Annotated in this window: 105 protein-coding genes and 2 other RNA genes (2 of these 107 only partly in view); 36 read left to right on the top strand and 71 right to left on the bottom strand. The window is 64.3% G+C overall.

Annotation, left to right across the window (positions count from 1 at the left end; translation table 11 throughout):
• The 3 genes in view from FJ430_RS16180 to FJ430_RS16170 are tightly spaced (at most 31 nt apart) and all read right to left on the bottom strand, a layout consistent with a single transcriptional unit that may run on beyond the window.
• On the bottom strand, positions 1–238 hold the 5' portion of the coding sequence (locus tag FJ430_RS16180) for a GNAT family N-acetyltransferase (RefSeq protein WP_140705838.1). 302 nt of this gene lie to the left of the window's left edge; the window shows 238 of its 540 coding nt (coding positions 1–238); the start codon lies at positions 236–238; its stop codon lies beyond the left edge, outside the window.
• Positions 239–269: 31 nt separating this feature from the next.
• Positions 270–578 carry a hypothetical protein gene (locus tag FJ430_RS16175; RefSeq protein ID WP_140705840.1) on the bottom strand — a complete coding sequence of 103 codons (309 nt, stop codon included), beginning with the start codon at positions 576–578 and terminating at the stop codon, positions 270–272.
• 5 nt (positions 579–583) lie between these two features.
• Entirely contained in the window at positions 584–1,150 is a 567-nt protein-coding gene (locus tag FJ430_RS16170; protein ID WP_140705842.1) for a helix-turn-helix domain-containing protein, read from the bottom strand.
• A 151-nt stretch (positions 1,151–1,301) separates the two neighbouring features.
• Here FJ430_RS16170 and FJ430_RS16165 point away from each other — a divergent pair, with 151 nt between their 5' ends.
• Complete coding sequence (locus tag FJ430_RS16165; protein WP_140705844.1) at positions 1,302–3,134, top strand: ATP-binding protein; 1,833 nt, start codon at positions 1,302–1,304, stop codon at positions 3,132–3,134.
• A 178-nt stretch (positions 3,135–3,312) separates the two neighbouring features.
• Here the strand turns inward: FJ430_RS16165 and FJ430_RS16160 are convergent, their stop codons facing one another.
• Together FJ430_RS16160 and miaA are read right to left on the bottom strand one after the other, a co-directional pair.
• On the bottom strand, positions 3,313–4,104 hold the full coding sequence (locus tag FJ430_RS16160; RefSeq protein WP_140655136.1) for a GGDEF domain-containing protein: 792 nt from the start codon (positions 4,102–4,104) through the stop codon (positions 3,313–3,315).
• Between the two features lie 125 nt (positions 4,105–4,229).
• Complete coding sequence (gene miaA, locus FJ430_RS16155; protein ID WP_140706000.1) at positions 4,230–5,174, bottom strand: tRNA (adenosine(37)-N6)-dimethylallyltransferase MiaA; 945 nt, start codon at positions 5,172–5,174, stop codon at positions 4,230–4,232.
• Between miaA and serB the strand changes: the two genes are divergently transcribed.
• Both serB and FJ430_RS16145 read left to right on the top strand, forming a co-directional pair.
• Entirely contained in the window at positions 5,164–6,051 is an 888-nt protein-coding gene (gene serB / locus FJ430_RS16150) for a phosphoserine phosphatase SerB (RefSeq protein WP_140705846.1), read from the top strand. The genes miaA and serB overlap by 11 nt on opposite strands.
• 8 nt (positions 6,052–6,059) lie before the next feature.
• Positions 6,060–6,623, top strand: a complete 564-nt coding sequence (locus FJ430_RS16145) for a GNAT family N-acetyltransferase (RefSeq protein WP_140655129.1) — start codon at positions 6,060–6,062, stop codon at positions 6,621–6,623.
• Here FJ430_RS16145 and FJ430_RS16140 read toward each other — a convergent pair whose 3' ends face one another.
• The 8 genes from FJ430_RS16140 to FJ430_RS16105 all read right to left on the bottom strand — a co-directional run bounded on the left by FJ430_RS16140 (position 6,624) and on the right by FJ430_RS16105 (position 12,945).
• Positions 6,624–6,884: a pilus assembly protein HicB gene (locus FJ430_RS16140; protein WP_140705848.1), complete on the bottom strand. Its 261-nt coding sequence runs from the start codon at positions 6,882–6,884 to the stop codon at positions 6,624–6,626.
• Positions 6,881–7,195, bottom strand: coding sequence for a putative toxin-antitoxin system toxin component, PIN family (locus FJ430_RS16135; RefSeq protein WP_226891734.1), 315 nt, complete (start codon positions 7,193–7,195; stop codon positions 6,881–6,883). The genes FJ430_RS16140 and FJ430_RS16135 overlap by 4 nt, the downstream gene beginning before the upstream one ends.
• Positions 7,196–7,253: 58 nt before the next feature.
• Positions 7,254–8,771: a DegQ family serine endoprotease gene (locus tag FJ430_RS16130; protein ID WP_140644191.1), complete on the bottom strand. Its 1,518-nt coding sequence runs from the start codon at positions 8,769–8,771 to the stop codon at positions 7,254–7,256.
• 145 nt (positions 8,772–8,916) lie between these two features.
• Positions 8,917–9,102 (bottom strand): DUF2065 domain-containing protein, encoded by a 186-nt coding sequence (locus FJ430_RS16125; protein WP_140644189.1) that lies wholly within the window; start codon positions 9,100–9,102, stop codon positions 8,917–8,919.
• Between the two features lie 6 nt (positions 9,103–9,108).
• Complete coding sequence (gene hflC, locus FJ430_RS16120) at positions 9,109–10,050, bottom strand: protease modulator HflC (protein WP_140705852.1); 942 nt, start codon at positions 10,048–10,050, stop codon at positions 9,109–9,111.
• Complete coding sequence (gene hflK, locus FJ430_RS16115; RefSeq protein ID WP_140644185.1) at positions 10,050–11,165, bottom strand: FtsH protease activity modulator HflK; 1,116 nt, start codon at positions 11,163–11,165, stop codon at positions 10,050–10,052. Before hflK ends, hflC begins: the two co-directional genes overlap by 1 nt.
• Positions 11,166–11,413: 248 nt before the next feature.
• The gene (locus tag FJ430_RS16110) at positions 11,414–11,932 is read right to left on the bottom strand and encodes a dihydrofolate reductase (protein ID WP_140644183.1); all 519 of its coding nucleotides are present in this window, start codon (positions 11,930–11,932) and stop codon (positions 11,414–11,416) included.
• Positions 11,932–12,945, bottom strand: a complete 1,014-nt coding sequence (locus FJ430_RS16105) for a DUF4424 domain-containing protein (RefSeq protein WP_140705854.1) — start codon at positions 12,943–12,945, stop codon at positions 11,932–11,934. The genes FJ430_RS16110 and FJ430_RS16105 overlap by 1 nt, the downstream gene beginning before the upstream one ends.
• A gap of 127 nt (positions 12,946–13,072) precedes the next feature.
• On the opposite strand from FJ430_RS16105, the gene cobF reads away from it, so the two are divergent.
• Entirely contained in the window at positions 13,073–13,837 is a 765-nt protein-coding gene (gene cobF / locus FJ430_RS16100; protein WP_140705856.1) for a precorrin-6A synthase (deacetylating), read from the top strand.
• Between the two features lie 163 nt (positions 13,838–14,000).
• On the opposite strand, the gene FJ430_RS16095 is transcribed toward cobF, so the two are convergent.
• From FJ430_RS16095 to modA, 4 genes are all read right to left on the bottom strand, one after another.
• Positions 14,001–14,342, bottom strand: coding sequence for a winged helix-turn-helix domain-containing protein (locus FJ430_RS16095; RefSeq protein WP_040982165.1), 342 nt, complete (start codon positions 14,340–14,342; stop codon positions 14,001–14,003).
• Between the two features lie 88 nt (positions 14,343–14,430).
• Entirely contained in the window at positions 14,431–15,543 is a 1,113-nt protein-coding gene (gene modC, locus FJ430_RS16090; protein WP_140705858.1) for a molybdenum ABC transporter ATP-binding protein, read from the bottom strand.
• On the bottom strand, positions 15,540–16,244 hold the full coding sequence (gene modB, locus FJ430_RS16085) for a molybdate ABC transporter permease subunit (protein ID WP_140705860.1): 705 nt from the start codon (positions 16,242–16,244) through the stop codon (positions 15,540–15,542). Before modB ends, modC begins: the two co-directional genes overlap by 4 nt.
• 22 nt (positions 16,245–16,266) lie before the next feature.
• On the bottom strand, positions 16,267–17,061 hold the full coding sequence (gene modA / locus FJ430_RS16080) for a molybdate ABC transporter substrate-binding protein (RefSeq protein WP_140705862.1): 795 nt from the start codon (positions 17,059–17,061) through the stop codon (positions 16,267–16,269).
• A 155-nt stretch (positions 17,062–17,216) separates the two neighbouring features.
• Here modA and FJ430_RS16075 point away from each other — a divergent pair, with 155 nt between their 5' ends.
• Positions 17,217–17,426 (top strand): TOBE domain-containing protein, encoded by a 210-nt coding sequence (locus tag FJ430_RS16075; protein WP_140705864.1) that lies wholly within the window; start codon positions 17,217–17,219, stop codon positions 17,424–17,426.
• A gap of 13 nt (positions 17,427–17,439) precedes the next feature.
• On the opposite strand, the gene FJ430_RS16070 is transcribed toward FJ430_RS16075, so the two are convergent.
• Together FJ430_RS16070 and FJ430_RS16065 are read right to left on the bottom strand one after the other, a co-directional pair.
• Positions 17,440–18,234: a thymidylate synthase gene (locus FJ430_RS16070; RefSeq protein ID WP_140705866.1), complete on the bottom strand. Its 795-nt coding sequence runs from the start codon at positions 18,232–18,234 to the stop codon at positions 17,440–17,442.
• Between the two features lie 143 nt (positions 18,235–18,377).
• Positions 18,378–18,689, bottom strand: coding sequence for a DUF2853 family protein (locus FJ430_RS16065; RefSeq protein WP_140644165.1), 312 nt, complete (start codon positions 18,687–18,689; stop codon positions 18,378–18,380).
• A gap of 168 nt (positions 18,690–18,857) precedes the next feature.
• Between FJ430_RS16065 and ssrA the strand changes: the two genes are divergently transcribed.
• Positions 18,858–19,218, top strand: a transfer-messenger RNA (tmRNA) gene (gene ssrA / locus FJ430_RS16060).
• Positions 19,219–19,318: 100 nt separating this feature from the next.
• The gene (locus FJ430_RS16055) at positions 19,319–19,879 is read left to right on the top strand and encodes an AAA family ATPase (RefSeq protein ID WP_140705868.1); all 561 of its coding nucleotides are present in this window, start codon (positions 19,319–19,321) and stop codon (positions 19,877–19,879) included.
• 46 nt (positions 19,880–19,925) lie between these two features.
• Here the strand turns inward: FJ430_RS16055 and FJ430_RS16050 are convergent, their stop codons facing one another.
• Positions 19,926–21,131, bottom strand: a complete 1,206-nt coding sequence (locus tag FJ430_RS16050; protein ID WP_140655092.1) for a multidrug effflux MFS transporter — start codon at positions 21,129–21,131, stop codon at positions 19,926–19,928.
• Positions 21,132–21,340: 209 nt separating this feature from the next.
• Here FJ430_RS16050 and FJ430_RS16045 point away from each other — a divergent pair, with 209 nt between their 5' ends.
• The 4 genes from FJ430_RS16045 to FJ430_RS16030 all read left to right on the top strand — a co-directional run bounded on the left by FJ430_RS16045 (position 21,341) and on the right by FJ430_RS16030 (position 23,114).
• On the top strand, positions 21,341–22,024 hold the full coding sequence (locus FJ430_RS16045; RefSeq protein WP_140644159.1) for a TetR/AcrR family transcriptional regulator: 684 nt from the start codon (positions 21,341–21,343) through the stop codon (positions 22,022–22,024).
• A gap of 116 nt (positions 22,025–22,140) precedes the next feature.
• A complete protein-coding gene (locus FJ430_RS16040) occupies positions 22,141–22,671 on the top strand; it encodes an SspB family protein (RefSeq protein ID WP_140644157.1) in 531 nt (176 codons plus the stop codon).
• Between the two features lie 8 nt (positions 22,672–22,679).
• A complete protein-coding gene (locus FJ430_RS16035) occupies positions 22,680–22,877 on the top strand; it encodes a DUF4169 family protein (protein WP_140705871.1) in 198 nt (65 codons plus the stop codon).
• 9 nt (positions 22,878–22,886) lie between these two features.
• The gene (locus FJ430_RS16030; RefSeq protein WP_140705873.1) at positions 22,887–23,114 is read left to right on the top strand and encodes a ribbon-helix-helix domain-containing protein; all 228 of its coding nucleotides are present in this window, start codon (positions 22,887–22,889) and stop codon (positions 23,112–23,114) included.
• Between the two features lie 3 nt (positions 23,115–23,117).
• Here FJ430_RS16030 and FJ430_RS16025 read toward each other — a convergent pair whose 3' ends face one another.
• Positions 23,118–24,920 (bottom strand): chloride channel protein, encoded by a 1,803-nt coding sequence (locus FJ430_RS16025; RefSeq protein WP_140705875.1) that lies wholly within the window; start codon positions 24,918–24,920, stop codon positions 23,118–23,120.
• Positions 24,921–25,091: 171 nt separating this feature from the next.
• Here FJ430_RS16025 and FJ430_RS16020 point away from each other — a divergent pair, with 171 nt between their 5' ends.
• The gene (locus tag FJ430_RS16020) at positions 25,092–25,532 is read left to right on the top strand and encodes a MarR family winged helix-turn-helix transcriptional regulator (protein ID WP_140705877.1); all 441 of its coding nucleotides are present in this window, start codon (positions 25,092–25,094) and stop codon (positions 25,530–25,532) included.
• Positions 25,533–25,552: 20 nt separating this feature from the next.
• On the opposite strand, the gene FJ430_RS16015 is transcribed toward FJ430_RS16020, so the two are convergent.
• The gene (locus FJ430_RS16015) at positions 25,553–29,503 is read right to left on the bottom strand and encodes an AsmA family protein (protein ID WP_140705879.1); all 3,951 of its coding nucleotides are present in this window, start codon (positions 29,501–29,503) and stop codon (positions 25,553–25,555) included.
• A 195-nt stretch (positions 29,504–29,698) separates the two neighbouring features.
• On the opposite strand from FJ430_RS16015, the gene FJ430_RS16010 reads away from it, so the two are divergent.
• Positions 29,699–30,667, top strand: a complete 969-nt coding sequence (locus FJ430_RS16010; protein WP_140705881.1) for a Dyp-type peroxidase — start codon at positions 29,699–29,701, stop codon at positions 30,665–30,667.
• 14 nt (positions 30,668–30,681) lie between these two features.
• Here the strand turns inward: FJ430_RS16010 and FJ430_RS16005 are convergent, their stop codons facing one another.
• Entirely contained in the window at positions 30,682–32,097 is a 1,416-nt protein-coding gene (locus tag FJ430_RS16005; RefSeq protein WP_140705883.1) for an FAD-binding oxidoreductase, read from the bottom strand.
• A gap of 163 nt (positions 32,098–32,260) precedes the next feature.
• On the opposite strand from FJ430_RS16005, the gene FJ430_RS16000 reads away from it, so the two are divergent.
• Both FJ430_RS16000 and FJ430_RS15995 read left to right on the top strand, forming a co-directional pair.
• Positions 32,261–32,746, top strand: a complete 486-nt coding sequence (locus FJ430_RS16000) for a thioesterase family protein (protein WP_140655068.1) — start codon at positions 32,261–32,263, stop codon at positions 32,744–32,746.
• 145 nt (positions 32,747–32,891) lie between these two features.
• The gene (locus FJ430_RS15995) at positions 32,892–33,089 is read left to right on the top strand and encodes a hypothetical protein (RefSeq protein WP_027168755.1); all 198 of its coding nucleotides are present in this window, start codon (positions 32,892–32,894) and stop codon (positions 33,087–33,089) included.
• Positions 33,090–33,121: 32 nt separating this feature from the next.
• Here the strand turns inward: FJ430_RS15995 and FJ430_RS15990 are convergent, their stop codons facing one another.
• Positions 33,122–33,598 (bottom strand): Lrp/AsnC family transcriptional regulator, encoded by a 477-nt coding sequence (locus FJ430_RS15990; protein WP_140655065.1) that lies wholly within the window; start codon positions 33,596–33,598, stop codon positions 33,122–33,124.
• Positions 33,599–33,687: 89 nt separating this feature from the next.
• Here FJ430_RS15990 and FJ430_RS15985 point away from each other — a divergent pair, with 89 nt between their 5' ends.
• Positions 33,688–34,617 carry an EamA family transporter gene (locus FJ430_RS15985; RefSeq protein WP_140705885.1) on the top strand — a complete coding sequence of 310 codons (930 nt, stop codon included), beginning with the start codon at positions 33,688–33,690 and terminating at the stop codon, positions 34,615–34,617.
• A 59-nt stretch (positions 34,618–34,676) separates the two neighbouring features.
• On the opposite strand, the gene FJ430_RS15980 is transcribed toward FJ430_RS15985, so the two are convergent.
• Positions 34,677–35,579 carry a dienelactone hydrolase family protein gene (locus tag FJ430_RS15980; RefSeq protein WP_140644135.1) on the bottom strand — a complete coding sequence of 301 codons (903 nt, stop codon included), beginning with the start codon at positions 35,577–35,579 and terminating at the stop codon, positions 34,677–34,679.
• A gap of 230 nt (positions 35,580–35,809) precedes the next feature.
• Here FJ430_RS15980 and FJ430_RS15975 point away from each other — a divergent pair, with 230 nt between their 5' ends.
• Positions 35,810–36,247 carry a hypothetical protein gene (locus FJ430_RS15975; RefSeq protein ID WP_140655056.1) on the top strand — a complete coding sequence of 146 codons (438 nt, stop codon included), beginning with the start codon at positions 35,810–35,812 and terminating at the stop codon, positions 36,245–36,247.
• Between the two features lie 368 nt (positions 36,248–36,615).
• On the opposite strand, the gene FJ430_RS15970 is transcribed toward FJ430_RS15975, so the two are convergent.
• Together FJ430_RS15970 and FJ430_RS15965 are read right to left on the bottom strand one after the other, a co-directional pair.
• A complete protein-coding gene (locus FJ430_RS15970) occupies positions 36,616–36,816 on the bottom strand; it encodes a hypothetical protein (RefSeq protein WP_140705889.1) in 201 nt (66 codons plus the stop codon).
• Positions 36,817–37,431: 615 nt separating this feature from the next.
• Complete coding sequence (locus tag FJ430_RS15965) at positions 37,432–39,747, bottom strand: glucose/quinate/shikimate family membrane-bound PQQ-dependent dehydrogenase (RefSeq protein WP_140705891.1); 2,316 nt, start codon at positions 39,745–39,747, stop codon at positions 37,432–37,434.
• 239 nt (positions 39,748–39,986) lie between these two features.
• On the opposite strand from FJ430_RS15965, the gene FJ430_RS15960 reads away from it, so the two are divergent.
• The 3 genes from FJ430_RS15960 (at position 39,987) to FJ430_RS15950 (ending at position 45,703) form a co-directional block, all read left to right on the top strand.
• Complete coding sequence (locus FJ430_RS15960) at positions 39,987–41,609, top strand: tetratricopeptide repeat protein (RefSeq protein ID WP_226892239.1); 1,623 nt, start codon at positions 39,987–39,989, stop codon at positions 41,607–41,609.
• Positions 41,610–41,728: 119 nt separating this feature from the next.
• Positions 41,729–43,009 carry a flavin-containing monooxygenase gene (locus tag FJ430_RS15955; protein WP_226891733.1) on the top strand — a complete coding sequence of 427 codons (1,281 nt, stop codon included), beginning with the start codon at positions 41,729–41,731 and terminating at the stop codon, positions 43,007–43,009.
• A gap of 54 nt (positions 43,010–43,063) precedes the next feature.
• Positions 43,064–45,703: an ATP-dependent helicase gene (locus tag FJ430_RS15950; protein WP_140705893.1), complete on the top strand. Its 2,640-nt coding sequence runs from the start codon at positions 43,064–43,066 to the stop codon at positions 45,701–45,703.
• Positions 45,704–45,712: 9 nt separating this feature from the next.
• Here the strand turns inward: FJ430_RS15950 and FJ430_RS15945 are convergent, their stop codons facing one another.
• From FJ430_RS15945 to FJ430_RS15925, 5 genes are all read right to left on the bottom strand, one after another.
• The gene (locus tag FJ430_RS15945) at positions 45,713–46,762 is read right to left on the bottom strand and encodes an ABC transporter permease (protein WP_140644119.1); all 1,050 of its coding nucleotides are present in this window, start codon (positions 46,760–46,762) and stop codon (positions 45,713–45,715) included.
• Entirely contained in the window at positions 46,759–47,556 is a 798-nt protein-coding gene (locus FJ430_RS15940; RefSeq protein ID WP_140705895.1) for an ATP-binding cassette domain-containing protein, read from the bottom strand. Before FJ430_RS15940 ends, FJ430_RS15945 begins: the two co-directional genes overlap by 4 nt.
• An 87-nt stretch (positions 47,557–47,643) precedes the next feature.
• The gene (locus FJ430_RS15935) at positions 47,644–48,657 is read right to left on the bottom strand and encodes a substrate-binding domain-containing protein (RefSeq protein WP_140705897.1); all 1,014 of its coding nucleotides are present in this window, start codon (positions 48,655–48,657) and stop codon (positions 47,644–47,646) included.
• A 116-nt stretch (positions 48,658–48,773) separates the two neighbouring features.
• The gene (locus FJ430_RS15930; protein ID WP_140705899.1) at positions 48,774–49,682 is read right to left on the bottom strand and encodes a sugar phosphate isomerase/epimerase family protein; all 909 of its coding nucleotides are present in this window, start codon (positions 49,680–49,682) and stop codon (positions 48,774–48,776) included.
• Entirely contained in the window at positions 49,679–50,710 is a 1,032-nt protein-coding gene (locus FJ430_RS15925) for a Gfo/Idh/MocA family protein (RefSeq protein ID WP_140705901.1), read from the bottom strand. Before FJ430_RS15925 ends, FJ430_RS15930 begins: the two co-directional genes overlap by 4 nt.
• A 198-nt stretch (positions 50,711–50,908) precedes the next feature.
• Between FJ430_RS15925 and FJ430_RS15920 the strand changes: the two genes are divergently transcribed.
• The 3 genes from FJ430_RS15920 (at position 50,909) to FJ430_RS15910 (ending at position 55,144) form a co-directional block, all read left to right on the top strand.
• Entirely contained in the window at positions 50,909–51,934 is a 1,026-nt protein-coding gene (locus FJ430_RS15920; protein ID WP_140705903.1) for a LacI family DNA-binding transcriptional regulator, read from the top strand.
• Positions 51,935–52,093: 159 nt separating this feature from the next.
• Positions 52,094–53,575 carry an esterase-like activity of phytase family protein gene (locus tag FJ430_RS15915; RefSeq protein WP_140705905.1) on the top strand — a complete coding sequence of 494 codons (1,482 nt, stop codon included), beginning with the start codon at positions 52,094–52,096 and terminating at the stop codon, positions 53,573–53,575.
• A gap of 102 nt (positions 53,576–53,677) precedes the next feature.
• Entirely contained in the window at positions 53,678–55,144 is a 1,467-nt protein-coding gene (locus FJ430_RS15910; protein ID WP_140655030.1) for an MATE family efflux transporter, read from the top strand.
• Between the two features lie 7 nt (positions 55,145–55,151).
• Here FJ430_RS15910 and FJ430_RS15905 read toward each other — a convergent pair whose 3' ends face one another.
• Positions 55,152–56,360 (bottom strand): MFS transporter, encoded by a 1,209-nt coding sequence (locus tag FJ430_RS15905; RefSeq protein WP_140705907.1) that lies wholly within the window; start codon positions 56,358–56,360, stop codon positions 55,152–55,154.
• A gap of 138 nt (positions 56,361–56,498) precedes the next feature.
• On the opposite strand from FJ430_RS15905, the gene FJ430_RS15900 reads away from it, so the two are divergent.
• Complete coding sequence (locus FJ430_RS15900; protein WP_140644099.1) at positions 56,499–57,074, top strand: TMEM175 family protein; 576 nt, start codon at positions 56,499–56,501, stop codon at positions 57,072–57,074.
• 3 nt (positions 57,075–57,077) lie between these two features.
• Here FJ430_RS15900 and FJ430_RS15895 read toward each other — a convergent pair whose 3' ends face one another.
• Positions 57,078–57,359, bottom strand: a complete 282-nt coding sequence (locus tag FJ430_RS15895) for a hypothetical protein (RefSeq protein WP_140644096.1) — start codon at positions 57,357–57,359, stop codon at positions 57,078–57,080.
• Positions 57,360–57,580: 221 nt separating this feature from the next.
• Between FJ430_RS15895 and FJ430_RS15890 the strand changes: the two genes are divergently transcribed.
• On the top strand, positions 57,581–58,447 hold the full coding sequence (locus FJ430_RS15890; protein WP_140705909.1) for an SDR family NAD(P)-dependent oxidoreductase: 867 nt from the start codon (positions 57,581–57,583) through the stop codon (positions 58,445–58,447).
• A gap of 104 nt (positions 58,448–58,551) precedes the next feature.
• Here FJ430_RS15890 and FJ430_RS15885 read toward each other — a convergent pair whose 3' ends face one another.
• The 3 genes from FJ430_RS15885 to FJ430_RS15875 form a co-directional block, all read right to left on the bottom strand.
• Positions 58,552–58,983, bottom strand: coding sequence for a low affinity iron permease family protein (locus tag FJ430_RS15885; protein WP_181175386.1), 432 nt, complete (start codon positions 58,981–58,983; stop codon positions 58,552–58,554).
• Positions 58,984–59,317: 334 nt separating this feature from the next.
• A complete protein-coding gene (locus FJ430_RS15880; protein ID WP_140705913.1) occupies positions 59,318–59,959 on the bottom strand; it encodes a DapH/DapD/GlmU-related protein in 642 nt (213 codons plus the stop codon).
• Between the two features lie 70 nt (positions 59,960–60,029).
• Positions 60,030–60,458 carry a CreA family protein gene (locus tag FJ430_RS15875; protein WP_140644341.1) on the bottom strand — a complete coding sequence of 143 codons (429 nt, stop codon included), beginning with the start codon at positions 60,456–60,458 and terminating at the stop codon, positions 60,030–60,032.
• 230 nt (positions 60,459–60,688) lie between these two features.
• On the opposite strand from FJ430_RS15875, the gene FJ430_RS15870 reads away from it, so the two are divergent.
• The 3 genes from FJ430_RS15870 (at position 60,689) to FJ430_RS15860 (ending at position 64,089) form a co-directional block, all read left to right on the top strand.
• A complete protein-coding gene (locus tag FJ430_RS15870) occupies positions 60,689–61,273 on the top strand; it encodes an SCO family protein (RefSeq protein WP_140644089.1) in 585 nt (194 codons plus the stop codon).
• Complete coding sequence (locus FJ430_RS15865; protein WP_140657543.1) at positions 61,273–62,145, top strand: 50S ribosomal protein L11 methyltransferase; 873 nt, start codon at positions 61,273–61,275, stop codon at positions 62,143–62,145. The genes FJ430_RS15870 and FJ430_RS15865 overlap by 1 nt, the downstream gene beginning before the upstream one ends.
• Positions 62,146–62,244: 99 nt before the next feature.
• Positions 62,245–64,089 carry an aminopeptidase P family protein gene (locus tag FJ430_RS15860; protein WP_140705921.1) on the top strand — a complete coding sequence of 615 codons (1,845 nt, stop codon included), beginning with the start codon at positions 62,245–62,247 and terminating at the stop codon, positions 64,087–64,089.
• A gap of 123 nt (positions 64,090–64,212) precedes the next feature.
• Here FJ430_RS15860 and FJ430_RS15855 read toward each other — a convergent pair whose 3' ends face one another.
• Together FJ430_RS15855 and FJ430_RS15850 are read right to left on the bottom strand one after the other, a co-directional pair.
• Entirely contained in the window at positions 64,213–64,509 is a 297-nt protein-coding gene (locus tag FJ430_RS15855; protein ID WP_140644085.1) for an AzlD family protein, read from the bottom strand.
• On the bottom strand, positions 64,506–65,234 hold the full coding sequence (locus FJ430_RS15850) for an AzlC family ABC transporter permease (protein WP_140705933.1): 729 nt from the start codon (positions 65,232–65,234) through the stop codon (positions 64,506–64,508). The genes FJ430_RS15855 and FJ430_RS15850 overlap by 4 nt, the downstream gene beginning before the upstream one ends.
• 368 nt (positions 65,235–65,602) lie before the next feature.
• Here FJ430_RS15850 and FJ430_RS15845 point away from each other — a divergent pair, with 368 nt between their 5' ends.
• Entirely contained in the window at positions 65,603–66,361 is a 759-nt protein-coding gene (locus tag FJ430_RS15845; RefSeq protein ID WP_140705935.1) for an SDR family NAD(P)-dependent oxidoreductase, read from the top strand.
• Positions 66,362–66,386: 25 nt separating this feature from the next.
• Here FJ430_RS15845 and FJ430_RS15840 read toward each other — a convergent pair whose 3' ends face one another.
• From FJ430_RS15840 to mraZ, 21 genes are all read right to left on the bottom strand, one after another.
• Positions 66,387–67,079, bottom strand: a complete 693-nt coding sequence (locus tag FJ430_RS15840) for a DUF2461 domain-containing protein (protein WP_140705937.1) — start codon at positions 67,077–67,079, stop codon at positions 66,387–66,389.
• A complete protein-coding gene (gene ligA / locus FJ430_RS15835; RefSeq protein ID WP_140705939.1) occupies positions 67,079–69,286 on the bottom strand; it encodes an NAD-dependent DNA ligase LigA in 2,208 nt (735 codons plus the stop codon). Before ligA ends, FJ430_RS15840 begins: the two co-directional genes overlap by 1 nt.
• A 134-nt stretch (positions 69,287–69,420) precedes the next feature.
• Complete coding sequence (gene recN / locus FJ430_RS15830; protein WP_140705941.1) at positions 69,421–71,094, bottom strand: DNA repair protein RecN; 1,674 nt, start codon at positions 71,092–71,094, stop codon at positions 69,421–69,423.
• A gap of 8 nt (positions 71,095–71,102) precedes the next feature.
• Positions 71,103–71,972 (bottom strand): outer membrane protein assembly factor BamD, encoded by an 870-nt coding sequence (locus tag FJ430_RS15825; RefSeq protein WP_140705943.1) that lies wholly within the window; start codon positions 71,970–71,972, stop codon positions 71,103–71,105.
• Positions 71,973–72,172: 200 nt separating this feature from the next.
• Complete coding sequence (lpxC, locus tag FJ430_RS15820) at positions 72,173–73,120, bottom strand: UDP-3-O-acyl-N-acetylglucosamine deacetylase (protein WP_140657421.1); 948 nt, start codon at positions 73,118–73,120, stop codon at positions 72,173–72,175.
• 375 nt (positions 73,121–73,495) lie between these two features.
• Positions 73,496–75,157: a cell division protein FtsZ gene (gene ftsZ, locus FJ430_RS15815; RefSeq protein WP_140705945.1), complete on the bottom strand. Its 1,662-nt coding sequence runs from the start codon at positions 75,155–75,157 to the stop codon at positions 73,496–73,498.
• Between the two features lie 67 nt (positions 75,158–75,224).
• Positions 75,225–76,532, bottom strand: coding sequence for a cell division protein FtsA (gene ftsA, locus FJ430_RS15810; RefSeq protein WP_140644059.1), 1,308 nt, complete (start codon positions 76,530–76,532; stop codon positions 75,225–75,227).
• Positions 76,529–77,473 (bottom strand): cell division protein FtsQ/DivIB, encoded by a 945-nt coding sequence (locus FJ430_RS15805; protein WP_140705947.1) that lies wholly within the window; start codon positions 77,471–77,473, stop codon positions 76,529–76,531. Before FJ430_RS15805 ends, ftsA begins: the two co-directional genes overlap by 4 nt.
• Positions 77,461–78,387 (bottom strand): D-alanine--D-alanine ligase, encoded by a 927-nt coding sequence (locus FJ430_RS15800; protein WP_140705949.1) that lies wholly within the window; start codon positions 78,385–78,387, stop codon positions 77,461–77,463. Before FJ430_RS15800 ends, FJ430_RS15805 begins: the two co-directional genes overlap by 13 nt.
• 311 nt (positions 78,388–78,698) lie before the next feature.
• On the bottom strand, positions 78,699–79,664 hold the full coding sequence (murB, locus tag FJ430_RS15795; RefSeq protein WP_140644053.1) for a UDP-N-acetylmuramate dehydrogenase: 966 nt from the start codon (positions 79,662–79,664) through the stop codon (positions 78,699–78,701).
• Positions 79,661–81,067 carry a UDP-N-acetylmuramate--L-alanine ligase gene (gene murC / locus FJ430_RS15790; protein ID WP_140705952.1) on the bottom strand — a complete coding sequence of 469 codons (1,407 nt, stop codon included), beginning with the start codon at positions 81,065–81,067 and terminating at the stop codon, positions 79,661–79,663. Before murC ends, murB begins: the two co-directional genes overlap by 4 nt.
• On the bottom strand, positions 81,064–82,188 hold the full coding sequence (gene murG, locus FJ430_RS15785; protein WP_140705954.1) for an undecaprenyldiphospho-muramoylpentapeptide beta-N-acetylglucosaminyltransferase: 1,125 nt from the start codon (positions 82,186–82,188) through the stop codon (positions 81,064–81,066). The genes murC and murG overlap by 4 nt, the downstream gene beginning before the upstream one ends.
• Positions 82,189–82,194: 6 nt before the next feature.
• Positions 82,195–83,346, bottom strand: a complete 1,152-nt coding sequence (gene ftsW, locus FJ430_RS15780; protein WP_140644047.1) for a putative lipid II flippase FtsW — start codon at positions 83,344–83,346, stop codon at positions 82,195–82,197.
• Complete coding sequence (gene murD / locus FJ430_RS15775; RefSeq protein ID WP_140705956.1) at positions 83,346–84,749, bottom strand: UDP-N-acetylmuramoyl-L-alanine--D-glutamate ligase; 1,404 nt, start codon at positions 84,747–84,749, stop codon at positions 83,346–83,348. The genes ftsW and murD overlap by 1 nt, the downstream gene beginning before the upstream one ends.
• A gap of 9 nt (positions 84,750–84,758) precedes the next feature.
• On the bottom strand, positions 84,759–85,841 hold the full coding sequence (gene mraY / locus FJ430_RS15770; protein ID WP_140644041.1) for a phospho-N-acetylmuramoyl-pentapeptide-transferase: 1,083 nt from the start codon (positions 85,839–85,841) through the stop codon (positions 84,759–84,761).
• A gap of 27 nt (positions 85,842–85,868) precedes the next feature.
• Positions 85,869–87,302 carry a UDP-N-acetylmuramoylalanyl-D-glutamyl-2,6-diaminopimelate--D-alanyl-D-alanine ligase gene (locus FJ430_RS15765; protein ID WP_140705958.1) on the bottom strand — a complete coding sequence of 478 codons (1,434 nt, stop codon included), beginning with the start codon at positions 87,300–87,302 and terminating at the stop codon, positions 85,869–85,871.
• Positions 87,299–88,753: a UDP-N-acetylmuramoyl-L-alanyl-D-glutamate--2,6-diaminopimelate ligase gene (locus FJ430_RS15760; RefSeq protein WP_140705960.1), complete on the bottom strand. Its 1,455-nt coding sequence runs from the start codon at positions 88,751–88,753 to the stop codon at positions 87,299–87,301. The genes FJ430_RS15765 and FJ430_RS15760 overlap by 4 nt, the downstream gene beginning before the upstream one ends.
• 54 nt (positions 88,754–88,807) lie before the next feature.
• The gene (locus FJ430_RS15755; RefSeq protein WP_140674760.1) at positions 88,808–90,532 is read right to left on the bottom strand and encodes a peptidoglycan D,D-transpeptidase FtsI family protein; all 1,725 of its coding nucleotides are present in this window, start codon (positions 90,530–90,532) and stop codon (positions 88,808–88,810) included.
• Positions 90,529–90,924, bottom strand: a complete 396-nt coding sequence (locus tag FJ430_RS15750; RefSeq protein ID WP_140705962.1) for a hypothetical protein — start codon at positions 90,922–90,924, stop codon at positions 90,529–90,531. Before FJ430_RS15750 ends, FJ430_RS15755 begins: the two co-directional genes overlap by 4 nt.
• A gap of 4 nt (positions 90,925–90,928) precedes the next feature.
• Positions 90,929–91,945, bottom strand: coding sequence for a 16S rRNA (cytosine(1402)-N(4))-methyltransferase RsmH (gene rsmH / locus FJ430_RS15745; protein ID WP_140644025.1), 1,017 nt, complete (start codon positions 91,943–91,945; stop codon positions 90,929–90,931).
• A complete protein-coding gene (gene mraZ, locus FJ430_RS15740; protein WP_140644023.1) occupies positions 91,942–92,400 on the bottom strand; it encodes a division/cell wall cluster transcriptional repressor MraZ in 459 nt (152 codons plus the stop codon). Before mraZ ends, rsmH begins: the two co-directional genes overlap by 4 nt.
• A gap of 396 nt (positions 92,401–92,796) precedes the next feature.
• On the opposite strand from mraZ, the gene FJ430_RS15735 reads away from it, so the two are divergent.
• A complete protein-coding gene (locus FJ430_RS15735; RefSeq protein ID WP_140705964.1) occupies positions 92,797–93,912 on the top strand; it encodes a cystathionine gamma-lyase in 1,116 nt (371 codons plus the stop codon).
• Positions 93,913–93,921: 9 nt separating this feature from the next.
• On the opposite strand, the gene FJ430_RS15730 is transcribed toward FJ430_RS15735, so the two are convergent.
• From FJ430_RS15730 to FJ430_RS15700, 7 genes are all read right to left on the bottom strand, one after another.
• Positions 93,922–94,215, bottom strand: a complete 294-nt coding sequence (locus FJ430_RS15730; protein WP_140644018.1) for a type II toxin-antitoxin system RelE/ParE family toxin — start codon at positions 94,213–94,215, stop codon at positions 93,922–93,924.
• The gene (locus FJ430_RS15725; protein WP_140630896.1) at positions 94,212–94,496 is read right to left on the bottom strand and encodes a type II toxin-antitoxin system ParD family antitoxin; all 285 of its coding nucleotides are present in this window, start codon (positions 94,494–94,496) and stop codon (positions 94,212–94,214) included. Before FJ430_RS15725 ends, FJ430_RS15730 begins: the two co-directional genes overlap by 4 nt.
• Positions 94,497–94,650: 154 nt before the next feature.
• Positions 94,651–95,047: RNase P RNA component class A (gene rnpB / locus FJ430_RS15720), an RNA gene on the bottom strand.
• Between the two features lie 125 nt (positions 95,048–95,172).
• Positions 95,173–95,877 (bottom strand): lytic transglycosylase domain-containing protein, encoded by a 705-nt coding sequence (locus tag FJ430_RS15715; protein WP_140706006.1) that lies wholly within the window; start codon positions 95,875–95,877, stop codon positions 95,173–95,175.
• A 176-nt stretch (positions 95,878–96,053) separates the two neighbouring features.
• The gene (locus FJ430_RS15710) at positions 96,054–96,830 is read right to left on the bottom strand and encodes an N-acetylmuramoyl-L-alanine amidase (RefSeq protein WP_140705966.1); all 777 of its coding nucleotides are present in this window, start codon (positions 96,828–96,830) and stop codon (positions 96,054–96,056) included.
• A complete protein-coding gene (locus FJ430_RS15705) occupies positions 96,827–97,546 on the bottom strand; it encodes a J domain-containing protein (protein WP_140705968.1) in 720 nt (239 codons plus the stop codon). Before FJ430_RS15705 ends, FJ430_RS15710 begins: the two co-directional genes overlap by 4 nt.
• Before the next feature lie 133 nt (positions 97,547–97,679).
• Complete coding sequence (locus tag FJ430_RS15700; protein WP_027168700.1) at positions 97,680–97,892, bottom strand: hypothetical protein; 213 nt, start codon at positions 97,890–97,892, stop codon at positions 97,680–97,682.
• A gap of 176 nt (positions 97,893–98,068) precedes the next feature.
• On the opposite strand from FJ430_RS15700, the gene FJ430_RS15695 reads away from it, so the two are divergent.
• From FJ430_RS15695 to FJ430_RS15685, 3 genes are read left to right on the top strand one after another with little or no spacing between them, the layout of a single operon-like run.
• Positions 98,069–101,695 carry a hydantoinase B/oxoprolinase family protein gene (locus FJ430_RS15695; RefSeq protein ID WP_140705970.1) on the top strand — a complete coding sequence of 1,209 codons (3,627 nt, stop codon included), beginning with the start codon at positions 98,069–98,071 and terminating at the stop codon, positions 101,693–101,695.
• Positions 101,696–101,738: 43 nt separating this feature from the next.
• Positions 101,739–103,037: a DUF3419 family protein gene (locus tag FJ430_RS15690; RefSeq protein WP_140705972.1), complete on the top strand. Its 1,299-nt coding sequence runs from the start codon at positions 101,739–101,741 to the stop codon at positions 103,035–103,037.
• Positions 103,034–103,699, top strand: a complete 666-nt coding sequence (locus FJ430_RS15685) for a class I SAM-dependent methyltransferase (protein ID WP_140705974.1) — start codon at positions 103,034–103,036, stop codon at positions 103,697–103,699. The genes FJ430_RS15690 and FJ430_RS15685 overlap by 4 nt, the downstream gene beginning before the upstream one ends.
• A gap of 9 nt (positions 103,700–103,708) precedes the next feature.
• On the opposite strand, the gene FJ430_RS15680 is transcribed toward FJ430_RS15685, so the two are convergent.
• Entirely contained in the window at positions 103,709–105,091 is a 1,383-nt protein-coding gene (locus FJ430_RS15680) for a serine hydrolase domain-containing protein (RefSeq protein WP_140705976.1), read from the bottom strand.
• A 232-nt stretch (positions 105,092–105,323) separates the two neighbouring features.
• Between FJ430_RS15680 and FJ430_RS15675 the strand changes: the two genes are divergently transcribed.
• Positions 105,324–106,115 (top strand): GH25 family lysozyme, encoded by a 792-nt coding sequence (locus tag FJ430_RS15675; protein ID WP_140705978.1) that lies wholly within the window; start codon positions 105,324–105,326, stop codon positions 106,113–106,115.
• A 183-nt stretch (positions 106,116–106,298) separates the two neighbouring features.
• Positions 106,299–107,477, top strand: coding sequence for a lytic murein transglycosylase (locus tag FJ430_RS15670; protein ID WP_140705980.1), 1,179 nt, complete (start codon positions 106,299–106,301; stop codon positions 107,475–107,477).
• 215 nt (positions 107,478–107,692) lie between these two features.
• On the opposite strand, the gene FJ430_RS15665 is transcribed toward FJ430_RS15670, so the two are convergent.
• Positions 107,693–108,913, bottom strand: a complete 1,221-nt coding sequence (locus FJ430_RS15665; protein WP_140657476.1) for an alanine racemase — start codon at positions 108,911–108,913, stop codon at positions 107,693–107,695.
• A gap of 215 nt (positions 108,914–109,128) precedes the next feature.
• Here FJ430_RS15665 and FJ430_RS15660 point away from each other — a divergent pair, with 215 nt between their 5' ends.
• The gene (locus FJ430_RS15660) at positions 109,129–110,049 is read left to right on the top strand and encodes a DMT family transporter (RefSeq protein WP_140706402.1); all 921 of its coding nucleotides are present in this window, start codon (positions 109,129–109,131) and stop codon (positions 110,047–110,049) included.
• Positions 110,050–110,419: 370 nt separating this feature from the next.
• Here the strand turns inward: FJ430_RS15660 and metF are convergent, their stop codons facing one another.
• Entirely contained in the window at positions 110,420–111,337 is a 918-nt protein-coding gene (gene metF / locus FJ430_RS15655) for a methylenetetrahydrofolate reductase [NAD(P)H] (RefSeq protein ID WP_140706404.1), read from the bottom strand.
• Positions 111,337–112,339, bottom strand: the 3' portion of a protein-coding gene (locus FJ430_RS15650; RefSeq protein ID WP_140647576.1) for an ArsR/SmtB family transcription factor. Its footprint extends 5 nt past the window's final position; only the last 1,003 of its 1,008 coding nucleotides appear in the window; the start codon falls outside the window, past its right edge — the gene reads right to left on this strand; it ends in the stop codon at positions 111,337–111,339. The genes metF and FJ430_RS15650 overlap by 1 nt, the downstream gene beginning before the upstream one ends.

Below are 112,339 nucleotides of genomic sequence, written 5' to 3'. Positions count from 1 at the left end.
CGAGCAGCAGCGTGACGGTGCCGGCAAGCGCCTCGCCCCGCCATGCGCCGAGCACCGCCCTTTCGCCGCGCTCGGCCCCGGCAAGCGACTTGCGCCAGAAGTCCCGCGCCGCTTCCAGCGACAGCGGATGCATGAAGCTCACCGATCCGCCGGCGGCGACCGTCTCGATCAAGAGAGCGGACAGTTGGGCTACGGTCGCCGCGTCGTGCATCAACACCCGGATTTCAAGGGAGTTCATTCTGGTGTTCTCCAGAGGTCTCGGGACGAGGTCATTCGAAATGGCTGGTTCGCTTGCGTCGGCGCGCCCGCCTGATTTCGGCGATACGGTCGGCGTCGTCCTCGCTGAGATGGCGCCCGCGCTCCAGGATCTCGAGCGTATATTCCTCATAGGTCAGCCCGAGCCGCTCGGCCCGTTCCAGCCGCATCAGCATGACGGCGTGGCTTGGCGCCTTCCAGGTCTTGTCGTGAGCGGCGCGCCAGGCGAGGAAGATATAGGCGTCGCCCTTGCCCCAGGGCGGGCCGTCATAGTCGTCGAGCGGCGGCCCGCCATTATGCGAGCGCTTTGGCCGGCGAGACATCGCAATCAGTCCCTGACCAGCGCCACGAGATACTCCGCCGCATCCGGTCCGGGAGCATGAAAGACACAATCCGAGGGCGCCCCCAGCGCCAGGCAGTCGCCGGGCTCGAGCCTATGCACGATATCGCCCTCGGTGAAGTCCAGCCTTCCGTCGATCAGCCATACCTGCTGCTTGATGAAGGTGTAGGATGCGGCTGGAAGGCTGACCTTGGCGCCCGCCGGCAGGCTGACCCTGATCAGTTCGAGCGGCATCCGCGATGCCGGCGACAGGTGACGTCTGATGTAACCGGTTGCCGGATCCTGCCAGACCGGCTGCTCGTCCTTGCGCGAAACGCCGCCGCCCTGCATCTCGGCTCGTGCGATCAGCGTCGACAGCGTCATGCCGAAGGCCGCCGCGATGCGCACCAGGAGCGCCGCGGTCGGACTGGTCGTACCGCGTTCGATGGCGCTCAGCATCGCCTTCGAAACGTCCGAGCGCTCGGCCAATTCGGCCAGCGACCAGCCCCTCATCGTCCTTTCGGAGTGTATCCGTCTGCCGATCGTGGCACTGATGTCGTTCGATATATCATCCATCAGTCCAATATATCGGAATTCCACACGCTGGGAAGGGCTGTTCGATCGAATTGTCGCGGCTGGCTTAACGCTGCCTACACCATTCGACCTCACCTGACTTTAACCCCGATTGGATAGGGTTGCCGCTCCAGGGGAATGGGACCACGGCATCATGTTTGTTGAACGCGAAGCCTCCGTTGGCGAACCGACTTCGCAGGAGCGCCGCAACATCCAGCAGAGCGATAAGCGCATTCTGGGCAATGTCGTGCAATGCGACGGCGCGCGCGCCACCATCAGTGCCCATGCGGAAGACACCGAAGGCGCAGTCACCGGCCTGTGGACCGTCGGCAAGATGATCTCCATCAATCTCGGTTCGACAAGAACGGTCGGTCTTGTCTATGCCATCGGCAAATCGGACCTTGCCTGGAACCACGAAGGGCAGAATCCGATCGAGGTCAGCGTCGAACTGGTCGGCGAGGTACGCGACGGCGCCGAGCCCGGCGCCAAGCCGGTGTTCGACCGCGGCATCACCACTTATCCGCATATCGGCGCCATTGCCCACAGCATCCGCAGCCGCGACCTGCAGGCGGTCTACGATCTGGCCGGGCGCCATTCGGTGACCATCGGCACGCTGTCGCAGGATGAGTCGATCGATGCCCACATCGCCATCGACGACACGCTGGCGCGTCATTTCGCCATCGTCGGCACCACCGGCGTCGGCAAATCGACGGCGGTGTCGCTGCTGTTGCGCAAAACGATCGAGGCGCGCCCCGACCTGCGCGTGCTCATCCTCGACCCGCACAACGAGTTCGCCGGCTCGCTGCCGGAATATTGCGTCAAGGTCGATTCCAAGACACTCGACCTGCCGTTCTGGATGTTCAGGCTGGAGGAATTCGCCGAAGTGCTGTTTCGCGGCCGCGAGACGGTGCCCGAGGAAGTGGATGTCCTGCGCGATCTGATCCCGGCCGCCAAGAACCTTTATCGCAACCCGAATTCCGGCACCTATGTCAGGCGCGGCAGCGACGCGCTGACGGCGGACACGCCGGTGCCCTACCGCATGGCCGATCTCATCAAGCAGATCGACGAGCGCATGGGCCTGCTCGAAAGCAAGAACGACCGCCCGATCCTGAAATCGCTGAAAACGCGCATCGAATCGGCGGCGGCCGACCCGCGCTACCGCTTCATGTTCAATTCGCGGCTGATCGAGGACACCATCCACGAAACGATCGGCAACATTTTCCGCGTCCCCAGCCATGGCCGCCCGGTCACCTGCTTCGAGATGGCGGGCATGCCTTCGGAAGTCGTCAATTCGGTCTGCTCGGTGCTGGCGCGCCTGGCCTTCGACCTGGCCTTGTGGAGCGAGGGCCGGCTGAGGCTGCTGCTGCTTTGCGAGGAAGCCCACCGCTATATGCCGGCCGATCCGCGTCTCGGCTTCGCGCCGACCCGCCACGCGCTGTCGCGTATCGCCAAGGAAGGCCGCAAATATGGCTGTTATCTCGGCGTCGTCACCCAGCGCCCGGGCGAGCTCGACCCGACCATCCTGTCGCAATGCTCTACCTTTTTCGCCATGCGCCTCGCGAATGAACAGGACCAGGCGATCATCCGCTCGGCGATCGCCGACTCCTCGGCCTCGACGCTGGCTTTCCTGTCCTCGATGGGGCAACGCGAAGCCATCGCTTTCGGCGAAGGCGTGGCGACGACCATGCGGCTGAAATTCGAGAAGCTGCCGCAACAATTCATCCCCGGCACCGCGAAAGGCGAGCAGGTCGAGCCCTCCGTGGATGGCAGCGACGTCGATCTGGCCATGATCGTCGAGCGGCTTCGCAACGTGCCGAAGCCGCAGCAGTCCATGGCTTTCGCCGAGACCGTGGACTCGACCCGCCAGGCCGGCGACCCGGACTACAAGAAGCCGGCCAACGCCCCGCGCGTGCAGCCGGACGACGACTTCGACACTCGCTACGGCCTGAAGCCCTCGACCTTCGGCATGCGCCAGCTCAACGACTGAGTTTCCGCTCTGCCTGAAGCCCCGCTTGAATGGGTAAATCTCGTCAGGAAATTCGTCAGGCTGAGTCGGCTGGAGCCGTTTTCGAGAACCGGAGCGGAGCGGACATTTGGGTCCGTGAGCACCGGAAGCGCAGAAAGCGCCTCCAGACGGCCAGCCTCACGAATTTGATGATGAGATTTTAGGCGCAGACGCGGTTGCGGCCCTGCTTCTTCGCCTCATAGAGCTGGCGGTCGGCGCGGCGGTAGAAATCCTCCGCGCTCTCCTTGTGGTCCCAGACGGCAAGGCCGACGCTGGTGGTGACCTTCAGCCGCACATTGCCCGACATGATCGACATGTTGGCGATCGCCTTGCGGATGCGTTCGGCGAACCTGGCGAGCAATTCGACATCCATATTGGGGGTGACGACGGCAAATTCCTCGCCGCCCAGCCGCGCCACCACATCGTGATAACGCGTCATGCCCCTCAGACACGCGGCGACGGCCCTCAACACCTCGTCGCCGACGTCATGGCCATGCGTGTCGTTGACCTGTTTGAAATGATCGAGATCGAGGATCATCAGTCCGACCGGCCTGTCGATCCGGCGAAATTCGTGGAGATATTCGCGCAGCGCATCGTCGAAATAGCGGCGGTTCTGCATTCCGGTAAGACCGTCGGTGAGCGCCGCCTGCTCGAGCGTCTGCGAACGGGCGCTGAGCGAAACCGTCATGGCCCTGAGCTTGCCCTCTTCCCGCACCTGGCCGCGGATCAGCGGGTAGATGAAGAAGGTGCCGAAGAACAGCGCGGTCGCCAGCAGCGCCCCGGTGACGAACAGCAGTTTGTTGAGATAGACGATTTTGTCGACGCGCGATGCGGTATCGAGGTCGGCGGCGATGTCCTGCAATTGGCCATAGGCGTGGAAGGTCACCAGGCCTGCGGCCAGGATCACGAAAATAAAGACAAAAAATGCGGATTCCGCCTTATGGAAACGCATCTACTCCCCGCGGCACTACAAGCCTCGAGGTTATGGCATGGCGGACCTTACGGACAGTTAACCCGGACAACCTTGGCGAGAATTAGAGCCAGGGATTTTAAGGTGCTGATTGAAAAAGCTTTTCGTCAGTCCGGGAGCGTCGGTTCGTCGCCCGGCCGCAGCCTGCGCCACTCCGCGCCCAGTTGGTGCCTGAACCAGGTCGACTGGCGCTTGGCATACTGCCGGGTCGCGATCTTTGCGCGTTCGATGGCTTCGGGAAAACCCGACTGTCCGGCCATTGCCGCTTGCAGCTCGCGCACGCCAATCGCTTTCATCGCCGGCAGATCCGCGTCGAGGCCGAGCGCGATGAGCCGGCGCACTTCGTCGAGCGCGCCTTTGTCGAGCATCTGGTCGAAACGCGCCTCGATGCGCCGCACCAGTTGCTGCCGGTCCGGCTCGATGACCAGGAAACGCGCGCTGTCGCGATCGATCAGCGGCCGGCCGCGCGCCGCCTGCCATTCCAGGATCGAGCGCCCCGAAGCGTCGAGCACCTCGAGTGCCCGCACGATACGCTGGCCATCGGTCGGCCTGAGCTGCATGGCGACGGTCGAATCCTCACGCATCAACAGGCGATGCAGCCTTTCGGCCCCTTGTTCCTTGAGCTCGTAGCGCCAGCGCTCGCGGACGGAGGCCGGAATGTCCGGCATGTCCGAGATGCCTTCGGCCAGCGCGCGGAAATAGAGCCCGGTGCCGCCGACGAAAACGACCGGTCGGCCCGACAGCACGCCGTCTTCTATCAGCTTCGTGACGTCGCGCAGCCAGGCGCCGGTGGAATAGGCCGTGGAGGGATGGACATGGCCGTAAAGGAAATGCGGCGCGCGTGCCATTTCAGCGGCGCTTGGCCGCGCCGTCAGGACATCGAGCACCGAATAGCCCTGCATGGAATCGGTGTTGACGATGACGCCGCCGTCGCGTTCGGCGAGATCGAGCGCCAGCGCCGACTTGCCGCTGGCTGTCGGCCCGGCTATCAGGATCGCGTTCTTGACGCGGCCTTCGCCCGCCTGCCTGCCGGAATGTTCGATGCCGCTGATCGCCACTTTAGTATCCCGTCCAGAAGCCCGCGCCGTGCCGGCCTCGCTTGCGAATATGGCCTTGCGGGCCGCCGGCGCAAGCGCCGTTGATTGGCTGGCCGCGGACATTGCCTGCGATCTCGTTTTGCCGCGGACGCCCGATATCGGCGAAATGACCGCCAATCTGCGCGCCGCATTGGCTTCCGAGCCGGTCGACGTCATCGTCCAACCGGCCGAAGGCAGGCGCAAGAAGATACTGCTTGCCGATATGGACTCGACCATGATCGACCAGGAATGCATCGACGAGCTTGCCGACGAAATCGGCGTCAAGGATCATGTGGCGGCGATCACCGCGCGCTCGATGAATGGCGAGATCGCCTTCGAGCCCGCCTTGCGCGAGCGCGTCGCCCTGCTGAGGGGCCTCGATACCGCCGTGGTCGACCGCATCATCGCCAATCGGCTGACGCTCGCCTCCGGCGGCCGCGCGCTGGTGCAAACGATGCGTGCCCATGGCGCCTGGACGGCGCTGGTCTCCGGCGGCTTCGACGTCTTCACCAGCCGCATCGCCGCCATGCTGGGCTTCCAGGAAAACCGCGCCAACCGCCTGATCGAGAAAGACGGCACGTTCACCGGCATGGTGGCCGAGCCGATCCTCGGCCGCGCCGCCAAGGCCGAAGCGCTGCTCGACATCGCGAAGAGGCTCGGACTGACCACCGAGGACGCGATTGCGGTTGGGGACGGCGCCAACGACCTCGATATGATCCGTCTTGCCGGCACTGGCATCGCGCTTCACGCCAAGCCGACGGTGGCCGAGCAGGCCCGCATCCGCATCGATCACGGCGATCTGACCGCGCTGCTCTATCTCCAGGGCTATCGCCGGGATGAATTCGTCTTGTGAGGTCTCCAATGACGCCGATACGCACCGAGCGTCTCATCCTGCGCAATTGGGAAGAGCGCGACCGCGCGCTTTTCCATCGCATCAACTCCGACGAGCGCGTGATGGAATTCTTCCCGTTCCGCCGCGACCGTGCCGCGGCGGATGCCAAGATGGACGAGGTCCGCGCCTGGATCGATGAGGATGGCTACGGCTTCGCCGCGGCCGAGATTGCCGCGACCGGCGAATGCATCGGCTTTGTCGGTTTGTCCGGAACGGAAGACATCGACGTGCTGGCGCCCGGCACCATCGAGATCGGCTGGCGGCTGGCACCCGAATTCTGGGGCAAGGGCTACGTCACCGAGGCGTCGGAAGCTTGGCTCGCCTATGGCTTCGGAACGCTTGGCGTCGGCGAAATCGTGTCGTTCGCGGTTGCTGACAATCATCGCTCCATCGCTGTCATGAAGCGGCTCGGCATGCGAGTCGATCCCGCCGCCGATTTCGACCATCCCGCCGTCCCCGATAGCCATCCGCATCTCAAGCGGCATGTCATGTACAGGCTGTCGCGCGAGGATTGGCAGGCACGGCGTATCTGATCAATGCCTCTCAGAAGGACGTTCGTCTCCGGACTGTGGCGGACCATCCGGGACCCGATCGAGAATCCTGGCAAAATCCGCGCCGGATGCATTGCCCGCCCGTCGGCGTAGGAAATCGGCCGCAGTCTCCATGGCACCGATCTTTTGTGCCACGGCCGAGGCGATCCACTGATTGAGCGAGACACCGTCCGCTTTTGCCAGGCGCGCCGCCGCTTCCTTGACCGAGAGGGGCAGCTTCAAAGGATATGTTGCCTTGCTCATGTTCGTGTTCCTTCCAGCAACTCGGCCGGGCCGATGACCGGAACGCCGAAGCGAGCTTCGGCGGTCGAGAAGTCTCGGCGGTTGTACGTGACCAGCGCATCTGCCCTGCCATTGACGGCCGCCCCCAGCACCATTTCATCCTTCGGATCGGCCAACTGCGGACGCCAGAGAAAGTGCAGCTCGACAGGCTCCGCCAAGGCAGCAAAGCCGGCCAGCAAGCGATCTAGCTCAACAGCTGACAGGCGATGGATGGCCGCTTGCTCCGGTCGTGACAGTACTGCTTCATACTCAAGAAACAGTGCTGTCGTCACCAACGGCCAACATGCCTTTCAGCGATCAACCGCAAGACCGCAAACGAAGCTCCCGGACTCAATCCATCCGGATCGTCACGAAGCGCAGTTCGCCGGTCTTCGAAGCCAGCATCAAGAGCGCGTTCTTGCGGCCCTGCTCCTTCAGCGCGCCGATCCGGTCCATCACATCCTTCGGCGTGCCGACCGATTCCTGCGCGATCTCGGTGATCACCTCGCCAGGCTGGATGCCGCGCTCGGCCGCCGCCGAATTCTTGGCGACATCGGTGATGACCACGCCGGACACGTCCGCCGCGATGCCGAACTTCTGCCGCGTCTGGTCGTTGAGCTCGCCGACCGTCATGCCGAGCACCGAAGCCGTCGATACCGGAGGCGTCGCCTTGTCGCCCTTGTCCTGGTCGGTGTTGCCGTTCTCGCCGCTGGCCAGCTTCTCACTGTCCTCGAGCCGTCCGAGCGTCACCTTGACGGTCTGCTCGACGCCCTTGCGCACGATGACGACGTCGACCGCCTTGCCGACCGGGCTTTCGGCCACGACACGCGGCAGGTCGCGCATTTCGTGGATGTCCTTGCCGTCGAACTTGATGATGACGTCGCCGGCCTGCACCGAACCGTTGTCGACCGGCCCGCCCTTGATGACGCCGGCCACCAGCGCACCCTTGGCGGTTGCCATGCCGAGGCTTTCGGCGATGTCGTCCGTCACCGGCTGGATGCGCACGCCGAGCCAGCCGCGCCGCGTCTCGCCATACTGGCGAAGCTGGTCGACGACGCCGGCGGCAAGCTGCGAGGGGATGGAGAAACCGATGCCGATCGACCCGCCCGACGGCGAGATGATCGCCGTGTTGATGCCGATGACTTCGCCCTCGGCGTCGAACAGCGGGCCGCCGGAATTGCCGCGGTTGATGGCGGCGTCGGTCTGGATGAAATCGTCATAGGGGCCGGAATTGATGTCGCGGTTGCGCGCCGAGACGATGCCGACCGTGACCGTGCCGCCCAGGCCGAACGGATTGCCGATCGCCATCACCCAGTCGCCCACGCGCATCTTGGTGGAATCGCCGAATTTCACCGCCGTCAGCTTGTGTCCCTTGGGGTCGACCTTCAGCACCGCGACATCGGTCTTGGTGTCGGTGCCGACCAGCGTCGCCTTCAGCGTGATGCCGTCGGAGAAATTGACTTCGATATCGTCGGCATCGGCGATGACATGGTTGTTGGTCACGACGATGCCCTGTTCGGCGTCGATGACGAAGCCGGAGCCGAGCGACTGCACTTTCTGCGCGGCACCACCCTTGTCGCCGCCACGGTTCTTGAAGAAATCGTCGAAGAAGTCCTGGAACGGCGAGCCCTCTGGCAGCTGCGGCATCGGCACCGCGCCCGGCCCTTCCGTGCCTTTCACCGTCTGCGAGGTCGAGATGTTGACCACCGCGCCAAGCAGGCGCTCGGCCAGATCGGCGACCGAAGGCGGTCCGTCGGAGGCGATCGTCGGCGTGACGAAGGACGGAACGGCAACAATGCCGACTGCGAATGCCGTGGCGCCGGCGAAGAAGGTGCGCCGCGCCGCGCGCAACAGGGTGTCGGATATCATCGTGGCCTCCCGGTGTTTCAGAAAAGGAACGACGCATCCGCAAAGGCGCCTGTCCGATTCATGTTGGCAAAAAATAAGGCACGTTTGCGGCTATAGCTATCGGCGGAAGATAAATCGTCAATCGCTTCGGCACCAAGGAATTTCATCAACCGCGGACCAGCCAGACGATGCCGACGCCGATGGCGATCGCCGCCAGCCCGCCGATCCGCAGCACATTTTCCGGCACCGACAGCACTTCAGTAGCGAGTTTCCGGGCCAAAGCCGGAAACCCTCCATAGACCAGCCCTTCGATCACGAGGACCAGGCCGATTGCCGCTAGAAAATCCTGCACCGCCCGCTACTGGGCGGTGCCGGGTTGCGTTGCAGGTGGCGTCGCAGGCGCGGCAGGTCCCGGCCCGGGCTTGCTGTCCGGATCGCGGAAGTAGCGGAAGAACTCGGATTCGGGCGAGAGCACCATCGTCGTTCCGGTGTTGTCCAACGCCGTGCCGTAGGCGTTCATCGAGCGATAGAAGTCGAAGAAGGCCGGATCGCGCTTATAGGCGTCGGCGAAGGTCGCGCTGCGCTGCGCCTCGCCCTCGCCGCGCAGGATTTCCGATTCCTTCTGCGCCTCGGCGACGATCTCGACGACCTCGCGGTCGGCTCGCGCCCTGATGCGCTGCGCCGCCTCGTTGCCGCGCGCTCTCAGACGCTCGGCTTCCGCCAGGCGCTCGGCCTTCATGCGGTCATAGGTCTGCTGCGAGACCTCCGCCGTCAGATCGGTCCGGCGGATGCGCACGTCCTCGATGTCGAGGCCGAGCGAGGTCGCGTCGGGACGAAGCTGATCGCGCACCTCGCGCATCATATTGCCGCGCTCTTCCGAAAGAGCGGCTTCGAAGTCGCGCAGGCCGTAGACACGGCGCAGCGCCGCGTCGAGACGCGTCCTCAGGCGGGCTTCGGCCAGTTCGACCTGACCGGACACCGCTGCGCGGAAGGTGCGCGGATCCGAGATGCGGTAGGCGATGAAGGCATCGACCTCGTAGAACTTGCCGCCCGAGACCTGGACGCGGATGTTGTCGAGGTCGAAGCGCATCACCCGCTTCTCGACCATTTGCACGCTGTCGGCATCGAAGAAGGCGAACGGCGCCTTGAAGTAGATGCCGGGCTCGCTCTTGACGTCGATGATCTCGCCGAACCTGAGCACGATGGCTTGCTGGCCGGCATTGACCACGAACACCGACGAATAGAGCAGGAACAGAAGGACGGCCGCGATCACGGCGATGATGGGAAGACGATTGGCCATCACTGGTTACCTCCCGTCGTGACACCACCCATAGGGGCCGGCGCCGGCTGTGCTTTCGGCTGCAATGCCGGCAGCGGCAGGTAAGGCAGCACGCCCTGGCCGTTGCCCTGTTCGACGACGACCTTGTTCGAGTCCTTCAGGATCTTCTCCATGGTTTCGAGATAAAGGCGCTTGCGCGTGACGTCGGGCGCCTTGGCGTACTCGTTGTAGACGGAGATGAAGCGCTGCGCCTCGCCTTCCGCCTCCTGCACGACGCGGTTCTTGTAGGCGGCGGCGTCCTCGCGGACCTGCGCCGCCTGGCCGCGCGCCTGGCCGAGCTTCTGGTTGGAATACTGGTTGGCCTGCTCGACGAACTTGTCCTCGTCCTGCTCGGCGCGCTGCACCTCGTCGAACGCGTCGGCCACCTCACGCGGTGGTGCCGCGTCCTCGATCGAGACTGCGTTGACCTGGAGACCGGTCTTGTAGCCGTCGAGCGTGCCCTGGATGATCTCGCGCACCCCGGTTGCGATGCCCTGGCGGTCGTCGCGGAAGATGTCCTGCGCCGGCCGCCGGCCGACGACTTCGCGCATGGCGCTCTCGGCGACCTGGGTCAGCATGCCGTCGGGATCAGAGACATCGAACAGATAGGCTTTGGGATCGGAGACCTGGTAGGCCACCGAGAACTGCACGTTGACGATGTTCTGGTCGCCCGAGAGCATCAGCCCGGAGCCGCTGCTCGAGCCGCCGCCGATGCTGACGAGCTGCTCGGAGATCTTTGCGGTCTCGACCGTTTCGATCGGCCACCAGTGGAAATGCAGGCCTGGCTGCGAAAGCTCGGTCTTCGGCTGGCCGAAGCGCAGTTCGACCGCAACTTCGTCGGGCTGCACGGTGTAGATCGCCTTGAAGGCCCACAGCACGATGAGGGCCAGCGCGATCAGCCCGAGCACGGCCGGGCTGGCGCCGCCGCCTCCCGGAAGCGCGCGCCGCAGCCTGTCCTGGCCGCGGCGGATGATATCCTCAAGATCGGGGGGCGAACCCTGCGGGCCGCTTGGCCCTTTCGGTCCCTGCCCCCAGGGCCCTTGATTGCCGCCGCCGCCCCATGGGCCGCCGCCACCGCTCTTGTCGTTCCAGGGCATGAATGTCCTTTCGCTCCGGTTCCCTCAGGCCTTGCGGCGCAATCCTAACGCATGACCCGGAAAACCCATATCGGTTTTCGAAAAGGAATCATGCGCCAAAATCAAAGTATTACGTCGGCCTCTTGCGCGTATGGTTGGACGCTGTACCGCTGCAACACCGTTCTTCTATAGGGACGCCTTGACCCGCTTTCAACGCGATGTGTCGTCGTCTCCGTGCGATTTGGATCGGTAGCGACCCTTTGTCGTCGTCAACGATCGTCGCGTCGGCGCTCGTAAACCGTGTAACGCGTGGCGTGGCTGTCCTTCTCGCCGGCGGGAAAGTCCTCGGCGCTGACGACTTGCCAGACATTTGGGTCGATAGGCGGGAAATGCGCGTCGCCATCGACGCTGGCCAGCACATGCGTCACATGCAGCCGGTCGGCGAGCGGCAAAGCCTGGGCGTAAATCTCGCCGCCACCGACCACGCAGATCTCCTGCGCGCCCGCCATGCAGCGGCCGCGCACCCTGGCCAGCGCGATCGCGTCATCCAGCGAGTGGGCCACCTCGATGCCCTCGGCCCGCCAGGTTTTGTCGCGCGTCACCACGATGTTGAGACGGCCGGGCAGCGGCCGGCCGATGCCTTCATAGGTCTTGCGGCCCATGATGATCGGCTTGCCCATCGTGTCGGCCTTGAACCGCTTGAGATCGGTGGAAAGCCGCCACGGCAGGCCGCCTTCGCGTCCGATCACGCCGTTTTCGGCGATGGCGACATAGATCGCGATGTCCATCAGCCGCCATTCCCGCCATTATCCGACGGCTCCAGCAGCAGGATGTCGATGTCGCGCTCGGGATAGAAATCCTTTGCGGTGATCTCGAAAGTCGTCGGTCCAACCTTTTTGACATTGTCGCCGCAGAAGGAGACAAGGTTTTTGACGTCGCCCTTGTCGATCGTCAGGTTGAAATTGCCGATATTGCCGGAGGCCCAATTACCCCCCGTGGTCAGGATGTAGGCGATCCGGCTCTCGTAATATTTCGGATAACCATCCGGATTTGCCTTGGCCGCCTTGCGCACCGCATTCTCGAATGCGCCGTCCATGCAATAGCGGGTCTTGTAGGCCGCATACTGGCCCTGGAACTGGCCGTCGGAGAAGAAACTGACCGAGGAAGTGCCGCCCACGCTGGGCTTATAGCGATGCGAAACATGGACTTCCTTGTTGGCCGGGAAGGTCGAGCGCCACCAATAGGTCGAGCGCAATTGCCAGAACGGCGCATAGGCGGTTTTCATGCCCGAGCCGTCATCGGCGGTATCCTCGATGACGATGCCACGGTTTTCCCAATCCTCGGCGACATCCTTGGGCAGCTTCGCCAGCGCCGCCTTGGCGGCGTCGCCGAACGGATAGAGCGGTACGTTCTGCGCCTTGAGGTCCGCGGTGATGTCGATGCCGAGCGCAAACGCCCTTTGCTCGAGCTGCGGCTTCGCGTCGACGCCGTCGATCGTCACCTCGAAGCCGAGGAAATTGTCGCTCTGTGCTTCCGGGATCGCCGGCATCTCGTTCGGATCGCCCTCGATGTCGGGCATCGGGAACGCGACGATGGAGCTGACATCCTTGTCGGTGTTGTTGCGGAACACATAGTCGACCGCCACCTTCTCCGGCGAGATGAAAAGATCCTCGCTCTGCATGGCGACGGCGTCGCTGCGCGACAGGATCAGGCCGCCGGTGCCGAGCTCGGCGACGGAATCATTGGCGAAGGCCGGAGCGGCCATGATTGCCAGCGCTGCGGTCAGTACGGTGCGTAACATGGACCCTTCCTCGACGGCGATACCGGGCGTCTTTTCATCTACCGTTTCAGTGCGCCGTTTCAAAGCCCTTCGTCATCGGGCATCGGGACTTCTGGACACCGCGCCATCGATCGGGCAGGAGAGCGCCATGCGCAAGCTTCTCGTCATCGGCATCGGCGCCGGCAATCCCGACCACATGACTGTACAGGCCATCAACGGCCTGAACCGCGCCGACGTGCTGTTCATTCCCGACAAGGGAACGAAGAAGAACGATCTTGCCGATTTGCGCCGCCAGATATGCGACTGCTTCGTCACCAATCCGAAATCGCGCCGCGTCGAGTTCGATGTGCCGGTTCGGGCCGAGCCGACATCGTCTTACCGGGCAACCGTCGACGACTGGCACGAGGCGATCGCCGAGATCTATGAGGCCTTGATCCGCGACGAGCTTGCCGACGACGGTTGCGGCGCGTTCCTCATCTGGGGCGATCCGTCGCTCTATGACAGCGCGCTGCGTATCCTCGAACGCGTTCGCCTCAGGGGCAATGTCGGTTTCGAGCTCGAAGTCATCCCCGGCATCACCGCGATCCAGGCGCTGGCCGCCGCCCACGCGACCGCGCTCAATCGCATCGGCGATTCGATTCTTGTCACCACCGGCCGGCGGCTGACCGAGGAAGGCCTGGCCGCCAATGCCGGCTCGACCGTGGTCATGCTCGACGGCAAATGCGCCTTCAACACGTTGGCGGACCAGGACGTCCTCATCCAGTGGGGCGCCTACCTCGGCACACCGGATGAGATCGTCATTTCCGGCCGGCTGGGCGATGTCAGCGCCGAAATCGAAAGGGTTCGCGAGCAAGCCCGGCGAAAGAAGGGCTGGATCATGGACACCTATCTGCTGAGGAAGCCAGGAGATTAGGCAGTAGGCAGTAGGGAATAGGCAGTAAGATAATGGAGGCGATAGGGGCCTCGATTTCGAGCATCCAGGACATCATACCCCTACTGCCTACTGCCTACTGCCTACTGCCTACTGCCTACTGCCTACTGCCTACTGCCTACTGCCTACTGCCTACTGCCTTGCCTTATCCCGCATCGATCTCCGCCTGCAGGGCCTGCATATGGACTGCGGCGGCCGATGAAGCGGCTCGCTCTATGGCGCGAAACCGGCTGACGACCGCCAAACCCACCGATGTCAGCTGCGCGCCGCCGCCTTTGCGGCCGCCGGTCTGCGCCGCGACCAGCGGCTTGCCGAACACGCGGTTCATGTCTTCGACTAGATCCCAGGCATGCTTGTAGGACATCTCCATGCCGCGCGCCGCGGCCGAGATCGAGCCGAAGGCGGCGATCTGCTCCAGAAGTTCGATCTTGCCCGGGCCGATCCGGCCGTCGGGGTCGAGATTTATCCGCAGGCTGAGCGACGGCATTTCATCTCCTCGGCTTCCACGGCGCGACAATAGTCTCTATGCGAAGCAAGCGCTATTCCAAATATACATAGCGACATGATCGAGATCCTCAAACGTCGGCTTCGGCCGGCAGGCCGGCACCGGTGTTTGCGCGATCGAAGCTCACCGTCTTGATGACCGCAAAGACCTGCCTTCCCAGCTTGAGACCAAGCGCCTGCCGCGATTGTTCCGTGATCCGCGCGATCACAACCGCGCCGTGGCAATCGATGCCGATTTCGACCTCGGGTCCCTCGCCGGGCTTCATGCTGACGATTGTTCCCTCCAGGATATTGAGCGCGCTGAGTCCGGCAGGTTTCTCGATGGCGACCATCACGTCGCGGGCGCGGACGCGTATGCGAACCGAAGCACCGGCCGGCCGCGCCAGTTTCGGCACGCGGATCTCGCCGGCCTGCGAGGCAAGCACCGTCATGCCGAAAGCGTCGTCGTGGCGCAAGACCTTGGTGTCGAGCACCGCTCCGCCCTCGCCGCGTTCCTCCGCCGGCAACAGGTCGAGCCGCCGCATGATCGCCTCTGTCGGGCCCGCGGCCGCAACCTTGCCCTGCGAAAGCACCATGACGTCGCTCGCCAGCCGCGCCACCTCGGCGACGGAATGGCTGACATAGACGATCGGGATCTTCGTCTCGTCGCGCAACCGCTCGATATAGGGGAGGATCTCGGCCTTGCGCGCCTCGTCGAGCGAGGCGAGCGGTTCGTCCATCAGAAGCATTTTCGGGCTGGCAAGCAGCGCGCGGCCGATCGCGATCCGCTGCCTTTCGCCGCCCGACAGTTTCGCCGGCCGCCGGTCGAGCAGGTGACCGATGCCGAGCAGGTCGACCACCGCGTCCATCCTGGCGTAGCGCTCGGAAGCCGGCGTGAACCAGCGGCCGTAGCGCAGATTGCCGGCGACGCTCATATGCGGGAACAGCCGCGCATCCTGGAACACCATGCCGATCCGCCGCTTGTGCATCGGCACGAAGATGCGCGCGGCGGTGTCGACCAGCACCTTGCCGTCGACCGAGATACGGCCTTTGTCCGGACGGATCAGACCCGCAATCAGATTGATCAGCGTCGACTTGCCCGAACCGGACGGCCCGAACAGCGCCGTCAGCCGGCCGGCGCTCTCGAAACGCGCCTCCACGGCGAAATCGGCGAGCCGATGCTGGATATCGACGGAGAGCGTCATTCGATGTCCATTCGCCGGCCGACCCGCCGCGCCAACACTTCCGAAGCGACCAGCGCGACCATCGAGATGACGATCGAGATCAGCGTCAGCCTGAGCGCCCCTTCATCGCCGCCCGGCACCTGTGTGAAGGTGTAGATCGCCGAGGGCAGCGTCTGCGTTTCGTTGGGGATGTTGGAGACGAAGGTGATGGTGGCGCCGAATTCGCCCATCGCCTTGGCGAAGGAAAGGACCGCGCCTGCGATCACGCCGGGCAGGATCAGCGGCAGCGTGATGGTGGCGAACACCCAGAGCGGATCGGCGCCGAGCGTGCCGGCCGCCGCCTCGATTCTGCGGTCGACAGCCTCGATCGAGAGCCGGATGGCCCGCACCATCAGCGGAAAGCCCATCACCCCGCAGGCCAATGCCGCGCCCGTCCAGCGGAACGAGAAGACGATGCCGAAATGCTCGGCAAGGAAGGCGCCGGCCGGGCCACGCCGGCCGAAGGTGAGCAAGAGCAGATAGCCGGTCACCACCGGCGGCAGGATCAGCGGCAGATGCACCAGCCCGTTGAGCAGGGTCTTGCCCCAGAAACGCCCCCGCGCGAGCAGGAGCGCGAGCAGGATGCCGGGCGGCAGGCTGGCGAGCATCGCCACCGTGGCCACCTTGATCGACAGCCGGACCGCATTCCATTCGTCGGGAGTGAGGTCCAGCAGCCAATTCATAGCTATGTCTGCGCGGTCTTTCTCAGTTGCTCGGCGCGAGCACCGTAAAACCCTGCTCCTTGAAGAGCTCGGCGGCCTTGGCCGACTCGACGCATTTCAGGAAGGCAGCCGTATCCTTCTCCTTCGAATCCGCGGTCTGGGCAATCGGGTAGACGATCGGCGGATGCGAATCTTCCGGGAAGGTGCCGACGACCTTGACGCCCTTTTCGGCATGCGCGTCGGTGGCATAGACGATGCCCAGCGCCGCCTCGCCCGTCGACACCAGCTTTAGCGCGGCGCGCACATTCTCGGCCTGCGCGACCTTGCCTTCGACCGACGACCAGACGCCCAGCGATTCCAGCGCCGCCTTGCCGTATTTGCCGGCCGGCACGGCTTTGAAATCGCCCATGGCAAGCTTGCCGTCGCCGATCAGCTTGGCGAGGTCGAAGCCCTTCTCGACCTTGGTCTCGACCGTGGAATCCTTCGGCGCCACCAGCACGATCTGGTTGCCGAGCAGCTTCACTTCGGTATCCGGCTTGGTCAGCTTCTTGTCGGAGAGATACTTCATCCAGTCGAGGTCGGCCGAGACGAAAACGTCGGCCGGCGCGCCGCCTTCGATCTGCTTGGCCAGGGCCGAGCTCGCCGCATAGGAAATGGTAGCGGCTTCGCCGACTTCCGGCTCGCAGGCCTTGTTGACCGCGTCGAGCGCGTCCTTGAGGCTCGCCGCGGCAAATACGATCACCTTGTCGTCGGCATGGGCCGCCGGTACCGCCGCCATCAGCATTGTCGCCAGGCCGCCAATAGCTGCCGCCTTCAACCCAAAACCCTTGCCCGTCATGGAATCTCTCCCTGGTTTCAAAATCCGTACGACCCAAAGCCTCGCATCGATATATCCGCATGAACATAACAAGGGAAGGCTTTTCGCCTGCCTTGGCGTTGTGCGCCTGCGTGGTCTCGGCCTACGATGAACGGCGAAGCTTTAAGGAGAGACGCATGAAGATCAGCGCCCGCAACATCCTCAACGGTAAGGTCACCGAGATCGTCAAGGGAGCCACCACCTCGCATGTCAGGATCGACATCGGCGGCGGCGTCATCGTCACCGCCTCGATCACCAACGAAGCGGTCGCCGACCTCGCGCTCGAAAAAGGCAAGCAGGCCTATGCGGTGATCAAGGCCTCGGATGTCATAGTCGGCATCGACTGAGCCGAAGGCTGGCTCATACCGCGATCGGCGCCTTGATGCTCGCATCCGCGAAATAATTCTCAAGCCGGAAATCCTCGAAGCGGAAGGCGAAGAGGTCTTTCACCTCCGGATTGATCCACATCGTTGGTAAGGCTTTGGGCGTGCGCAGCATCTGCTCCTGCGCCTGCTCGAAATGGTTCGAATAAAGATGCGCGTCGCCCAGTGTGTGGACGAAATCGCCGGGCTTCAGCCCGGTCACCTGCGCCACCATCATGGTGAGCAAGGCATAGGAAGCGATGTTGAATGGCACGCCGAGGAAGATATCGGCCGAGCGTTGGTAAAGCTGGCACGAGAGCCTGCCCTCCGAGACATAGAACTGGAACAGGCAGTGGCAGGGCGGCAACGCCATCGCCTCGACTTCGGCCGGATTCCAGGCCGAGACGATCAGCCGGCGCGAGTTAGGATTCCTGCGTATCTCCTTCAAAAGGCCCGCGATCTGGTCGATCGCGCCGCCGTGACCGTCCGGCCATGAGCGCCATTGCTTGCCGTAGACCGGGCCGAGATCGCCATTCTCGTCGGCCCATTCGTCCCAGATGGTCACGCCATGGTCGTTGAGATATTTGATGTTGGTGTCGCCGGCCAGGAACCAGAGAAGTTCGTGGATAATCGATTTCAGATGCAGCTTCTTGGTGGTGGTGACCGGGAAACCGCGCGACAGGTCGAAGCGCATCTGGTAGCCGAACACCGAGCGCGTGCCTGTTCCGGTGCGGTCGCCGCGGTCGGCGCCGTTTTCCAGCACATGCTTCAACAGGTCGAGATATTGGCGCATCGGCTCCGCCTCGATTCGGGTAACAGGCAATCATACCCGACCGACAGCCGATCGAACACCGCAAAGCAGAGTGCGGATGTGGATCGCGCCAAAAAACCCACGGCACCGGCACGGTTTCGTGCCGGCCGCGGGGTGGCTGTGCCTTACAGAGATCCGAGTTTGCCGAGGTCCTTGGCAACCAGATAGTAGAAGGTCACGCGGCTCTTAGTGTTGTCGGCATGCATCGCCTTGCAGGTCTTCTCGATCGACGCATTCGCCTTTGCGGCATCCGCGATGCCGAGCTTCTTGCCGATCCAGTTCTCCCGCACGCGGTCGAGCTCCTTCGGGTCGGTGCAGGACACCAGCGAGGAGTCGCGGTTCCTGAGCGCAATGCCCAGATGCTTGACGATCTTATCGACCGCGTCGGCGCTGGCGCCGGCATCGTATTTCTTCACATCCGCAAGATAGTCGGCCATCAAACTTCCCCTCGTCGGCGCCACCGATCCGATCGGTGAGGGTTGTGGCGCGCTACGCAACCTGTGCGTTAGGTCAGAGACTCCTCACCGGCAGCGAGATTTGATTGAGTGGGCGCGCAAGTCAACCCTTGGCTGCGCAGTTTGGCATAACCGGATAAGCGCCGGTTTGGCCTTTCTTTTTCCGTTATCGATCCCTATATTCGTTTCGTCGGCTTGACCGACTATGGCGATAAACAGGCGATGAAATAAGCCGTTCGGACCCGGGGGCGGTACCCGGCGCCTCCACCAAAAACCGCTCTGGCTGACGGAGCGGCTTTTGCTGGGGGCGAAATAGGATCGACGAAGGTGTAAAGATCGTACTTTTGCCCGGCATTGTACCACCGTCATCGGGCTAAACTTATAGTTGCCAACGACAACTATGCGGAAGCTCGTCTCGCTGCTTAATGCGGCGCGAACGCTTCAAATCAAGCCCTAGCGGTTCGCACTTCTAGGCGGGGTTCGGAGGTACCTGGCAACAGAAACCTCCACCTTCCCCTCTTTTGCTTCTTCCCACCAACCGAACGGCCAAGGCTCGTCCGGCGCTCGATGCGCGGCGCACAGCCTTGCCGCTCATCCTCCATAGACAAGCGATGCGAAACGATTGCGATCGATTCTTCGTGCTGACCGGCGGACCAGGTTCCGGCAAGACCACCTTGATCGAAGCACTGCGGGCCCAGGGCTTCGCGACGGCGCCTGAGGCCGGGCGCGGCATCATCCGCGACCAGATGGCCATCGGCGGCCCTGCCCTTCCCTGGCAGGATCGCGCGCTCTTTGCCGAGCTGATGCTGTCGTGGGAGCTGCGCTCCTGGCACGCCGCGCATGCCGAACCACCGGGCCCGATCTTCTTCGATCGCGGCGCGCCCGACTCGATCGGCTATCTCAAGCTCTGCGGCCTGCCGGTACCGGACCACCTCACAAGCGCTGCGAGGAAATTCCGCTACGCGCGCCGCGTCTTCGTCGCGCCACCCTGGCCGGAGATCTTCACCCAGGACGAGGAGCGCAAGCAGACGCTCGACGAGGCCGGGCGCACATTCCGCTCGGTGACCGGCGTCTATGTGGAGTTCGGTTACGAACTGGTGCCGTTGCCTCTCGCTCCGGTCGAGGAACGGTTGCGCTTCGTCATCGATCAGGCCGGCTTGCAACAGACATGAAAAAGGCCGGGCAAGCCCGACCTTTTCTGTCTTGTCTGTGATTGCCTTACTCCGCCGGCGCCTCGACCGCTTCGCGCTCGCGGCCGAGCGTCAGCTTGGCCAGCGTGAAGGAAATCACCGCGCAGAGCGTGATGCCGGCCACCATCGGCAACGGCGTGCCGTCGAAGAAGATGCCGGCGACGCCCATCGCCAGCGCGCCGATGGCGAAATGCAGCGTGCCCATCAGCGCCGAGGCCGTGCCGGCGATCTCGCCATGCTCTTCCATCGCCAGCACCGAGGTTGTCGGGATGACAAGGCCAAGGAAGCCGTAGCCGACGAAGAGCAGCGCGGCCATCACGTCGAGCCGGTCGACACCCGAGGCCATGATGGCGAACAGCGCCACCATGACCGTGGCATAGCCGGTGACCGCCACCCAGACGACACGCTTCAAACCAAAACGGTCGGCCAACATCCCGGTCAGTTGCGACATGCCGATGAAGGCCACCGCGTTGATCGAGAAGAACACGCTGTATACCGACGGCGACAGGCCGTAATGGTCGATCAGGATGAAGGACGAGCTCGACAGATAGACGAAGAAGCTCGCAATGCCGAAGCCCGCGATCGCCACAAGGCCGAGGAAGTTGCGGTCGCCCATCAGGTAGCGGTAGCCGGCAAGCGCCGTGCCGAAGGACGAGCCGGCGCGCTCTTCGACCGGCCGCGTCTCCTTGAGCGAGGTGGCAAGCAGGATGGTGGCCAAAGCAGCGGCACCCGTCACCGTCCAGAACACGGCGCGCCAGCCGAAACTCTCGATGATCTGGCTGCCGGTCAGCGGCGCCAGGATCGGCGACACCGAGAACACCAGCATCAGAAGCGACATCAGCTTGGCGGCCTCGTTGCCGGTGTGTAGGTCGCGCACGATGGCGCGCGGCACCGCCATGCCGGCGCTGGCGCCAAGACCCTGAAGGAAGCGGAAGGCGATCAGCCACTCGATGGTCGGCGCCATCGCCGAGCCGACGCCGCCGACCATGAACAGCGCAAGGCCGGCATAAAGCGGAGCCTTGCGGCCGACCATGTCGGAGATCGGTCCGACGACGATCTGCCCGAAGCCCATTGACAGGAAGAAGATCAGAAGGCTCATCTGCACGGCGGCTGTGCCGGCATGCAGATCCTGGCCGATCGAAGGCAGCGCGGGGAGATACATATCGATCGCAAACGGGCCGATCGCGGACAACAAGCCGAGCACGACCGCGATGCGGAGGAATTTTGGACTCATGATAAGGCTCTTTTCGGATATGGTTGCCGCCGCGAATATCGGCGTCTGAACCCAGGACGTTCCATCCCGCGGAAATCCGACACCTGAGAGCGAATTCATCCGTCACTAAAGCGAACTTGTTTCGTCTCGGTAGCGCAGACTTCCCGTTATTGTGTCCACAAATTTAGACAGGCTTGTCCAATTCGTCAATCACCGCTATATAGATTTTCATGAAACACGGCATTTCTCCTGACACTTTCCCGCCACGCAGCCACGAGGCCAAGCGGGTGTCGGTGGTGGAGGCTGCTGCTTCGGTTTTTTGTCGGGAAGGCTATGCCGGCGCCAATATCGACCTGATCGCGGCCGAGGCCGGCGTTTCACGCCAGACTGTCTACAACCATCACGGCGATAAGGAAAAGCTCTTCGTCGCCGTCGTGCGCGACCTGACGGAGCGCTGTAATGCCGGCATCTTCGCCACCATCGCCACCTTTCCCGACCAGCCTACGGACCTGGAAGCCGACCTGGTCGCCTTTGCGGTGCGCATGAACCGCAACTGCATCTGCAACCGCGACGGCCGTTTCCTGCGCAAGCTGATCCAGGCCGAAGGCGAGCGCTATCCGGAATTGTTTGCCGAATGGCGCGAACAAGGCCCGGGCCGCACTTGGTCGGCGCTTGCCGCGCGCTTCGCCCGGCTTGCCTTCGCCGGTCACCTGTCGATCGGCGACCCCGACGTCGCGGCGCGTCAGTTCCTCGCCCTCGTCAACGCCGAGCTTCAGATCACTTTCATGCTGGGCGGCTTACCAACCGAGGAAGAGGTGCTGCGCTCCGCCGCCAACGGTGTGCGGACCTTTCTCGGCGCCTTCGCCAGGAAGAAATTGCCGGCCGGCAAACAGGCGGCGCTCGTTCACGCCTGAGCGATCAAATCGCCGACGCCCCTCTTGGCCTCACGGCTTTGCGCCTATATGCGGTTTACGCCGCGCTCAAGCTTGATTACAGCTATGCGGACGATTCAACGGAACCCGACCATCAGATGGCCGACGACCACATCCGCTACGACATTCTGGCCCAGGAGGCTCTGCGCGGCGTCATGCGCAAGGTCCTGGCCGAAGTCGCGCGCACTGGCCTTCCGGGCAATCATCATTTCTTCATCACCTTCCTGACCGGCGCGCCGGGCGTGCGCATCTCGTCCAGGCTGCGCGAGCGCTATCCGGAGCAGATGACCATCGTCATCCAGTTCCAGTATTGGGACCTGAAGGTGACGGATGCCGGCTTCGAGGTCGGACTTTCCTTCTCCGACGTGCCGGAGAAGCTCGAAATCCCCTTCTCGGCCGTGCGCGGCTTCTACGATCCGTCGGTCAATTTCGAGCTCGAATTCGACGTCAAGACGGAGAGCGCCGAAGACGAGGCCGCCGCTCCGGCGCCCGAGCCGGTCGCCGTCGTCCCCGAGAAGAAGCCGGAATCCAAAAAGAAGGCCGCCGAGGCCGAGAAGAAGCCGGCGGTCGCCGAGACCGGCGGCAAGGGCGCCGACGTCGTTTCGCTCGACGCCTTCCGCAAGAAGTAGCCAGCGCCATGGGCGAGGTCGTCAATCTCCGCCAGGCCCGCAAGCAGAAAGCGCGCATCGAGAAAGAACGCCAGGCCGGCGAGAACCGGGCGCTGCACGGCCGCTCGAAGACGGAGCGCGAGCGTGACCGGCTGGCATCGGAAAAGGCCGGGAAATTCGTGGCCGGCCATCGCCGGGAAAAACCCGACGACCCCGGCGAGCGCTGAGTCCCTGCAATGGCCGCGGTCGAAAAACGTTCGGTAACGATCCGCGGTCACCGCACCAGCTTTTCCCTGGAACAGCCTTTTTATGACGATCTCATCGCCATCGCCGCGCAGCGTTCGCTGTCGCTCGCGGCCCTGGTCGCGGAGATCGACGAGACGCGCACCCGCGACGCCAACCTGTCGTCCGCGCTGAGGCTCTATGTGCTGGCCTGGGCGAAGCGCGGCGGCGCGGCGCCGTGATGCCTAAGCCGGATCGCCCACGCTTTGCCCTGCCTTGCGCTTGGCGCCGAAGCTGAGCAGGGCCGACCGGTCGCGCTCCTCCGCCTGCTTTTTCGACCTTACCCGCATCATGTCTTTCCAGCCGATATAGCCGACAAGCCGTTCATCGTCGCGTGAGACGACCGGCAGATGCGAGATATTGGCGTTAAGGAGCTTGTCGGAAAGCGCCTCCAGATATTCGTCCGGATAAGCCAGCGTGATCTTGCTGCCGGCGAGCAATTCGCCGAGCGTCGTGCTGCGATGCTTGCCGGCGCGCCGCCAGCGCAGGATCGCGGGCGGATCGATGACGCCGAGCACATGCCCCTCCCCGTTGACCACCGGGAAGCTCGGGTGCCGCGTGTCCGGCGCGGTCAGGAACGTTGCCGCGCCGTGCAGCGTCATCGTCGCCGGCACGCTCTCGACCTTGGTCGTCATCACTTCCTTGACCCTTGTCAAAGCGAAAGGGTCGACGCGGTATTCGCGCACGAGGTGATGCCCGCGTCGCGCCACTTTTTCGGTCAGGATCGAGCGCTTCATCAACAGCACGGTGACCGCGTGAGCGGTGGCGCAGGCCGCGATCAGCGGCACCAGGACATGCGTGTTGCCGGTGAGCTCGGTGGCGAAGAAAGTCGCGGTCAACGGCGCGCGCATCGTGCCGCCCATGGTCGCGGCCATCGCCAGCAGCGGCCAGAAGCCGGGGCTTGCCTCGGGCAGGATGCCCGAGAGCACCGCTCCCATCGCTCCGCCCATGATGAGCAGCGGCGCCAGCACGCCGCCCGAGGTCCCGGACCCCAGCGCCACCGACCAGATGATGGCCTTCACCACCAGCAGCAGCAGCGCGGCGGTGACGACGGTGCGGCCGTCGAGCATATTGGCGATGTTGTCGTAGCCGACGCCAAGCGCGTGCGGTTCGATCAGGCCGCCGATGCCGACCACCAGGCCGCCGATCATCGGCCACCACATCCAGTGTATCGGCAGCTTCAGGAAGGCGTCCTCGCAGGCATAGACCAGTTGCGTCAGCAGGCCCGAAAGCAGCCCGGCGGCAATGCCCACCAGCACCCAGCCGCCCAATCCTGCAATCGATGCCTCCATGCTGCCCGAGAACGGAAAGATCGGACCCGGCATGTGCAGCAAGCTGCGCTCGACTTCCGCGACGATCGCGGCGACGGCGACAGGGATGAAGCTGCGCGGCGTCCATTCGAACAGGAGCAATTCGACGGCGAGCATGATGGCGGCGATCGGCGTGCCGAAAACGGTCGTCATGCCGGCCGCCGCACCCGCCACCAGCAGCGTCTTGCGCTCATTGTCGCTGACCGGCAGCATCTGCGCGATCAGCGAGCCGATGGCGCCGCCGGTCATGATGATCGGGCCTTCGGCGCCGAACGGTCCGCCCGACCCGATCGAGATCGCCGAAGACAGCGGTTTCAGCACCGCGACCTTGGCGTCGAGCCGCGAGCGCCCGAGCAGGATCGCCTCGATGGCCTCGGGAATGCCGTGGCCGCGGATCTTCTCGCTGCCGAAGCGCGCCATCAGGCCGATGATCAGCGCGCCGATCACCGGGACGATCACGGCGGCATAGCCCAGCGGCGAGTCCTCGAGCTTGAGTTCGGCCAGTGAGAACTGGCCGAAATAGGCGATGTTGGTGGCAAGACGGATGAGCTGCAGAAGTGCGATGCCGGCGAAGAGCCCAGCGGTCGCCACCACGACGGCAATGGCCGCGATCAGCAGAACACGCGGATCGGTCGTGAAGTCGCGGAGATTGCCGTTGCCGGCGTGAGCAGGTTTCATTCTGGGAGCCTGAACTTTCTGGCGGCGCGAAGGCCGTCCGGTTTCAGGCGGCCTCATATCGTAATACGATATAAATCTGCAAGGCTGTTTTCAATCGCTGCACCGCGTCATTTTGGACAGGGATCGCGACGGCCAGTTGAGCTTTTGCGGGAAAAGACCATAAGTCGGGAAATGACGCCGCCGAAACCACGCCCCGCCATCAGCCAGGCCGACTACCAGCGGCTGTCGCAGTTCCGTTATCTGATCCGCCGCTTTCTCGAATTCAGCCAGGTCCAGGCGAACGAGGCGGGCCTCACGCCGCGCCAGCACCAGGCGCTGCTGGCGATCAAGGGATTTCCCGGCGGCGGACCGGTGACGGTGGGCGAGCTTGCCGAGCGGCTGCGCATCCGCCACCACAGCGCGGTGGAACTGGTGAACCGCCTTGCGGAGGCAGGCCTGGTGATACGCGATCAGGACAAGAGCGATCACCGCCGCGTCTTGCTGCAGCTTACCCCTTTGGCCGACGATCGCCTGGCCGACTTGTCGGCCGCGCATCTCGACGAGCTTTCGCGCATCGAACCGATGCTGCGGCGCCTGCTCTCGCGCCAGGAACAGCCTAGGCGCGGAGGCTAATTCGCTATGTGACGCGAAGCTCAACCGCCGTCGAGCGACTTCAACAGATTGTCGATCGTGAACGGGTTGGCCTTCGGCTTCGCCGGCGCTGAAGTCGAACCATCATTGACGCCGGGCAGCGCCCCCTCGGCCTTCGGCGTTTGCGCGGCCGCCTTGCGTGCTGCTTCCAGCTTCGCCTGCTCGGCCTTCTTGCGATCGGCCTGTGCCTTGGCCGCCTCGTCCGCGGCCCGCTGCTCGGCCTCGGCCTTCGCCTGTGCATCGGCCTTGGCCTTGGCGTCCGCTTCGGCCTGCGCCTTGGCGTCGGCTTCCGCCTTCACCCTGGCCTCTTCGTCGGCCCTGGCTTTTGCTTCAGCTTCAGCCTTTGCCTGCGCTTCAGCCTGTGCCTGTGCCTGCGCTTGCGCTTCGGCTTTCGCCCTGGCTTCCGCCTCGGCCTTCTGCCGCGCCTCTTCCTCTTGCCGGCGCAACTCTTCGGCCGCGTTGTCGCGCTCCGTCTGCAGCGAGGCGTAATAGCGCACCTCGCGCCGCAGCCGCTGCTTCTCCAAGAGCGCCGCCTGCATCGCCTCGACCCGTTGCTGTTCCTTCTCCAGCGCGCGCTGCGTCAGGAACTGCGCCAGAGGGCCGCTGTCGAACTGGGGCGCGGTCGCCCCGAGCGGACCGGCCAGGCTGAAATTGACGGCCGGTTCGGAACCGACCAGCGCCTCGTCGCCAGCGTGGTAGGTCAGCGCCCCTTTTGCCGTGACGGTGCTTGTGTTGAGATCGGCCGTCACGTCGGCGGACAAGGTCGCGCCGGGATTGTCGAGGCTGATCGGCGGCGCCCGCAACGTGCCGTTGGCGACGGTGAAGGCCACATCGGTATCGCCGGCGGCGAAGCTGCCCTCCCCGGCGATCTGGGGCGCGAACTCCGCCGTCTTGGCCGTGTCGATGTCGCGTCCGATCGCGTCGGCCTTGGCGATCATGGCGGCAAAGCCGCCCGGATTGATGCCGTCCACTTTCAATCCCTTCAGCGCCGCTGTGCCGGATCCGGACAAGGCCGCAATCATGGCGTCGACGGATTTGCCGCTGGTCGACAGCGCCGTCGAAAGATCGCCGCTGCCGCCGATACCGGCGCCGGGCAGAACCGCGGAAAGATCGCTGCCGGCCAGCCTCATCTGGCCGGAGAACAGGCCGGTGCCCTCCGTGTTCTTCAGGTCGAACAGGCCGGTCAGGTCGCCGCCGTAGAGCTTCGCCTTGAGGTCGGAGACGTGGATGCCTTCGCGGTCGAGCTTCAGGGAGAATGAAGCGTCATGCGCCGTGGCGAAGGGCCCGACGGCGAGCGCCGACGTGTTGAGATCGAGATCCGCGTTGAACGGCAGCGTCGACTTCTGGCTGAACGGCGTCGTCGGCCAGCCGCCCTTGGCGGGGGCGAAAGACTGGTCGCCGAACAGCGAGACCGCCAGCGGATCGAGGTCGAGCTCGTCGAGCGCCAGCGCCCCGGCAAGATGCGGCAGCCCATCCTTGGCGTCGTCGATGTTGACGTCGCCGGAAACCGCCGCCTTGTTGATCGAACCGATAAGACCGCTCAGCACCAAGAGCCCATTGCCGAAATCGGCATCGGCCGCCAGCGACGTTGCCGTCCCGGTTCCCATGCCGGGCAGGCCTACGCCCGTCGTCATCAGCCACGGCTCGATATCGGCGGCATCGAGACTGACCTTGCCCTTGGCGGTCGGGCCTTGCGCCGTCGAGGCGACTGTTCCGTCGAAGCCTGCCCTGAAATCATCGGCCGTCAGGTTGAAGCTGGTCGCGAGACCGCCGGCAACCGAGCCCTTCGCCGAGACGTCGGTGTTGGCGTGGCCGAGCATGCCGAGCGGCAGCGCAGGCAGGCCGTAAAGCGCAAGCAGCGTGGTGGCGTTGTCGTTGCGGGCGTTGAAGGTGATCGACACCGGCGCCTCGGAGAGCTTGTCCACGGTCCCCTTGCCGGAAAGCGACGCCGAGAAGGCCGAGCCGCCGGCCTTGCCCTGGGCTGAGAGCGCCAAGCCCGTGGTGCCGTCGCCATTGTCGGCGGCACTGGTCAAGAGATCGATGCGCGCGTCCTGGAACAGTTCGGGATAGGCCGCCGCGCGGCTGGCCAGGCCTTTGAGCACGCCATTGTCGGGATAGTGCTGTGCGGCGACATCGATCAGCGGCTTGAGGTCCACCGCCACCACGGAAGCGTTGAGCTTGCCGGTCGGGCTCTGCGGGAAATCCTTGACCCGGCCCGTAGCGCTGATCGAGGCGCCGGCCAGGCCGCCGATCGAAAGCCGATCGATCTCGAGCAGGCCCTCGCGCAGCCGCAGCGCCGTGTCGACGGTGTCGGCGCTGAGCCCGGCAGCGCTGACTGGACCCGCCTTGATCTGGAAATCGAGATCGCGATCCGAAAAACGGTTGGCGCCCTTGTCGCTGATGAAGATCGAGGCGAAGGCGGCGAGCCCGTCCAGGTCCATCTCGCCGCCCGTCAGCTGCATCAGCACCGACGGCCTGGCGCCATCCGGCTGGCTGGAATCGATGCTGCCCGCAAACTTCGCCTTGCCGAGGATGAGCTCGAGATCGCTGAAGGACTGCCGGTTCTCGCTGAGATCGACCTTGGCCTTGAAGCCTGCCGCGGGCAGCCGGCGGATCGCCTCGTCGACATCCTTCGACAGCCAGGCGGCAAAGCCGGACGGCTGTCCGACGGCGAGCAGCAACGAGCCGGTGAAGCCGAAGTGGTCTTCCACGCTCAACATGCCGTCGGCTTCGAGCGTCGTGCGGCCCGGCAGCGTCGCGGCGAGCGACTTGACCGACCAGCCCCCTTCGACCGGCTCGGCCGACAGCCGCACGTCGCGCACCGTCGTGTCGCCCGCCACCACCGCCGGCAGCCTGACCTCGACCGTGCCCGGTATGGTCGGCTTCGGCATGTGCTGCAGCGTCCGCTCGAATGCCGCGATGCGCTGGTCGAGCGTAAAGCCGGCGCCAGCGGCCCCGCCGACGGCCTCGTCGAACTGCACCTGCGCGCCGCTGGCCTCAACCGAGAAATGCGGCTTCAGGCCGAGATCGACCGATGCCTTGCCGTCGGCGGTATAGGGATTGTCGAGCGGCCCGGTCTCGAAGCGGAACTCGTCGAAATTGAGCTTCTGGTGGTCGAGCGCGAACTTGCCGTTCAGCCGGAAGCCTGGGTCGGGCTTGCCGGTGCTGATCTTGACCGGCTTGCCCTCGTTGCCGCGCAGCTCGGCCGAATTCCTGTCGTCACCCGAAATCTTGAACTGGCCGGAATAGACCGCGGCGCCCTTGACGATGCCGGCATTGCCGTCGGTTTCGATGATCAGCGGATAGGCATCGGGATCCGCTTTCAACCTGAGCCGCATCTGGCCGTCCGGCTCCACCTTGCCGGTCGAAGCCGAGACGTCGGCGCGCAGGCCGTCGAAGCGCAGCGTTCCGTCCATGCGCCATGGGCCGGTGAGCGCCTTGGCCGAAATGGTCGAGTTGATCTCCGAGATCAGATGGCTGCGTCCGCCGGCGGCGTGGCGCAATTCGATCTGCCCTTCGGTTACCGACAGCTTCTCGATCGCGATCTGGCCTGGGTCGAAGGGCGTCGAGGGCCGGAGCGTCCAGTCGACGGTGCCGTCGCCGGCGACATTGATGGTGGCTTTCGGATGCACCAGCCGCATGTCGAAGATCAGCACCTCGCCGCGCAGGAATGGCGCGAGCTCGGCATCCATGGAGAAGGTCTCGACCGTCATCGCCGGCTGGCCTTCCGGCCCCCCCGCGACCTCGACATTGGAGAAGGTCACCGACGGAAACGGCAACAGCCGCGCCGTCGCGTCGCCCTTCACCGTCACCTTGCGGCCGAGGATGGCGCTCGCCTCGCGCTCGAAATCGCCCCGGTAACCCGTCCAGTCGATGAAATACGGCACCACCAGCGCCGCGCACAGCACCAGCACGAACAGGCCACCGAAGATCACGAACAGGCGGGCGAGCATCTGTTTCCCGGGTTGAAAGTCAGCCGCACTCTACCCGCATCCGCGTGTCGATAAAGAGGCAATTCAGCGTGCGACAGCCGCCAATGTCTCCAGTTGCGTGACCGCTCGCGGTCGCGATATCTCTTTTGCAAATCCCTGCCCTTCCGGCCGCGTCCTTGGCCGCCATGAATCTGAACCCAACATGGAGCGTCCCCGATGTCAGGCAAGAACTGGGATAGAGTGCCGATCGACGCGCAGAGCGTCGACGCGCCGCTGTCGCAAGCAGCGATTTTCCTGGTCGTCACGGTCGGCGGCGACAAGGCGGCGCTTTCGGCCGTCGCTTCAGTGCTGGGCGAGCTCGACGACCTCGTCAAGAATGTCGGCTTCCGCGACCTGTCGGGCCGGCTGTCCTGCATCGCCGGCATCGGCGCAGGGCTCTGGAACCGACTGTCGCCCAACCGCCGGCCGCGCGAGCTGAAACCCTTCGCGCCGATCGAGGGTTCGGCGCATTCGGCGCCCTCGACCCCCGGCGATCTGCTCTTCCACATCCGCGCCGAGCGGCCCGACATGTGCTTCGAGTTCGAGCGCATCCTGCTGAACAGTCTTGGCGCCAGCGTGACCGTCGCCGACGAGGTGTCCGGCTTTCGCTATTTCGACGCGCGCGATCTTCTGGGCTTCGTCGACGGCACAGCCAATCCGACCGGCCTCGACGTGCCCGCCTCCGCTTTGGTCGGCGACGAGGACGGCGACTTTGGCGGCGGCAGCTATGTCGTCGTGCAGAAATACCTGCACGACATGGCCGCCTGGGGCAAAACGCCGACGCATGTCCAGGAAGAAATCATCGGCCGCACCAAGATCGACAACATCGAGATCGATGACGACGACAAGCCGCGCAAGTCGCACAAGTCGCTGGCTACCATCGAGGACGACGCCGGCAACGAATACGACATCCTGCGCGACAACATGCCGTTCGGCCGCCCCGGCCAGAACGAGTTCGGCACCTATTTCATCGGTTATACGCGCTATCTGTGGGTGATCGAAAAAATGCTGCAGCGCATGTATGTCGGCGAACCGCCAGGCGCTTACGACCGGCTGCTCGACTTCTCGACGCCGCATACCGGCACGACCTTCTTCGCGCCGACGCGGCCCATGCTGCAGAAGCTGGTCGAGGGCGTTCAGGAATAGCCTCGGGTCGGCGGTTACCCCGCCGCCGGCAATATCTTTCCGGGATTCATGATGTTGAGCGGATCGAGCGCCTGCTTTATCGTGCGCATGACATCGACGCCATGGCCGAGTTCGTGGTGCAGGAAGCCGACCTTGCCCTGGCCGATGCCGTGCTCGCCGGTGCAGGTGCCTTCCATGGCGATCGCGCGCATGTTGAGCCGGGCGACGAATTTCTCGGCGAGCGCGATCTCTTCAGGATTGTCGACATCCATCAGCACCAGCACATGGAAATTGCCGTCGCCGGCATGGCCGACGATCGGCGCGACAAGCCCCATCTCGGCAATGTCGGCCTCGGTTTCCGTGACGCATTCGGCAAGCCGCGAGATCGGCACGCAGACGTCGGTCGACAGCCCCTTGGCGCCGGGGCGCAGCGTCAGCGACGACCAGTAGGCGTCGTGCCGCGCCTTCCAGAGTTTTGTCCGCTCCTCCGCGACGCTGGTCCACAGGAACGGCCCCCCGCCATTCTCCTCGGCGATCATGCCAAACATCTCGGCCTGCTCGGCAACACCGGCGTCGCTGCCATGGAACTCGACGAACAGGCACGGGCTCTCCGGATAGTCGAGCTTGGAATAGTTCTTCATCGCCCGCATCTGCAGCGCGTTGACCAGTTCGATGCGCGCCACCGGGATGCCCATCTGGATCGTCGCGATCACCGTGTTGCAGGCCGCTTCCAGGCTTGGAAACGGGCAGACGCCGCCTGAGATCGCCTGCGGAATGCCCTGCAGTCTCAGCGTCAGCGAGGTGATGACGCCGAGCGTGCCTTCCGAGCCGACCAGAAGCCGCGTCAGGTCGTAGCCGGCCGAGCTTTTCTTCGCCCGCTTGCCGGTCGTCACCGTCTCGCCGTCGGCCATGACGGCGGTCAGCGACAGCACGTTTTCGCGCATGGTGCCGTAGCGCACCGCGTTGGTGCCGGAAGCCCTCGTCGCCGCCATGCCGCCCAGCGACGCGTTGGCGCCGGGATCGATCGGAAAGAACAGGCCGGTGTCGCGCAGGTGCCTGTTGAGGTCCTCGCGCGTCACCCCGGGCTCGACGCTGCAGTCGAGATCCTGCGGATTGACGGCCAGGATCCGGTTCATGCGCGAGGTGTCGATGGAAATGCCGCCGCCCGGCGCGTTGGTGTGGCCCTCGAGCGAGGAGCCGACGCCGAAGGCGATGACTGGCACGCGGTGGACAGCGCAGGCGCGCACGATCTCCTGCACGTCCGCGGCTGTCTCGACGAAAGCGACGCCGTCGGGCGCCTGGGTCGGGATATAGGTGGTGGTGTGCGCGTGCTGGCCGCGAATCGCCTCGCCGGTCTGGAAGCGCTCGCCGAAGCGCTGCTTGAGGATGCCGAGCACCGCGGCGATGCCTTCCTCGTTGCGTTCGACGGGGTTGAGGTCGCTCAAAGCCATGAATTCCTCCGCGAATGGACCAGCGGCCACCCTTGTTATGCAGCTATGGATGATGCCTAAAGCAATTCCGGGAAAAGTGTGAAGCGGTTTTCCGTCCGGAATTGCGCCACATGAACAGAACCTCACCAACCACGCTCTGTCCAGCGACGATCAAGGAAACCATATGACGATCCCCGCGCCCATCATTTCCCGCCCATTGGCGATCGAGAAGGACTGGATCGACTATAACGGCCATCTCAACATGGCCTTTTACAACGTGCTGTTCGATCGCGGCACCGACGAAGCGTTCGCAATGATGGGAGTGGACTCGAGCTATACCAAGGAGCGCCGCCTCAGCGTCTACACCGCGGAAGTCCATGTCTGCTACGTACGCGAGTTGCATCTCCACGACACGGTCAAGGTATCGTTCCAGCTCATCGATCATGACGACAAGCGGTTGAGAACCTATCAGGAAATCCGCCATGTCGACGGCTGGCTTGCCGCCACGTCCGAAACGCTGTCGCTGCATGTCGACATGGAAGGACCGAAGGTCGCCCCCTTCCCCGCCGACGTGATGGCCAAGTTGGAGGCCGTGCGCGCCGCCCATGCGGCGCTGCCGATGCCCGAGCGCGCCGGCCGCTCGATCGGCATCAAGCGCAAGGGCGCTTGAAAACCCGCGCGCCCGCGTTAACCTTACCAAGGTTTTAACGTGAACAAGTCGGTTGAGTCCGTTGAACGACTCACCGGTGCGTTCGAAAACCGCCCTACCGGGTTTACGCGCGGGCGGCTGGCGGAATGCGGTGCGAGGACAGTGCATGAAAACCGACATCAAGGTCGAAGTGGAACGGTTGGCGGCCGATCCACGCATCACCGACTATGATTTCTGGCGATCGCTGAAGAACGTCAACAACGAGATCTTCCACATCGCCAACAACAACGAACCTATCCCGTTCGACATGATCCGCTGGCGCGCGATTCTGAAGCAGGCGCGCATGAAGCGCGGCCACGCTTGATCCATCGCCGCTGCCCAGCCATCTCTGCCCAGTCATAGCTGCTTGAATCCGCCCAGCGGCGAGCGCGGCTCGACCGGCGACGACTGGATGATGGCGGTGTTGGTCATCGCATAGGGGATGATCCGGTCGATCACCCGCTCGAGCTCGCTCACAGAGCCGACATGAGCAAGCGCGATGAAGCAGTCCTCGCCGGTGACCCGGTCGCATTGCGCGATTTCCGGCAGCTCGCGGATGATGTCCGCTACCACCGAAAGCTGTCCCGGCACGGGCCTTATTCTCAGCCATGCCGACAGCTTCATGCCGAGAGCGGCCGGATTGATCCTGACCGTATAGGCCTCGATCACGCCGTTCTCCTGCAGCTTGCGGATGCGCTCCGCCACGCTCGGCGCCGACAGCCCGACCGCGCGCGCCAATTCCGCCGTGCTGATGCGCGCGTCCTTTTCCAGCAGACGCAGGACCTTCAGATCGATCGCGTCGATGTCGACATTTTCACTTCGAAGGTTTTTCAAATCAAATCTCTTCCATCAGAAAGCGAAACTGGGCACCAAGCCGTTCATCGCGCATATATTCCGTGAATTTTGCCTGCGATAATGCTCCTATGAAAGCTCAAACGCAAATTCCGGCTGCAAAGCAGGCCAGCGGTGATTTCGATACACGCCCCGCCCTCGCCGGCCCCACCACACTTGCTGGAACGGCCAACGCATTACCGCCGCATGTCTGGTTCTGCGTCAGCGCCGTGTTCCATTATCTGGGCCCGGCCTTCGCGGTGCTGCTTTTCGCTCAGGTCGGCGTCCTCGGCATGGCTTGGCTGCGCATCGCCACCGCCGCTGTCATCTTCGCCCCGCTGACAAGGCCCTGGCGCGTCTTCGCCCGCGCGGATCGCGCTCAGCGGCTGCTGCTGCTGGCCTTCGGCATCTGCCTGGCGGTGATGAACTGCTCGTTCTATCTAGCGCTCGACCGCCTGCCGATCTCGCTGGTGGCGGCGATCGAATTCGTCGGCACGATCGCGGTCGCGCTGGTCGGCCTGCGCAGCCCGCGCAACTTTGCTGCGCTCGCCATTGCCGTTGTCGGCACCTTGCTGCTCATCGACGTGAAATGGTCCAGCGATCCGGTCGGCTTGTTCTGGGCCTTCTTGAATGGTGCCCTCTTCGTCGGCTACATCGTGATCGGTCACCGCGTCGCCCAGGCAGGCATCGGCATCGCCGGCCTCGGCACCGCCATGGCAGTCGCTTTTCTCATCGTGTTGCCCATCGGCTTTCGCGAGGCGCTGCCTGCCTTCTCGTCGCCGCAACTCCTCGTCGCCGCGATCGGCGTCGGCGTCTGCTCCTCGGTCATCCCCTACATCTGCGACCAGTTCGCCATGGCGCGGCTGCCGCGCGCGAGCTTCGCATTGATGCTCTCGCTCCTGCCGCTCACGGCAACGCTGATCGGCGTCGTCGTGCTGCGCCAGGTGCCCAGCGTCACCGACTGCATCGGCATTTCGCTGGTCATCGCCGGCGTGGCCTTCCACAAGCCGGCGCAGCGATGATCTGCCGACGGCTGTGGAGGCGCCGTTTCCAGGCCGGGCTCACCTGAATATCAACACAGCTATGCCAGCTTCTCCTTCAGGAAGGCGATCGTCCTCCCCCAGGCGAGATCGGCGGCCTTCTTGTCGTAGCGCGCGGCCGAGGTGTCGTTGTTGAAGGCGTGATTGGCGCCGTCATAGACATAGACGGTGTATTCGACATGCGCGGCGTCGAGCGCCTTCTTGTAGGCGTCGATGCCGGCATTGGTCCTGTTGTCCAGCCCGGCATAATGCAGAAGCAGGGGCGCCTTGATCTTCGCGGCGTCCTCGGCCTTGGGCTGCATGCCGTAATAGGCGACGCCGGCGCTGAGGTCCGGCGCATGGACGGCAAGTTGGTTGACCGCGCCGCCGCCCCAGCAGAAGCCGACCGCCCCGACCTTGCCGTTGCCGTCCTTGAGGCCCTTGAGGTAGGCGATCGTCGCCACGCCGTCGGCCGCGACCTGGGCAGCGTCGAGCTTGGTGAACATGTCGCGCGCCTTGTCCTCGTCGGACGGCGTACCGCCGAGCGGCGACAGAAAATCCGGCGCCAGCGCGACGAACCCTTCCAGCGCCACGCGCCGGGCGACGTCGCGGATATGTGCGTTGAGACCCCTGTTCTCGTGGATGACGATGACGGTGCCGAGCTTGCCCGACTGATCCGCCGGCTTGACCAGATAGGCTTTCATCTCGCCGCTTGAGCCGGGATAGGTGACGTCCCCGCCCTTAACGCGGCTGTCGTCCTCGGCGACGATCGCGGCCTGGGCGGAATTGGCCGCCAGCATCGGCGCGATCGCAGCCGCCGCGGCGCCCGAGCCCGCCAGCTTGGTCAACTGCTCCATGAAGCGGCGGCGGTCGAGCGTCAGATGCGTGTATTCGTCATAGGCATCGATCATCGCCTGACTGATGACAGGCTGAGTGATGACGGGCTTGGCAACGGGTTCGGTCATGGCTGTCCTCGACGATTGGCGGGTGATCCGCAACATAGGGTCGAGAATTGCACGGTCCAGTCACGCCCGGGTGATGATCCCTTGGGGAATCTTAGTAGAGCCGCTGCGCCGACAAGCAGCTTGATTCATCACATTTTGGTCATTTCTGAAAGTCTTGATGGTGCTGTCACATTAGGACACGAAGTTGGCCGAGCCGCCTCGCCGATACGAATGACGAAAAGGGGAATGCCATGAACGCCCAGGACATCATCAACACCGTTTCCTCGAAGGCCGGCCTCGACGAGCCGACCACCGAGAAGGTTGTCGGCACCATCTTTTCCGTGCTGGAGCACGAAGCGGACGGCACCAGCGTTTCGTCCTTCTTCGACCAGATACCCGGCGCCGGTGCGCTGGCGCAGAGATACGACGTGATGGCCGCCGGCGCGACGGCCAATTCGGGCGGCGGACTTCTGTCGTCGCTGCAGGGCGCGCTCGGCGGCGTGCTCGGCGAAAAAGCCGGTGCGCTGATCAACGGCGTCGCCGTGCTGAAGGCGTCCGGCCTCGACATGGCGCAGATCCGGCAGGCCGGCGAAACCTTGATCAAGCAGGCCGAAGCCGCCGCCGGCCCGGACCTGACCAACCAGGTGCTGGACCAGGTGCCGAGCCTGAGGGGCCATCTCGGGCTTTGAAGCGTTCCGAACAGGTCTTGAGCGGCTCGGCCATTCGACGGCGGGGCCGATCCGCTTTCTGACGACCGAAGGCGTCCCACCGGCGAAGCCGCTTAGTCCGCCTCATGGGGAACAAGATAGTTCGTAGTTTTTGTGCCTCGGGTGATTGTTAGGGCGGAATATCCAGGCGGCAGCGAATCGGTAAACGTAGCGTCAATCTCCCTGCACTGGCCAATAATTTCGCCGACAGGGGACTTGGCCAAACGATCCGCCAAGGCCGCTCTGCATTTATCGACGGAGTAGATTTGAGGCGCGATTTCGAGCGGCCGACAAGCCCACTCCGGACTGCACGAAAGCAAAACCATTATCGCTGACGCCTCCGGTCCCATTTAGCATTTTCCTGAGCACTCATCCGACGTGACAAAGGACAGTGCGATCAGGTCATCGACGTCGATGCCGCCGCGACCATTGTCCAAAATGTCGGCGACCTTCTGAAATGCGACCATATCATCCACGCTGACGTTGGCCGTCTGCATCCTCTCATGCAGACCCGCCACCTTGGTCTCCAGGGATCTGGAAGTTTCGATCATGGTTTGCCTCCGTTAGTATGTGTGCCAGACGTCAATTTGGTCTTGCAGTCATCGCAGCTGAAGATGCTTACCGCCTTGAACCATAAACCGGTTTTGATAGTCGGCGAGTGGCGGCTAGGGCGCTCGTAACGGATGCTCACGTCTCGCAACTCATTGGAAATCGACACCGTCCACCTCTTGCCCACCCTCAACGGATGCCCGCCATCCTGCTGGGGTGACGGACATCCATAAACTGGCGATGAAGGGACTCATGGCCGCCAGTCGGGACACAATGAGATAGCGGGCTATATGTTTCGTCCTTGGGACCAATGCTTGTGATGTGCGACTTCAGTCGGAACCGATAGCCGACTGGGGACTTGCGCCAGGAACGAACCAACCGACCCTCCGTTGACCGACTGCCGGAAGCTCCCGCGACGGCGGTTGAGCACGAAGCAGAGGCTCCAGCGCTGGCGGGTTGCGCGCTGGAGCCGTCTTAAAAGGTTGGAGCGAGAAAATGGAAGACTATCGGAACAGTGTCCTGGAGGCTCGTTGGCTTCTCGCCGTACCCGTGTCGCTTCTCCTGACCGTCCTGCTGGCGGGCTTCCTGCTTTCGTAGCAGACCGGCCTCACCCGCACCTATTTCGGCAGCGTATAGGCCATCACGTAATCGCCCGGTTTGGTGCCGACCGAGCCGTGGCCGCCGGCGACGATGACGACGAACTGGCGACCGTCGGCCACCGTATAGGTCATCGGTGTCGACTGCCCGCCCGCCGGCAGCCGCGCCTGCCAGAGCTGCCGGCCGGTGATGAGGTCATAGGCGCGCAGATAATCGTCGACCGCGGCGCCCAGGAACGCCACGCCGCCTCCCGTGATCATCGGCCCGCCAATACCCGGCACGCCGACCTTCAGCGGCAAAGGCAGCGGCGTCATGTCGTAGACGGTGCCGTTGCGGTGCTTGTAGGCGATGTTTCCCGTCTTGAGGTCGACGCCGGCGACATAGCCCCAGGGCGGCGCCTGGCAGGGAATGCCGAGCGGCGACAGGAACGGTCCCATCACCACCGCGTAAGGCGCGCCGTCGTTGCGGTTCAGCCCCTGCTCGCTGCCCTTGGTGTTGTCGCCCGGCGCCGGCACGTCCGCGCGCGGAATGAGCTTCGAGGTGAAGGCGAGGTAGGTCGGCATGCCGAACATCACCTGCCGCACCGGATCGACCGCGACGCCGCCCCAGTTGAAGACGCCGAAATTGCCGGGGTAGATCAGCGAGCCCTGCAGCGAGGGCGGCGTGTAGCGTCCCTCATAGCGCAGCTTCTTCAACTCGATCCGGCACGCCAGTTGGTCGAACATGGTGATGCCCCACATGTCGGTGCCGGTCAGCGGCTTCGGATTGAATGAAAGGTCGGACGCCGGCTGCGTCGGCGAGGCATGATCGCCCTCGATCGCGCCGCCGGGCGCCGGGACTTCCTTCACCGGAATGATCGGCTCGCCCGTGCGCCGGTCGAGCACGTAGAGATCTCCCTGCTTTGTCGGCCCGACCAGCGCCGGCACCCCGCCGTTCGCCGTGGTGATGTCGACCAGCGACGGCTGCGCCGGCACGTCCATGTCCCACAGATCGTGATGCACGGTCTGCCGCACCCAGCGCAATTGTCCGGTGTTGAGGTCGAGCGCGGTGATCGAGGACGAGAATTTCTCGACATTGGCGCTGCGGCCCATGCCGAGCTGGTCCGGCGTCTGGTTGCCGAGCGGCACGTAGAGCAGCCCGAGTTTCTCGTCGGCGCTCGCGGTCGACCACATGTTGGGAGAGTTGTGGGTGTAGGTTTGCCCGGCGGGCAGCGGCGTCGTCACATCCGGATTGCCGGAATCCCAGTTCCACAGCAGCGCGCCGGTATCGACGTCGAAGGCGCGGATGATGCCGGACGGCTCCTCGGTCGAATAATTGTCGTTGACCGCGCCGCCGACGATGATCTTTCCGGCGACGATCAGCGGCGCCGACGTCGAATAGTAATAACCCGACTTCGGATAGGGCATGCTGGCCATCAGGTTCAGCGTGCCGCCCTCGGCGAAGGACGGACACACCTGCCCGTTCGCCGCGTCGAGCGCGATCAGCCGGGCGTCGGAGGTCGGCAGGTAGATGCGCGCGGCGCAGGGCTGGCCGGCGGCGATCTTGGCGTCGGCATAATAGGCCACGCCGCGGCATGTCTGGTGCTGGCGGTCGGGGTCGAGCTTGATCTTCGGGTCGTAGCGCCAGTTCTCCTTGCCGCTCGCGGCATCGATGGCGATGGCGAAATTATGCGGCGTGCAGATGAACAGCGCGTCGCCGATCTTCAGCGGCGTCACCTGATAGGTCGTCTCGCCGATATCGTCGGGGCCTTTCACGTCGCCGGTGCGATAGGTCCAGGCCGGCTGCAGCTTGGCGACATTGTCAGGCGTGATCTGGTCGAGCGGCGAATAGCGCTGGCCGAAGGGCGTGCGGCCGTAGAAGCGCCACTCGCCGGCCGGCATGTCGCCGCCGAGATTGGCCGCCGCCGCCACCTTCTCGGTGCCCAGCGAGCCGCCGATATCCTTGGGGTCGGCGGTCATCGAATAGCCGGCGACCGCGAGCGAGGCGAGCACGGCCAGGATCAGCGGCGCGCGTCCGTCCGGCCCCCGCAGGCCTCGCCTTGCCCATGGCGTCAGCAGCCACAGGGCGATGAGCACGATGACACCGCCGCGCGGACCGAGCTGCCACCAGTCGAAGCCGATTTCCCAGACCGCCCAGCACAAAGTGGCGAGCACGAACAGCGCGTAGAGCCAGAGCGAGGCCGACCTGCGCCTGAACAGCAGCCAGGCGGTGATCAGGAAGACCAGGCCGGCGATCAGGTAGTACCAGCTGCCGCCCAGCACCGCGAGCCAGATGCCGCCGCCGCCGAGAATGAGACCGATGAGGAAAAGGACGAGGGAGGTGATGGTGGTGGCCACGAAAGACTCCCGCAGTTATGCGCAGCAGCAAGATCCCCGCTACAAACCTGGAACCAGTATGCTTCCGATTCTATTCTAAACCGCAGCGGCAGTTTCGGTTGGCCCGTGCGCCGTGTCAATTCATGGCGCCGGTCCTCCCACTGCGCAATCGGCGTTTCGATCCCGCTGGCCGGTGCGTGAGCGCGTGCGCATGCCGGACGGTCTTCCGGAAATCCGTCGGCCGGTGCTATGTCTTGTCGATGGACAGCGTTGCCACAATGCTCCGACGCGCCCGCGACGCCTATGAGAAGCGGGCTTGGGCGGATGCGCTGGAGTTACTGCGGGCCGCGGACGAAGTCACCGCTTTGGGAACAGACGATCTGGAGCGCATGTTCTGGTCGGCTGGAATGCTTGACCGCGATCCCGATATCGTTGCCGCAGCCGAACGCCTGGTCAAAGCGCACAGCGATGCGGGCCGTGACGACAGAGCGGCATATTGGGCCTGCTTCCATGGCTCCCGGCTTCTGGCATTGGGCGAGCAGGGCCGCGCAACCGCATGGCTGCAGCGGGCGCAGCGCCTTGTGGAGAGCTTTGGTCGCGAATGCTCGACACAAGGCTATCTGGCTTTGCTGGCGGCGCAGAAAGATCTCAGGGCAGGCAGTGATGAAACATCCGCTGCGCATGCAAGGCAGGCGCTTGCGATAGGCGAGCGCTGTCGCGATATCGACCTGGTCGCTTTCGCCAGATGCGTTCTCGGTCGCGCGCTGGTACGGCAAGGGCGCGTCGAGGAAGGCATCGCCTCTCTGGATGAAGCCATGTTGCCCGTCATCGGCGGCGAGCTCTCGCCGGTAGTCACCGGGCTGGTCTATTGCAATCTCATCGCCGAGTGCCGCCAGGTCTATGCGCTCGATCGCTCCCGCGAATGGACGGATGCGCTGTCGGCCTGGTGCGGAGCGCAGCCGCAACTGGTTCAATTCAACGGTGCCTGCATGCTGCACCGGGCAGAGATCATGGAAATGAACGGCAATTGGCCGGAGGCGATCGCGGAGTCGCGCCGTGCGGCATCTTCTCCTGTTGCCAAGGCGGCTCGCGACAACACGATCGCGGGCGCCGCCTATCAAGAAGCCGAAATCCACCGCCTGCGCGGCGAATTCGCCGCCGCCGAGGAGATGTACCGGAATGCCAGCCGGCTAGGACTCGAGCCGCAGCCGGGCATGGCCTTGCTGCGCCTGATGCAAGGTCGCACGGAGCAGGCGGCAGCGACCCTGCGCCGTGTGCTCGCCACCACTGAAGCACCGCTCAGCCGTGCCCGTCTGCTTCCGGCGATGATCGAAATTGCAATCGCCGGGGCGATCGAGGAGGCCCGCAACGCCTGCCGTGAGCTGGAAGCGACCGCCAGCCGGTTCGCGACCGAGATACTGGGTGCGATCGCATCTCAGGCAAGAGGCGAAATCGAAATGCACGACGGCAACGCCGCGGCTGCGCTCGGTCACTTCCGCGCGGCGCTCGCGATCTGGCAACGTGCCGGCGCTCCCTATCTGGAGGCGCGGCTGCGCGTGCTGGCCGGCCAGGCCTGCCGTATGCTCGCGGACGAGGATGGCGCGGGACTCGAATTCGACGCCGCGCGTTCGGTTTTTGTGGAACTCGGCGCCGCGCCTGATCTCGATCGCCTTAACGCATTGGCCAGGCCCACCACCTCATCGGCGCACGGCCTGACGCGGCGCGAGATAGAGGTGCTGACCCATATCACCACCGGCACCAGCACGGCCTGCTCTAACGCATATCCAAATTGCGCAGCGTTTTGGGGCAACGACAAGTATCGAAACAAAGACTTGGAGCGTCGCCCGAATCCGCTCGTCGCGGCGCGCTTTAGGCACTGCTAGCCCCATGGGGAGAAATCCCCATCATCTTTCCTTTGCCGCATGGGGCCTATCCCCGAAGCGTGTCGACGGGCTGGTTCGCTACTCTTCTCCCATGGCTCACCAAGCCGATGGAGACAGAGATGAACGGACGAACGGAAGTGATTTCAATTCAACAGGCAAATCCGCAAGGCACGGGCGCAATCGGCATAGCGGAGACGAAGGCGCGTGCCGGCGCGCTGCTCGAACTCGGGACGGCCTTCATGAAACTTCAGGCTGACACCGCGCAGACGCAGCTGGGCGACGCGAACATCGACAGCGAGCCGCGCCCCGCGCCGCGAGAGGAGCATTTCGACGTCGTCATCGTCGGCGCAGGCCAGAGCGGCCTTTCCGTCGGTTACTATCTGGCCCGCAAGGGGATAAAGTTCGTCATCCTGGAAGCTCGCCAGCGCGTCGGGGATATTTGGCGCGCGCGATGGGATTCGCTGCGCCTTTTCACGCCGGCGCGCTTCGACGGACTGGCGGGCATGCGTTTCCCGGCCCCGGCCCGTTCCTTCCCGACCAAGGATGAAATGGCCGATTATCTGGAAGCCTATGCCGAGAAATTCGCCTTGCCGGTACGCACGGGCGCCAAGGTTGACGAGGTTAATCGCCACGGCGGGCGTTATGTCGTCACCGCCGGCGCGAGCCGTTTCACCGCCGATCATGTCGTCATTGCCGCCGCGAGCTACCAGAAGCCGAAGCTTCCGGATTTCGCCGCGCTGCTTGATCCCGCGATACGGCAATTCCACTCATCCGCCTACCAAAACCCGTCGCAGCTCAGGCCGGGCGGGGTACTTCTGGTCGGGGCCAGCAATTCAGGTGCGGAGATTGCCATGGACCTGGCCGGCACGCACCGCGTCTGGCTGGCCGGCCGGCATCCAGGCCACATTCCCGTGGCCTACAACGGCACCATCGCTCTCCGTGTGGTGATACCGTTCGTTTTCCGCGTCCTTCTCCACCGTCTGCTTTCCGTGGATACGCCGATCGGGCGCAGGGTAAGACCAGCACATCTCGTCCATGGCCTTCCGCTGATCCGGGTAAAGCCGCAACACATGGACGCGGCCCAGATAAACCGGGTTGCGCGCGTCGCCACCGTCAAGGACGGTAAGCCGGTGCTCGAGACCGGCGAGGCTCTCGAGGTCGAGAACGTAATCTGGTGCACCGGCTTCCGGCCCGGACTGGATTGGATCAAGCTGTCGATTTTTGATGAAAGCGGCCGGCCGGGGCAATATCGCGGGTCCGTTACCGGCGAACCTGGGCTCTATGTCTGCGGCCTGCCATTCCAGCACTCCCCCTCCTCGACAATGATCCACGGCGCGGAAAGGGACGCCGGCTACGTGGCGGATGCGATAAGCGAGCGGATGCGGATCGCCAAAAACTAGAACAAAACGTAGACAGTTCTGGTCTTTCGCTGCCGAATCACTACATTCGGGGCGATGTCGGGCTTTTCCGAAGACATGCCTTTTTTCGATGAACCGAATGCGCGGCCGGCAGCGGCTCCATCCGGCATAGCCGCGCGCGCCATGGCGGCGCGCAGCGGCCAGACCGGCGCGCCCGATTATCTGAAGGGCCTCAACCCGGAGCAGCGGCTCGCCGTCGAGACGACCGAAGGCCCGGTTCTGGTGCTGGCCGGCGCCGGCACCGGCAAGACGCGGGTGCTCACCACCCGCATCGCCCATATCCTTGCCACCGGCAGGGCATTCCCCTCGCAGATCCTGGCCGTCACCTTCACCAACAAGGCCGCGCGCGAGATGAAGCAGCGCATCGGCCACCTGATCGGCGAAGGCAATGTCGAGGGCATGCCGTGGCTCGGCACCTTCCACTCGATCGGCGTGAAGCTGCTTCGCCGCCACGCCGAGCTTGCCGGGCTGAAGTCGGATTTCACCATCCTCGACACCGACGACGTGGTGCGGCTGATCAAGCAGCTGATCCAGGCCGAAGGGCTGGACGACAAGCGTTGGCCGGCCAAGACCTTCGCCCAGATGCTCGACAACTGGAAGAACAAGGGTCTCGGACCCGACGAAATCGCGGAAGGCGATGCGCGCAGTTTCGGCAACGGCAAGGGCCGCCAACTCTACAAGGCCTATCAGGAACGGCTGCAGACGCTGAATTCCTGCGACTTCGGCGACCTGCTCTATCACCCGATCCGCATCTTCCGCGCCTACCCCGACGTGCTGAAGGAGTACCACCGCAGGTTCAAATACATACTGGTCGACGAGTACCAGGACACCAACACCGCGCAATATATGTGGCTGCGCCTGTTGGCGCAAAGACCCCAGTCAGGGCGCGCGCCATCGGCCGAAGGCCGCAAGCCCGACCGGGCGCCGGCCGGTCAGGCCGCCCCCGCGGAGGCCAGCGAGCGGAGCGAGCGCGCGGCCGTGAGCGAAAACAAAGTCAACATCTGCTGCGTCGGCGACGACGATCAGTCGATTTATGGCTGGCGCGGCGCCGAGGTCGACAACATCCTGCGCTTCGACAAGGATTTTCCGGGCGCCACCATCATCCGGCTGGAGCGCAACTACCGGTCCACCGCGCATATTCTGGGCGCGGCCTCGCATCTCATCGCCCATAATGAGGGCCGCTTCGGCAAGACGCTGTTCACCGACCGCGACGACCCCGAGGACGACAAGGTGCATGTCCACGCCGCCTGGGATTCGGAGGAAGAGGCGCGCGCCATCGGCGACACCATCGAGACCTATCAGCGGCAAAAGCACAACCTCAACGACATGGCGATCCTGGTGCGCGCCTCGTTCCAGATGCGCGCCTTCGAAGATCGTTTCATCACGCTGGGCTTGAACTACCGCGTCATCGGCGGCCCGCGCTTCTACGAGCGCTTGGAAATCCGCGACGCACTTGCCTTCTTCCGCGTCGTCGCCAACGGCGGCGACGACCTCGCCTTCGAGCGCATCGTCAACGTGCCGAAGCGCGGGCTGGGCGAAGCCACCATCCGCCAGATCCATGACACGGCGCGCGCCATGCGCGTCCCGATGCTGGAGGCCGCCGCGACGCTCGCCGAAAGCGACGAGCTGAAGCCGAAGCCGCGCGCGGCGCTGCGCGAGGTCGCAGCCAATTTCGAGCGCTGGCAGAAGGCGCTGGAAACCACCCCGCACACCGAGCTCGCCGAGACCATCCTGGAGGAAAGCGGCTACACCGACATGTGGAAGAACGACCGTTCGGCGGATTCGCCCGGACGGCTGGAAAACCTCAAGGAGCTGATCCGCTCCATGGAGGAATATGAATCGCTGCGTTCCTTCCTCGAGCATGTCGCGCTGGTGATGGAGGCCGAGCAGGGCGAGTCGCAAGATGCGGTCTCGATCATGACGCTGCATTCGGCCAAGGGCCTCGAATTCGAGACCGTCTTCCTGCCCGGCTGGGAGGAAGGCCTGTTCCCGCATCAGCGCGCGCTGGATGAAGGCGGACGCTCCGGCCTCGAGGAAGAGCGCCGGCTTGCCTATGTCGGCCTGACGCGCGCTAAGAAGAACCTGCACATCTGGTTCGTCTCCAACCGCCAGATCCACGGCCTGTGGCAATCGACGATCCCGTCGCGCTTTGTCGACGAATTGCCCGAAACCCATATCGATATCGCCGACAGCGGCAACAGCTATGGCGGCTACGGCAATCCCTATGGCGGCGGCGCCTTCGCTTCCGGGCGCGGTGGCGGTCGGCAGAATCCCTACGGCGCCTCGCGCTTCGACAATATCGGCGCCAAGGACCAAGGCAGCTTCTCCAACACCTATGCCACGCCCGGCTGGCAGCGCGCGCAGGCGAACCGCACCGAGGCGACCGACCGCAACTGGGGCACCCGCTCCGGCCATCAGGTGGAACGCATCGGCTATGGCGAGACAGACTCCGGCTACGGCGCCGGCCGCACCTCGGTGAAAGGCCGCACCATCGAGGGCGAGCTGGTCGCCAAATCCGTCGCCGACACGCCATCCGCCTTCAATGTCGGCGACCGCGTCTTCCACCAGAAATTCGGCAACGGCAACATCGCGGCCATCGACGGCAACAAGCTCACCATCGACTTCGACAAGGCCGGCCAGAAACGCGTGCTGGACGGGTTTGTCGCGCCGGTGTGACCGGCCTTCCTACCGATACCGCGCCTGGTTCCACTTATGGCCGAGCAGCGACAGGATGATGATCAGCCCGTTGAAGAACTGGACGTAGAAGCCGCTCAAGCCCGCCGCCACCACGCCGGTCTGGATGAACGACACGGTGACCGCGCCGATCGCGCCGCCAACCACAGTGCCGATGCCGCCCCAGGTCGGCGTGCCGCCGACGAACACCGAGGCGAGCACCGGCAACAGATAGCCGTCGCCCGCCGTCGGCCACCAGGTGAAGTTGATCATCACCGAAAACGTGCCGGCGATCGCAGCGCCGATCCCGACGAAAACGAACACTTTCACCCGCACCCATTTGACGTCGATGCCCATCTGCCTGGCGCTGTCGGGATTGTCGCCGACCACCTTGACCTGCGCGCCGAAGCGATGGCGGTTGTAGAGCAGCGCCGAAAACACAACGAAGGCGATGGCCCAGAATATCTGCACAGGGATGCCCCAGACCTGGCTGGAGAAGATCCTGTAGGCCGAGCTGTCGGCAAGGCCGGTCAGCGCCATCGACTTGCCCTCGTTGATGATCTGGATCAGGCCGCGCAGCAGGAAATTCATGCCGAGCGTGGCGATCAGCGACGACAGCCCGCCATAGACGACCAGCGATCCCACCAGGAAGCCGAGCAGCGTGCCGGTGACGAGCGCCGCCGCGATACCGAGGAACGGGTCGTAGCCGGCCTGCACGACCAGCGCGAAGACCCAGGAGGCAAAACCCATCGTCGCCGGGAACGACAGGTCGATCTCCCCGCAGGTGACGACGAAGACCAGCGGCACCACCACGAACAGCGCCACCGGAAGCGTCGTCAGCACCGAGCTGTAAAGATACCAGGTGGAGAACACGGTCGGGTTGGCGATGATGAACACCGCCATCATGACGACGAAGACGGCGAGCGTGCCGAGCGATGCACGGTTGTCGAGGACGAAGCCGCGCAGCCAGTGATCGGAGGGATGGTTCCATTCCTTGCCGACTGCCGCGCCGCGCGCGCTTGCAAGGGGCTTCTGCAGATCGGGTTCCATGGCCTTGCTCATCGCGCTCCCTGCTCCGCTTCGCCGGCTTCCTGCAGTCCGGGCAGCCCGCCCGGATGCGCGACGTCTTCCATGAAATTGATGAGGTCGTCGGCCGACTTGACGTCGCTACGGTCAGCGCTGAGCGCCACCTTGCCGCGGTCGAGCACGACGAAACGGTCGGCGATATCGAAGACATGGTGGATGTTGTGGCCGATGAACAGGATCGAGCGGCCGCTCGCCCGCACCTGGCGCACGAAGTGGAAGACCTTGGCGGTCTCGGTCAGCGACAGCGCCGTCGTCGGCTCGTCGAGGATGATCAGCTCCGCCTGCTTGTAGATGGCGCGCGCGATCGCCACGCCCTGGCGCTCGCCGCCGGAAAGCTGGCCGACGATCGACTGCGGCGTGAACACTTTCGAGGTGAAGCCGATCTCGCGCATCAGCCGGCTCGCTTCCTCGATCTCCTTGTTGACCTTCAGCCAGCCCATGAAGCTGGTGAGCTCGCGGCCCATGAAGATGTTGCGCACGATCGTCTGCTGCACGGCCAAAGCCCGGTCCTGGAACACCGTCTCGATGCCGGCGTCGCGCGAGCGCGCCGCGCTCCATCCGCTGACCGGCTTGCCGCGCACCAGGATTTCGCCGCTGGTCGGCTTGACCACGCCGGACAGGATCTTGATCAGCGTCGACTTGCCGGCGCCATTGTCGCCGATCAGGCCGACCACCTCGCCGCGGTCGACGCTGAGATTGACGCCGCCCAGCGCATAGACCTGGCCATAGGATTTCTTGATGTCGCGCAGTTCGATGATGCGTTCGCCCATGCGATCCTCGCTTGAATTGTCCATCTGCCGGCCTTTGCGCTGGCGATCCGGCCGGCCGGGCCTAATCCCGGCCGGCGGCTTGGGAGGTCAACGCAGCGCCTGCTTGGCGAGCTCGGCGACGATCTCATAATTCTGCGGCGTGACGAAACCCGCGCCGGTATCGACATTCATCGGCGCCAGTCCCAGCACGACCTGTTGGCAAAGGCTGAGGATAGGCAGGTAGCCTTGCAGGAACGGCTGCTGGTCGGCCGTCAGTTGCACCCAGCCGCCCTTGAAGGCTTCGACGATCTGCGGACTGGTGTCGAAGCCGAAATTGAAGATGTCGCCTGGCTTTCGCCCCGCCGCCTGCATGTAGGTGGCGACATTGCCGAGCATCTGTCCGCCGGGATAGCCGACCGCCTTGACGTCGGGATGGTTGAGAAGTGCTGCCGTGATCACCGGAATGGCGAGATTGGGATCGGAAGCCCATTCGCCGCTCGGCGGCGAGGAGAGCTGGATCACCTCGACGCCCGCCTCCTTCAAGGCAGCCACCGTGCCGCGTTCGCGGGCACCGCGGTTTTCATTCTCGAACGGCCCGATCATGATCGCCTTGTCGCCGGCTTTCAGCTTGCCGAGCTTGAACGCCTCGGCGCCGAGCGCGCGGCCCTGCTGCTCCTGCTGCGCGCCGACATAGCCGCCGCCGAACGCTTCCACCACCTTCGGCACCGGCACGTTCTGGTACATCATCTTGATGCCGTCCTTATGCGCCTGCTCGGCCAGCGGCATGATCGCGGCATCGCCCGGATGGCCCATCATGGCGATGCCCTGCGGCTTGACAGCGACCGCCTCGCGCAATTGCTGCACCATTTTCTCGACGTCCCATTGCGAGAAGATGTAGTCGACCTTCGGCCCGAGATCGGCGGCCGCCTGCTTGGCGCCATTGTAGACGATGGTGCCGAAGGCGTCGCCCTCGGCGCCGCCGACGAAGAAGCGGATGTGCACGTCCTTGCACCATTGCGCGTCCAGCGCCTTTGCCGGCAAAGTGGAGATCGAGGCGCAGAGCGCCGTGGCGGCCGCCACGACGGTCGAGCGCAGAACAGTCCTTCTGGTCGTCATGCTCATGCACGTTCCTCCCTTTTGATCCCTCGCATCGGAGGGTTTTCGACAATCGCTCGGCGCGCCGCGCCGCAGTGCCGGCCGGCTCCTCCCGCCGACCAATCCTCACATCAAATTTGGCCTCAAGCCGGATTGGGCAGGTAGCTGGGCCCTCCCCTGCATTGCTTCAGATAGTCGAGCGCGCGCGCCTGGCCGGTGATCTCGAGATCGCCGAGATAGACCGGATCGTGCCAGCCCTCGATGTCGATGGCGCCCTTGTAACCGGCAAGACGCAACTCGCTGATCACCCGCGCCCAGTCGCTGTCGCCAAAACCCGGCGTACGCATCTGCACGAACGGCAGGCGGCCGAACACGCCGTGCTCGCGGATGACGTCCCAGCGCACGGTGGCGTCCTTGCCGTGGACGTGGAAGATGCGCGGCGCCCATTTGCGGATCTGCGGGATCGGGTCGATCAGATAGACGAGCTGATGGCACGGCTCCCATTCGAGGCCGAGATTGTCGTTGGGCAACTCGTTGAACATCAGCTCCCAGGCATCCGGGTTGTGGGCGATGTTCCAGTCGCCGCTCGCCCAGTTGCCGTCCATCGCGCAATTCTCGAAGGCGATGCGCACGCCCTTGTCGGCGGCGCGTTCGGCCAACGGCCCCCAGACTTCACGGAAACGCGGGAGGCTGTCGGTCAGCTTCTTGCCGCGGATGCGGCCGGTGAAGCCGCTGACCATGGATGTCCCGAACAGATGCGCATTGTCGATGACGGTCTCCCAGGCCGCGAGCACGCCGCGATCGACCTCGCCGCCTTCCAGCGGGTTGCCGAACACCCCGATCGAGGACACGGTCACATCGGCATCGCCGATCGCCTCGCGGATTTCGCCCGCCAGGCGCTTCAGGTCCTTGCCGCCCAGCGTCTGCCAGAAGAAAGGCTGGATGCTCTCGAAGCCGAGCGGCAGGATCTGCCTGACATAGGCGCCCGGGTCGTCGAGATTGGCCCGCACCATGGTGCCGATCCTGATGTCGAGAAGCGGATTTGCCATCATTGTGCTTCCTTGACGATTGCCACGCGCCGCCCGCTCTCCGCGCTCTCGATCGCGCCGAAGACCATGGCCAGGCTTTTGATGTTGTCGGCGCCGCGCGTCTCCGGCTCGGCGCCGGTCTCGATCGCGTGCATGAAATCCTTGATGATGCCGAGATGGCCGTCGACGCGGTCGGTCGGATCGAGCGGCGGTACTTCGATCGGCTGGGTCTTGTCGATGATACCATCGCGGCCGGACGCAACCACCTCCGCCTTGAGCCCGTCATGGCCATCCCACAGCACGCTGCCGCGCTCGGCGACGATGCGCCAGCTGCCTTCCCAGCTGGTGCGGAAGCCGTCCGCGCACCACGAGCCGGCATAGGTGAACACCTTGCCGCCGCCGAGATCGAAGACGGCGCTCGCCGATGAGCCCTGCCGGTACCAGGAATTGGCCGGCTCCCATTCCTGGCAGTAGACGCTGGCCGGTTCGCCGGCGACCATGTAGCGCGCGGCGTCGAAGGTGTGGATCGCCATGTCGAGCAGCAGCACGTGGCGCATCTCCTCGCGAAAGCCGCCGAAATGCGGCGCGACGAAGAAGTCGGCATGGATGCTGGTCGCCGCGCCGATGGCGCCTGAATCGAGAAAGCGGCGGATGCGCCTGACATTGGCGACATAGCGGCGGTTCTGGACGACGGCATGGACGCGCCTGGCCTTGCGCGCTGCCTTGATGATGGCGCGCGCATTGTCCGGGCTGTCGGCCAGCGGCTTTTCGGTGAGCAAATGGCAATGATGGGCGAAGGCCGAAAGCGCGACTTCGCGGCGGGCAGCCGGGACCACGACATCGAATACGGCGTCGGGCTTGGTCTCATCGAGAACGGCGTCGAGGCTTGTGCTGACCACTGCATTGGACAGCCCGTATTCGCGCGCCCTCGCTTGCGCCCGTTCGGCATCGAGATCGACAAGGCCGGCAATGGCGAGCCCGTCGATCCGCCTTGCGGCATCGAGCCAGTGCTTGCTCATGGCTCCGCACCCGACCAGGACGACCTTCATCATCCAGCACTCCTCCTCGGCTCGGCCCCTCCAGGCCGAGTGTCACGGCATCCGCGGCATCAACCGTAAACGTTTTTCCGTAAACGTTTACGAGAACACACCCGATGGCGTAGAATGTCAATCGGCTGCTTGTCGAAAATTGCCCCGAAGCCTTGGCCTGAGCGGCAGCCGGTGCTAGCCAAGGCAGGGGGAGAACCGTCCTTGGCGTCCAGCATCCACGACCTTGCGCGTCACCTGAACATTTCGATCGGCACCGTGTCGCGGGCGCTGAACGGCCGCGCCGACGTCAATGCCGACACCCGCCGGCGCGTGCTGGAAGCCGCCAAGCTGCTGAACTACGCGCCCAACCAGTCCGGCCGCAGCTTGCGGCAAGGCGCCACCCATTCCGTCGCCTTCATGCTGCAGCCGCATCCCGGTGACCAGCAATATGGCGAGCCGTTCTTCATCCCGTTCCTGACCGGCCTGCAGGCGCGGCTGGCCGAAAGCGGGCTCGACCTGATCGTGGTGATGGGCGCGCCTGGTGACTACCAGCAGGAGCGCCTGCGCCGCGTCGTCGAGACCCGCCGCGCCGACGCGGTGGTGCTGGCCTGGACCCGGCGCGAGGACGAACGCATCGACTATCTGACCGAGCGAGGCTTTCCCTTCGCAACGCTCGGCCGCAGCCGCTCGGGCGGCAAGTCCTACCCTTCGCTCGATCTCGATTTCGAGAAGGCGGGCAGCGACGCGGTCGACCGGCTGGTCGCGCGCGGCCATCGTCGCATCGCCGCCATCCGCCCGGCGCTCAACCTCAATTTCGGATATCTCTTCCTCGACGGCTATCGCAAGGCGCTGAAGCGGCACGGCATCGAGGTCGATCCCGGCCTGATCGCCGACGGCTTCATCAACGAGGCCGGCGGCTACCAAGTGACGCCGCGCGTCATGCTCTCCAAGGACCGACCGACGGCAATCATCTTCAACAACGACGCCATGGCGCTCGGCGGCTGCAAGGCACTGGCCGAGATGGGCATCCGGCCGGGCCACGACATCGCCGTGACCGTCATCGTCGACACGCCGCTCTGCCGCTATTTCTCGCCGACCCTGACAGCCTTCCGTCCATCGCTGGAGCCGATGGGCCGGAGGCTGGCCGAGATGCTGCTCGCCTCGCTTCCCGCCTTCGCCGGCCCCGAAGGCACACGCATCATCCGCGAGGTTTGGCCGCTGGAGCTGGTCGTTCGGGAGAGCGATTGAGCGGAAGCGGTTTCCCAGGGGGAGAAGGAAAGAACCTCCGCCTGTCACGCAACCATCACGTTCACGTCCTAGACCGCTCGACGGCTAGGGCTGGCCGCATCGTCGATGCCGCGCCTTTTTGAGCCACTGGCCGCTCTGCTCGTCAAGAAGGGGATATCGATGAAACACCTTAACCGAACCGTCGCGCTCGGCGCGGCGCTTGCCCTGTTCACCGCCCTCACCCCGGCGCTCGCCGATGGCGTCGCCTATGTCAACAAGGGGCTGGTCGGCATCGGCCGCATCCCGGCCAGCCAGAAGGACAAGTTCGGCGAGACCTTCGGTTCGGGCTCCGGCATGGCGATCGACACCAAGTCCTGGGTGCGTGACGGCGCCGGCTACAAGGGCTCGCTGTGGCTGCTGCCGGACCGCGGCTACAATGTCGTCGGCACCACCGATTATCGCCCGCGCCTCAACACCATTTCGATCGAGTTGGCCCCGACCGCCGCCGGCGCGGCGCCCGCCGCCGGACAGGAACAGTCTGGCGTGAAAGCGACGCTCGCCGACACGATGCTGTTGACCGACGACAAGGGCGCCGACGCCACCGGCCTCGATCCGTTGAACGGCGTGCGCGAAGCCGCTGGCGACATGCCGATCCTGCCGCAGGCCGACAACGGCAAGCTGGCGTTGGATAACGAAGCGATCGCACGGCTGCCGGACGGCACCATGTTCATCTCCGACGAATATGGCCCCAACATCTACCGTTTTTCGGCCGACGGCCACCTGATGTCGGCGACGCAACCGCCCGCGGCCCTTGTGCCGATGCGCCACGGCAAGCCGAACTTCGCTTCCGACAATCCCGGCCCGGGCGCCGCCGAGCCCGATCCGAAGGATCCCGAGACCGGCCGCCAGAACAACCAGGGCCTCGAAGGCATGTCGATGACGCCCGACGGCAAGTTTCTGATCGCCGTGCTGCAGTCGGCGGCCCGCCAGGACGGCGGCGATTCCGGCTCGACCCGCCAGAACACCCGCGCGCTGGTCTATGATGTTTCCGACCTCGCCCACCTCAAGCTGGCGCACGAATATGTCGTGCCGCTGCCGGTGTTCAAGGATGCCAAAGGCAAGACCAAGGTGGCCGCGCAGAGCGAGATCGTCGCGCTCTCCGACAAGAGCTTCCTGATGCTGGCGCGCGACTCAGGTAACGGCCAGGGTCTCAAGGGCGACGAGTCGCTCTATCGCAAGATCGAGATCGTCGACCTTTCCGCCGCCACCGATATCGCCAACGGTCCGTTCGACGCGGCCGACAAGCCGGTCGCCCCTAAGGGCGTGCTCGACCCGTCGGTGACGCCGGCCAAGCTCACCTCCTTCATCGACATCAACGACAAGGGCGAGCTCGGCCGCTTCGGCCTGCACAATGGCGCTCCGAACGACAAGGACAACCTTTCGGAGAAGTGGGAGGCGATGTCGCTGGTCTCCGTGCTCGATCCGAAGCTGCCCGACGACTATTTCCTGTTCGTCGCCAACGACAACGACTTCCTCACTCAGGACGGCTTCCAGGTCGGCGCTTCGTACAAGGCCGAGGATGGCGCCGATGTCGACACCACCTTCCTCGTCTATCAGGTGACAATCCCCGGCCTGTCTGGGAACACTGTCGCCGGCCAGTAACCGGCGACGGGCGAATGCCCGTCATCCCGCTGATCCTGAAAAGGATGCACGACCATCAGGCCTGCGATACCATCGCGGGCCTGATTCATTTTCGGTGCTGCCATGGATGACAAGAAGCCCACCCGCCGGCGGACCGGCGACCTGACCAGCGGCCCCATTCCGCGCACGCTGCTTCTGTTCGCCCTGCCGGTGCTGGGCTCCAACGTGCTGCAGTCGCTGAACGGCTCGATCAATGCCGTCTGGGTGGGGCGCTTCCTCGGCGAGGCGGCGCTGACGGCGACCTCCAACGCCAATCTGGTGCTGTTCCTGATCCTTGGCACGGTGTTCGGTATCGGCATGGCGGCGACCATTCTGGTCGCGCAGTCCGTCGGCGCCCGCGATCTGCCGGAAGCCAAGCGCATCGTCGGCACCAGCGCCACCTTCTTCTTCCTGGTTTCCGTTGTGTTCGCGGTCTGCGGCTGGGTCTGGGTCGACGCCATCCTCACCGGGCTCGGCACGCCGGCGGATGCCTTGCCGCTGGCGCGCGCCTATCTGCGCATCATCTTTGTCGCTGTGCCGATGATGAACCTTCTGTCCTTCGTCATGACCGTGCTACGCGGAGCCGGCGATTCGCGCACGCCGTTTGTCTTCATGGCGCTGGCGGTCGTTCTCGACGTCGTGCTCAATCCCCTGCTGATCCGCGGCATCGGCCCCTTCCCCGAGCTCGGCATCGCCGGCTCGGCGACTTCGACGCTCATAGGCCAGACGGTCAGCGTGATCGCCATCCTGATCGTGCTCTATGCCCGCAAACACCCGCTGCGGCTGGCGGGCGCCGATCTCGCCTTGCTCAGGCCCGACCCGGCCCTGCTGCGCATCGTCGTCTTCAAGGGTATCCCGATGGGCCTGCAGATGATCGTCATCTCGGCCGCGGCATTGACCGTGATGGGCATCGTCAATTCCTACGGCTCGCAGGTCGCTGCCGCCTACGGCATCGCAGCCCAACTCTGGACCTATATCCAGATGCCGGCTCTGGCGATCGGCGCCGCCGTCTCCTCGATGGCGGCGCAGAATGTCGGCGCCGGGCGCTGGGACCGCATCGGCAAGGTCGCGGCGTCCGGCGTCGGCTTCAACCTGGTGCTGACCGGCGCGCTGGTGGCGCTGCTTTTCGTCTTCGACCGCGCGGTGCTCAGCCTATTCCTCAGCAACGACAGCGCCGCGATCGACATCGCCGCCCACATCAACAGGATAGCGTCCTGGTCATTCATCCTGTTCGGCATCACGATCGTGCTGTTCGCCACGGTGCGCGCCACCGGCGCCGTCATGCCGCCGCTCATCATCCTGATCATCTCGGTGTTGATCATTCGCACCGGCTTTGCCTATTCCATGCGCAGCGTCATCGGCCAGGAGGCGCTGTGGTGGAGCTTTCCGGCGGGCTCGATCGCTTCGCTGGTGCTGGCCGCCGCCTATTATCGCTTCGGCCGCTGGCGCACGATGCATATGATCGAGGATCGGCCGGCCGCGGGCGAGCCGCCCGACACCGGCCTTGGCGTGCCGCGCCAACGCGCGCAGCTCCTGCCGGAGACCGAATAGCCAAGACCTACCGTGCGTATCTGACGCCAAAGCCGAGCGCGACCAGCGAGAAGACGATGATCATGCCGGCAAAGGCCAGGCTTGCCACGGTGGCGCTCGCCAGGCTGGACAGGATGCCGATGCCGATCACCGGCAGCGCGTTGCCGCAGAAGCAGCAGATGAAGAAGGCCGACACCACCTCGGCGCGGCGGTCGGCCGGCGCGATCTGATTGACCACTTGCAGGCCGCCGCGATAGCCGAGCGCCGCCGCCACGCCGCAGACCGCCGTCGCGGCGATCATGAGCGCCATCGAGGCGTAGACCTGCGCCGCCACGATCAGCGCCACGGCGGGGATCATCAGCGCCAGCGCCGCGAGCATGGTGGAGCGGCTGGAGAACCAGGCGGTGCCGACGATGGTGATGGCCGCCACGCTCGACAGCTCGAAGAAAAGCCCGCCGGCTTCGGCATGATTGGTCACGTGCAGCTGCTGCGCGAGAATGCTCGGCGCCAGCGCCGCATAGAAGCCGACCAGCGCCATGGCGCCGAAACCGGTCACCGCCGGCGCCACGAACTGCGCGCGGATACCGTCAGGCACCGAAAGCCGCGGCCGCAGCGGGACGTCGGAGAACCGTCCAGGCCTGGAGACGGTTTCCCGCGTGCGCCAGATCAGCAGGGTGACGAGCCCAAGCAGGACGAGATAGACGGCAAATGTCAGCCTGAGCGGCCATGGCGCGTATTGGGCGAGCACCCCCGCCACGAGCGCGCCGGCCCCGAGGCCGACAAAGTTGGTGCTGGTGGCGATGACGGCGGCGCGCGACTTGTCCTTGCCTTCGATCAGTTCGGCCAGCCACGCGGTGCCGGCGCCTGCGCCGACGCCGATGCCGAGCCCGCTCAGGACGCGGGCGATGTCGAGCCAGGCGAGGTCTTCGGCGAAGAGGAAGGACAACGCGCTGACCACCGCAACAGCCATCGCGGCAAGCGCGGCGGGGCGGCGGCCGACGGCATCCGAGAGACGGCCGAAAAACAGCAGCGCCGCCAGATTGCCGACCACATAGACGGCATAGACCAGCGTCAGCGTGATCTGCGAAAAGCCGAATTCCTGCTTGTAGATCACGTAAAGCGGGGTCAGCGCGGTGCTGCCGGCAAAGAGCGCGGCGATCATGGCGGCGACGGCGGCCTTTGCGGCGGTCCCGTCAAGTTCATTCTCACGCGTCATGGTTTGAGCGTCGCTGGCCATCGGCACCTCCGGCGTTGCAAGCCCAACGCCTATGTAATGACGGCTGTTCCGGTTGCCGAACGCCCTCCTGACAATTCTGGCAGGATGGTCAGGCGCAAAATCCTCTCGTAACGTCCGTCAGCCACCGAGGGAGGAATCATGGGCAAGGGACGGGTCGAGGCATTTACCGATGGCGTCGTCGCCATCATCATCACCATCATGGTGCTGGACCTGAAAGTGCCGCACGGCGAGGATTTTTCAACACTTCTGCCGCAGTGGCCGATCTTCTTCTGCTACGTGCTCTCCTTCATCAATGTCGGCATCTACTGGAACAACCTGCACAACATGTTCCACACCGTGCAGCGCGTCGACGGACGCGTGCTATGGGCCAATCTCAACCTTCTGTTCTGGCTGTCGCTGATCCCGGTGACCACGGCGTTCATGGGAGAGAACCATTTCGCGGCTGCGCCGGTCGCCGTTTATGGCATCGACCTCGCGCTCTGCGCCGTCGCCTACACCATCCTGGTCATCAAGCTTCGCCATCTGCATGGCGCCGACACGACCTTCGCCAAGGCCGTCGGCCACGACAAAAAAGGCAAGATCTCGCTGGCGCTCTATATCGTTGCCGTGCTGCTAAGCTTCTTCAACCAGTGGATCAGCGTGGCGATCTATGTGCTGGTGGCGACCGTCTGGTTCGCGCCGGACAAGCGCTTCGAGCGGTTGGTGGAGAAATAACGGCTATTTCCGCATCACTTTCAGCTTTTCCGCCACAGAGGCGGCAAGATCAGCATAGCGTTCCTCCAGCCTTTCTGCCGCCTTGATTATCGGGAAGTCATGGCCGAACTTCTCCAGCGCCAGCCGCAGCTTTTCGGCGAAATCCGCCTGCTTCTCCAGCGCCGCGAACAGCGTTTTCACCTGCGCCTCGCTGATGTCGGGATTGGCGAGCATCTTCGGCACCTCGCGACCCATCTGATCGCCGTTGACGGTTTGCTCTTTCAGAATTCCGATCCAGTCGGTCAAATGCCGAACTCCTTTTTGGGACACCATGCGCGGCGGGCGCCGCCATGGTCAACCCGTTGCGGCCATCGCCGTCAACCCGTTGCGGCCATCGCCGTCAACCCGTTGCGGCTGTTGCCGTCAACCCGTTGCGGCTGTTGTTGCGGTGACATGCGGGACGAACCGGGCTTGCCTCGGCGACGTCCGGCGTTAAGTTCGGCCCGACCCTCATAAGGATGGAAACCATGACCAGCGACGCCCAGATCCAGATCGCCCTGCCCGCTTTCGCTTCCGGCAACGTCGCCGTCATCACCGGCGGTGCCAGCGGCATCGGCCTTGCCGCCGCAAAACGGTTCGCGGCGATGGGCATGAAGGTGGTGCTGGCCGATATCGGCGGCGTGCGTCTCGACCAGGCAAGAGAGGCGGTCGCGGCGATCGCCGGCGACGACGCCGTGCTCCCAATCCCCACCGACGTCTCCAGGGCGGACGAGGTAGACCGGTTGGCGGATCTCGCCAACGGCGCCTTCGGCGCGGTGTCGGTGCTGATGAACAATGCCGGCGTCGGCAACAATCCGGGCAAGCCCTGGGAGAACCGCGACGCCTGGAAGCGGCTGCTCGACATCAATTTCTGGGGTGTCGTGCATGGCGTCGAGGCCTTCGCGCCGCGCATGCTCGCGGCGGGCAAGCCGGGCACGATCATCAACACCGGGTCCAAGCAAGGCATCACCACGCCACCCGGCAACCTCGCCTACAATGTCTCCAAGGCCGGCGTGAAGACTTTTACCGAAGGGCTGGCGCACGCGCTGCGCAACGAGCCGGGAGCCAAGTTGTCGGCGCATCTGCTGATCCCCGGCTTCACCTATACCGGCCTGACCGAAGGCGCGACAGAAAAGCCCGCCGGCGCCTGGACTGGCGAGCAGGTGATCGACTTCATGCTGGCATCGCTGATGGACGGCGACTTCTACATCCTGTGTCCAGACAACGAGGTGGCGCGGCCGACGGATGAAAAGCGCATGGCCTGGGCGATCGGCGACATCATCGAGAACCGCCCTGCTCTGTCGCGCTGGCATCCCGATCACAAGGACGCCTTCGCGGCCTTCATGGGCCGCTAAGCAATTCCAGGAAAAGTGCGTAGCGGTTTTCCGTCCGGAATTTGCGCAAAAGCAAATATCTAGAGCGGTTCGATGTTTCTGCGAAACGCTCGAGCCGACCAGGCTCAGGCGGCTGCTTTCTTCTTGGAACCAGCCTTGCCCGCCACAGCCTTCTTCGCCGCCATCTCGGCAATCTTGCGGTCGTGCCGCTTGGCCGCCGCTTCGCATTTGTCGCGGATCTCCTCGACCTCCGATTCCGTCAGATGCTCGATGCCGATGAAGTGGTTTTGGGCGCGGCCGACCCGGATCAGCTCGTCGAGCTTGGCCTGGATCGCCGCGCCGTCTCGGTTCTGCGTGTTCTGGATCAGGAACACCATCAGGAAGGTGATGATGGTGGTGCCGGTGTTGATGACCAGTTGCCAGGTGTCCGAAAAGCCGAACAGCGGGCCGGTTACCGCCCAGACCACCACGATCAACACGCAGACGGCGAAAGTCAGCGGCATGCCGGCGAGATGTGCCACCCAATTGGCAACCCTGGTGAATAGTTTCTCTATCATCTGGATCCCACAACAGGCCGCATCGGCGCGGCGCTCACAGGAAACAGACAGCCGCGGCTTCCGGTTCCAAGTCGTTGGATTTTCTCGCATGCGCGCGTCCACAATCGGCTGCACGCGAAAGGCGCGAACAGGGGAAAACACACCTTATTTGTTTGTTTGCGATAGTGCCGGAGCAGGCCGAAAGCCTGTTCCTTCCGCTTAACGGCGGTTTACCTCCAGCCCCTTCCGCTGCGCCACCCCCGCATGGCGGAAGGGGCAACTATTCCCGAGAGCGAAGCGTAATACCCAAGTAGCGCCCCTCAGCGTCCTCTGGCGCTCCGCCGCTGGTTCGCCTTTAGAGGGTGCCGTCTTCCCAACGATCGAGAAAGGCCTCGATCGGCACGGCCTGCATGTCGGGGATTGCGCTCGCCAGTTTCTCGGGCGTCCAGTCCCACCAGGCGAGCGCCTCGATGCGCGCCGCGACGGCGGCCGGGAACCGCTGGCGCAGCGGCTTGGCCGGAACGCCGGCGACGATCGTGTAAGGCGCGACGTCATGCGTCACCACGGAATTGGCGCCGATGACGGCGCCGTTGCCGATCGCGACGCCCGGCATGATGACCGCGCCGTGACCGATCCAGACATCATGGCCGATGCTCACCGATTTTGCCTGGCGCCGCGCGCGGAATTCGGTGTCGACGCCCAGCCAGCGGAAATATTCGTTGGGGCGGTAGCTGATCTTGTGCTGCGTCAGCCGCTCGATCGGATGCTCGAGCGCGTTGATGCGGCTGTTGGCGGCGATCGAGCAGAACTTGCCGATCGTCGTGTAGATCGCCTCGGAATGGCGTTCGAAATAGGAAAAGTCGCCGACCGTCACTTCGCGCAGGATCACCCGCTCGCCGATCGAGGCATAGCGGCCGAGCTTGCACGCCTTCAACTCCGCGGTCGGATGGATGCGTGGCTCGGGATCTTTCAGGACAAGATTTTCAGGGTGGTCCATAACTCGGGCTTTACGCCGGCAGGGACGCTCCCGCAAGCGCGGCCTGTCCTCGGCGAGGCCTATCGGGACGCTATTGCGGCTTGCCCTTGGTCCAGACCACGTTCTGGCCGTAAAGCGGCACGGTCGTGACCGACATCTTCGCCGAGCCGTTCTGCACCTGGCGCGAATGCGACAGATAGATCAGCGTCTCGTTCTTCTTGTCGTAGATGCGGTTCACCACCTGCTTCTTCCAGATCAGGCTGAGGCCCTGCTTGAACACCTCTTCGCCGCCCTCGCTCATGTCGATGTCGCCAATGGTGATCGGCCCGGTCTGGCGGCAGGAGATCGAGGAATCGGAAGGATCCTCGAACCAGTTGCCCTTATGCAGCCGGTCGATGATGCTGCGGTCGAAATAGGCGACATGGCAGGTGACGCCGTCGACCTTCGGGTCCTTGATCGCGTCGATCATGATGTCGTTGCCGATCCAGTCGACGCCGACTTTACCCACTTCGTCAGCCATGGCCGCACTGGCGCTCAGGGCAAGACAGGCGGCGAACAAGCCGATCAATTTTCGCAAGGAGGCCTCCTCGGTTCGGTTTTTGCCGATGTCAGGTGGGACAGGATCGTGGCGTTTACAAGCCGATCGGCCTGCCGGCCGCTTGCGGCAACGCGACATCTTTGCGCGCCCGGCGTGGACCCGCTAAGACTGTGGCCAAACTGGCTTCCAGCCAAAGCAATGGACATTCACTGATGATGCGTTCAATCCTGGTCGGCATTCTCGTCCTGATGGCGGCGGGTATCGGCTGGCTGACATTCGACTGGTACCGGGGCCATTATGGCGGCGAGCCCTTCGGCGCGCCCTTCACACTGGTCGACCAGAAAGGCGCGCCGATCACCGAAGCGGCGTTCAGAGGGCACCCGAGCGTCGTGTTCTTCGGCTTCACCCATTGCCCGGAAGTCTGCCCGACGACCCTGTTCGAGCTGGCCGGCTGGCTGAAGACGATGGGCGACAGCGGCAAGAACCTCAACGCCTATTTCGTCACCGTCGATCCGGAGCGTGACACGCCGCAGACGATGAACACCTATGTCAGCAACTTCTCCGACCGCATCACCGGCATCACCGGCGATCCGGACAAGGTGCATGCCATGGCCAAGGCCTTCGGCATCTACTGGAAGAAGGTCGACACAGGCGACGGCGACTACACGATGGACCATACGGCTTCGGTGCTGCTGCTCAATGCCAAGGGCGATTTCGCCGGCACGATCGCCTATGGCGAGAGCGCCGACACTGCTGTCGCCAAGCTGAAGCGCCTGGCAGCGGGCGGGCAAACATGATGAGCCAGACCCGGCTCCATCTCACTGCCAACAAGGTCGAGGCCGACCGTATCTTCGCGGCGCTCGACGCCGCTTTCGAGGATGACGGCCTGCCGATCGCCGTGCTGGAGCTCGACGAGGAAAAAGACATCCACGAAGTGTCGCTCTATGCCGATGGCGACGTCGATCCCGTCGAAGCGCGGGTCAAGGATCTCCTCGCCGGTCTCGGACTGCCGAAGCCCGTCGCGCGCGAGGTCCTTCCCGACGTGGACTGGGTGTCGCGCTCGCTGGAAGGCTTGAAGCCGGTGTGCGCCGGCCGCTTCCTGGTCCACGGCTCGCACGACCGCGCCAAGCGCCACGCCGGCGACCTCGCCATCGAGATCGAGGCCGGCCTTGCCTTCGGCACCGGCCATCACGGCACCACCGCCGGCTGCCTAGAAATGCTGGAGCAGGTGGTGCTGCGCGAGCGGCCGCGCAACGCGCTCGACCTTGGCACCGGCAGCGCGGTGCTCGCCATCGCGCTCGCCAAGCTCGCGCATATCCCGGTGCTGGCGACCGACATCGATCCGGTCGCCATCCGCGTCGCCGCCGCCAATGCCCGCCTCAACCATGTCAAGGCGCTGGTCGAGACGGTGACGGCGCCCGGCTTCCACAATCCGATCTTCGCCAGGCGCGCGCCTTTCGACCTCATCGTCGCAAACATCCTGGCCCGGCCGCTGATGCGGCTGGCGCCGGAGATGGCCAAGCATATCAGGCTCGGCGGTTCGCTCGTGCTCTCCGGCATCCTCGACCGGCAGCGCGACGCGGTGATCTCGGCCTATGTCGGCCAAGCCTTCCGCCACGTCCGCACGCTGCATCGCGAGGGCTGGGTGACCATCCACCTCAAGCGCTGAGCCTGGCAAAATCCAGCCTGTCTGGCCCTGCCGAAATCGATTCCGGTTTGAGGGTCTATGCGCTACGCTCTCGGCTCGCATTCGAGGGAGACGCCAAAAATGTTCCAGACCTTTGATTCCGCTGGCGATCCGGCCGTCGGCAAGCCGCGCGTGGCGCTGCTGCGGCGATGGCTGTCCGAGAATGGCCTCGACGGCTTCATGGTCCCCCGCGCCGACGAGCATCAGGGCGAATATGTCGCCGACCGCTCGGCGCGGCTGAAATGGCTGACCGGTTTTTCCGGTTCGGCCGGTGTCGCCATAATCCTGCGCGACCGCGCCTTCATCTTTGTCGACGGCCGCTACACGCTGCAGGTGCGCAACGAGGTCGACCTTTCGATCTTCACCATCGAAAGCCTCATCGACAATCCGCCGGCCGCCTGGATCAAGGACAATCTCGGCAAGGGCGCGAGGCTCGGCTTCGACCCCTGGCTGCACACGATCGGCGAGATCAAGGCGCTGAAGGCATCAGCCGAGCAGTCCGGCGCCACTCTGGTGCCGCTCGACAAGAATCCCATCGACATCATCTGGAAGGACCAGCCGGAGCCGCCGCGCGCGCTTGTCGAGATCCATCCGCAAAACCTCGCCGGCGAGCTCGCCAAGGACAAGCTGGCTCGGCTGGCGGGCGCGATCGGAAAGGACGGCGCCACCCACGCAGTGCTGACCGATCCCTCTTCGACAGCCTGGGCCTTCAACATCCGTGGCGGCGACGTGCCGCATACGCCGCTGGCACTCGGCTTCGCCATCCTGGCCGCCGACGGCAAGCATCAGATCTTCATGGACCAGCGTAAATTCCCGCGCCAAGTCGCGGCCTACCTCACGCAGTTGGCTGACCTGCACGATCCAGGCGAATTCGAAGCCGCGATCATCGAGCTCGCCAAGGCCGACGCGAAAATCGCGCTCGATCCCATGCTGGCGGCGGACAAGCTGAGGATGCTGGTCGAGGACAATGGCGGAAGCGTCGTGTTGGCCGCCGACCCGGCGCGCATACCGCGTGCCACCAAGAACCAGGCCGAGATCGCCGGCAGCCGCGCCGCGCATCGCCGCGACGGCGCCGCGGTCGCCAAGCTGCTCTGCTGGCTGGATCGCCGGAAGCCCGGCTCGCTGGACGAAATCGCCGTCGTCACCAAGCTCGAGGAAGTGCGCCGCCAGACCGGCGAGGAAACGCAGATGCCGCTGCGCGACGTCTCCTTCGACACGATTTCCGGCGCCGGCCCGAACGGCGCGGTCATGCATTACCGCGTCTCGCGCGCCACCAGCCGCAAGCTTGAAAGCGGCGAACTGTTCCTGCTCGATTCCGGCGGCCAATATCAGGACGGCACCACCGACATCACCCGCACCGTGCCGATCGGCCAGCCGACCGAGGAAATGCGTGAACGCTTCACCCTCGTGCTGAAGGGCATGATCGGCATCTCGACGCTGCGTTTCCCGGCCGGCACCCGTGGCTCCGAGATCGACGCCGTCGCCCGCGTGGCGTTGTGGAAGCATGGCTGCGACTTCGCCCATGGCACCGGCCACGGCGTCGGCTCCTACCTTGCCGTGCATGAAGGGCCGCAGCGCATCGCCCGCACCGGCACCGAGAAACTGCTGGCCGGCATGATGCTGTCCAACGAGCCGGGCTATTACAAGGAAGGCGCCTACGGCATCCGCATCGAGAACCTGATCCTGGTGACGCCTGCGGAGCAGATCGAAGGCGGCGACATCGCCATGCACGGCTTCGAGACGCTGACCCTGGCGCCGATCGACAAGCGGCTCATCCGCAGCGACCTGCTGCATCGGGACGAGCTGCAATGGCTCGACCGGTATCACGCCTGGGTTCTGGCCGAGATCGGCCCGATGGTCGACGGCGAAACGCTGGCCTGGCTGGAAAAAGCCACCGCGCCGCTGCCGCACGACGCGAAGATTTGAGAACAGCCTCTTTCTCCCCCGTTCAGCGGGAGAAATGCCCGGTTCACCCTCCGTAGCTGCAGCGCCGCTGCTGCGGAGGACGGGCAGGCAGTGAGGGCAGCGCCAACCATTCAGGATGGAAAGCTAACCCATAAACTGGCGCGCGATAATCAACACCGCCGCGCCGGCCAAAAACATCGCCATCAAGCCGCCACGCAGCGATACCAGCACGGTGACGATCAGCGCCGCCCATTCGGCCGGTCCGGCATGCAGCAGTTCCGGCGCGACGAGCGTCGTCAGCACCGCCGCCGGCACGGCGTTGAGCCCGGCCTCGACGCGCGGATGGATGGTCTCGAAGCGCGAGATGACGAGATGGCCGCCGACACGCGTGAGATAGGTGGCGACGGCGCCGGCGAGGATGATCCAGAAGGTCGTGCTCATGGCCGCTTGCCCACGCCGCTGTGGTGTGGCGGCAGGATCACCGCCAGGAGGACGCCGGCGACCGCGCCGATCGAGACATGCCAGGGCGAGCCGACGGTTCTGTAGGCGATGATCGAGGCAACGGCGCTGGCGGCGACGACGGGTGCCCACAGTGGCCGCTTGCGGAAGCCAAGCACCAGGCCGAGGAAATAGATCGGCAACAGGAAATCGATTCCCAGCGCATGCGTATCCGGGATCATCTTGCCGAACACAGCACCCAAGCCGCTTTCGATCACCCAGAACACGTAGACCGGCAGGCCGAGACCCAGATACCAGACGAAACCGACAGGACGGCCGGACTCGGCCCTTGCCTCGGCGATGGCATATTGCGGGTCGGTCAGGATGAAATAGCCGGCGGCCTGCTGCAGCACCGCCCAATGCGCGATGCGCCGGCCAATGCCGGCCGAATAGAGCACATGGCGGAAATTCACCGCGAAGATCGACAGCACGATCAGCCAAGGCGCGACATGCTGGCCGAACAATTCGATGCCGACCATCTGGCTGGCGCCGCCATAGATCATCGCGCTCATCAGGAAAGCTTCGAGCACGGAGAAACCATTATCGACGGCGATCGCGCCGAACAGGATCGCGAACGGCGCCGAGGCGACGACGACCGGCATCGACAATCGCACGCCGTCCCAGAAATCGCCGCCGGTCCTGCCTCCGGAGATTGCTTCCGCCGCCATCAGCCGCTCCTTAAGCATGTCGCCCAGAAGTGCGCAGCGGCTCTGGGACAACGACATGCATCAACCAAAGACTTAACGCGCGTCGCCTGAATCCGCTCAACGAGACGCGCTTTAAGAGCGGCCTCATTTAGGGAGCGTCGCCTTGCTTGTCACACCAATTCGCTTGACCCAGCGATCAGCGGAACTGATCGCCGGGTTGCCAATCGCCGGAAATTCCTGAGCGTTCAGCTGACGAAATAGCGCTGCCATTCGAAGTCGGTGATGTGCGAGGCCTGCCAGGCGATTTTTTGTCCGCCCCTATTGTCGAACGATCGCGCCCTGGCGCAGAGATAGTATCGGGCCTTGCAGCAAAAACCGAGGGGAAATGAATGGTCGTCTTTGATTTCACCGGCAGGCATGCGGTCGTCACCGGAGCGGGCGGCGGCATGGGCGAAGCAATCGCGCTGGCGCTGCTCGATGCCGGCGCCTCCGTCACCGCCATCGATATCAAGCCACGCCCAGCCTCGCTTGCCGCCTATGACGACAGGTTGACCTTCGCGCAGGGTGATTTGACCGACGCCGCTTTCGTCGAACAGGTCATCGGCACCGCCGGCCGCGAGCGCGGCGGCATCGACTATCTCGCCAATGTCGCCGGCGTGCTGTGGTTCGGCCGCGACAAGTCTGCGCTCGATATGGACCTCGATGTCTGGGACCAGGTCTTCAACATCAATTTGAAATCCTTCGTGCACACCACACGCGCCGTCGTTCCTTACATGCGTTCCGGCGGCCGCGGCGGAGCAATGGTGCATTTCTCCACCATCCAGTGGTATCGCGGCGACCCGAACCCGCAGGACGCCTATCAGGCGTCGAAGGCCGGCGTGTGCGCGCTGTCCAAGTCGCTCGCCATGCAGCTTGCCGGCGAACGCATCCGCTCGAACGCGATATGCCCCGGCATGGCGCTGACGCCGCTGCAGGCGCGCTGGGACACCGAGGAGAAGCGCGCCGCCGTGGCGAGCTATGCGCCGCTCGGCCGCATCGGCACGCCGCGGGACATGGCAAACGCCGCGCTGTTCCTGTTCTCGGATGCCGCGAGCTACATCACGGGCATCGAACTCGCCGTCGACGGCGGCCTGCTGATGCGGATGTAACCCTGGCGGCCGCCGGATGACGGCGTCAAGCCGCCACGGCCGTGCCCTGGATCGCCCTGCCCCAGTCGAGCAGCGGCCTGGCGCCAAGCGTGAAATCGACGAGATCGTCGACCAGCGCCGGCGAATGGATCGTCGACGGATCGATGTCGTGCCGGACGACGAAATGCCGGTTGCGCACCGCCTGGGCGAGATCCTCGTCGCCGACATCCTCGAAACCGCGCGGCGCGCGCTTCAGGCGGTCTTCCGGATCGAGTGCCAGGCCGGCCTTCTCGAGCGACGAGACCATGCCGCGGAACGCGGCCGGCTTGGTCACGATCGCCTTGCGCATCGCCTGCAGCAGTTCGGGCGCTGGCTGCCACCAGGCCACACCGGCAAAGCAGCGCTCCAGACCGATATGTACATAGAAGACCCCTTGCGACATCTTGCTGCCGTCGGGCGAGAGGATCGCCGACAAGTGCCGGTTGTAGGGCCGCTTGTCCTTTGCGAAGCGCACGTCGCGATTGATGCGGAAGAGCGACTTTTTGCGGTCGCCGCGCAAGCCGAGCTTGGCCGTCTCGAATCGCTCGCTGAGCGTCTCGACCAAATCGCAGAACGGCCCGTGCAACTCGCTGTCGAAGAGGTCGCGGTTTTCCTGGAACCACTCGCGGCTCTGGTGGAAGTCGAGCGCCTTGAGGAACGGAATGGCCTTCTGCCCAAAACCCTTGAACGCGCCAGTCATCAGCCGGCCCTGCCGATGCGCTGCAGCCAGGTATCCTCGTCGATCACCTCGATGCCGAGGTCGCTCGCAGTTTTCAGCTTCGAGCCGGCGCCCGGACCCGCCACCACCAGGTCGGTCTTGGCGGAAACCGAGCCCGCGACCTTGGCGCCGAGCCGCTCCGCCATCGCCTTGGCTTCGGATCGCGTCATCTTTTCCATCGAGCCGGTGAACACCACCGTCTTGCCGGAGACTTCGCTGCCGGCCGAGATTTCCATGACGTAGGGTTTCGGATGAACCTGCGCGAGCAAGGCATCCAGCACATCGTCATTGCGCTCATTGCCGAAGAAGTCGCGCAACGCGTTGATCACCGTGTCGCCGATGCCGTTGATCGACGGGAAGATGGTGTGCGGGTCCTCCGCCTTCGCCGTCTCCTTGCCGACGCGGATCAATTCCTCGATGGTCGAGAACTGCCGGGCAAGCACGGCTGCCGTCGTCTCGCCGATATGTCGGATGCCGAGCGCGAAGATGAAGCGGTCGAGCTCCGGCTCGCGGCGCGCGTCGATGGCCGAAAACAGCTTGTCGAGACCTTCATAGTTGCGCTCCTCGACGCTGCGCACATTCTTGCGCGTCTTGCCCGAGGCTTCCTCGCGCAGCCGAGCCTGCTCCTCGCGCCGCTCGGCCAGCGCCTTGGTGACGGCCGGGCGGCGATCCTTCAGCGTGAAGATGTCGGCGGCCGTCTTCACCAGCCCCGAACTGAAGAAGAGGTCGATGTTTTCCGCGCCCAAGCCCTCGATATCAAGCGCGCCGCGCGACACGAAGTGGCGCAGCCTCTCCACGGCCTGCGCGGCGCAGATCAGCTCGCCGGTGCAGCGCCGCCGCGAATCCTCCTTGCCCGTCTTCTCGTTGATCTCGCGCGTCGCCGGCGAGCCACAGACCGGGCAGGTATGCGGGAATTCATAAGGCACCGCGCCGGCCGGCCGCTTATCGACGACGACGCTGACGATCTGCGGGATGACGTCGCCTGCCCGCTGGATCACCACCGTGTCGCCGATGCGCACGTCGATGCCGTCGCGGATCGGCTGGCCGTTGCTGTCGAAACCCTTGATGTAGTCTTCGTTGTGCAGCGTGACGTTCTCGACCACCACGCCGCCGACTGTGACCGGCGCCAACCGCGCCACCGGCGCCAGCGTGCCGGTACGGCCAACCTGGATGTCGATCTTCTCGACCGTCGTCATCGCCTGCTCGGCCGGGAATTTGTGGGCGACCGCCCAGCGCGGCTCGCCGGTGACGAAACCCCAGCGGCGTTGCAGCTCCAGCTGGTCGACCTTGTAGACGACGCCGTCGATGTCGTAGCCCAACGAGGAGCGCTGCTCCTCGATGCGATGGTAGTGCGCGATGAGTTCGTCGATCGACTTCGCCCGCACCATCAGCGGGCTGACCTTGAACCCCCACTCGGCGAATTTCTGCACCGAATCGTACTGGGTGGGAGCCGGATCCGCCGTCGTATAGCCCCAGGCATAGGCGAAGAATTTCAGATTGCGGCTGGCGGTGACCGACGGGTCCTTCTGGCGGAGCGATCCGGCAGCCGTGTTGCGCGGATTGACGTAATCCTGGCCGCCGACGGCCGCCGAGCGCTGCTTCAGAGCTTCGAATTCGGCATAGGTCATGTAGACTTCGCCACGTATTTCGATTGTCTCCGGCCAACCCGACCCCTTCAGCGTCTTCGGGATATCGGCAATCGTCTTCAGATTGGCGGTGATGTCCTCGCCGACCGCACCGTCGCCGCGCGTCGCGCCCTGCACGAACACGCCGTTCTCGTAACGCAGCGAAGCCGACAGCCCGTCGATCTTCGGCTCGGCGGTGAAGGCGATATCGAGGTCCTTGTCGCGGTCGAAGAAACGCCGGCCGCGCTCGATGAAATCGGCAACGTCCTGGTCGGTATAAGCCTTGGCGAGGCTGAGCATCGGCACCGCGTGCCGCACCTTGGTAAAGCCCTCCGCGGGCGCGGCGCCAACCCGCAGCGACGGCGAATCCTCACGTATCAGGCCAGGAAAATGCTCTTCAAGAGCGAGGTTGCGCTGCCGCAGCGCGTCATATTCGGCATCGGTGATCGTCGGTGCATCCTCGGCATGATAGCGCCGGTCATGCTCGGCGATCTCCGCCGCCAGCCGCTTCAGCTCCTCCGCGGCCTCGCCTTCGGTCAGCGATTCGACTGGTTTTTCCGACATGAAACGCGGTCCTCGAATTGTGGCTGGCCACTATAAATCAGGATTCGCTGCGAGGGAGTCGGGTTGCGAAGAAATCATTGCTGAACAGCGGGATGCAGCCATCTGCTGACTCAGCCTGCCAGCGTCCAGAAATCTTAAGCCGCCGCGGTATTCTCGCGCAGCAACCGCTCCGCCGCGGCGCGGGCCTCGTCGGTGATGGTGGCGCCGGCCAGCATGCGCGCGATTTCTTCCTGGCGCGCGGCGCGGTCCATTTCAACAATACCGGTGGCCACACGCTCCTTGCCGCCGGATTTCGAGATCAGGAAATGCGTCGCGGCGCGTGCCGCGACCTGCGGCGCATGTGTGACCGAAAGCACCTGCACCCGCTTCGACAACCGCGCCAGCCGCTGGCCGATGGCGTCGGCCACCGCGCCGCCGACACCGGTATCGATTTCGTCGAACACCAGGGTCGGCGCCGAGCCGCGATCGGCAAGCGCCACCTTCAGTGCCAGCAGGAAGCGCGAGAGCTCGCCGCCCGAGGCGACTTTCATCATCGGCCCCGGCCGTGTGCCTGGATTGGTCCGCACCCAGAATTCGACCTGGTCGATGCCTTCTTCCATGCGGCTTTCGGCATCGCTTCCCATCTCGACGATGAACTCGGCCCGTTCGAGCTTGAGCGCCGGCAGTTCCGCCATTACTGCCTTGGTCAGTCCCCCAGCCGCCGCATGGCGCAACGACGAAAGCTGCGCCGCGGAAATATCGTAGGCCTCGCACGCCGCGGCGGCCTGCTTGGCCAGCGCGTGCAGCCGTTCCTCGCCGGCATCGAGGTCGGCAAGATCGGCCACCATCGTGTCGCGTAGTTGCGCCAGATCGTCGACCGCGACACTGTGCTTGCGAGAGGCGGCGCGCAGCGCAAACAGACGCTCTTCCGCCTTCTCCAGACGCTGCGGATCATATTCGGTGGCACGAAGCGCTGCTTCCACGCCAGACTGCGCGGCGTCGAGCGAGATCATCGCTTCATCGAGCGATTTGACCACATCGTCGAGCAGGCCGGGCGCTTCGCTGGACTTGCGCTGCAGTCGCCGCAACAGGCTGGCGAGCTGCGGCAAGGGCGAGGACGGCCCCGACAGCACATCCTGCGCATCATGGATTTCGGTGGCGATCTTTTCGACGCGCATCATCGTCGCGCGCAATTCCGCAAGCTCCGTTTCCTCGCCTGGCTGCGGGTCCAGCTTTGCGAGCTCGGCGACGGAAGCGCGCAGATAATCGGCCTCGCGCGCCGCCGCCTCGACCTCGGCACGATGCCGCGAAAGCTCCTGCTCGCAGTTTCGCCAGTACCGCCAGGCTTCGCCCGTGCCGCGCACGGCGCCCAGATGGCCGCCGAAACTGTCCAGCAATTCGCGATGTGCGCCGGGATCGACCAGCGCCCGCTCGTCATGCTGGCCGTGGATCTCAACCAGCGCGCGGCCGACATCGCGCATCAGGGTGACGCTGGAGGGCTGGTCGTTGACGAAGACGCGGGTGCGGCCATCGGCCGTCTGCACGCGGCGCAGGATGATGTCGCCATCGTCCTCGATATCGTTTCCGGCGAGCAACGCGCGTGCCGGATGGTTGCGCGGCACGTCGAACACGGCGATGACCTGGCCTTGCGCGGAGCCATGGCGGACGAGCGAGGCATCGCCGCGGGCGCCAAGCGCCAGCGACAACGCATCGAGCAGGATGGATTTGCCGGCGCCGGTTTCGCCGGTCAGCACCGAAAGCCCAGGCAGGAAGTCGATATCCAGCTTCTCGATCAGGACGATATCGCGGATCGACAGTCTGGACAGCATCGCAAGCTTCAGGCGCCGGTGATCAGCTTCCCGGCCTTGGAAATCCACGACCCGGCATTTTCGCGCGGTTCAAGCCCGTTGCTCTGCAGGAGCTTGTAGGAATCCTTGTACCACGAGCTGTCCGGATAATTGTGGCCGAGCACCGCCGCGGCCGTCTGCGCTTCCGAGGTCAGGCCCATCGCATAGTAGGACTCGGTCAGCCGCGCGAGCGCCTCCTCGACATGGCGGGTGTTGGAATAGTTTTCGACCACGGTGCGGAACCGCTTCACTGCGGCGATGTATTCGCGGCGCTCGAGATAGTAGCGGCCGATCTGCATCTCCTTGCCGGCGAGCTGGTCGTTGGCGAAGCGGATCTTGTCCTTGGCGTCGCCGACATATTCCGAGTTCGGCCAGCGCGTCACCAGATCCTGCATGGTCTGGATGGTCTGGCGCGCTTCCTTCTGGTCCTGGGTGACGTCCTTGATCTGCCGATAGTAGCAGAGGCCGATGATGTACTGCGCGTATGCCGCGTCGTCGGTCGACGGATAGAGGGTCAGGTAGCGCTTGGCCGAACCGATCGCCTCGTCATAATTGCCGGCGCGGTAGTCGGCGAAAGCGCCCATCACCATCGATTTGCGGGCGAATTCGGAATAGGGATGCTGGCGGTCGACCGCGTCGAACTTCTTGCTCGCCTCGTCGAGGCGGCCGGCATTCATGTTGGCCAGGCCCTGGTTGTAGAGAACGTCGGCCGGCTCGGTCTGGTCGACATAGGTCGCCAGGTTGACATCCTTCTCGGAGGACATGCAGGCCGACAGCACGAGCGCGGGAGCAATCACCGACAGCGCCAGCAAAACACCCCGACGCGGCGTTGCCGATTGACCAACTCGCGAAAAAAACATGTTTGGATTCCGCCCCTTCGGCGTCGTTTCGGTCCGGCCGAAGCCTTAAACCATTATCCCCTTGCCCGGCAACGCTATGTCCGGCCAATCGCACATTTTTGTGGCAAGCCCACGCTATGGCCAAAGCCGCGCGTTTTGACACCCCTGTGATGCAGCCATGCAACACAAGCCTGACCACAAAGCCAGAAAACGGTTAAAAATCAGATCACCCAGGGTGCGTAGACCGGCCGACTGACGGCGATCATCTCTGCGACGCGGCCGCGCTCGCGGCGCCTCGTTTCGACGATCTCGAAGGCCGTGTGGTCGGAAAGCAGTCGGCGTAGCGCCGAGGCGTTCATACGATGGCCGCCGCGATAGGAGCGGAAGCAGCCGATGAAGCGCGCACCGGCCAGCGCCAGGTCGCCCATCGCATCGAGCGTCTTGTGGCGGGCGAATTCGTTGGGATAGCGCAGCCCGCCGACATTGATGACGCGGTTGTCGTCGCCGATGACCAGCGAGTTTTCCAGCGAGGAGCCAAGCGCGTAGCCGGCGGCCCAAAGCCTCTCGACGTCCTTCATGAAGCCGAAGGTCCGCGCCCGCGCGATGTCGCGGCGGAAGATGTCGGGATTGATGTCGGAAGCGAATTGCTGGCGACCGATCGCCGGGCTCTCGAAATCGATCTCGACCTCGAATCGCGTGCCGTCATAGGGGCGGAACTCCGCCCAGGACGCACCGGCCTCCACCCGCACCGGCTTGACGACGCGGATGTAGCGACGCTTCACCGCCAGCGTCTCGATACCGGCCTGGTCGATGGCTTCGACGAAGGCCATGGCGCTGCCGTCGAGGATAGGGACTTCCGAACCGTCGATCTCGATGATGAGGTTGTCGATGCCAAGACCGAACACGGTGGCCATCAGATGCTCGACGGTGCCGATATGCTCGCCGGCCGGATCGCCAAGCATGGTGCAGAGATCCGTGGCGCCGACTTCGGCGACCAGGGCGCGGAATTCTCGGGCTTCGCCGCCGTTCGAAAGATGGAAGACGATGCCCGTGTCGGCGTCGGCCGGCAGGAAATGAACGGTGACGGTTTTGCCGCTATGAACGCCGATGCCAGCCAGCGTCGCGCGCGATTTCACTGTCGTCTGATAGTCGTGCAAGAGTAACCCCATACGCCCAAAATGCCTGCGTCCGCTCCATCGGCCTTGGGTATCTTGCAGCCAGTTGGATGGTCTGGCGCTCGCACAAAGGCGGCAAAATAGTCAAGAGCATGCGGCTCTGTATGATCGGCAGGCAGGGCTACTCCCCGAATCCCGGCAAACCGACTTTAGTCCGTGGCGAAGATAATGGCCCGCTTTGGAGACTCCAAATCACGGTTTCTTTCCCCGTGTAACTGCGGGACTACGTCAGAAGCAGCTCATAAGCCGCTGTTTTCAATGAATTTTATAAAAGCAACAGGCAGACGATACCTCGTCTGCCTGTTAACAACCGTTATATATCGTTAACGATCGGCGGCCCGTATCGACGATCGGCGGTCCGCCGTATTGTCAGTTGGCCTGGCGGCGCAGGAAAGCCGGGATTTCCAGCTGGTCGTCTTCCTGGACAGTGCGGGCCTGCGGTGTCAGCCGGCCCTGATCGTCGAGCTGGCCGCGACGCGGCGCGTAGAGCTGCGGATCCTGGCTGGCGAGACGGCGCATCTCGGGCGCGGCCTGGCGCAGTTTCGGCTCGCGCGGCTGCGCCGGCTGGAGCCGGGCCGGCTCTTCCTCGCGGCGGGTCAGGCCGTTGGTCAGCCGCTTGATCAGCCCCATCGGACCGCTGTTCTCATGGTCCGCCGGCCGGGTCTTGGCTTCGACTTCAGCCCTTACCACCGGCGGAAAGTCCTCCACGCGCGGCATGCGCTGCGGGGCAGCGGCCATCGGCTGCGGCATCTCGCGCTGCGGCGCGGGCTGCTGCATGACCTGCTGCGGCACCACCGGCTGCGGCTGCGGCTGGGCCGGCGGGGCCTGGAAGATCTTGCTCTGCGGCCGGAAGTCGTCGACCGGCGCGGGGCGCGGCTGCGCCATGGCGGCAGCGTTCGCCTCGGCAAGCTGGATCGCCTCGGCGACCGGATCGGCCGCGCGCGGCTCATAGGCCTGCGGCTGAACCGGCGCGGGGCGGATTTCGGCAACCGGAGCCGCCGTCGGGCGGGCGGCCGGCTTCTGCGGCGCGCGGATCGAGATCGGCGCTGCCGCGATTTCGGCCGCCGACTTGTCGATGCCGGTGGCCACGACCGACACGCGGATCACGCCTTCCAGCTCTTCATCGAAGGTGGCGCCCAGGATGATGTTGGCGTCCTGGTCGACCTCCTCGCGGATGCGGGTCGCTGCCTCGTCGACTTCGAACAGGGTCAGGTCGCGGCCACCGGTGATCGAGATCAGCAGGCCCTTGGCACCCTTCATCGAGGTTTCGTCAAGCAGCGGGTTGGCGATCGCGGCTTCCGCCGCCGCCATCGCGCGGCCCTCGCCCGAAGCCTCGCCCGTGCCCATCATCGCCTTGCCCATCTCGCGCATCACCGAACGGACGTCGGCGAAGTCGAGATTGATCAGGCCTTCCTTGACCATCAGGTCGGTGATGCAGGCGACGCCGGAATAGAGCACCTGGTCGGCCATCGCGAAGGCATCGGCGAAGGTGGTCTTGTCATTGGCCAGCCGGAACAGGTTCTGGTTGGGGATGACGATCAGGGTGTCGACGCATTTCTGCAGTTCCTCGATACCCATGTCCGCCGTCTTCATGCGGCGCTGGCCTTCGAAATGGAACGGCTTGGTGACGACGCCGACGGTGAGGATGCCCTTCTCGCGCGCCGCGCGGGCAACGACCGGAGCAGCGCCCGTGCCGGTGCCGCCGCCCATGCCGGCGGTGACGAAGCACATATGGGTGTTGGAGAGATGATCGATGATCTCGTCGATGCACTCTTCCGCCGCCGCGCGGCCGACTTCCGGCTGCGAGCCGGCGCCGAGGCCTTCGGTGACATGCGCGCCGAGCTGGATCAGCCGCTCGGCCTTCGACATGGTCAACGCCTGTGCGTCGGTGTTGGCCACCACGAACTCGACGCCGCGCAGGCCGGCTGTGATCATGTTGTTCACGGCATTGCCGCCGCCGCCGCCGACACCGAACACGGTGATACGGGGCTTAAGCTCGGTGATGTCCGGCTTCTGCAGATTGATGGTCATTGTCTCCGTCCTTTGCCTTTCCCGCCGCCTCGCCGCTGCGGCCGCCTATGGGGCTGTCCCCGTCAAATTAAAAACTGTCTCTCAACCACTGACTCATGCGGTGCAGTTTTCCACCCGTCCCGGTCATCCTGAAACCGGAAAGTCCTTTCGCCGAATGGCTCTCGAAGCTCGCCATCTGCGGATAGATCATCAGTCCGACCGGGGTCGAGAACGCCGGTCCCTTGGCCGCCTCAGGCAGGCCCGCGACGCCGAGCGGCCGGCCGATGCGCACATTGCGCCCGAGGATGCGGCGCGCCGCTTCCGGCAGGCCGGCGAGCTGGCTGGCGCCACCGGTGAGCACGACGCGCTTGCCGACGGCATTGCCGTAGCCGGACTTGTTCAGCCGGTCGCGCAAAAGCTCCAGTGTCTCGTCGATGCGGGCGCGGATGATGCGCGTCATCACCGAGCGCGGAATCTGCAGCGGCACATCGCCTTCCTCGCCGATCGGCTGGATCGAGACGAGGTCGCGGTCGTCGGCGCTGCCGGGCAGCGCCGAGCCATGCATGACCTTCAGCCGCTCCGCGGCATCGAGCGAGGTCGACAGGCCCTTGGCCATGTCGAGCGTCACATGGTTGCCGCCGATGGCGATGGCGTCGCCGTGGACGAACTTGCCTTCCGAGAACACCGAGATGGTCGTCGTGCCGCCGCCCATATCGATGCAGGCGGCGCCCATTTCGAGCTCGTCGTCGACCAGCGAGGCAAGTCCGCTGGCATAGGGCGTCGCCACCATGCGCTCGACCGACAGGTGCGAGCGGTTGATGCAAAGCTCGAGGTTGCGCATCGGCGCGGCATCGCCAGTCAAGACATGCATGTCGACGCCAAGCGCATCGCCCACCATGCCGCGCGGGTCGCGTATGCCGCGCTCGCCATCGAGCGAGAAACCGACGGGCAGCGAATGGATCACCTCGCGCTCGGCCCGCAGCGCCTGCTTGGCACCGGCGGCGAGCACGCGCTTGATGTCGACTTCCTCGACCTGATGACCGCCGAGATTGATCGTCGCCGAAAAGGCTTCGCTCTTCAGCCGGCCGGCCGTCATGTTGACGATGAGGGAATCGACCGTGAGCCCGGCCATGCGCTCGGCCGCATCGACGGAGAGGCGAATCGCATGCTCGGCGCGGTCGAGATCCACCACCACGCCGGACTTCACGCCTTGCGACTTCTGGTGGCCGATGCCGATCACCTGGATCCGATGCGAACGCCCACGCAGAAGCTTACCGTCCTCGTTCGGCTTGAGCTTCGCCACGACACAGCAAACCTTGCTGGACCCGACATCGAGCACCGTGAGCGTGCCCGACCGGCGCGAAGAAGCGTCACCGCTGCCGCCAAGCCAGCTCATATCTTTCTCTCCACCTTGCGCTTGGCCAGGCTCTTCGGCTTTTCGCTGAGCGCGGCTTCGCGCTGCGTCGCCGCTTCGGGCGAAAGCTCCACGACCAGCCGGTCGGGGAGCCGCATGTCGACGGCGGCGATGTCGCGCGTCAGCAACCCGTTGTCATGGTCGAGCTTGACGAGCTCGGCGATCGCCTGGTCCTCGTCGTCTTCCGGCAGCTTGATCGTGATGCCGTTCTCAAGCCTCAGGTCCCAGCGGCGCTCGCCGACACGGATGTAACCTTTGACCCGCGCCGCCAGCGCGGGGTAGCGCTCGATCTTGGCGAGAAAGGCCGGCGCCATGGCCGGCGCGCCCGTGCCGATAATCAGCGGGAGCAGCGCCTGCTTGCCACCCGAGAACGGCGCGATCATCTCGCCCGACCGTTCGATGACAGAAACCGAGGTGCCCTGCTGCCAAAGCGCGAAGGGCTGGCGCTCCTCGATGCGCACTTCCAGCGTATGCGGGTAGATCTTGCGCACAGCGGCACCCTCGACCCATGGCAGCGTCGCGATGCGCTCGCGCGCAGCCTCGGCATCGAAGCCGATCAGCGAGGTCCAGCCGTCGAGGCCCAGCCGGTCCAGCACATCGATCTCGGACGTCTGGCGATTGCCGACCACCTTGATCTGGTCGACGGCAAAACCGGTGCGGGCCGTGATGCCCTGCACGATGCTGTCGGTGTAGCCGCCAAGATAGGCGCCATAGGCGCTGCTGGATGCGATCAACGCGGCGGAAAGGATCGCCGCCGAAAAGCGCGGCGCCTCATACTCGCCGCCGCACAGGCGCGCCAGGACGCGCATCGGCCGGCGGAGCTGACGCGGCAATACGAAACGGTCGAATGACAGCGACATGCCGAACAGCGCGAAACCAGCCGCGCCACCGCCATTACCCTGTCCCCACCTCAACGCAGACACGAAGCGTCCTCCACCATCCAACTCAACAAATCGCCGAACGAGTGCCCCGCTTGCGCGGCGATTTCAGGCACCAGAGACGTCGGCGTCATGCCCGGCTGAGTGTTGACCTCGAGCCAGACAACCTCGCCGTTTTCGGAGTGACGGTCGTCGTAACGGAAGTCCGATCGGGAAACGCCCCGGCAACCAATGGCAAGATGAGCCTTGAGCGCCAGTGTCTGTATTTTTTGGTAAATATTCGGTGAAATTTTAGCAGGGATTTCGTGTTTTGATCCGCCGGGAACATATTTTGAATCGTAGTCGTAGAAGGAATGCCCGGTCGGAATGATCTCGCAGACGCCGAGCGCCACGTCGCCCATCACCGCGCAGGTCAATTCGCGCCCATGGATGTAGCGCTCGACCATGACGGTCTCGCCATATTGCCATTCGGTCGAACCGATCACCTGAGGCGGATGCGACTGCCCCTCATGCACGATGACCACGCCGAAGCTCGATCCCTCATTGACCGGCTTGACCACATAAGGCGGCCTCATCGGATGCTTGTTCTGGACGGCGAAGCGATTGATCACCTTGGATTCCGCGACCGGAATGCCGGACGCCTTGGCAATCTTCTTGGCCAGTTCCTTGTTCATGGCCAGCGCCGAAGCGAGCACACCCGAATGGGTGTAGGGAATTCCGAGAAATTCGAGAATTCCCTGAATGGTGCCGTCCTCGCCGAACGGACCATGCAGCGCATTGAAGGCGACGTCGGGTTTGAGCTCGGCAAGCACAGACCCGACATCGCGCGAAACATCGACACGGGTGACCTGATAACCTTCATTCTCGAGCGCATCCGCACACGCCTTCCCCGAGGACAGAGACACGGGCCGCTCCGAGGAGAATCCACCCAGGAGGACAGCCACATGCTTGTTCTTCATTCCCGTCATCCCCTCTCACGCCGGGTCTGCAACCGATATTCCCGCACCGTATTTCCAAACATTGAGTCCGAGTCTTCCGGCAGGTTGCCCCCCAGACGGAAAACGCGGATTCACGCGTCGAACGACTCAAATCAGGAAACGCTTTAGGGCAGAGAATCAGAGAGTTGATTCGCTGGCAAGTGCCTATGATTCCGAGAGATTCACTTTCCGCGAAAACAGCCGCAAAAAGTGAATTGTGAGTCATTAAGGCAACGGTTTGCGGCCATTTCAGACTGCTGGAAGTTCAAGTATCACATGAACTTCAGCCCAAGCTAAAGGAGCTGCCCGAGGAACTCCTGCACCGCATGGCCAGGGCGGAAATTGCCGAGGCGCTTGATCTCCCAATGCAGCCGGATGCCGGAGTTCTCGAGCACCCGCGCCCGCACCGTCTCGCCGAGATATTCGAGGTCGTAGCCGGTGGCCGTGCCGGTGTTGATCATGAAGTTGCAATGCATCGGCGACATCTGCGCGCCGCCGATCATCAGCCCGCGGCAGCCCGCCTTGTCGATTTCCTTCCAGGCCGAGGTGCCTTCCGGATTCTTGAAGGTCGAGCCGCCGGTTTTCTCGCGGATCGGCTGCACCGTCTCGCGGTGGTTCTGCACGGCATCCATCGCGGTCTTGATCGCGGCCTTGTCTTCTGGAAACCCTTCGAAAATAGCCGAGGTGAAGATCAGGCCGGAAGGCGCGGATGAGTGGCGATAGGCATAGCCCATATCGTCAGTGAGCAACGTATGGAGATTGCCCTTGCGGTCCAACGCCCTCACCTCGACGACCCGCTCGCGGGTCTCGACGCCGTTGGCGCCGGCGTTCATCCTGAGCGCGCCGCCAATGGCGCCGGGGATGCCGTGGTAGAAATGGAAGCCGCCGATACCGGCCTCGTGGGCAACCGCTGCGAGGCGCTTGTCGGGCGTAGCAGCGCCCGCCTTGATGCCGATCGACGAAACAACCTCGGCCTCACCAAAACCCTTGGCCGAGAGCCTGATGACGAAGCCGGGAATGCCGCCGTCGCGCACCAGAAGGTTCGAGCCGACGCCGACCACCGTGACCGGCACCTCTTCCGGCACCGCGCGCAGGAAGGCCGCCAGGTCTTCCTCGTCGGCCGGCTGGAACAGCGCCTCGGCCAGGCCGCCGGCCCGGAACCAGGTGATCTTGTCCATCTCCGCGTTCGGCGTGATACGGCCGCGCAGGCCGGAAAGCTTGTCGCCGAGCTTGTCGATCAGGTCTTGGCCACGCATCATGAGGGCGTCCCACCCAGTTCCTTGGGCAGCGCATAGGCCCATTGCGTGATGTTACCGGCGCCGAGGAAGACGACGAAATCGCCAGGCTTGGCAAGCTCGCGAATGACTGGCGCGATCGCCGCCGCGCCATCGATATAGCGCGCGTCGCGATGGCCGCCCGAGCGGATGCGCGACACCAGCGCGTCGGAGGTCACGCCTTCGATGGGCTCTTCGCCTGCCGCATAGACCGGCGCCACCATCACCGTGTCGGCGTCGTTGAAGCAGACGGAGAACTCATCGAAGAGATCGTGCAGGCGGGTGAAGCGATGCGGCTGCGCGATGGCGATCACACGCCCCTTGGTCGCGCTGCGCGCGGCCTTCAGCACCGCCGCGATCTCGACCGGATGGTGACCGTAATCGTCGAACACCTCGACGCCGTTCCACGAACCGGTATGGGTGAAGCGCCGCTTGACGCCGGCGAAGGACGACAGGCCCTTCTTGATCGCCTCGGCCGAGAGGCCAAGCTCATGCGCGACGGCAATCGCCGCCGTCGCGTTGGAGACGTTGTGCCGGCCGGGCATCGGCAGGCGCAGATCATTTATCGAAGTCGTGCCCCGTCCCTTGCGATCGCGGATCACGACATCGAATTCGGAGATCGCACCTTGCATCCGGTGGTTGGTGAAGCGCACATCGGCCTGCGCGTTCTCGCCATAGGTGATGACGCGCCGGTCCTCGATGCGGCCGACCAGCGCCTGCACTTCCGGATGGTCGGTGCACATCACGCCGAAGCCGTAGAACGGGACGTTCTCGACGAACTGGCGGAAGGCCTCGCGCACCTTGTCGAAGCTGCCATAGTGGTCGAGATGCTCGGGATCGATGTTGGTGACGACGGCGATGTCGGCCGGCAGCTTCAGGAAGGTGCCGTCGCTCTCGTCGGCTTCGACCACCATCCACTCACCATCGCCCATGCGCGCATTGGTGCCGTAGGCATTGATGATGCCGCCATTGATGACGGTCGGGTCGAGCCCGCCGGCCTCGAGCAGCGTCGCCACCATGGAGGTGGTCGTCGTCTTGCCATGTGTGCCGCCGATGGCAACGGCCTGACGGAAGCGCATCAGTTCGGCCAGCATCTCGGCTCGGCGGACGATCGGCAGCAACTTCTCGCGCGCGGCTTTCAGTTCCGGGTTGGATTTCTTGATAGCGGTCGAAACGACCACGACTTCGGCGTCGCCGAGATTCTCGGCCTTGTGGCCGACGAAGCATTCGATGCCCTTGTCGCGCAGCCGCTGCACATTGGCGCCGTCGGCCTGGTCGGACCCCTGCACCTTGTAGCCGAGATTGTGCAGCACCTCGGCGATGCCGCTCATGCCGATGCCGCCGATGCCGATGAAATGCACAAGGCCGATCGTCTGCGGCATCTTCATGCGCGCGTCCTCCTGTAGTCCGAAACCGTTTTGCCGGACGCAATAGCCTCTGTCAGATCGGCGAGCAACTGCGCCGCGTTCGGTTTCCCGGCCGAGCGGGCGGCGGCGGCCATGGTCGCCAGCCGGTTCGGAGCCTTCATCAGCCCACCGACCAACTCGGCGATCCGCTCCGCCGACAGCGTCGATTGCGGGTGGAGTTCGGCCCCGCCGGCGGCGGCAAGGGCCGCGGCATTCGCCGCCTGGTCGTGATCGAGCGCATGCGGATAAGGCACCAGCAGCGCCGGCCGGCCGATGACGGCGATTTCCGAAACCGTCGAGGCGCCGGAGCGCGACATCACCAGATGCGCCGCCCCCATGCGCGCCGCCATGTCGGTGAAGAAGGGCGAAACCTGGACGTCGACGCCGAGTTCGGCATAGGCGGCCTTCACCCGCGCCACATCCTCGGCGCGCGCCTGCTGGGTGATCGCCAGCCGCTTGCGCTGGTCTTGCGGCAAAAGCGCGATCGCTGCTGGAACCGCATCGGAAAAGAACTGCGCGCCCTGGCTGCCGCCGAACACCAGGAAACGGAACGGCTCGCCCTCGTTCGGTACCACGTAAGGCGTCTTCGCTGCCTCGAGGATCTGCGGCCTGACCGGATTGCCGGTGGTCACCGTCTTTGCGCCGTCAGCGCTGGCGCCCTCCGGCAGGAAGCCGCCGGCAATCGCATCGACGCGGCTGGCAAGCGCCTTGTTGGCGCGGCCCATGACGGCGTTCTGCTCATGGATCAGCGTCGGCACTCTTCGCCTTGTCGCCGCATAGAGCGGCGGCAGCGTCGGATAGCCGCCGAAGCCGACGACCGCCTCCGGCTTGATCCTGGCGATGATCCTTCCCGCTTCGCGCACGCCCTGCCAGATTTTCCAGAAGGCCGAGATCACGGCGACCGGATTCCTCGATCCCAGCGTCGCCGAGGCGATCGCGTGGATGTCGGCGGCGGGAAACTGGCCGGAATAACGCTCGGCGCGACGGTCGGTGGCGAGATGCACCTTCCAGCCGCGTTCGATCAGCTCATGCGCCAGCGCCTCGGCCGGAAACAGATGTCCGCCCGTTCCGCCGGCTGCAAGCAGGATCACACCCTTTGCCATCCTGCCTCATTCCGCCGGCATTGCGCGCTGCGAGAGGACGAAGCCCATCTGCTTGCGCTTTTCCGGACGCTTGCGCGTCAATGCGAGCACCATGCCCATCGAGACGGCAATGGCGATCTGCGAGGACCCGCCATAGGAAATGAAGGGCAGCGTCATGCCCTTGGCCGGCATCAGCTGCAGGTTCACGCACATGTTGATGGCCGATTGCAGGCCGAAGACGGTGACGAGGCCGCCAACCGCGTAGCGGGTGAAATCGTCCTGCTCCTTGAGCGCGATGCTCAATCCGCGCAGCACGATGAAGGCGAAGATCGACATGATAAAGAAGCACATGATGAGGCCGAACTCCTCGCCCGCGACCGAGAAGACGAAGTCGGTATGAGCATCCGGAACAATGCGCTTGACGGTTCCTTCGCCCGGCCCAACGCCGAACCAACTGCCGTTGATGAGCGCCTCGCGGCCCATGTCGACCTGGAAGGTATCGCCTTCGCCGGTCAGAAACTTGTCAATGCGCAAGGCAACGTGCGGGAACACCGAATAGGCCGCGAACAGGCCGCTCGCCCCAATAACGCCGAGGGCCATGATCCACAGCCACGGCAGGCCGGCCATGAAGAACATGACACCCCATGTGCCGGTCACCAGCATGGTCTGGCCGAGGTCGGGCTGAGCGACCAGCAGAGAGACCACCAGCACAAGCAGCAGGAGGGCGAACAGGTTGCCGGGAATATCGGGTTGGCGCTTATGCTCGGCAAAGAGCCAGGCGCAGATGACGACGAAGGCCGGCTTCAGGAACTCGGATGGCTGAATGGAAAGCCCGGCAAGCGACACCCAGCGCCGCGCCCCCTTCACCTCGACGCCGACGTAGAGCACCGCCACCATCAGCACCAGCATGATGCAGAGCATCACCAGCGACATGCGCCGTATCTGCCGCGCCTCCAGGAAGGAGACCGCAAGCATGACGATCAGCGCCGGGATGGTGAAGATGACCTGTCTGGTGGCGAAGTGAAAGCTGTCGAGGCCGATACGCTCGGCCACCGCGGGGCTCGCCGCGAAGGACAAGATAATGCCAAGCCCCATCAGCGACAGGAACGCGGCCAGGAACCAGCGATCGATCGTCCACCACCAGGTTGCGACAGGACTTTTGTCGAGACGGCTTTGCATCAACGTGGCCCTCCGATGGGGTTCACACCATCTATAGCAGTCGCAGCTTGCCTGAAGGCTTCGCCGCGAACTTCGAAATTCTTGAACTGGTCGAAACTGGCGCAGGCCGGCGAAAGCAGCACCACGGCCTCGCCGCCGGTGTCCTTTGCCGCGTCGGCGGCGGCATGCTCCACCGCCGCCGCCAGCGTTCCGGATATCTCGTAAGGCACCGTCTCGCCGAGCGTCGCCGCAAAGGCGGGCGCCGCCTCGCCGATCAGATAGGCCTTGGCGATGCGCGGGAAGAAGCCGCGCAGCGGCTCGATGCCGCCTTCCTTGGGCAGGCCGCCGGCGATCCAGTAGATACGGTTGGCGAAGCTCGACAGCGCGGGCGCTGCAGCATCGGCATTGGTCGCCTTGGAATCGTTGACGAACAGCACATGGTCCTTGCGGCCGACCTGCTCCATGCGGTGCGCCAGCCCGGGGAAGCTTTCGAGCCCGGCCTGGATCTCGCCGAGATCGAGCCCGACCTTCAGGCAGGCGACAACGGCGGCCAGCGCATTCTGCGCATTGTGCTGGCCGCGCAACGAGCCGATGCCTTCAAGGAAGGCGACGCGGCTGTAGCGGCCATGCACGGCTTCCATCAGATTGGTGCCGTCGGCGAAATAGCCGTCGGTCAGTGGCAGGCGCTTGGAAATGCGGATGACCTGCCGGCCGGCGCGCTCCAGGCGGTCGGCGATCTGGGCGCACCAGGAATCGTCGACGCCGATGATCGCGGTGTCTGAGCCCGCGACCAGCCTTTCCTTGATCGAGGCGTAATGCGCCATCGTGCCATGCCGGTCGAGATGGTCCGGCGTCAGGTTGAGCAGGATGCCGGCGGTCGGATTGATCGAGGGCGCGAGATCGATCTGGTAGGACGAGCACTCGGCCACATAATGCCGTGTCGGCTCGGGCGGATCGAGCGTCATGATGGCACGGCCGATATTGCCGCCCATCTGCGTGTCGCGGCCCGCCGATTTCAGGATGTGCGCCGTCAGCGCCGTCGTCGTGGACTTGCCGTTGGTGCCGGTGATCGCGACGAAGGGTGCTGCCGGCGCGCGGCTGATGCGCTCGCGGCAGAACAGCTCGATATCGCCGATGACCTCGACGCCGGCGCCCCGCGCCAGCTCCACCGTCCAATGCGGCTTGGGATGCGTCAGCGGTACCCCTGGCGACAAAACGAAGGCGGCGAAGTGCTGCCAGTCGGCGGCGTGCAGATCGCCGGTCGCAATCCCCGCGGCCGCCGCCTTGGCGACGCTGTCCGGATTGTCGTCCCACGCCAGCACCTCGGCGCCCCCCGCGATCAGCGCATGCGCGGTGGCGATCCCCGAGCCGCCAAGCCCGAAGAGCGAAACGCGTTTGCCTGAAAAGGAAAAGGCGGGGATCAAGCGGGTGTCCTATCTCAGCTTGAGGGTGGAGAGGCCGACCAGCGCCAGGATGACGGCAATGATCCAGAAGCGGATCACCACCTGGCTTTCGGTCCAGCCGAGCTTTTCGAAATGGTGATGGATCGGCGCCATCAGGAAAACGCGCTTGCCGGTCATCTTGAAGTAGCCGACCTGGATGATGACCGACAGGATCTCGACCACGAACAGGCCGCCGACGATGACCAGCACGATCTCGTGCTTGGTGGCGACCGCGATGGTGCCGATCAGGCCGCCCATCGCCAGCGAGCCGGTGTCGCCCATGAAGATCGCGGCCGGCGGCGCGTTGAACCAGAGGAAGCCAAGGCCCGCGCCGATCACCGCGCCGAGCACGACGGCGAGCTCGCCGGTGCCGGGAACGAAGTGGATCTGCAGATATTCGGCGAAGACCGCGTTGCCCGAAAGATAGGCGATGACGCCGAAGGACGCCGCCGCGATCATGATCGGCACGATCGCCAGGCCGTCGAGGCCATCGGTCAGGTTCACCGCATTGCCGGCGCCGACGATCACGAAGCAGGAGAACGGGATGAAGAACCAGCCGAGGTTGATGAGGAATTCCTTGGCGAAGGGGAAGGTCAGCGACGACGAGAACGGCGCCTGGCCGTTGTGCATGATCACCCACGCGGCGATTGCCGCGACGATGAACTCGATCGCCAGCCTCGCTTTGCCGGAGAAGCCCAGATGCGACTGCTTGGTGACCTTGAGGTAGTCGTCGTAAAAGCCGATCGAGCCGAAGCCGACGGTGACCAGCAGCACCACCCAGACATAGATGCTGGACAGGTTAGCCCATAAGAGCGACGAACCGATGATGCCGGACAGGATCATCAGCCCGCCCATGGTCGGCGTTCCGGCCTTCTTGAAATGGGTCTGCGGGCCATCGGCGCGGATCGGCTGGCCCTTGCCTTGCCGCAGGCGCAGCGAATTGATGATCGTCGGCCCGAAGATGAAGACGATCAGCGCCGACGTGATCAGCGCGCCGCCGGTGCGAAAAGTGATGTAGCGGAAGACGTTGAAGAACGAGATTTTGTCCGCGAAATCGACGAGCAATGTGAACATGGTTTTTTCCGTCCCCCGGAGCCCGACCTAGGTCGGCTTAATGTTTGTGGCTTCCGCCGGAAATTTGCCGAGCAATGCCTCGACCAGCTTTGAAAACCCGATGCCTTTCGACGATTTGACCATCACCACGTCGCCGGGCCTGAGCGCGGAGATCACGATCGGCTTCAGTTCTTCCGCTTCCGATCGATACTCGGTTGCGATGTCTGACGGCAGGACGTCGGCCAGCGCCTGCATTTCCGGCCCGCCGAGAAAGACGTTGCGCGTGCCTGTGCCGACGATCAGCCCGGCAAGCGCCGCATGGAGCTTGGCCGAATGGCTGCCGAGCTCCAGCATGTCTCCGAGCACCGCGATGCGCCGGCCCTCGCCCGAGACAGGCGTAGCGTTGAGCAGCGCCATGGCCGCCGCCATCGACGCCGGATTGGCGTTATAGCTCTCGTCGATCAGCGTGATCGGCCCGTTGGGATGATGCAGGACATGGCGCCGGCCCCGTCCGCGCTCAGCCGAAAGATCCGCAAGCGCAGCCGCGACCTTGTCGAGGTCTGCACCGACCAGTTGCGCGGCGCCGAGCACCGCCAGCACGTTCTGCACGATATGGCGGCCAGGCGCCCCGACACGGGCGGTCAGGTCCTTCTTGCCGAGCTTGACGGCGATGTCGGAATGGTCGGCATGAAGCTCGCAGCCGACAAGGCGGAAGGCCGAACGGGGATTTTCGCCGAAGCCGAAGACATGCTCGACCCCCGCCTCTTTCGCCATTTTCCCGAGCAGCTTCCAGCGTGGATCGTCGCGGTTGAGCAGCGCGGCGCCGCCGGGCTCGATCCCCTCGAAAATCTCGGCCTTGGCCGTGGCGATCTCGTCGAGATTCTTGAAGAAGCCGAGATGGGCGGCGGCGATGATCGTCACGATGGCGACATGCGGCCTGACCATCTTGACCAGCGGCCTGATCTCGCCCGGATGGTTCATGCCGATCTCGAAGACCGCGTAGTCGCAGTCCTGCGGCATGCGCGCCAGCGTCAGCGGCACGCCCCAATGGTTGTTGAATGACTGCGCCGAGGCGTGCACCTTGCCAACCGCCGACAGCACATGGCGCAGCGCTTCCTTGGTGGTCGTCTTGCCGGCCGAGCCCGTGACCGCGACGATCCTGGCCTTCGAGCGGGCGCGGGCGGCCACACCGAGCTTCTCGAGAGCCGCAAGCACGTCCTGCACGACGATCATCGGCGCCGTCAGCCGGCCGAGCGAGGGCAGCTTGCCCTCGGCGACGACCAGCACTGCCGCTCCGGCCTTGACCGCGGCTGTCGCGAAATCATGGCCGTCCATCGCCTCGCCCTTGATGGCGAAGAAGGCGTCTCCGGGCGCAAGGCTGCGGCTGTCGATCGAAATGCCGGTGATGCCTTCCGGCAGCGAGCCGATCGGCCTGCCGCCCACGGCTTCGACCAGCGCTTCCGACGTCCACAGCAAACTCATGCGACGCGCTCCTTGAGCGCCTCGCGCACTTCCTCATGGTCGGAGAAGTGGAAGGTTTCGGTGCCGACGGTCTGGCCTTCCTCATGCCCCTTGCCGGCGACGATGAGCGTGTCGCCGGCGCGAAGCATCGCCACCGCCTCGTGGATTGCCTTGCGGCGATCGCCGATCTCGATGGCGCCCGGCGCCGCTGCGAGGATCGCCGCGCGGATGGTTTCGGGCACTTCCGTGCGCGGGTTGTCGTCGGTGACGATGACGATATCGGCGAGCCGCGTCGCGATCTCGCCCATGATCGGCCTTTTTCCCCGATCGCGGTCGCCGCCGCAGCCGAACACCACGACGACGCGGCCCGTGGTGAAAGGCCGGACCGAGGTCAGCACATTCTCCAGCGCATCGGGCTTGTGCGCGTAGTCGACATAGACGGGGGCGCCGGCGGCAGTGGTGCCGACGAGGTCGAGCCGGCCCGGCGCGCCCTGCAATTTTTCCAACGCCGCCAGGGCTTTGCTTGCCGGCGTTCCGGTCGAGATGGCAAGGCCGGCCGAGACCAGCGCGTTGGCGATCTGGAAATCGCCGGCCAATGGCAGGTCGACCTCGTGCAGCACGCCGTCCGCCACGACCTCGGCGCGCTGGCGATGGCGCTCATGCTCGACCCGCTTGAGTGTCAGGAAATCGCCATGGCGACCGACGGTCAACACCTTCAGGCCCGCCGCCTTTGCGGCCCTGATCGTGGGCTCCGACCACAGGTCGTCGGCAAAGACGATCGCTGGCGCGCCTTTCGGCAGCAACGTGTCGAACAGGCGCAGCTTGGCGCGGTGATAATCCTCGACCGTCGGATGATAATCCATGTGGTCGCGGCCGAGATTGGTGAAAGCGCCGGCCGCCAGCTTCACGCCGTCGAGGCGGCGCTGGTCGAGACCGTGGCTCGAGGCTTCCATCGAGGCGTGGGTAACGCCGGCATCCGCCAGTTCCTTGAGCAGTCGGTGCAGCGCCACCGGATCGGGCGTCGTCAGTGAGCCATATTCGTTGCGGCCGGGCGCAACGACACCGGTCGTGCCGATCGAAGCGGCGGCAAAACCCGCCTGCTCCCAGATCTGGCGGGTGAAAGCGGCGACGGATGTCTTGCCGGCGGTGCCGGTGACGGCAACCATGGTCTGCGGCTGGCGCCCGAAGAAGCGTGCCGCGCTGAGTGCCAGCGCCAGGCGCGGATCATCGACGGCGAGAACCGGGACCGATAGGCCGGAGACGGTCGTGCCCCGGCCGGTGACGATCGCCGCGGCGCCTCGGGCCGCTGCATCGGCCGCATAGGTCGAACCGTCGGCCTTGCTGCCGGCAAGGGCGAAGAAGACGACGCCGGTCTTGACCGAGCGGGAATCGGAGGAAAGTCCGGTCACCTCCAGATCGCGGGAAACTGTTCCCTCGACAGGCAGGATACCGGCTAGATCTTTTAGATGCATTGAGTCCCGTTCACCGCAACAAAATAGCGCGCAGTTGCCGGCGCGCCCCAAGAATCACTGATAGGAAACCAGCGTTGCACCATTTTCATGGCTGAAATCTGGCTTCACGCCAAGCATGGCGGCCGCGCGTCTGATGATGTTGCCGGCCATAACCCCCGCATTGTTGGCGGCGACGTCCGTCATCCCGGGCTTTTCCGGATGCGGGGCGTCGGCGATCGTGAACACCAGAAATTGCGGATCGTCCATCGGGAAGGCGGCGACGAAGGTGTTGAAATTCAAGTCCTTGGAGTAGCGGCCGTTGATGACCTTCTCGGCCGTTCCGGTCTTGCCGCCAACGCGGTAACCGGGGACCCTGGCATTTCTGGCCGAGCCCTTCTCGGCGTTGAGCGTATAGAGATAGCGCATGCCTTCGACCGTCTTGTCGCTGACCACCTTCTTGGCCACCGCCATTGCATCCTGCTCGCTGCGCACCAGGAATGTCGGCTCGATCAGATAGCCCTGCATCAGCGCCGCGCAGCCGACGGCAGCCTGCAGAGGCGTGGTCGACACGCCATGGCCGAAGGCGATGGTGAACGAGTTGACCTGTTTCCAGACCTTGGGTTCGGTCGGGCGGGCGACTTCCGGCAGTTCGGTCTGCATCCTGTCCAGAATGCCGAGGCGGTGCAGGAATTCGCGGTGCCCCTCGATGCCGACTAGTTCGGCCTCCCTGGCCGACCCGATATTGGACGAATAGAGGAACACTTCCGGCAGCGACAGCACTCGGTTCTTGCCATGGAAATCGTGGATGGCCTGATGGCCGACCCGGATCGGATGCGACGCGTCGAAGCGGCTGTTCATCGTCGCCTTGCCCGAATCGAGCGTCATGGCCGAGGTGAAGCTCTTGAAGGTCGAGCCCATCTCGTAGAGGCCGGCCGACATACGGTTCAGCCGGTCTTTTTCTTGGGCGTTGTAAGGATTGTTCGGGTCGAAGTCCGGCACCGAGGCCATGGCCATCACTTCGCCCGTCTTGATGTTCAGCACGACGGCGCCGGCACCCAGTGCGCGATAGCGCTCCAGGCCGGCGGCAATCTCGTCGCGCACCACATGCTGGACGCGCAGATCGATCGAAAGCTTGACCGGCTTGAGATCCTTGGCCACCGCGAGCCCCGACGCCTGCAGGTCGCTCAGCCCCTGCTCGTCGATATACTTCTCCATGCCGGAGATGCCCTGGTTGTCGATGTTGGTGAGGCCGACGATGTAGGACGAGGTCTCGCCGCTCGGATAGAAGCGGCGCTTTTCGGTGCGGAAGCCGAGGCCGGGGACACCCAGCGCCATGATGTCGGATTGCTGCTTCGGCGTCAGCTGCCGCTGCAGCCAGACGAAGCCGGCGCCGCTCTTGAGCTTGCGATAAGTCTGCTCGTAATCGATCTCCGGCAACACGGTCGACAATTTCTCGATCGCTTCGTCGGCGTCGACGATGCGGCGAGGCTCGGCAAACAGCGACGCCGTCTTGATGTCGGTCGCCAGCACCTCGCCATTGCGATCCACGATATCCGGACGCGATGCCGTGACCCGGTTCTCCGGGCCGCCGGAAAGATCGGGATTCTGCATGCCGAGATAGACGAGCCTGCCGGCAATGGTCGAATAGATGGTGAAGAACACCGCCATCGTCATGACGATGCGCGTCCTTGCCTTGCCGCCAGTCGCCTTGCGCGCGGCGTCGACGACGATCGAGCCATCCTCAGCCTGCTTCTTCCGGCGCTTCAGCAGGTCGCCGATTCTTGGAAGCCCACCGATCATTGAACGGTGCTCCCGGTGACCACCTGATCCTTGTCTTCAGATGGCTCCTTCCCCGAATTGTCGGCCATGCCGCCAAGCCGCTGCGAGGAGAGGTCCTCGATGGTCAGGGGTTTCACGGGGATGTCGTCGAGGCTGCCGATCTGGTGCGCGTTGACCGGTTCGAGCCCGAGCTGGCTCTTATAGACATCGGCAAGCTTCTGCAGCCGCGACGGTTGGGTGAGCAGGCTCCAGTCCGCCTTGAGGAGATCGATCGTCTCTTCCTCGTAGTGGATTTGCGCCTGGATCTTCTGCACAGCCGCCTGTTGTTCTTCGGCTTCGCGCTTCGTCTTGTAGGTCAGGGCGGCGGCCGAGACCATGACGGCGATCAGGACTATGTCGCTGGTACGAAACACGTGCTCACCTCTCTCCCGGCCGCTCGACGGCGGGAAGCTTTGGAAGGCCGAAAATCGAAAAGTCGCCGGCGCGCGCCGGGGCATCGGTGCGTATCGCCGCGCGCAGCCTGGCCGAGCGCGCGCGCGGATTGGCCTCCGTCTCGGCCTCTCCCGGCGTCACGCCGCCGCCGGCCTTGCGGAAGGTGGCAATGCGCACGGGCGCGTCGGGCATATGCCGCGAGCCGCTGGCTGCTTCGGAACGGTCGGCGATGAAGCGCTTGACGATGCGGTCTTCCAGCGAATGGAACGTCACCACGGCGAGCCGTCCGCCGGGTTTCAGCGCCCGCTCGGCGGCCAGCAGCGCTCTTGCCAACTCGCCAAGCTCGTCATTGACGAAGATGCGCAGCGCCTGGAAGACACGCGTGGCCGGATGGATCTTGTCCTTCGGCCCTCTTCCGATATGCGTTTCGATGGCGTCGGCAAGATCGAGCGTGCGCTCGAAAGGCCTCTTCTCGCGCCGGCTTTCGATCATGCGCGCGATGCGGCCGGCATGGCGCTCCTCGCCGAGAAAGCCGAAGATACGCGCGAGGTCGCCCGCCTTGAAGGTGTTGACGACATCGGCGGCGGAGAGCCCCGCCTGCGCCATGCGCATGTCGAGCGGCCCGTCGGCGCGAAACGAAAAGCCGCGCTCGGCTTGGTCGAGCTGCATGGAGGAAACGCCGATGTCGAGCACCACGCCATCGGCGCTCTCGACATGCTCGTCCAGCGTCGAGAACGGCGCCTGGACAAGCCTCAGTCGGCCGCCTGCCCGTTCTTCGAGCGCCCTGCCCGCCGCGATTGCGTCCGGGTCGCGGTCGATGGCAACGACGGAAGCGCCGCGATCGAGGATGGCGCTGGTGTAGCCGCCGGCGCCGAATGTCCCGTCGACGATCGTCTCGCCGGCCTTCGGTGCGAGCGCGTCGAGCACCTCGGCAAGGAGGACCGGAATGTGACGGGCCAGTCCGCCAACGGCGTGAGGGTCATCGCCGTGGCCAGCCATCATTCCGATCGCTCCCCGGGCTTCGTCCCCTGCCGAAGCTGCAAAAGCCTGGCCCGCGCCTGCGCCCCATAGGCGGCAAGCCGTCCCGGCTCCCAGACTTGAAAGAAATTGCCGCGGCCGACAAAGGCCACCTCGTTCGAGATGCCCGTATGCTCGCGGATGAAATCGGTCATGGTGATGCGGCCGTCCTGGTCCAGCTTCAGAAACGTCCCGTCGCCATGGCAGAAGAACGACATGTCGTCCGCCGTCTGCAGGAAAGGGTCCTCCAGCGCGATCCGCTGCTCGTAGCGGTCGAGCAGGTCGAGCCCACCGACATCCATCGCCGAGAGGTCCAGGCAGCGCAGCGCGTAGAGTTCCGAATAGCCGCGTTTCTGCACCACGGCGCGGAAATGCGCCGGAACGGACACCCGTCCCTTCGCATCGATCCTGCTCACCGTGTTCGACAGAAACCGGTCCAATAGACTCTACAGCCGCTGGCGCCGCTGCACCCCTCATGTTGTTCTCCGCGCCCTCGCCGCGCTTGCGGCAAATCGCTTCATTCACCGGGGCGAAAACCGACAAACGCACAGCCGCCGCGGCTGCCCGATTGGCGTACGCTTCACCCTGACGCGGAACGAAAGCTTGATGATGCGAATGGGATATCATGGGGCACTATGGGCGTCAACGGGAATAGGTATCACAAACACGCGTACCACAACCAGAAAGCGCAGGCTGAAGACACGTCTCGTCTTTATCGTCTATTAAGCCTAACGAAGCGTTTAGAGCCCTCTGGCCCAAAAAGACGCGGCTTGATGCGCACAGCCGGCGCGCATAGCGTCCGTTGAGGTTTTCTGCCCTAATCAAGGATCCAACTGATGTCCGACACTGCGAAGTCACGCGCCGCGACACTTGCCCATCTGCGCAGCGCCGATTTCGCCAAGGGCGATCCCATCCCCTTGCCGCTGACCATGGCCTCGATCTTCCACGCGCCGGGCGACGCGACCGGCTTCGATCAATACGGCCGCTTCAGCAACCCGACCTGGCATGCGGTCGAGCATGCGCTTGGCCATCTGGAAGATGCGCAATGCGTTGCCTTCCCGTCGGGAATGGCCGCGATTTCCGCGGCTTTCTTCGCGCTCGTCAAATCGGGCGACCGCATCCTCTTGCCGTCGGACGGCTATCACACGACGCGCGCGCTGGCCGAGCGTTTCCTGAAAGCGCTCGGCGTCGCCTATGACGTGAGGCCCACGGCAAGCATGCTCGATGGCGGCTTCGCCGGCTACCGGGCGGTCTTCGTCGAAAGTCCGTCGAACCCGCGACTGGACATTTGCGACATCACCGCGGTCGCCAAGGCCGTGCATGCGCAAGGAGGCACCTTGATCGTCGACAACACCACGATGACGCCCTTCGGCCAGCGCCCGCTTGATCTTGGCGCCGACATCGTGGTCTCTGCCGACACCAAGGCGATCAATGGCCATTCCGACGTGCTCTTCGGCCATGTCGCCAGCCGCGATCCGGACATTGTCGCCAGGGTGAAGGATTGGCGCGAGACGGCCGGCGGCATCCCCGGTCCGTTCGAGGCCTGGCTCGTGCATCGCGGCCTCGAAACGCTGGAAGTGCGTTTCGACCGCATGTGCTCGTCGGCCGAAACGATCGCGCGCCGCCTGAAGGACCATCGCGCCGTCAGCGGCTTGCGCTTTCCGGGACTCGAATGCGATGCCTCGCACAATCTGGCGCGCGCCCAGATGGAGCGCTTCGGCTTCCTGATTTCCTTTGAACTCGTCTCCGAAGAACAGGCCGAGGCGTTCATCGACGGCTGTCGGCTTATCGAAGCGGCAACGTCCTTCGGCGGCGTGCACACATCGGCGGAGCGGCGCTCGAAACGCGGTGACGCCGTGCCGCCCGGCTTCGTTCGCCTGGCGATCGGCTGCGAGCCGGTCGAGGAACTGTGGCAGGCGATTGAGGCGTCGCTGGACAAGATTGCAAGCTGAGCAGATCTGTCACGGGTTCACATCATCCGCTTCGATCTTGCGTCGACCGTGTAATACGCGGACAATCTCGATCGCATCGTGATCGACCCGGTACAAGGTAAGGTATTCGCCAACCACCAGATGGCGGATACCGGGCGCGATATCGTCGCGTGGAGCACCTGAAAAAGGATGCGGGCCGAGCAAGCTCCACCTCCTCTCCATGGCGTCTACGAACCGGACCGCGGCATTGGGACTATGGCTGGCGATGTAGTCGCCGATGTCTTCGAGATCGACCGCCGCTTGAGGAAGCAGCCGATATCTCACTCTTCGAAGCCTTTCGCTTCAGCCATCTTGCGATATTTGGCACGCGCTCGTTCGATGACCGACGGACCGTCGAGGGCCGGCCCGCTGTCGATCCCCTCCTGCACCAGTTTCCGCAGCTCTTCGACGCTGTAGCCGAGCAGATCGCGCCGCTCCTTCCATTGCCTGAGCGCATCGCGGATCACTTCGCTGGCCGAGGCGTATTCGCCAGCCGCGACCACATCGTCAACCGCGGCTGCCAGCTCCGGCGAAAGTGTGATGCTGCGTTTGTCGACCTGGCCCATGATGCGCTCCTGTTCCTCCTTCAAGGTACGATTTAATCGCACCCGCTTCAAGGAACAGGTCATCGCGTTCAGGGCGATTGCGCCGCACGTTGAATCAAAAGGCCCGCCTTCCGGCGTAACCTTCTGATTTCCTAACGCTACCGCACTTTGGAAAAATGCCAGCTGGCCTGTAAGCCGGGTTCTGTATGGCCCTCACCTTGCGGCGAGAACGTGGCGGCCATTCATCTTGGGCGCATGTTGCCATGCGCCTCACGCAACCTACCCGGACGGTGGGCCGGAAACAGCCCTCGAAGGTTTCCCCTCGCACCGCCCCTATTCGGTTTTGCTCCCGGTGGGGTTTGCCCTGCCGCTCCTGTCGCCAGTCGCGCGGTGGGCTCTTACCCCACCCTTTCACCCTTGCCCCGGCAAATGCCGTGGCGGTTTGCTTTCTGTGGCACTTTCCCTGGGGTCGCCCCCGCCGGCCGTTAGCCGGCACCGTGTCTCCATGGAGCCCGGACTTTCCTCACCCGCAACCTTTCGGTTCTCGCGGGTGCGGCCGCCCGGCCAGCTGGCAAGCGCGTATAAAGGGATTCCCACCCGAAAACGCAAACGAAAAAGCGTCCGGATGCGCGGCGGTTGGGACAACGACGTGCATGAAGCAGATACGCGTTGCCCAAATCCACTTCGGTGGGCCGGCTTAAGCCGGCGAACCCAGCGCCGCCATCTGCACCTTCACCTTGCTGCAATAGGCGGCCGAAACCGGATTCATCCGCCTGGCGCCGTGACCGGCATTGTATTTCAGGATTGTGCCGCAGGTGGTGCCGCCGCCGAGACCCTGCGCCATAGCAAGATACTTCATGCCGAATTTGATGTTGGTGTCGGGATCGAACAGTCCCTTGGTCGAACCGGTATAACCCATCATGCGCGCCGTGGCCGGCTTGATCTGCATGAGGCCGATCTCGCCGGCGCTTCCGACCATGCTCGGCCTGTAGTTGCTTTCGATCTTGATGACGGCTTTGGCCAGCGACACCGGCACGCCGTAGCTTGCGGCATAGCGGGCAACGATCGCCGAATATTGGCCCCCGCCGGCCGCGGCGGGCGCCGCCAGGGCGATCTTGCCGGTGTTGATAGAAGCGGTCGTGGTGAGATCGATCGCCTTTCTGCCGCGTTTGGCACGCTTAGCCGTCGATTTCCCCGCCCTAGTCGCGGCGGCTTTCTGCACCTTTGCCGGGGCTCTCTTGATCTTTGGCGTTTTGCTGCCCGGTACAGCCTTGCCCGTTATGGGGGCAGCGGCAAGGCCATTATCCGCCCGAAGGCTTAAAGGGGCGCTGCTTGCCGGATTGAAGGCAAAACTTATCACTCCGGCAGCAACAGCTGCCGCTACAACGGTCAATTTTTGCATGTAGTCCTGTTCTGTTAGAACCGCGCGAAGAATTCCGCGCAGCTGTGCCAATTCAACATCGGAACATCCGGGGGGATAGATGCCCGACGACTTGCGGGAGAGGCATTTGAAGGCGGAATTGGCGGCAATGAAGGCGACGCAATTCACTTTAAATGACAGATTGTAATTTAAGGAACTTATCGCGACCCCTTGGCGGGGGCTGCCTTTACGGAAGCGACGAGCCTTTCCAGCGTGCGGAGCGTCGAATTGTCCGCTGCACCATCCACCAGCCGCCGCCGGAAATGTCGCTGGAAGGCCGCTACCACGATTTCCGTCCGCTTGTCGTAGACACCCGACATCTCGACGCCATAGCCATAGAGCGCCAGCATCGACTGCAGCGCCTCGACATCGGCGCCGGTATCGCCGGCTTTGAGTGCGGCGCCGGGCTTTATCGGCGCCGCCGGCACGAGATGGCCGACGCCCGCCACGAACAGCGCCTTCCACGGAAATTTTTCGCCAGGGTCGACCTTGCGGCCCGGGGACACGTCCGAATGTGCGAGCACCCTTGCCGCGGGGATCGAATAACGGCCCACGATGCCCGCGCACAACTCGATCACGGCATCGATCTGTCGCTTCGGGAAGGCCTTGTAGCCCAGCGAATGCCCGGGGTTGACGATCTCGATGCCGACCGAACAGGAGTTTATGTCGGTACGTCCGAGCCAGGAACTCTTGCCGGCATGCCACGCCCGGTCGCTCTCGCGTACCATCTGGACGATGCGGCCGTCCTCATGAACGAGATAATGCGAAGACACTTCGCTCGCCGGATCACATAGCCACGCCTCGGCGCCGGCGCCGCTTGCCATGCCGGTATAATGCAGCACGATCATGTCGGGTCGAAGCGTCTCGCGGCGCGGACCGAAATTCGGCGACACCCGGACCTCGGCGCCTGGCTGGTCGGGCAGGAACCCGCTCATACGTGTCTGAGGCCCCGCTCGATCATCTCATAGGCGGCGTTGATGGCCGCGACCCTGGTCGTGGCGATCTTGATGAATTCCTGCGGCAAGCCGCGTGCGATCAGCCTGTCGGGATGATTGTCCGAGATGAGCTTGCGGTAGCGTTTCCTGATCTCCTCGAACGGCTTGCCGCGCTCGATGCCCAGAACGACATAAGGGTCGGCGGCGCCGAGATCGACGTGCCGCGACAGGATCGCTTCGTAATGCGCCTCGTCGATCCGGAAGATCTCGGCGATGCGATGCAGGAACTGGCCCTCATGCTCATGAATGAGGCCATCCGCCTTGGCGATATGGAACAGACCGTCGAGGATATCTTCCAGCATCATGCAGTTGGCATGGCCGGACCCGCAGAGCTGCGCCATGCGCTGGGCATAGATCTCGAAGCCGGCGACGTCCTGCTTGGCGATGTTGTAAAGCCGCGCCACGTTGCGTGTCTCGCTCGGCGGCACTTCGAAGATTTCCTGGAAGGCGCGCACCTCATCCTGCGTGACGATGCCGTCGGCCTTGGCCATCTTGGCCGAGAGCGCGATCATGGCCACGGAGAAGGCCACGCGCCGGCGCAGGTCCGGATCGCCCGAAAACACGGTGCGCACGGCTTCCACGACATCCGCGACGCCCGAGGACGCCGACGAGGAAACACGAGCGATGAAGTCGCCAAGACGGTCCCAAATCGACATGCCGGCTTCATAGTGCGAACCGGGCGGTTCTATCAAGCCTGGACGATGCCGCAGGCGATCCGCTGCGCGGGATCGAGGGCGAAAAGGGAAAGGCCGGCAAGGCCGGCCTTCCTCGATATTGTCTGTCAGGCTCTTACTGCGCAGGCGCGGCAGGAGCCGGATTTGTTGCCGGAGCCGGTTCAGCGGGCTTCGAAGCGTCGGGCGAAGCCGGCTTCATGGGCTGCTCGTTGGCCGGCGGATTGGTGCTTTGCGTGGTGGTATTGTCGGTGCCGGTGCCACTGTCGCTGCAAGCCGCGACCCCCAGCAGGGCGAGCGCCGAAACAGACGCCAGAATGAGCTTCTTCATGATATCTCTCCTTCAACAGACGCTCACATTTCGGTGAGCGGTCGCAAGAGAAATGCATCAGCAGGCCCGCCGGTTTCGTAACGTTGCATTTCCATGTGTAACATCAACTTGCGATTGCTGGCGCCGAAATCCCGAACTAACAGAACATACGCTCGAAGACATGATGGATAAGCAAAATGCCGGCAGCCGTGGGGACTGGGAAATGGGACTTCTGGATCGACCGCGGTGGCACCTTCACCGACGTCATCGGCCGTGACCCGCAAGGCCGGCTGCATCCCCGAAAACTCCTGTCCGAAAATCCCGAGGCCTATGCGGACGCCGCCATCCAGGGCATCCGCGACCTGTTGGGGTTGAAAACCGGCGCCGCCATTTCCGCAGACGCGATCGGCGACGTCAAAATGGGCACGACCGTTGCCACCAATGCACTGCTCGAGCGCAAGGGCGACCGCGTCCTGCTGCTCATCAGCAAGGGTTTTCGCGACGCCTTGCGCATCGCTTACCAGGCGCGGCCGGACATCTTCGCCAAGGAGATCATCCTGCCGGAGCAGCTTTACGAGCGCGTCATCGAGATCGACGAGCGCGTGCGCGCCGACGGCTGCGTCGAGCGCCTGCTCGACATCGCGGCCTGCCGCCCGGCGATCGAACAGGCCAAGGCCGACGGCATCGACGCGGTCGCCATCGTCTTCATGCATGCCTGGAAATATCCGGATCACGAAAAGGCCGTGGCCAAGGTTTGCCGCAAGATCGGCTTCAGCCAGATTTCGGTCTCTCATGAGGTCTCGCCGCTCATCAAGCTGGTCGGCCGCGGCGACACCACCGTGGTCGACGCCTATCTGTCGCCGATCCTGTCGCGCTATGTGCAGCGGGTAGCCGGCGAACTTGGCGCCGGACCGCGCCTGATGTTCATGATGTCGTCGGGCGGTCTTACCGCCGCCGACCTGTTCCAGGGCAAGGACGCGCTGCTTTCGGGACCGGCCGGCGGGGTCGTCGGCATGGTCGAGACGGCGAAGCTCGCCGGCTTCGAAAAGGTCATCGGCTTCGACATGGGCGGCACTTCGACCGACGTCGCACATTATGACGGCGAATACGAACGCGCCTTCGACACCGAGGTCGCCGGCGTGCGCATCCGCGCGCCGATGATGCGCATCCACACCGTCGCCGCCGGAGGCGGCTCGATCCTGCACTATGAAGCGGGTCGCTTCCGCGTCGGTCCGGATTCCGCCGGCGCCAATCCCGGCCCCGCCGCCTATCGGCGCGGCGGTCCGCTTGCCGTCACCGACGCCAACGTCATGCTCGGCAAATTGCAGCCCGATTTCTTCCCGGCGATCTTTGGCGCGGGCCAGGACCAGCCGCTCGATGTCGGCACGGTTGGCGAAAAATTCGCCGCACTTGCCGCCGAAATCGGCGACGGCCGGACGCCTGAGGCGGTGGCCGAAGGTTTCGTCACTATCGCCGTCGAGAACATGGCCAACGCCATCAAGAAGATCTCGGTGCAGCGCGGCTACGACGTCACCGAGTATCTCCTCAACTGCTTCGGCGGCGCCGGCGGTCAGCATGCTTGCCTGGTTGCCGATGCGCTCGGCATGGAAGCCGTGCTCATCCACCCCTTTTCGGGGCTGCTTTCCGCTTATGGCATCGGCCTCTCGTCGGTCTTCGCCTCGCGCCAGCAGGCGCTGCTGGAGCCGCTCGCGGACGCATCCAGGCCGGCGATCGAAAATCTCATAGGCGCTCTGCGCGGAGTTGTGGTCGCCGAACTTGTGTCTCAGGGCATCGCCGAGAGCGGGATTACCGCCAGGCCAATCCTCCAGATCCGCTACGATGGCACCGACACGGCTCTGCCGGTGAATTTCGAGCACGGCTCGATCCTGCGGGCGAAGGACGATTTCGAGGCCGCGCACAAGGCGCAGTTCGGGTTCGTCTATGAAAACAAGCCGATGATTATCGAGGCTGTAGGGGTGGAGGGCAGCGATGCCGGCGGCGCGGGCCGCGCGGAAACCGAAGCGGAGTTGCAGGATCTTGCCGTTGTTCCTTCCGAGAAGCGGAAAATATTCGCCGAAGGCGAATGGCGCGAGGCCGGCGTCTTTCGTCGCGAAGCCCTTAGGCAGGGCAACAAGGTTGCCGGCCCAGCCCTGATCATCGAACCCAACCAGACCGTTGTTGTCGAACCGGGCTGGCAGGCCGAGATCACCGCAAAGGACCATATTCTCCTGCGCCGAACGAGCAAGAAACGACGGCAGGCCGCACTCGGAACCGAGGCCGATCCGGTGATGCTTGAGGTCTTCAACAACCTCTTCATGTCGATCGCCGAGCAGATGGGCGTGACGCTGCAGAACACCGCCTATTCCGTCAACATCAAGGAACGGCTCGATTTTTCCTGCGCCGTGTTCGACCGCCATGGCGCACTGGTCGCCAATGCGCCGCACATGCCGGTGCATCTGGGCTCCATGGACCGCTCGGTCGAAACCGTCATCCGCCTGAATTCGGCCGACATCCATCCCGGCGACGTCTTCGCCCTCAACGCGCCCTATAATGGCGGAACGCATTTGCCCGACATCACCGTGGTGACGCCTGTCTTCGACGATGCGCGCAAGGAGATCCTGTTCTGGGCTGCCTCGCGCGGCCATCACGCCGATGTCGGCGGCACCGCGCCCGGCTCGATGACGCCGCTTGCGACAACGGTCGATGAGGAGGGCGTGCTGTTCGACAATTTCCGCATCGTCGACCGCGGCCGCTTCCGCGAGACGGAACTGGAGACCCTGCTGACCGACCACCCCTACCCCGCGCGCAATCCGTCCCAGAACATCGCCGACCTGAAGGCACAGATCGCCGCCAACGAAAAAGGCGTGGCGGAGCTGCGCAAGATGGTCGCGCATTTCGGGCTCGACGTCGTCGAGGCCTATATGGGCCATGTCCAGGACAATGCCGCCGAGAGCGTGCGCCGCGTGATCGAGCGGCTCCCCGACAGCGCGGCATACGAATACCCCACCGACACCGGCCAGGTGATCAGGGTGAAGATCACCGTCGACCGGCAAAAGCGCGAGGCGACCGTAGATTTCACCGGCACGTCGCCAGTGATGAAGAACAACTTCAACGCGCCGGAGCCCGTCGCCCGCGCCGCCGTGCTCTATGCCTTCCGCGTCATGGTAGAGGACATGATCCCGATGAATGCCGGCTGCCTCAGGCCGATCAACATCGTCATCCCCGAAGGCTCGATGCTGAAGCCCGCCTACCCGGCCGCCGTCGTCGCCGGCAATGTCGAGACCTCGCAGCACGTCACCAATGCGCTGTTCGGCGCGATGGGTGCGATCGCCAACGCGCAAGGCACGATGAACAACCTCACCTTCGGCAACAAGAAATACCAGTATTACGAGACGATCTGCTCCGGCTCGCCGGCCGGCCGGATGAATTCGGGACGCGGCTTTGCCGGCACGTCCGGTGTCCATACCCATATGACCAATTCGCGCCTCACCGACCCCGAGGTGCTCGAACTGCGCTTCCCCGTCGTATTGGAGGACTTCCACATCCGCGAAGGCTCAGGCGGCAAGGGCAAGTGGAACGCCGGCGACGGCACCAGGCGCACCATCCGCTTCCTCGAAAAGATGGAATGCGCGATCCTGTCCTCCCACCGCAACCGGCCGCCCCAGGGCCTCGACGGCGGCGGCGATGGCGAGGCGGGCTCGACCAAGGTCAGGCGCAATGACGGATCGGTCGACATCTTGAAGGCCTGCGACCAAACCACGCTCGATGCCGGCGAGACCGTCATCGTTACCACGCCGACGCCGGGAGCATTCGGAAAAGCGTGAAATCAACGTCAACTTGCCGTCAACAGGCTGTCACCTGCCTGTCATGCCGCTGCGCTACCCGCTTGCGCCAACGCAAATGGGGAATCACCTTGCCATGTCGGATGTTTCCGGAGAACTCGTTTATCGCCGAGGCAAGGAAGTCGGAAAGGCCGTCTACCAGAACCGCGCGTTGTCGAAGGACGGCATTTCCGAGCGGTTGTTCGCCTTTCTGTTCTCCGGCCTCGTCTATCCGCAGATCTGGGAAGACCCGGATGTCGACATGGAGGCCATGCAGCTCGGCGCGGGCCACCGCATCGTCACAATCGCCTCGGGCGGCTGCAACATCCTGGCCTACCTGACCCGCTCGCCGGCCAGGATCGATGCCGTCGATCTCAATGCCGCGCACATCGCGCTGAACCGCATGAAGCTGGAAGCGGTGCGCCACCTGCCGTCGCAGGGCGATCTCTTCCGCTTCTTCGGCGCCGCCGGCACCAGCCACAATTCCGACGCCTATGATCGCTTCATCGCGCCGCATCTCGATGCGGTCAGCCGCCACTACTGGGAGCGCCGCAGCTGGCGCGGTCGCCGCCGCATCTCCGTCTTCGACCGCAACTTCTACCAGACCGGCCTGCTCGGCCTTTTCATCGCCATGGGCCATCGCGTCGGAAAGCTGTTCGGTGTCGACCCGGCCGGCATCATGAAGGCCGAGAACATCGGCGAGCAGCGCCGTTTCTTCAACGAGGAGCTGGCGCCCGTTTTCGACAAGAAGCTGTTGCGCTGGGCGACGTCGCGGAAAGCCTCGCTGTTCGGCCTCGGCATCCCGCCGGCCCAGTACGATTCGCTGATCACGTCTGGCGACGGTTCGATGGCGAGCGTGCTCAAGGCGCGCCTGGAAAAGCTCGCCTGCGACTTCCCGCTCAAGAACAACTATTTTGCCTGGCAGGCCTTTGCCCGACGCTATCCGCAACCCGGGGAGGCGGCGCTGCCCGCCTATCTGGAACAGAGCAACTACAAGACGATCCGCGACAACATCGACCGCGTCGCCATCCACCACGCCAACCTGATCAAATTCCTTGGTGCCAAGGACGCTGGCAGCGTCGACCGCTTCGTGTTGCTCGACGCGCAGGACTGGATGACCGACGACCAGCTCAATGCGCTGTGGACCGAAATCACCCGCACGGCTTCGGCCGGTGCCCGCGTCATCTTCCGCACCGCGGCCGAGCCCAGCCTGCTGCCCGGCCGCGTCTCCAGTTCGCTGCTCGACCAGTGGACCTACGAGAGCGATGCCTCGCGCGAATTCTCCGCAAAAGACCGCTCGGCGATCTATGGCGGCTTCCACCTCTATGTGAAGCGCGCCGCATGAGCACGACGGAGCTGCCTGCCAGCCATGCCGAACTGATGGACGGCGTCTACCGCTGGCAGCGCCACATCTACGACCTGACCCGCAAATACTACCTGCTCGGCCGCGACCGGCTGATCGATGGGCTGGAGGCGCCGCAAGGCGGCACCGTGCTGGAGCTCGGCTGCGGCACCGGCCGCAACATCGTTCTCGCTGCCCGCCGCTACCCAGACGCCCGCTTCTTCGGTTTGGATATCTCGACCGAGATGCTGGAGACTGCGAACGCGACCATCGCTCGCGAAGGTCTCACGGACAAGGTCAACCTCGCACGCGGCGACGCCACCGATTTCGACGCCAAGGCTCTCTTCGGCATCGAGCATTTCGACCGGGTCTTCGTCTCCTATTCGCTGTCGATGATCCCCGGCTGGGAGAAGACCGTATCGGCTGCCCTCACCGCGCTCGCGCCCGGCGGCTCGCTCCACATCGTCGATTTCGGCCAGCAGGAAGGCCTGCCACGCTGGTTCAGGGCGTTGCTGCGCGGCTGGCTGCGGAAATTCCATGTCACGCCGCGCGCCTCGCTGCGCGACGTGCTTGAATCGGAATCGCAGCGCACCGGCGCAACCTTCCGTTTCAGAACGCTTTATCGCGGCTATGCATATCTCAGCGCGATCGGACTTTCGAAATAGCAAGCGCTACTAATGCAGCGCCTTCACCAGCGCCGCCACCATAGTCTGCGGCCGGTAGTTCAGCTTGCCCGGGGTCAGCCCGAGCCGCACCACCACCAGTTGCTCCGACGGAATGATCGCCACCGTCTGGCCGTCATGGCCCTCCATCCAATAGGTGTCCTTGGGCAGGCCTGCAGCGACGCCTGCGCCGGGATTTTCCTCATCGCCCGGGCCTTCGATCCAGACCTGGCCTTTGCCGTATACCTTTGAAGCCGGCGCGGGCTCGCGCATCCAGTCGACGAAACCGGGGGGCAGGATCTGGTTTCCGTTCCAGACGCCCCCTTGCAGCAGGAACTGGCCGAATCGCGCCCAGTCATGCGCCGTCGCGTAAAGATAGGACGAGCCCACGAAAGTCCCCTGCTCGTCGGTCTCGAGCACCGCGCTGTGCATGCCGAGCGGCTCGAATAGCGCCGTGCGCGGCCAGGCCAGCGCCTTGGCCTTGTCGCCGACCGCGTCCTGCCACAGGCGCGACAGCATCACCGCAGTGCCGCTCGAATAGGAAAACACCTTGCCGACCTCGCCGCTCAGCGGCTTGGCCTCGGCGAAGCCTGCCATGTCCGGCTCGAGATAGAGCATGCGCGTCACGTCGGCGACGTCGCCATAATCCTCGTTGAATTCGAGCCCGCTCGACATCGCCATCATGTCGGCAAGGCTGATGGCGGCTCGCCCATCGGCCTTCCACGGCGCGAACAGGCCCTTGTTGTCGATGGCCATCTTGCCGTCCTTGACCAGCGTGCCGACGATCGCGGCATTCACCGTCTTGGTCATCGACCAGCCGAGCAGCGGCGTCTTGGTCGAAAAGCCCTCGCCATAACGCTCGGCGACGACGCGCCCGTTTTTCACCACAACGATCGCCCGCATACCCGTGCCTGCCATGGCGGCATCGTCGACGATCTTCGCCACGTCCGGATTCTGGGAAGCGTCCACGCGCTCGCCATCGGGCCAAAGCGCGTCCGGCTGCGCCGGCGTGGAGGCCGCGGCGCGCAGCGACGTCTGCCTTGCCTTGCCGGTGTCACCATCGGGAAGCGACGCGCAGCCGACGCCGTCGCGCTCGACCGCGACGCTCTTGCCCAGAACCCAGAACAGGCCGGCCGAAACCAGCCCCCTCTCCTTGTCGACGGAGACCTTCATCAGCTTGAGCAGCGGATGGCCCGGCGCCTGCACGTCGACAGCCAGCACCTGCTTGGCGTCGCGGCCGGCGATGAACACGTTCGAGCACACGATCTTGGCCGAATAGCCGGAACCGACACGGATGAGTTCCGGCGGCGCGAAATAAAGCCAGGCAACGAGCGCGACCACGGCCAGGATCACAAGGCCAAGCAGCCATTTGATGAACTTCACGACAGCCCGCATCATTTCCGCCCTTTGGAGTCTTCGGCTCGATTTATGTCATCGATTTGCCGCCATTGATTCCGCAAAATCATCGGTGTTGTCGAGCGCCGTCAATGGATTATCAACCATGTTCGGCGATCAACGGAGGAGCCGGATAGTCTCGTGGGGCGACAATCCGGAAGGGGCTTGCGCAAGCGACCACCACCAGTGAAGGACCCATCAGCGGCCGGCTGAACCCGGCTTGGGAAATGCCATGCGCCGTCTTGCGGCCATCCTGATGCTTACGCTGCTGGGCGCTTGCTCCACGGTGGACGATCTTTCGCCATTGTCGCCGTCTACGCAGACGGTGGCCGTGCGCGCGCCCAAATTCGAGGATTCAAAGCCGCATGAATGGGACAGCGGCGCGCCGTGGAATTACGCCATCCACGGCACGGATGTCTCCAAATACCAGACCTCAGTCGACTGGCCGACAGCCAGGGCCAGCGGCATCTCCTTCGCCTTCATCAAGGCGACAGAGGGCGGCGATCGTTTCGACGACTATTTCAACGAGCACTGGGCGCGTACCAGGGCGGCCGGAGTTCCGCGCGCGGCCTATCATTTCTTCTATTTCTGCACGCCGGCCGAAACCCAGGCGCGCTGGTTCATCGCCAATGTCCCAAGGGACCCGTCGGCGATGCCGCCGGTGCTCGACATGGAATGGAACCCGAAATCGCCGACCTGCAGGCTGCGCCCCGATCCGGCCACCGTGCGCAGCGAAATGACCGTCTTCCTGCAAATGGTCGAGCGCCATTACGGCAAGAAGCCGATCATCTACACCTCGCTCGACTTCTTCGACGACAACCAACTGGCGACCTTCCGCGGCTATCCCTACTGGCTGCGCTCGGTCGCAGGCCATCCGCGCGAGAAATACGGCAGCCACCCCTTCACCTTCTGGCAGTACACCGGAACCGGCATCGTACCCGGCATGACCGGCAAATCCGACATCAACGTCTTCAACGGCTCGGAAGCCGCCTGGAAGAAGTGGTTGCGGCAGAACACCCGTTGACATCGGCTGCCCCGCCTGCTTTTCGACACGGCGGGCGGCGAAACATGCAACCGCTGGTAATCCGGAGCGGCGTACTCACGCGAGTGCCTGGCGCGGCTCCTGGGCTTTGAAATCCTCGCATGCGCCTGTCCGATCCCGTCCGGGGTCACGATGGGGCCATGCGCCGGTCTCGAGAGGAAAGCGATGCGATTGCGCGTTGAAATCCTGGCGGCGCTCTTTGTCGGCGCGCTTGCACTGCCCGCGGCGGCGCAGGAATGCGGCGGCGATTTCGAGACCTGGAAGCAGGGCGTGGCGGCCGAAGCCAAGGCCGCTGGCGTCGGCGCCGTCGGCCTCGACGCGCTGGAGGACGCCACCATCGACGAGCGGGCGCTGGCGCGCGACCGCGCCCAAGGCGTCTTCACCCAGACTTTCACCGAATTCTCCAACCGCATGATTTCGGCCTACCGCCTGAAGCAGGGCGCGGCCAATCTGAAGAAATATGCCGAGGTCTTCGGCCGCGCCGACAAGGAGTTCGGCGTCCAGCCGGCCATCATCGCCGCCTTCTGGGGGCTGGAGACCGACTTCGGCGCCGTACAGGGCGACTTCCATACGCTGAATGCGCTGGTGACGCTCTCGCATGACTGCCGCCGCCCGCAGCTTTTCCGGCAGCAATTGGTGCCGCTGCTGACGCTTATCGACCGCGGCGTGCTGCCGGCTGACGTCAAGGGCGCCTGGGCCGGCGAGATCGGCCAGACGCAGATCCTGCCGACCGACTACCTGGCCGAGGGCGTCGATGGCGATGGCGACGGCAAGATCGATCTCAGGGGCAGCGTGCCGGACGTCATCATGACGACCGCCAACAAGGTCATGTCGCGCGGCTGGAAGCGCGACCAGCCCTGGATCCAGGAAGTGCGCGTCCCCGACGACATGCCCTGGGATCAGACTGGCCGCACCAACAAGCTGCCGCTGTCGCAATGGGCGCAATGGGGCGTGACCAACCCGAACGGCACGCCGCTCGTCGACAACGGACTGAAAGCCGGCCTGGCGTTGCCTATGGGCCGCAAGGGGCCTGCCTTCCTGGCCTACGACAATTTCGACGTCTACCTGGAATGGAACCAGTCCTTCACCTACGCCCTGACCGCGGCCGTGCTTGCCACGCGCCTTGCCGGCGCGCCGCAGTTCGACCCGCGCACGCCCGAGCAAGGTCTGAGCGGCGACCAGATGAAGGCGCTGCAGACCAAGCTCGAGGCAAAGGGATACGACGTAGGCACGGTCGACGGCATCCTGGGCACCAACACGCGCGAAGCTGTCCGCAAGGAGCAGACGCGGCTCGGTTTGCCGGTCGATGGCTGGCCGACGCCGGAATTGCTGGCGAAATTGTGAGAATAGTGAATAGTGAATAGTGAATAGTGAATAGTGAATAGTGAATAGTGAATAGTGAATAGTGAATAGTGAATAGTGAATAGTGAATAGTGAATAGTGAATAGTGAATAGTGAATAGTGAATAGTGAATAGTAGGAAAATTACCCATATATGAGTGAGGTCAATCCGAATTACTACTCACTACTCACTATTCACTACTCACTATTCCCCATTCATCAATCCGCCATCGTCTCCAGGCTGGCAAAGCCTTGCGGCGCGTCGCCCTCGTCGAATGGCGTCGTCACCTCGACGAAAGTATCGGGATAGAACCCATTGAAACGCGTCCTGAGCGACAGCGAGTAAGCGCCGATATGGCCGATCTCGATCCAGTCGCCGGTGTCGACCGTTTCCGGCAGCCAGAATGGTCGCGACAGAATGTCGACGGAATCGCAGGTCGCGCCGCAGACCTTGAACGGCACGATGTTTTTTTCCGCGCCGTTGCGCGTGCGGATCGCCGGATCGGGGATGAAGCGCGCCGGCAGGGTGATCTTGCCGGTCCATGAATCCGACAGCGAGGCCCAGATGCCATCATTGATGTAGAGACGCTTGCCCTTGCGCAACAGCACCCGCACGATCAGCGACAGGCAGCGCGCCACGATCACGCGGCCGGGCTCGGCCACCAAGGGCATCTGGTCGAACTGATACTCTTTCAGATCGCCGGCAAGCCGCGACATCAGTTGGCCGAGCGACGGCATCTCGACCTGCTTGCGATTGGGATCGTGGCCGTATTCGGCGGGGAAGCCGCCGCCCACATCGAGCCCGGCGATGTCGAAGGTCAAGCGGTTGCGCACCCAGTCGGCCGAGGCGAGCGCCCGCTCATAGGTATCGGGATCCTCGATCTGGCTGCCGACATGGAAGCAGAGCCCCACCTTGTAGCCGGTGCGGTTCAGCCGCTCGGCAAGCTCGACCGCGTTGGCCGGCCCGGCGCCGAATTTCTTCGACAATTCGTAAGCCGCATGGCCCTTGGTCTGGATGCGCACGAAGACGGTGATGGCGCCCGGGTCGATATCGAGCGCCCGCACAACGCGCGTCAGTTTGGTGATCTCGTCTTCATGGTCGAGCGAGATCACCCGGATGCCGTATTTCTCCAGCGCCAGCTTGATGTCCGACTGCGCCTTGACCGGATGCATGTAGAGCATCTCGGCATCCGCCGAGACCGCGCGCACGGCGGCGAACTCGCCCGGCGAAGCGACGTCGAAAGTGCTGACGCCGGCCTCGACCAATGTCTTCAGCACGATCTGCTCGCCATTGGTCTTCACCGCATAGGCGGTCTTGCCGGGGAACATCCCCATGAACTGCAAGGCATCCGCCTTCAGCACCTGCGGGCGGAAACAGTAGACCGGGTCGTCCGGACGAAGCGCCAGTGCCGCCTCACGGGCATTTTCGAATCGCTGCATGGACGAATCCTCAGGTCTGGAGCGCGCACAATTAATCCTAGCTAGCTGCCAAAGAAAACAGTTCTGTGTCTCGCCATACCGCGCGGCCGGCCGCACTTTTTGCCAACGCTAAACCACCGGTCAGGTTTCGGGTGGCTCTTGCCGCCGAACCCGATAACGGTTGTTGAGATGTCTGACGGGCTGAGATTGCGATTGGCTCCGGGGAGGAACACGACATGTCGATTACGGCCGGCGCCGCGCCGACGCGCGGACCGATGGCGCTCAAGGATTGGGCGCAGCTTCTCCTGCTCGGCGCGATCTGGGGCGGCTCGTTCTTCTTTGCCCGCATCGCAGTGTCGGAAATCCACCCACTGGCGCTGGTGCTGTTCCGCGTCGCCATCGCCGCGGCAGCGCTTCAGCTCTATCTGGCGGTCCGTGGCCCTTCGTTCCGGCTCGCCTTCCCGCATGCCGGCCTGTTCTTCCTGCTGGCGCTCACCAACAATGTCGTGCCGTTCTCGCTGATTTTCGCCGGCCAGACGCAGCTCGGCGCCGGCATCGCCTCGGTGCTCAATGCGACGACGCCGTTCTGGACGCTGATCCTGGCCAATGCGCTCACCACCGACGAGAAGCTGTCCTGGAACAAGCTGGCCGGCATCGCGCTCGGTGTCGCCGGCACCGCGGTGATGATCGGACCTGGCCTGCTTGCCGGGCTTGGCGGACCGGTCTGGGCCAAGTTCGCATTGATCGGCGCGTCGCTCTCCTACGCCGTCGCCCTGATGATCGCGCGCCGCTTCAAGGGCGTGCCTTCGCCGGTCATCGCCACCGGGCAGCTGACCGCATCCACCATCATCATGATCCCCATCGTGCTGATCGCCTATGGTCCGGCGGGATTGTTCTCGGCCTCGCCACCGGTCTGGGCCGCGGTGCTGGGACTGGCCCTGCTGTCCACCGCCTTCGCCTATATCCTCTATTTCAACCTCGTCGCTTCGGCCGGCGCCACCAATGCCTCGCTGGTGACGTTGATCGTGCCGGTCAGCGCGGTGCTGCTCGGCTTCCTGTTCCTCGGCGAGCGGCTGGCGCTATTCGAGGTCGGTGGCATGACGCTGATCGGCCTCGGCCTCATCACCATCGATGGGCGATTGTTCGGCAAATGGTAGCGGTGTCATGCCACACCGCCGCCACAATTTATTCACAACCCCTGAGCCGGCTTTTGCCGAAGAGTTTCAACGGCTAATGGCAAATCCCCGGTCGCAAATTCCACAATCATGTCGCATTGCAGCACGTTTTCCGCTTGCCTGTGGCACAAATGACCCTAGACTCCTGCCATAGCTCTGAAGAGGAGGCTATGACATGGGACTGACGAGGCCGATCAACGCTTTGATGATTTGTGCCGCATTCGCATTCATCGGTGCCCTTATCATAGGCGTTCTTCCCTGACCCGCCAAAGCCGGGAAGACCAGCACCGAGAATAGTCCAAACAGTTCGAAAAGGCCGGGTTCTACCCGGCCTTTTCCGTTTCCGCCGGGCTCAAGCCGCGGCCGAACCGGCCGCCTCCGCCTCATGCGAGCGGATGCCGATCATGTGGCAGACGGCAAAGACGAGATCGGCGCGGTTCATCGTGTAGAAATGGAAGTCGCCGACGCCACGCTCGACAAGGTCGAGCACCTGCTCGGCCGCCACGGCCGAAGCCACCAGCGCATGCGTCTGCGGATCGTTCTCCAGCCCCTCGAAACGCTCGGCCAGCCAGGCCGGCACCAGCGCCCCGCAGCGCGATGAGAAATTGGCGACCTGGGTGAAATTGTGCACCGGCAGGATGCCCGGCACGATCGGGATGTAGATGCCGGCGCGCCGCGCCCGCTCGACATAGCGCTCGTAAAGGTCATTGTCGAAGAAGAACTGGGTGATCGCCCGCGTCGCGCCATTGTCGGCCTTGCGCTTCAGCATGTCGATGTCGGTGGCGAAATCCGGGCTTTCCGGATGCTTTTCCGGATAGGCGGAGACCGAGATGTCGAAATCGCCGACGCTCTTCAGCGCCCCGACCAGTTCGGCGCCATTGGCGTAGCCGTCGGGATGCGGACGGTAGCTTGTCCCCACACCTGCCGCCGGATCGCCGCGCAGCGCCACGAAGCGTTTGACGCCCATGTCGGCGAACTCGCGGATGACCGTGTCGACCTGATCGCGGGCGGCATCGACGCAGGTCATATGCGCCGCGGGCGTCAGCGACGTCTCGTTGAGGATGCGCTTGACCGTGCGCGCCGTGCGCGAGCGGGTCGAGCCGCCGGCGCCATAGGTCACCGAGACGAATTTCGGCTTGAGCGGCTCCAGCCTTGTGACCGTGTCCCAGAGCCTCGCTTCCATCTCGTCGGTTTTCGGCGGAAAGAATTCGAACGAAACCCGGACCTTGTCGCCGATGTCGGGACGGCGGGAAAAGCGGAACTGGTTCATCAGGCTGTTTCCCTCACTGGCAAGGAATCGTTGGATGGATCGGCGATCAGCAGCCGGCGGTCGCGGCCGAGCCAGAGCTTGACGGTGAGCCTTGCCTCGTTGCCGCCACGCGGCTCGAATTCCTGGCTGTCCTCGAGGTCGAGGCCGGCCTCCCCGAACCATTCCGAAATCTGCCGGTCGGAAAAGCCGAGCCGCATGTGAGCGTGCTGGTCGCGCAGGAATTCAAGCGCGTGTGGCGCGAAGTCGACGACGATCAGTCGGCCCGATGGCCGCAGCAGCCTCGCCGCTTCGGCGATCGCGCGGGCCGGATCGTCGAGATAGTGCAGCACCTGGTGGATGGTGACGAGGTCGAAGGCGTTGCGCTCGACCGGCGGCGAGAAGATATCGCCCTGGCGCACCTGTGCATTGGCGATACCGGCCTTGTCGAGATTGGCGCGCGCCACGGTCAGCATCTCGCGCGACATGTCGATGCCGACGCCGCGCCGGTAGAGCGGCGCGAAGATTTCGAGCAGCCGGCCGGTGCCGGTGCCGAGATCGAGCATCGACTGGAACGGCCGCTTGCCGACAAGCTTGATGAGCGCCGCTTCCACCGCCCGATCCGGCACATGCAGCGAGCGGATGTGATCCCAGCTCGCGGCATTCTCGGAGAAATATTCGGCAGCCCGGTCCTGCCTTTTGCGCTTCACCGCGGCCAAACGCTCGAGATCGCGCACCACCTGCGGATCGGCCTCTCTTATGGCCGAGACCAGACGCTGTACGAAATCGCGCGAATTATCCGTATCGGTCAGCCTGAAGAAGGCCCAGGACCCTTCCTGGTAGCGGCCGATCAGCCCGGCATCGAGCAGCAGCTTCAGATGACGCGAGACCCGCGGCTGCGACTGTCCAAGGATCTCCGTGAGGTCGGAGACGGTAAGATCGCCGCGCGAAAGCAGCACCAGGATGCGCAGCCGGCTGGATTCGGCCGCCGCCTTCAATGTATCTACCATTGTGTCGAGCGAGACA

The organism is Mesorhizobium sp. B2-8-5 (assembly GCF_006440675.2).
In the GTDB taxonomy this organism is placed as follows: domain Bacteria; phylum Pseudomonadota; class Alphaproteobacteria; order Rhizobiales; family Rhizobiaceae; genus Mesorhizobium.
Note: the sequence above shows the minus strand (reverse complement) of the source record. Positions and strands in the feature narration are given on the sequence as shown.

Bases quoted from the DNA above. Each gene is read 5' to 3' on its own strand.
- FJ430_RS16030 (WP_140705873.1), top strand. From the start codon at position 22,887: ATGGCCGCGGTCGAAAAACGTTCGGTAACGATCCGCGGTCACCGCACC.
- metF (WP_140706404.1), bottom strand. From the start codon at position 111,337: ATGAACCAGTTCCGCTTTTCCCGCCGTCCCGACATCGGCGACAAGGTC.
- FJ430_RS15930 (WP_140705899.1), bottom strand. From the start codon at position 49,682: ATGATGGCAAATCCGCTTCTCGACATCAGGATCGGCACCATGGTGCGG.
- FJ430_RS15915 (WP_140705905.1), top strand. From the start codon at position 52,094: ATGAAACACCTTAACCGAACCGTCGCGCTCGGCGCGGCGCTTGCCCTG.
- FJ430_RS15700 (WP_027168700.1), bottom strand. From the start codon at position 97,892: ATGAAGAAGCTCATTCTGGCGTCTGTTTCGGCGCTCGCCCTGCTGGGG.
- FJ430_RS15950 (WP_140705893.1), top strand. From the start codon at position 43,064: ATGTCGGGCTTTTCCGAAGACATGCCTTTTTTCGATGAACCGAATGCG.
- FJ430_RS15900 (WP_140644099.1), top strand. From the start codon at position 56,499: ATGGGCAAGGGACGGGTCGAGGCATTTACCGATGGCGTCGTCGCCATC.
- FJ430_RS16025 (WP_140705875.1), bottom strand. From the start codon at position 24,920: ATGAAACCTGCTCACGCCGGCAACGGCAATCTCCGCGACTTCACGACC.
- FJ430_RS15935 (WP_140705897.1), bottom strand. From the start codon at position 48,657: ATGAGCATGACGACCAGAAGGACTGTTCTGCGCTCGACCGTCGTGGCG.
- lpxC (WP_140657421.1), bottom strand. From the start codon at position 73,120: ATGGGGTTACTCTTGCACGACTATCAGACGACAGTGAAATCGCGCGCG.
- FJ430_RS16065 (WP_140644165.1), bottom strand. From the start codon at position 18,689: ATGGCCGACTATCTTGCGGATGTGAAGAAATACGATGCCGGCGCCAGC.
- FJ430_RS16035 (WP_140705871.1), top strand. From the start codon at position 22,680: ATGGGCGAGGTCGTCAATCTCCGCCAGGCCCGCAAGCAGAAAGCGCGC.
- FJ430_RS15985 (WP_140705885.1), top strand. From the start codon at position 33,688: ATGAAAGCTCAAACGCAAATTCCGGCTGCAAAGCAGGCCAGCGGTGAT.
- FJ430_RS16055 (WP_140705868.1), top strand. From the start codon at position 19,319: ATGCGAAACGATTGCGATCGATTCTTCGTGCTGACCGGCGGACCAGGT.
- FJ430_RS15880 (WP_140705913.1), bottom strand. From the start codon at position 59,959: ATGGACCACCCTGAAAATCTTGTCCTGAAAGATCCCGAGCCACGCATC.
- ftsW (WP_140644047.1), bottom strand. From the start codon at position 83,346: ATGCAAAGCCGTCTCGACAAAAGTCCTGTCGCAACCTGGTGGTGGACG.
- FJ430_RS15695 (WP_140705970.1), top strand. From the start codon at position 98,069: ATGCCGGCAGCCGTGGGGACTGGGAAATGGGACTTCTGGATCGACCGC.
- FJ430_RS15975 (WP_140655056.1), top strand. From the start codon at position 35,810: ATGAACGCCCAGGACATCATCAACACCGTTTCCTCGAAGGCCGGCCTC.
- FJ430_RS16165 (WP_140705844.1), top strand. From the start codon at position 1,302: ATGTTTGTTGAACGCGAAGCCTCCGTTGGCGAACCGACTTCGCAGGAG.
- FJ430_RS15960 (WP_226892239.1), top strand. From the start codon at position 39,987: ATGGACAGCGTTGCCACAATGCTCCGACGCGCCCGCGACGCCTATGAG.
- FJ430_RS15735 (WP_140705964.1), top strand. From the start codon at position 92,797: ATGTCCGACACTGCGAAGTCACGCGCCGCGACACTTGCCCATCTGCGC.
- modB (WP_140705860.1), bottom strand. From the start codon at position 16,244: ATGAATTGGCTGCTGGACCTCACTCCCGACGAATGGAATGCGGTCCGG.
- FJ430_RS15690 (WP_140705972.1), top strand. From the start codon at position 101,739: ATGCCGCTGCGCTACCCGCTTGCGCCAACGCAAATGGGGAATCACCTT.
- FJ430_RS15945 (WP_140644119.1), bottom strand. From the start codon at position 46,762: ATGAGCAAGGCCATGGAACCCGATCTGCAGAAGCCCCTTGCAAGCGCG.
- FJ430_RS15910 (WP_140655030.1), top strand. From the start codon at position 53,678: ATGGATGACAAGAAGCCCACCCGCCGGCGGACCGGCGACCTGACCAGC.
- FJ430_RS15675 (WP_140705978.1), top strand. From the start codon at position 105,324: ATGCGCCGTCTTGCGGCCATCCTGATGCTTACGCTGCTGGGCGCTTGC.
- FJ430_RS15865 (WP_140657543.1), top strand. From the start codon at position 61,273: ATGAGCCAGACCCGGCTCCATCTCACTGCCAACAAGGTCGAGGCCGAC.
- FJ430_RS15660 (WP_140706402.1), top strand. From the start codon at position 109,129: ATGTCGATTACGGCCGGCGCCGCGCCGACGCGCGGACCGATGGCGCTC.
- FJ430_RS16140 (WP_140705848.1), bottom strand. From the start codon at position 6,884: ATGAGCAAGGCAACATATCCTTTGAAGCTGCCCCTCTCGGTCAAGGAA.
- FJ430_RS15980 (WP_140644135.1), bottom strand. From the start codon at position 35,579: ATGACCGAACCCGTTGCCAAGCCCGTCATCACTCAGCCTGTCATCAGT.
- FJ430_RS15705 (WP_140705968.1), bottom strand. From the start codon at position 97,546: ATGTCGATTTGGGACCGTCTTGGCGACTTCATCGCTCGTGTTTCCTCG.
- murG (WP_140705954.1), bottom strand. From the start codon at position 82,188: ATGGCAAAGGGTGTGATCCTGCTTGCAGCCGGCGGAACGGGCGGACAT.
- FJ430_RS16005 (WP_140705883.1), bottom strand. From the start codon at position 32,097: ATGGCTTTGAGCGACCTCAACCCCGTCGAACGCAACGAGGAAGGCATC.
- FJ430_RS15885 (WP_181175386.1), bottom strand. From the start codon at position 58,983: ATGATAGAGAAACTATTCACCAGGGTTGCCAATTGGGTGGCACATCTC.
- FJ430_RS15940 (WP_140705895.1), bottom strand. From the start codon at position 47,556: ATGGGCGAACGCATCATCGAACTGCGCGACATCAAGAAATCCTATGGC.
- serB (WP_140705846.1), top strand. From the start codon at position 5,164: ATGCCGCTGATCGCCACTTTAGTATCCCGTCCAGAAGCCCGCGCCGTG.
- FJ430_RS15725 (WP_140630896.1), bottom strand. From the start codon at position 94,496: ATGGGCCAGGTCGACAAACGCAGCATCACACTTTCGCCGGAGCTGGCA.
- FJ430_RS15715 (WP_140706006.1), bottom strand. From the start codon at position 95,877: ATGCAAAAATTGACCGTTGTAGCGGCAGCTGTTGCTGCCGGAGTGATA.
- FJ430_RS16095 (WP_040982165.1), bottom strand. From the start codon at position 14,342: ATGCCGTCGCTCAGCCTGCGGATAAATCTCGACCCCGACGGCCGGATC.
- FJ430_RS15680 (WP_140705976.1), bottom strand. From the start codon at position 105,091: ATGCGGGCTGTCGTGAAGTTCATCAAATGGCTGCTTGGCCTTGTGATC.
- FJ430_RS16040 (WP_140644157.1), top strand. From the start codon at position 22,141: ATGGCCGACGACCACATCCGCTACGACATTCTGGCCCAGGAGGCTCTG.
- FJ430_RS16110 (WP_140644183.1), bottom strand. From the start codon at position 11,932: ATGGACATCGCGATCTATGTCGCCATCGCCGAAAACGGCGTGATCGGA.
- FJ430_RS15955 (WP_226891733.1), top strand. From the start codon at position 41,729: ATGAACGGACGAACGGAAGTGATTTCAATTCAACAGGCAAATCCGCAA.
- cobF (WP_140705856.1), top strand. From the start codon at position 13,073: ATGCGCAAGCTTCTCGTCATCGGCATCGGCGCCGGCAATCCCGACCAC.
- FJ430_RS15925 (WP_140705901.1), bottom strand. From the start codon at position 50,710: ATGATGAAGGTCGTCCTGGTCGGGTGCGGAGCCATGAGCAAGCACTGG.
- FJ430_RS16130 (WP_140644191.1), bottom strand. From the start codon at position 8,771: ATGATATCCGACACCCTGTTGCGCGCGGCGCGGCGCACCTTCTTCGCC.
- murB (WP_140644053.1), bottom strand. From the start codon at position 79,664: ATGATGCGTGGCCAAGACCTGATCGACAAGCTCGGCGACAAGCTTTCC.
- ftsA (WP_140644059.1), bottom strand. From the start codon at position 76,532: ATGAGCTGGCTTGGCGGCAGCGGTGACGCTTCTTCGCGCCGGTCGGGC.
- FJ430_RS16160 (WP_140655136.1), bottom strand. From the start codon at position 4,104: ATGCGTTTCCATAAGGCGGAATCCGCATTTTTTGTCTTTATTTTCGTG.
- modA (WP_140705862.1), bottom strand. From the start codon at position 17,061: ATGACGGGCAAGGGTTTTGGGTTGAAGGCGGCAGCTATTGGCGGCCTG.
- murC (WP_140705952.1), bottom strand. From the start codon at position 81,067: ATGAAGATGCCGCAGACGATCGGCCTTGTGCATTTCATCGGCATCGGC.
- FJ430_RS15970 (WP_140705889.1), bottom strand. From the start codon at position 36,816: ATGATCGAAACTTCCAGATCCCTGGAGACCAAGGTGGCGGGTCTGCAT.
- FJ430_RS15855 (WP_140644085.1), bottom strand. From the start codon at position 64,509: ATGAGCACGACCTTCTGGATCATCCTCGCCGGCGCCGTCGCCACCTAT.
- FJ430_RS16045 (WP_140644159.1), top strand. From the start codon at position 21,341: ATGAAACACGGCATTTCTCCTGACACTTTCCCGCCACGCAGCCACGAG.
- FJ430_RS15665 (WP_140657476.1), bottom strand. From the start codon at position 108,913: ATGCAGCGATTCGAAAATGCCCGTGAGGCGGCACTGGCGCTTCGTCCG.
- FJ430_RS15710 (WP_140705966.1), bottom strand. From the start codon at position 96,830: ATGAGCGGGTTCCTGCCCGACCAGCCAGGCGCCGAGGTCCGGGTGTCG.
- FJ430_RS15860 (WP_140705921.1), top strand. From the start codon at position 62,245: ATGTTCCAGACCTTTGATTCCGCTGGCGATCCGGCCGTCGGCAAGCCG.
- recN (WP_140705941.1), bottom strand. From the start codon at position 71,094: ATGCTGTCCAGACTGTCGATCCGCGATATCGTCCTGATCGAGAAGCTG.
- FJ430_RS15765 (WP_140705958.1), bottom strand. From the start codon at position 87,302: ATGAGTTTGCTGTGGACGTCGGAAGCGCTGGTCGAAGCCGTGGGCGGC.
- FJ430_RS16000 (WP_140655068.1), top strand. From the start codon at position 32,261: ATGACGATCCCCGCGCCCATCATTTCCCGCCCATTGGCGATCGAGAAG.
- FJ430_RS16010 (WP_140705881.1), top strand. From the start codon at position 29,699: ATGTCAGGCAAGAACTGGGATAGAGTGCCGATCGACGCGCAGAGCGTC.
- FJ430_RS16070 (WP_140705866.1), bottom strand. From the start codon at position 18,234: ATGCGCCAATATCTCGACCTGTTGAAGCATGTGCTGGAAAACGGCGCC.
- FJ430_RS15870 (WP_140644089.1), top strand. From the start codon at position 60,689: ATGATGCGTTCAATCCTGGTCGGCATTCTCGTCCTGATGGCGGCGGGT.
- FJ430_RS15755 (WP_140674760.1), bottom strand. From the start codon at position 90,532: ATGATCGGTGGGCTTCCAAGAATCGGCGACCTGCTGAAGCGCCGGAAG.
- FJ430_RS15875 (WP_140644341.1), bottom strand. From the start codon at position 60,458: ATGGCTGACGAAGTGGGTAAAGTCGGCGTCGACTGGATCGGCAACGAC.
- FJ430_RS15760 (WP_140705960.1), bottom strand. From the start codon at position 88,753: ATGCATCTAAAAGATCTAGCCGGTATCCTGCCTGTCGAGGGAACAGTT.
- hflC (WP_140705852.1), bottom strand. From the start codon at position 10,050: ATGGCCAATCGTCTTCCCATCATCGCCGTGATCGCGGCCGTCCTTCTG.
- FJ430_RS16105 (WP_140705854.1), bottom strand. From the start codon at position 12,945: ATGTTACGCACCGTACTGACCGCAGCGCTGGCAATCATGGCCGCTCCG.
- ftsZ (WP_140705945.1), bottom strand. From the start codon at position 75,157: ATGACCATCAATCTGCAGAAGCCGGACATCACCGAGCTTAAGCCCCGT.
- FJ430_RS15840 (WP_140705937.1), bottom strand. From the start codon at position 67,079: ATGACTGGCGCGTTCAAGGGTTTTGGGCAGAAGGCCATTCCGTTCCTC.
- FJ430_RS15995 (WP_027168755.1), top strand. From the start codon at position 32,892: ATGAAAACCGACATCAAGGTCGAAGTGGAACGGTTGGCGGCCGATCCA.
- FJ430_RS16075 (WP_140705864.1), top strand. From the start codon at position 17,217: ATGAAGATCAGCGCCCGCAACATCCTCAACGGTAAGGTCACCGAGATC.
- FJ430_RS15890 (WP_140705909.1), top strand. From the start codon at position 57,581: ATGACCAGCGACGCCCAGATCCAGATCGCCCTGCCCGCTTTCGCTTCC.
- FJ430_RS15685 (WP_140705974.1), top strand. From the start codon at position 103,034: ATGAGCACGACGGAGCTGCCTGCCAGCCATGCCGAACTGATGGACGGC.
- FJ430_RS16170 (WP_140705842.1), bottom strand. From the start codon at position 1,150: ATGGATGATATATCGAACGACATCAGTGCCACGATCGGCAGACGGATA.
- FJ430_RS15825 (WP_140705943.1), bottom strand. From the start codon at position 71,972: ATGTTTTTTTCGCGAGTTGGTCAATCGGCAACGCCGCGTCGGGGTGTT.
- mraY (WP_140644041.1), bottom strand. From the start codon at position 85,841: ATGTTCACATTGCTCGTCGATTTCGCGGACAAAATCTCGTTCTTCAAC.
- rsmH (WP_140644025.1), bottom strand. From the start codon at position 91,945: ATGATGGCTGGCCACGGCGATGACCCTCACGCCGTTGGCGGACTGGCC.
- FJ430_RS15850 (WP_140705933.1), bottom strand. From the start codon at position 65,234: ATGGCGGCGGAAGCAATCTCCGGAGGCAGGACCGGCGGCGATTTCTGG.
- FJ430_RS16020 (WP_140705877.1), top strand. From the start codon at position 25,092: ATGACGCCGCCGAAACCACGCCCCGCCATCAGCCAGGCCGACTACCAG.
- modC (WP_140705858.1), bottom strand. From the start codon at position 15,543: ATGACGCTCTCCGTCGATATCCAGCATCGGCTCGCCGATTTCGCCGTG.
- hflK (WP_140644185.1), bottom strand. From the start codon at position 11,165: ATGCCCTGGAACGACAAGAGCGGTGGCGGCGGCCCATGGGGCGGCGGC.
- FJ430_RS15905 (WP_140705907.1), bottom strand. From the start codon at position 56,360: ATGGCCAGCGACGCTCAAACCATGACGCGTGAGAATGAACTTGACGGG.
- ligA (WP_140705939.1), bottom strand. From the start codon at position 69,286: ATGTCGGAAAAACCAGTCGAATCGCTGACCGAAGGCGAGGCCGCGGAG.
- FJ430_RS15670 (WP_140705980.1), top strand. From the start codon at position 106,299: ATGCGATTGCGCGTTGAAATCCTGGCGGCGCTCTTTGTCGGCGCGCTT.
- FJ430_RS16015 (WP_140705879.1), bottom strand. From the start codon at position 29,503: ATGCTCGCCCGCCTGTTCGTGATCTTCGGTGGCCTGTTCGTGCTGGTG.
- FJ430_RS16175 (WP_140705840.1), bottom strand. From the start codon at position 578: ATGTCTCGCCGGCCAAAGCGCTCGCATAATGGCGGGCCGCCGCTCGAC.
- FJ430_RS16145 (WP_140655129.1), top strand. From the start codon at position 6,060: ATGACGCCGATACGCACCGAGCGTCTCATCCTGCGCAATTGGGAAGAG.
- FJ430_RS15800 (WP_140705949.1), bottom strand. From the start codon at position 78,387: ATGAAGAACAAGCATGTGGCTGTCCTCCTGGGTGGATTCTCCTCGGAG.
- FJ430_RS15845 (WP_140705935.1), top strand. From the start codon at position 65,603: ATGGTCGTCTTTGATTTCACCGGCAGGCATGCGGTCGTCACCGGAGCG.
- FJ430_RS16050 (WP_140655092.1), bottom strand. From the start codon at position 21,131: ATGAGTCCAAAATTCCTCCGCATCGCGGTCGTGCTCGGCTTGTTGTCC.